Genomic DNA, 115,001 nt, shown 5'->3' with positions numbered 1-115,001 from the left:
CAGGATCATTAGCTGCGGCAACACCACCCATACCATTATAGATAGAGATATCTCCCATGCTATAGTTGTTAGGGTTGTATCCAGGGTATCCTGGGTTTGGAACGGTAATATGTTCCCAGAAATAAATCGCATCGATCATGGCATTTTGAGCGATAAAGGCATCTGCATCTATAGCAGACGCATAAGGATTACCTAGCATATTGGGGCTTGCGTTCTGGCTTCCGTTATATACAATTGGGAAGCTAACATCTCCATTGTTCAGTGTTCCTTCAGTGTAATTTAGTGTAAACGACCCGCTACTGGTTGGTGTATCCTGTGGGCGTACCAAATAGCCTTCCCCAACATTTATGACGCCGGAATAGTTCACCCAATTATCGCCATTATCGTCAGCAAAATTCTCCGCGAATGGGAATGCTGCTGCAACCGCAGGGTTCGGAACAAAGTTTCCCGTAATATGGTTTCGTACCATTACAGAATTTCCATACACATCGGTGCGGGTTTCGGCATCCATAGGGCTACTTAAAATCATAAAGTCGCGCTCTGCCAAGGTAGGCGTAACTTTCTCAACAGTAATAGAACCACCTGAGGTCTTTGTAACTGTAGCGTTTGGATCGATTTGAACCACACTTCCTTCGTGTGCCACAAACAATGAACCGTCAACGGTAATGTCCTTTTCGATCGCTATATGGTCTCCCGCTGCGATAGTTAAAGTTCTTGCAGCATCGACTTCACAAGTACAAGCGCTAAAGCTTCCCTCGAAGTCGGTGTTGTAATTCTGTGAAATTTTTGCGTTGCTACCAGGGCCTGGTGTGCCATTATCCCATGTGCCAGAGATAAAGGCGGTAGTTTCTGGAACAACTGTAACGGTAGCGGTGCAGCTACTTTTGTTTCCATAGTCGTCTTCAACGGTTAGAGTAACGGGATGTGTTCCAATATCATCACAGGTAAAAGTTGTAATATCGATACTCTTTTTTGTAATTCCGAAGTTATCTGATGAGCCATTATCGATGTCGTCTGCTGTAAGGGTAGCTTCACCCGTAAGCCGATCTAAGGTAATGGTAATATCTTGGCAATTGGCTACGGGATCTACATTGTCATATAATGGGTCCTTAACAATAAAGAAGCCTTCGTCATAGTTGCTAATAATAATATTTCCGCTTTCAAAATATGGGTATACATTCCAAGCACCATGAAAGGTAGCCGAGTTACTAGGAGTGTACGTGTCGAAATAATTAATTTCGGTCATATTTTGATTGGCGATATCGTCAACTTTAACAATTCGCAATCCAGCTCCGTAATTAGCAATATAAAAACGATTTCCCCGAACATATCCATTATGGTCAATGGCGTTTGTAGGTCCGTAATAATCGAAGTGATGGACTGGATTGTCTAAGTCGTTAAAATCGAAGATTACTGTTTTTGTTGGAAATCCGTTGTCTTGTTCATCTAGTTCATCACCAAGTATAAAATAGCGCTGGTCTTCGGTGAACCAGCCTTGATGGGTATATGATTTGTTTGTGTAATCAATTGTAGCAATACTTTGGATATTGAGTTTATCGGTCACATCTAAAATAACCACTTCATCTTCATTACTTCCTATAAAAATCTCTTTTCCAGTGTAGTCTGAATCTGGCCCATTATAGGTTACTACTTGTGCATCGTGGGTATAACCCAATCCGCTGTAACGGGATATTTCAAACGGACTTGTTGGATTGGAAATATCTACAAAGATAGGTCCTCCGTTAAATCCACTTCCATTAGCTCCAACAATATATGCAATTCCTTCACTTTCATTAATGACAATATTATGCGCCGCTCCAAAAGTTCCAAGATGAGCATCTTCACTGAATGTTCGATTCGCATTGGTCGAAAGTCCTCTTAAACGTGTCAGGTCGAATACTTGCATTCCATGCCCATTCGCTTCACTAACGATAAATGCGTGATTGTTGTATACTTTCACATCTCTCCAAGCGCTATTGCCAGTATGGGTCATAAGGCGTCCTAAACGACGTGGATTTACAGGATCAGTAATGTCTATAAAAAAGGTACTATTATTTAATCCAACCAATGCATATTCTTTTCCGTCCGATGGGTCCGTCCATCCCCAAGAATCGTTTCCTGAAGAGGCTCCTAATTGGCCTAAGGATATACGTGATTGTAGGGTGAGTCCGTCGCACGGATAACCGCCAGCATTTCCTCCACTACAAGGGGATTGTGAGAAGGTGAGAGTGCTGCTAAGCAGTAGGAGGAGATAGGCTAGTTTTTTCATGAAATGGGGTGTTTAATTAGTATTATAATTGTAGTAGTGTTTATTATTCTATAAATGAAAATTCTAGAGTGCAAGGAATACCAACGCCGACATGGCCTCTTCCTGTTCCAGAATTTCCATTGTCCACATAGCCGTCGCCGACAAAGATGTCGATTTCAACCATAAAGTTATAAGTCTGTCCAGCAGTTAACGTAACATACTTTACAATACTTGTTTCGTGGCGGTATTCTTCGGTATAAGTTCCACCCCCTAAAGCATCGTTGTACATGCCATAGGAGTGAGTATAGATAACATCATTGCTGCCATCGAACGTTAGTCGAAAAAGACCCTCCATTGTCGACATACTGATGTTTCCTGAGGAAGGTGTTTTTACTTCACCCGAACCAAAATTGAAATTCGCTTCAATGCGATAGGTTCCTGTATATTTTGGCGTGAAAGTAGATCCACTTCCCAAGCCAGGTACTTCTACCCAGTCTGAAGAACCATTATTATAGCTAGTACTGCCTGTAGTGGTCCTAAAATCCAATGGTGACTGTTCAAACTTAACAGTGTCCTCTCGTAAAAACTGAGGGTTCCACCGGCTGCCTTCCCATACATATATGCCTGGGGTAACATCATTTGCTCCTGTCGCGGTACTGTTAGTGTTGAATACTACCGTTCCTTCCACTAACGAGCCGCCATTTGGGTTTGTAACTGGGGCTTCAACGAGCGTGGATGTAAGAGCGACTCGAGGAAATACAAAACCTGCCGATCCGCTATTCTGTAAGTCCAAAATACCTTCTGGCTGATTGGTTGCAACTCCTACTTGGGCTACTATATTGGAGCATACCAATACACTAACCACTAAACTCAATATAAAATTAGAATTTTTCATGTTTTTTTAATTTTCATCGATAAAAGAGATTTCTATCGAACACGGAATATCAGCACCTACGTATCCTCTGCCATCATTTCCTCCAGATAAGTTTCCATTCGCTTCAAAGCCGGTACTTGAAGTTTGATCGAACTCAAAATTGAAATTATAGGTCTGTCCTGCAATCAGGTTCACATATATGATACGGGTGGTTTCAATCCACTTATTGCTCATCACGATTCCGCCTCCAACATTGTTATTGTATGCAGAATATGACTTCACGTTGAAGGTATGGGGGGTTCCATCCCAATTCAAGCGGAAAGTACCTGTTGCGGCTACAGCTTCGATATCACTATTTTGAATTACATTTCCACCCCCGTAATAGGCTTTGATATAAATTCGGTACAATCCTGAATAAGTAGCGGTAAAGGAGTCGGCATCTAAACCCGGAACAAGTTGGTATCCTGAAGAAGATGAACTTCTTAAAGTACTCGTCTGCTGGTAAAATTCGTGTTGTTTTACATAGAAGTGTGGAATCCATTTCGTTCCACTCCATGAATAGATACCTGGCTCAACATCGTTGGTGCCCGTATTCGTTGTATTGGTATTGTAAATGGTAGTTCCCACCGCTAGGCCTCCACCTTGCGGGTTTATTACAGGGGCCTCGACGTTGGTAGCCGTTAAGGCAATGGTTGGGTATACCACACCCTGTTGGCTGCTTTCAATATCCAAAACTCCCTTTGGAGCGGTCGTGCCAATTCCTACTTGAGCGGAAAGGGTACAGACGGAAAGTAAAAGTATAAGTAGGGTAATATTTTTCATAAATAATAAAATTATTCTCCTATATAGGTGAATTCAACTGAACATGGGGCGTGGTCGGGGATGCCGATATAGCCTCTTCCGTTTCCACTATTTCCACTGTTATCGAAATAGGGAGCGGCTAGTGCATCGAATTGAAGTCTGAAGTTATATGATTGTCCAGCTACAAGATCGACGTATATTACTTTTGTGAATTGTTCCCAAATAGCGTAGTATCTTGTTCCTAGTATTGTACAATAGGTTTTCGCAGGGGTGATATAGTTTGTGCCATCAAAGGTGAAGCGAAAATTACCCTCATGTGTAAGTATGTCAATTGTAGGACCGTTATTTGTTACATACCCGCCACCAAAATTCATACTTACTTCAATTCTATAGGTACCGGTATACTTTGCTGTAAAATTTTGGGAAGCTAATCCTGGCACATTTACATAGCCATCACTAGATTTTGGACGCATCATACTGGTTTGGGTAACCATATAGACTTGTTTCTTAGTGAATTTGTTATACCATTCAGAACCATTCCAGACATAAATTCCCTTGTAAACATCATTAGAGCCCGTAGAAGTTTCGTTAGTGTTGTAAATAACTGTGCCAATAGCAAGAGATCCTCCCTGTGGATTCACTACGGGTGCAGAGATATTTGTTGCGCTAAGTGCTACCCGTGGTAATACAATACCATGAGTATTGCTAGAGACATCCAGAATACCTTCTGGAGTGGTCGTGTTGATACCCACCTGTCCAAAAGAGCACAGGGTAGCTAGAAGAAAACAAGCAGGGGTAAAAACTCTATTTAAAAGTTTTGTTTTCATTGCATAAGCAGGTTAGTAAGTTATGGGGACTTCAAACATACGAAGCTTTCACGATGAAAATCAAATAAAATCGATGAAATACTTAATAATTTAACATAAGTAGGAAATTTCTTATTTATTGACTTTCATGTAGATAGTCTATTATTTTAAGGATTTGTTAGCATTTATCTTGGTTTGCGTGGTTATGAAAAATTTCGTGGGTTCATTTTAAAGATTCCGTAATATGAAAGAGAGCGGTCTCGTAAACCGCTCTCTTATGGCAAAACAAACCAATCTTGTACAAAGACGGGTGTGCAGTTAATGAAATATTATTCTCCTATATATGTAAACTCAGCATAGCAAGGTAAATGAACACTCACCCCAATATGGCCGCGGCCATCACCACTATCACCATTATCAATGAAGCCTTCAGCTTCATATTGTTCAAAGAAGAGATTCATTGTATAGGGAGTTCCAGCGACCAAATTTACATAAACCTTCATGGTCCATTGATCCCAAATAGCATAGTAGGTTGTTCCAGAGCCACCGATGTTCATGTTTTTGGAACCGTAGGAATTCACATAAATAGGATAATCGGTACCGTTAAATTGAAAGGTAAACTGTCCTTCTTGAGATGCAATATTTACATCGCCCGATGTTGGGTCGTCCATTTGTCCACTTCCATAATTAACGCTCAGCTCAATTTTGTATACGCCTGTATATTTTGGGGTGAAGGTTTCGCCATCAATACCAGGAATATCCATTGCCGTATCGTTGGTAGGCCGTAAGCCATAGAACCCTGATGGGTCCTGTGTGAATATTGCCGCATCTTCTTTCGTGTACTGAGGAACCCATTGCGAGCCACTCCAAACATAAAGTCCCGGATACACATCGTTTGTTCCATTGGACGTGGAGCTGGTGTTATAAACAAACGTTCCTGGAACGGGTGCGCCACCCGTACGTGGATTAGTAACTGGGGTGTGAACATTGCTGGCGGTTAAGGCGACGTTTGGAAAAACGATACCAGAATTGGTTGAACTTACATCCAAAGCACCTTGAGGTGTGTCGGTACCCAATCCTACATTGTCGTATGTGCCATCAACAAAGAGGGTATTTTCATCGTTATCGGTTTCTACGCGAAGATTCATATCATCACCCACCGGGTTGAAGGTCCATTCCAAATCCGATCCTCCGCCAATATTAGCATTAGCGTTAAAGAAGTCGTAACCTTGGATAGACAAATTCATCTGACTGGTACCTGGTCTCCAAAACCCCATAGAGGTTTCAGCATTCCAAGAATAGAATGGGTTGATTCTAGACCCGTTTGCCATTGCCAGTACCTGATTGCCGTTTGCAATCCTAAAACGCTGCACATTGTTGGTTCTGAAGGTAAGGGCTTCGCCATCGGTAGTTCCAACAAAATTTACATCTCGGTCGGTACCAGTATTTCCTAGCAGGTCCCATTTTTCGGTTTCTTCGAGATTCACCCAACGGGTGCCGTCCCAATAATAAAATCCTTTCCCGGTTGTAGTGTTGGTGTTGTACACCAATAAACTCTCGGTGCTTCCTCCCGTGATTGGGGCGATAGTATTTAGGTCTGCAATATCTACTCGAGGAACCAGCATTCCTTTATCGGTGCTTTGAATATCTAGCATACTGCCAGGAGCTGGAGTGGTTGTGTTAATACCAACCTGGGAAAAGCCGGTGGTAGTAAACATAAAAAATGCTAGTAATAAACTGATTGCGAATTTGATAGTAGTTTTCATACATAAGCGAGTTTTCTTGTTTGGGACTAACAAGTATAGAGCAATATTTCGATAAAAGTCAAAAAAATTCGATGAAAAGATTAAAATTTTAACATAAGTAGGAAATTTCTTAAAAATTGATACTTAAATAGATAGCTGTTTTGCTCAAATTCTTTTTTAACATTTTATGATATCAAGAAGATAGATATCTTAAATTATGGATTCATTCCGATTTAAATAATCGGAATAAAAAAAGCAGCCATTTGGCTGCTTTTTCGGTTTAGTAGAACGCTATTTCTTATTCACCTACATAAGTGAATTCAGCGTAACAAGGAAGGTGTACGCTCACTCCAATATGGCCACGTCCATCCCCACTGTCACCGTTGTTCAAAAACGCTGTGTTTTCATATTGTTCAAAAAACAGATTCATGGTGTAAGTGGTTCCAGCTACCAAATCGACATAAACTTTCATGGACCATTGATCCCAAATTGCGTAATAAGTGGTGCCTCCGGAGCTACCAATCGAAAGGTTCTTGGCTCCATAGGAGTTTACATAAATAGGATAATCGGTACCGTTAAATTGGAATGTAAACTGTCCTTCCTGCGAGGCTATATTGATATCGCCGCTGCTCGGATCCTTCATCTGGCCACTGCCATAATTTACGCTCAACTCAATTTTATATACGCCTGAATATTTAGGAGTGAAGGTTTCTCCATCGATGCCAGGAATGTCCAAAGCAGTGTCGTTGGTAGGGCGAAGACCATCTGCACCTGATGCTGATTGGGTGAAAAGGGCCGAATCCTCTTTTGTAAACTGTGGAACCCACTCAGAACCATTCCAGACATACAATCCAGGATATACGTCATTGGTTCCATTAGAGGTTGTTGTTGTATTATAGACGAATGTTCCTGGTACTGGATCGCCACCGGTACGCGGATTCGATACGGGTGCTCCCACGTTACTAGCGGTTAACGCCACATTTGGAAATACTATTCCAGCCGTACTGGATTTCACATCCAAGGCGCCTTGCGGTGTATCGGTCCCTAAACCAACATTGTCATAGGTTCCGTCTACAAAAAGGGTATTTTCATTATTATCTGTTTCGATGCGAAGATTCATATCATCACCCACTGGGTTGAACGTCCATTCCAAATCAGAACCACCTCCGATGTTGGCATTGGCATTAAAAAAATCATATCCCTGTATGGATAGGTTCATCTGGCTCGTTCCGGGTCGCCAAAACCCAAGTGATGTTTCAGCGTTCCAGGAATAAAAGGGCCGGATCCGGGTGCCATTTGCCATAGCCAGCACCTGATTTCCATTGGCAACTCGAAAGCGTTGCACATCGTTGGTTCTAAATGTTAGAGCCTCACCATCGGTGGTTCCAACAAAATTTAAATCTTGATCGGTTCCGATATTTCCGAGGAGATCCCATTTCTCGGTTTCCTCAAGATTCACCCAACGGGTACCATCCCAGTAATAAAAGCCCTTTCCGGTAGTGGTATTGGTATTATACACTAAAAGGCTTTCCGTACTGCCGCCCGTAACGGGAGCAATTGTGTTTAGGTCAGCGATGTCGACTCTGGGTACCAACATTCCTTTATCGTTGCTTTCAACATCTAAAATGCTACCAGGAGCAGGAGAGGTGGTGTTAATCCCGACTTGGGAAAAGCTGAGAACAGGTAGCAATAGGAGAAAAAATAGAATAAAAGGGGAAAGTAAAGTATTAGTTTTCATAGGGTTTTAGTTTGGGGTTTGTTACGAACAATGATAATCAATTTTATGGATGAAATGCAAAAAAATAGGATGAAATGCTAAAAAATTTAACATTCAAATAATGGTTTAAGCGTTTGAGCATCATCCAAATGAACCCATCTTCGCTATTTTTGCAGTATGGATAATCTATTTCAAGAGCAATTCCGCGCTACTCATGCTGAAATTAATCTTGCGCTATGGGACATTTCATCGGAATGTACGCTGACAATGGCTAGGGAAGATTTGATAATTCCTGAAATATCTGGAAACAAGTTTCGGAAGTTGAAGTATAACCTCTTGGAAGCTCGTAAACTAAATAAGGATTTGCTCCTAACCTTTGGCGGTGCCTATTCCAACCATTTGGCTGCGACCGCCGCCTGTGGCGAACGGTTTGGTTTCTCAACGGTTGGAATAGTTAGAGGTGAAGAGAATAGCGAGCATGTCATTTCCAACCCAACACTTGCTTTCTGTAAGCGAAAGGGAATGGAACTCAAATTTATTTCTCGATCTACATATCGGCAGAAAGAAGATCCCTCATTTTTAGGGGAGCTAAAAAAACAATATCCTACTGCGTATATTCTTCCAGAGGGCGGTACCAATGCGCTAGCGGTACGAGGATGTAGGGAGATATTACATGCTGAAACATCGAAGTTTGACAATATTTGCGTATCTGTTGGAACTGGTGGAACCATGGCAGGAATTATTCAAGCGGCGAAGTCGCACCAACATACAATCGGTTTTTCAGCATTAAAGGGTACGTTTCAAAAATCCGTAATAGCAACTTTTATTGGGAAGAAGAAGTATGAAATTGTAGATGCCTATAGTTTTGGAGGCTATGCTAAAATAGATGCCGAATTAATTCGTTTTATTAATGATTTTAAGCAAAAGACTGGAATTCCACTAGACCCAATTTATACAGGAAAAATGATGTATGGTATTTTCGATATGTTGAAAAATGGGGAATTCCCTAAAAATACCCGTATTTTTGCCATTCATACTGGAGGGCTTCAAGGCATTGAAGGTATGAATCAACGATTGCGAAAAAAACAGTTGCCCGAAATACAGTAATATGCTTCGAAAAATTCTCCTCATAACATTGCTATTCTCGATAGCACTTCTAGGATGTAAAACGAAAAAAAGAGTTACTTCTAAGCCAAAAAAACCTAGGGTGGTTCATGTAGATACTTCGAAACCATCACCAACGCCTTCCAAATCCGAACCGGAACCAGTAACAGAACTTCCTGCCAATACACCCTATAACGAAGTGGTTTCACATTATATCAATGCGTATTCCGATATCGCAAAAGAAGAAATGCTTCAATACGGAATCCCGGCTAGCATTACGCTTGCACAAGGTATTTTGGAAAGTGGCGCAGGCCGGGGCGATTTAACACGTAGAGCCAATAACCACTTTGGCATTAAATGTCATCGGGGTTGGACAGGAGAGCGCGTTTATCATGATGATGATGAGCTTCAGGAGTGTTTTCGAAAATATAAACACGCTAAGTATTCTTTCCGCGATCACTCACTTTTTCTTACGCAGCGTAGTCGCTATCAGGACCTTTTCAAATTGAGAAAAGATGACTATAAAGGATGGGCCAAAGGTTTACGAAAGGCTGGCTATGCAACCGATCCTAGATATCCCGATAAACTGATCTCCATTATAGAACGGTATCAGCTACAGCGATACGATAATGAAGTGCTCGGAGGCGAGGCAAACCCTGCTGAAACAGATAATATGGCTATTCGCACTCATACTGTGAGCCGAGGAGATACGCTATATAATATTGCAAGACGGTATAATCTTACCGTTGAAACTCTAAAGGAATACAATGGACTCACCGATACTACGATCAAAATTGGTCAGGTGCTCTATCTGCATTCCGTGAAAAACCGATAAACTTTATGATTTATAAAAGAAGTAGCGCACTATTCGCAGCGGCTCAAAAGGTCTTGCCGGGTGGGGTGAATTCACCTGTACGTGCTTTTAATGCTGTTGGAGGCAATCCTATATTTGTTGAAAGGGCCGAAGGGCCGTATTTATATGATGAAGATGGAAATCGATTCATCGATTATATAAACTCTTGGGGGCCTATGATTTTAGGCCATGCCCATGCACCAGTCGTGAATGCGGTGAAGGAAAGAGCCGAGAAGGGAACCTCATTTGGAACGCCGACAGCACTCGAAACGGAAATCGCAACGCTCGCAGTTTCCATGGTACCGAATATCGATAAAATCCGATTCGTGAATAGTGGGACCGAGGCATGTATGAGTGCTGTTAGATTGGCGAGAGGTTATACCCAGAAGGATAAGATCATCAAATTCGCAGGTTGCTATCACGGACATAGCGACTCATTCTTAATTCAAGCGGGAAGCGGGGCTGTTACCTTTGGTACGCCGAATAGTCCAGGAGTTACAAAAGGGACAGCAAAAGACACGCTGCTGGCTACCTATAACGATATCGATAGTGTACAGAAACTATTTGATGAAAATGACGATGAAATTGCCTGTATTATCCTTGAACCCGTAGCTGGAAATATGGGGTGTATTCCCCCATCAGCAGGATTTTTAGAGCAACTTCGGGAACTCTGCGACAACCATAAGGCCTTATTGGTTTTCGATGAAGTAATGACGGGGTTTCGATTGGCAAAAGGCGGTGCTCAAGAACTATATGGTGTGAATGCCGATATCGTAACTTTTGGAAAAGTAATAGGAGGAGGGTTACCTGTAGGTGCCTTCGCGGCTCGGAATGAAATTATGGATCATTTAGCTCCTGAAGGACCCGTCTATCAAGCGGGAACCTTGAGTGGAAATCCTTTGGCAATGGCTGCTGGTTTGGCTATGCTGAAAGAATTGGAAAATGACGAGGTGTACGCCTCATTAAAGAAAAAGACAGCATATCTACATGAAGGAATAGAAGAGAAGTTAAAAGCAGCGAAGGTAACGCATACCATTAATAGGGTAGAGTCTATGATATCGGTTCATTTTTCGGAAACTCCCGTTACCGATTTCGAATCGGCCGCTTCAGGGAATAACGAAACCTTTAAAAAGTTCTTTCATGGGATGTTGAACGAAGGTATTTATTTGGCGCCAAGTGCTTTTGAAACATGGTTTTTAACCGATGCCTTATCGTATGAAGATTTAGACGAAACCATTGCCGCCTGTGAGCGCGTAGCGAAAACCTTATAATAAAAAAGCCCTTTCGTTCGAAAGGGCTTTTTCTTTTATTTGAGATTGTTCTCTAGTTGAAATCCTGCATTTCTAACCATTTTTTGTACTGATTTCCATCAAGCACTTTTTGAACATATTTTTTCAATTCGTTCTGAAGTTTTTCCTTATCGGCTATAGTAGCATCACTGTTCTGGTTCTTAGGCTCGATATACTTCTTCATATTAGAAATGTAAGAAGTATGGTAACGGAACAAATAACGTTGCTGTTCACCTGTTAAGTTAAGGGTTTCCGACATTTCAGCAACCTGATTCTTTGCAATTACCTCAGGACGATCCTGATCTTGCGATAGGCTCTGAGCAGTGGTAGTTTGTACACCCGTCACCGTGATAAGGGCTACAACGAGTATTTTCAATAGATTTTTCATGTGTTTCAGTTTATTTGCGGTTACTAAAGTAACTAATTTACGTACAATAATCCAAAAATTACGCCAAAAACGATTATAGCCTAATCTTCTATAGCTTGAAGGTACTCTAATAACATCGTCACAGCCTCCTCGTGAACGACCGTACGGCCTAATTGAGGCATCATATAGGTAGGAACAGTACTTTGAATCCGGGCTTCAATTTCACCCCTATTAGCATAAATGGCCGTATCTTCAAACGGTGTCTCAAACCTAAAGTCTAAATTAAAATTGTTGACGGCCCCACCAGGTTGGTGACAATGTGCACAGTTAATATCGATGTACGCTCTTCCGCGAGCGAAGATATCGTTATTGGTATCGGTCCAATCGGGTAACGTAGAGACCTCGCTACTCGTAACACCTTCCAAAAATCCATTGCCAAGGAGAAAATCTATCTGGTTCTGGTTTGTATAAGAAGGTACAAAGTTCATACTGCGAAGTTTCATTCCGATGGGTCTTGTTGTGCCGTTATTATTATGGCAGGTAAAACAATCCTGTTGCGAAGGAACTTCATACGATATGTTTTGGGTATCCCCATCGCCATCGATGTATGAAATTGGAACATTGCTACCATTTTCAGTATACGTTGCCTCTGTCATGCCTTCATTCCAGAGATAATTTCCAGCTTGCCAAGTACCGTTTACCTTAAGAAAGATGCGCGTTTCAATAATTCGTTTTCCTGAATTTGGATCGGTTTCATCATTCAAATAGTAAAAAGTTTTTGAAACCAAGGTGTTATCTGGGAAAATAGGTTGGAGATCATTACCGTTGTAACGCATTTTCTGACCTTCAGGTAAGCGAACCAATCGTTGCTTTTTCGCATAATCTGTAAATAGTGTGCTGTTCAGTTCGTATAACTGTACATCATCCGCAGGAGTTAAATCGACCAAACTTCCACTGAATACTCCCATCTGCGATAAATGTGTCTTAAATACTAATGGGGTTACTACCGATACGGTATTGCTAGCGTTTGAAACGTTTCCACTCTCATCTTTGGCCGTAACATAAAACTCATAGCTATTCGCCTCGGTTAAGCCCGTAACTTGAAAGGTTGTTTCGCTTACATTATCGGCAAGAACCGTTTCGTCTTGGTATAAGGTATATACTATATCAGAAGAATTATCGCTAGAAGCATTCCAGGATAAATCTGCAGAGGTCTCCGTTACATTGCTGGCCGTAAGATTAGCAGGTGCCGATGGGCTTTCTGTATCGGCAGCGGGGCTATCATCACTACTACAACCCATACATACAATCAGGCATAAGGGTATTATTATGGCAAAAATCTTCTTCATAGCTATCTAGAAATTTCGCTAAAAATACAAATTCCATAGAAACCAAGCTGTTAAAAATGAAAGCGGTTGCGCACAGTTCTCTCATCGAAACGGTGCCTTCACTCATTATATGTTTCAGGTTTACCTACTGCTAACTAGTTTCGGTCTAAGAATTTTAAAATCAGTAACGTATGAAAACGAAAACAATTTTTTTGCTATTTCCAGTCCTGTTTGCAGGAATGGTAATCTTTTCAATGATTCAGGATGAAGAGTATCCTGAAACAGCTAGAACCCTTACTACCACCGATGGGTGTGTTTTTATGACCGCTATGGGAGAACAATCTTCTGAAGACTTCTATGTCTATAAAACGGACGAGAACATCGAATTAGCTGTTCGCGATGGTCTGTCTTGGTTGGAGGAAGCACAGTTGCCAAATGGTGGTTACGGTGCCGGATCCCACTCCCGACAGGATATTCGCGACCCGCATGCCGTGAAAGCAGATCCCGCCACTACTGCTATGGTAGCGATGGCATATTTAAGGAGTGGTGCCACTATTTCTTCTGGAACCCATTCCAATCAGTTGAAAAAAGCTACGGAATACTTATTGCGAACCGTAGAAAATGTGAATCCCAATGATCAATACATTACCGATGTCCGGGGTACTCAGATTCAAACAAAGTTAGGTCAGAATATAGATGCAGTATTGACGGCTCAATATCTTTCAAGCCTATTAGATCGAAAGATGAAAGGGATTGATAAAAAGCGTGTACAAAAATGTTTGGATATCTGTGTCAAGAAAATCGAACAAGGTACCGATGCCAGCGGAAAACAACGCGGTGCAGGTTGGGCTGGCGTGCTGCAAAGCGGGCTTGCCAACAGTGCTTTGGAAAGCGCTCAGTCTGTAGGTGCGGAAGTAGACGAAGAAGTTTTGGAACGCGCAAAGGAGTATCAGCGAAGCAATTATAATGCGGATACCAACAATGTAAAGACGGAGGATGGTGCTGGTGTAATGTTGTATAGTGTAAGCGGAAGTGTTCGTGGTACCGCAAAAGATGCTCGAAAGGCGAAGGAAGCGATAGAAAAAGCAAAGAAGGAAGGTGCTCTTACCGATGGAGAAGTAACTGCGAAAAACCTTCAAAAGGCTGGCTACTCGGAAAGTGAGGCCATTCAATATGCTACTTCTTACAACGTATACAACGCCGCAAAGGAAACCGCACAACAGGATGAGGTATTGAACGGTTTTGGGAATAATGGGGGTGAAGAATTCCTTAGTTTCCTTCAAACGGGTGAGTCCATGGTGGTGAATCAAGATAATGATTGGCGGAAGTGGTACGATAATATGAGCGGACGTATCCTAAAAATTCAAAATGAAGACGGAAGCTGGAATGGTCATCACTGTATTACTAGCCCAGTGTTCTGTACCGCTTCAAGTTTGCTGCTTTTAACTGTGGAAAACGATATTTCTTTTCTACAAAAGGTAGGTGAAGAATAAAGTTAAATTTAGTTACAGAGCCATTGTTCATGGTCGTTATCGGGAAACCGATAACCCCCTAATGCCAAAACGGAGGAGTACTATTGGGCAATGGTTTTATTTTCAACTAAGGCAAGTGTTGCTTCATATATAGTGCAATCCAGCATTTTTGATTTCAACCAAGCATAAAAACTCATTACAAAAATGTCTTCTTCCTCATGAGAAAGCCATTGAAAAGTATGCTCTAGCTTCTCCTTGAATGCAAGTGTTTTGATTTGTTTAGGAGTTTCGTAATAGGTAAAGGCCAATTCTAGAAAATGAAGAACGCGTTCTTCCTGCATCGATTGCAACGTTTCCCTATGTTTTCTTCGAAAAGCTTGCAGCCTCGATACTACCAAGTCATATAAATTTAGTTCTATCAACAATAGGATTTCCATTATGGCTTTTTTAAGTGTCCATAGCAATCCTTTTCTCTTTTCATAAAATGAATCCGTATGCGAGAAGGTTTTAAGAATACTATATGCTTCGGAAAATTTGTGCTGTTGGAAAAGGCACATACACCCCGCTAACTGGAGGTCCCAGTCATCGCTGTTGCTTCTTTCAAATAACGAGAGCGCTTTTAGGGGTGCTCCGGTATAATTATGGTTCATGATTTTCATGAGTAGCAAACCGTTTTGAAATTGATTGGTGAAACCCTCATTTGCTTGGAGTTTGTCCTCCATTTTTTTAATAAAAACCTTAGACATTGAAAAGTCCTTATTTCTAAAATGGAAAATAGCCATTTCATATAAAATTTTTAAGTGAAAATAGGTATGCTTTTCTGCTTGCGACTCTTTTCGCACCGCTATTTCGTAGATGTCTTGTATTAAAGGTGAAATAGAATAATAGTCGCTTTTTGCTTGTGCAACCATGGTTGAAATATTCAAAATTTGATAAAGCGATTTGTATGTTAGGCTCGCGTCCAGTGTAATTCCGAGTTTGTCAAACTCTTTTGAAACAATAGATATTGCAGAGATATTTGAAGGTTTTCTTATCGATTCCTTCAATAATGCGTGAGCGTTATTTATTTTTAATTGCTGCCGGAAGCGCCGCATGTTTTCGTTAGATAACTGAATGAATTCTGATACTGGGTAATCCGATTGAAGATGCGAGAATTGAATGAACGTTTCATAGATTTCGTTCAATATTGAATAGAGTTCAAAATTCAGTGCTCGTTTTTCCGATTGTTTTAATAGTTTGAAGGCTACTGCCGCTTTTTTGTGTTCTAATAAAACGCGGCTAGCCAAAAGGACTTTAAGCAATTCCTGCTCTTCTGAAGCTTCGGTCTCAAAACTTTTATTTGCAAGATATTCAATCATGTTTTTTTCGAGACGACTACAAAGACCATAGAACGTATTTCGATTTGACGCGCCATAGATTTGCTCTGCCGCTTTGTTATGCTTTCCTTTTTCTATTAATGTGAAAAGCTGAATGTTTTTGGTGTCCCCACGCTGGTTCCGATTCCTAAGATACCTAACAAAAGCTTTGCTGTCTGTTTCTGAAAAAGTCTCGTAAATAGCCAATATATTCTTCATTGAATCGTAAGATATTAGAATATAAATATACTATGAATACTGTCATAACTACATAAAATCTTTAAAATGAATCATAAGATATGGTGTGATTCTGACTTTGAAATATTCCTTCGTCGCTTCATCTTTGTTTCATATTCACTTAAAAAGCGAGAATTATGGAAAATCAAAAAATAAGCGGCGATCGTAAAGATAATACGTTCGACAAATCGCTTAAAAAGAAGGAAAAGGAACTAGCCTGTAAACCAACCCCAGCGTTTATTTCGGCTTCATGGACAGCGCTATTTATCGGTATGGTAGGATATTGTGTTGGACTATGGAATGCCGATTTGTGGCTTAATGAAAAAGGCTATTATTTTACGATCTTATTGTTCGGCCTGTTCTCGGTCGTTTCGGTCCAGAAAAGTGTGCGTGATAAAAGAGAAGGGATTCCTGTTACAGAAGTTTATTACGGTATCAGTTGGTTTACTACTATTGCATCAATTCTATTATTAGTAATAGGGCTTTGGAATGCCGATATGGAACTGAGTGAAAAAGGTTTTTATGGGATGTCCTTTACACTTGCCCTCTTCTCTGCAGTTGCCGTACAGAAAAATACACGTGATTTGAAATTTTTAGAACAGCAAGACTTTTGATAGTGAAGGGCGGTGTTTTGCACCGCCCTTTTCTATTACTGTACCATCTGTACAAACAAGCCCTCATCGGTTTTTTCAACCTTCGCAAGTTTGTGTTTTGTCAACGCCTTGATACTTTTGTCCCATTTCTTATTGCTGAGGCCCGATTGGTCCTTCAGCTCGTTAAGGTCGATGCGATCCGCTTTTTTCAACAGTTCAAAAACGTGCTTTTCCTCATCCTTTAATTCAACCGTGATCTTTTTCTCCGGTTTCATCTGCGGGAAGAACAATACTTCCTGAATCGACTGATTATTCGTTAAGAACATGACCAGACGATCCATTCCGATGCCCATTCCGGCGGTCGGTGGCATTCCATATTCCAACGCTCGCAAAAAGTCGAAATCGATAAATTGAGTTGCCTCATCATCACCGCGATCAGCCAACTTCAACTGCGCTTCAAATCGCTCGCGTTGGTCGATCGGATCGTTCAGTTCGCTATAAGCATTGGCAATTTCCTTTCCGCAGACCATCAATTCAAAACGCTCGGTGAGTTCCGGGTTTTCCCGATGCGACTTGCACAATGGGCTCATTTCTTTTGGATAGTCGGTAATAAAAGTGGGTTGTATATAATGGGGTTCGCATTTTTCACCGAAAATTTCGTCGATCAATTTTCCCTTCCCCATGGTATCGTCTACTTCAATGCCTAAGTCTTCAGCAGCTTTGCGAAGTTCGTCCTCAGATTTGCCGGTAATATCGAATCCTGTATGGTCCTTTATAGCATCGGCCATCGTTACCCTCGGGTACGGTGCCTTAAAGTCCACCTCATGCTTGCCGAAGGTCGCCTTAGTAGTTCCGTTGACCTGTATGGCACAGTACTCCAACAATTGTTCACAGAAATCCATCATCCAATTATAATCCTTATAGGCCACGTAAATTTCCATAGCCGTAAACTCTGGATTATGGGTACGGTCCATCCCTTCGTTTCGGAAATTTTTGGAGAATTCATATACACCTTCAAACCCACCAACGATCAAACGCTTTAAATACAATTCGTTTGCAATTCGCATATACAAGGGAATGTCTAAGGAATTATGGTGCGTAACAAAAGGGCGTGCAGCAGCACCACCAGGAATGGGCTGCAAAACCGGCGTTTCTACTTCAAAATAACCCTTTTCGTTAAAGAAGGTTCGCATCGCGTTGAAAAGCTTCGTACGCTTCATGAAAATTTCCTTCACCTTCGGATTCACGGCTAAGTCGGCGTACCGCTGACGGTACCGCAGTTCTGGATCGTTGAATTCATCATAAGTGTTACCTTCACTATCGGTCTTAGGGAGCGGTAACGGACGCAAGGTCTTCGATAGCACCGTAAAGTCTTTGACCATAACGGTCTTTTCCCCAACATTAGTAGTGAACAATTCACCCTCAATTCCAATGAAATCACCTATATCGAGCAATTTCTTATATACATCGTTGTATTTTGTCTTATCGTCGCCTGGGCAAATCTCATCGCGATTAAAATATACCTGAATACGACCGGTACTATCCTGAAGTTCAGCAAAAGAAGCCTTTCCCTGGATACGTCGCGACATTAAACGACCGGCGATGGTAACCTTTTTGCCCTCCTCAAAATCCTGTTTCAGGGTTTTGGCATGATGGGTTACTTCGAATAAATCGGCAGGATACGGATTGATGCCTGCTTTCATAAGTTGTTCGCGCTTTTGACGTCGTACCTGTTCTTGTTCAGATAATTGCATAAAATTATGTTTTGCCCAGTTATTGGAAACCGCAAAGATACCAACAAACAAGTTCCAAACCAATACCAACAACCCTTGGAAATTAGGTGAAGGTTGCCATCTATTTAATTCGTAATTTTGCTTGCTATGAGCATTTGGAGAGTTTTATTGTCTATACTATTTCCGCCCTTGGCAGTCATCGATAAAGGATGTGGTTCCATTCTTATTGTGTTAATTTTGACTATCTTAGGATGGATCCCAGGCGTTATTGCCGCATTAATAATTTTGAATAATCCCAAAAACTAAATCGATGGTACGAAAGTTATTGTTACTCGGGTTTTTAGCCATGCTATTTGTAGGATGCCAGTTCACCGAAAAAATGGTCTTACAGGAAGATGGATCGGGAAGTATGCAACTAACCATGGATATGAGGGAAATGATGGCGTTTACATCTGAAATGGATACCACAACTACAAAAATGGATACCCTCATTGTTATGAAGGATATGCTTGAAGAGAAAAAGGACAGTATCTCAAAGCTATCAAAGGAAGAACAGGCACGCTTGAAAAAGTTGGAGCCGTATAAAATGCGGATGAAGATGAATTCTGAAGAGGAGGAAATGTTTATCACGATAATGCGTGATTTTAACGATGTTTCCGAAGCCAATAATATCATGGACGGACTCGGTAAGGGAACCAACTTTATGCCGAAATCGCCAAACACAAATGCCGAAGTCGAAGCCGATCCTGAAAGCGATGTGCTTGGGGTGCGATTCAGTTTTAAAAAGGGTATTTTCAAAAGAGATGGTTATGTGAAAAATGAGGAAGCCTATCAGAAGCAGTTGGATAGTCTAGACGGTGCCGAAGCATTTATGGGCGGTATGCGATACCGATTGGAATACACTTTTCCCCGGAAAATTAAATCGGTTAATATGGACGATGCCAGTTTTTCGCTTGATGGAAAAACCTTAAAAGTAGATAGAGGATTCTTGGAATATTTTAAAAATCCGGATGTATTAGACCTTGAAGTGGTGTTGGAGAATAAATGATGAATAAACGAATTCAACTAGAAGATTTAGGACGAAAGGATTACAAGGAAACTTGGGACTATCAAGAAGAGTTGTTTCAGAAGATCTTGAGTGTGAAGGTTTCAAACAGGAGGGAGAATACCGATCTTCCAACCCCCAACCATTTTCTTTTTGTAGAACATCCCCATGTGTATACCCTAGGAAAGAGCGGCGATAAATCGAATTTGTTAATTTCCGAAGAGAAACTAGCGGCTATTCAAGCCGACTTCTACAACATTAATCGTGGCGGCGATATTACCTATCACGGGCCGGGTCAGATTGTTGGCTATCCCATTCTTGATTTGGAAAATTTCTTTACCGATATCCATAAATATCTTCGATTATTAGAGGAAACCATTATTCGGACCTTAGCGGAATATGGTATTAAAGGCGAGCGTTCAGACGGTGAAACCGGTGTATGGTTGGATGTGGGTACTCCTTTTGCGAGAAAAATTTGTGCCATGGGAGTCCGTGCCAGTCGGTGGGTAACCATGCATGGGTTTGCCTTGAATGTGAATTCCGATTTGGGCTATTTCGACCATATGATTCCCTGTGGCATTAAAGGGAAATCGGTTACTTCCCTGAATGTTGAGGCAGGAAAGCCAGAAATTTCAATGGAGGTAGTTAAAGAAAAGTTGTTGAAGCATTTCAGCGAACTTTTCGAAGCTGAGTTGGTTGAAACCGTTGCTAGATAGTTTTCAGCTATACCCCAAACTGCCGAAGATGGTGGTCTAAATGCTTAAACTGCATTTGTCCCCATTGTTGCGCGGTAAAGGAGCCAAAAACAGGATGATTGGGCCAATCGTAATCCTTACCCTTTTCGTGAAACTCATCGAGCAAAGAAATCAACTGTTTCTTTTCTGTTTCAAAATCGCGTTCATCTTCTACCTTAAAACCGGGTGCGGTAGGTAAATTTTGCTTCCAAGGTTTATCATTGTACATTGAATTCTTGAAACTTCGGAAGATTATTCGCATAAACATATTGGGTCGTTTTAGGTCGCTTTTTCCCAACGGTGTTTCCAGTGCTTTTTGACAGTGGTGCATCATCTGACCTGCCGTCATACGGCCCCATTCGGGATTTTGACTTGGATCAACTTGGTCGATCCGTTGCTTTGTCTCAGTATATGCTTCAGGGTCAAATAAAGACTTCATGGCAAGTGTTTTAGCTCGGTTGGTTGTTTCACCATTAAAGATACATTATTATCTTTAAAGTGATAATATTTCAGTTTGAAAGAAACCGCTACATCCTTTTCCATAAAATGTTGGAACGAAGACGACCGGCCGCGTGAAAAAATGCAGGCAAAAGGTAAGGCTGCCCTCAGCGATGCCGAACTAATCGCCATATTGATCGGATCGGGGAATCGGGAGGAAAGTGCCGTCTCTCTAAGTCAACAGATTTTGGCCAGTGCCGAAAACAATTTATTGGAACTGGGCCGAAGAAGTATTGCGGAGCTCATGAAATTTAAGGGAATCGGCGAGGCAAAGGCTATTTCAATCGTCGCCGCCCTCGAATTAGGGCGCCGTCACCGTATGGGAGAAGCGCTAGAACGCAAGAAAATCAATTCCAGTCAATCGGTTTATGAAATCTTGCAACCTGTTTTAGGTGCCTTGCCACATGAAGAGTTTTGGATTCTGTACCTAAATAATTCAAATAAAATCCTTCAAATGGAGCAATTGAGTAAGGGTGGTATTACCGGTACTATGGTCGATGTTCGACTTGCGTTCAAAAAAGCGTTGGAATTGGGCGCAGTAAGTATTATTTTGGCACATAATCATCCAAGCGGTACCTTAAAACCGAGTCAGGCCGATATTCAGCTAACCAAAAAGCTAAAAACAGCAGGGGAAAGTCTGGATATCAAAGTGCTAGATCACGTCATTGTTACGGAAGCCGGGTATTTCAGTTTTGCCGACGATGCGATATTGTAATTTATGCTACTAGTTTACTGCCAAAAAGCCACTCCGAGAATCACTTATGTGTTCAAGCATGTAGTGACACGTATTTTAGGAGTTGAAGTCGGGTTCACTTCTGTTATCGAGGAATTGATTGCGCACAACGGACCAAAAATGTCCTATGGGAAACAGCCGATGGGAAACGAGATGTTTGTACAGAGCGCTGGGCTTTTGGAACAAAGTGGCGTTGAAAGTATCGAAATCGTTGTTTCACCTTGGGAAAATACTATTGGCTTTTTTAAGGTAGGAGAGAAGAGCGTCCTTCCTTACGATATCTTTTCAGCAGCTTTCTATTTGCTTAGTCGGTATGAAGAATATTTACCTCATGTAAAGGATGAAAAGGGAAGGTATCCCGCTACCGAGAGCTTGGGATACAAGGAAAAATTCTTGGAAACACCTGTTATCGATATCTGGGCTCAGAAATTTAAGGAGGTGCTGCATGGTCAGTTTCCATCCTTATCCATAAAAGCACGCGATACGCGAACCCATCATGTAATAAAGGCCGATAAGCCCTTCGCCTATGGGCAGAAGGGAATCTTTCGGTCGATGATTGGATACTTAAGCGATTTGGTTCGCTTCCGGTTTTCGAACCTGTACTTAAGAACACAAGTGTTGCTTCGACTTCGTAAAGATCCGTACGATACGTTTACTTGGTTGGTAAACATCGGAAAACAACATCGAAAATCTGTTACCGTATTCTTTTTATTAGGCGATGCGCTGCAGTTTGAGGATAGTTTGAACACTAAGCGAAGACAGTTTCAAATGAAGTTGAAATTCGTGGGTGATTACTATCAGGTCGGCACCTTATTTTCGTTTGCGGCCTTGCAGCAGTATTCAAAATTGAAGAGTGAGAAAAAATTTATGGAAGCTATCACCAATAGACCGTTACAAGCGTCGATGAATGCCGAATACGTGGTCGATTTACCTGATATTTATCGCGAATTGATAGAATTGGAAATCACGCGCGATTTCACCATGGTCTATAACACACATCCGGGATTTCGTGCCGGAACCTGTACACCATTCCTTTTTTATGATCTGGATTATGAAATAAAGACACCGCTTGAAATTCAGCCTTTGGCGATGACCACTCAGAGTATGGCAGGTAAGACACCCGCTCAAGTGCGTCAGAAGGTCGAGAATATGTACCGAGAGGTGTTCAAGGTGGGTGGCTTGTTTTCGATGGTGTATAGCAACACCGATTTTGCCGCTTCGGAACCTTCGCAATGGAAAAAGATTTTTACGGAAACCCTTCAACATTTATGAAAAGTATACAACATGTCTTTTTCGACCTAGATCATACGCTATGGGACTTCGACCGAAATTCGGCCTTGGCATTTCACAGGGTGTTTCGGAAATATGAGGTTAACATACCGTTGGAGCGCTTTCTAGAAGTATACGAACCCATCAATTTCGAATATTGGAAGCGCTTTCGTGAGGAGAGAGTGACCAAGCAAGAATTACGGCGCGGTCGGTTAATCGATGCGTTTGCGGAGTTGAAGGAGCGATTTCCGCTTAAAACTATCGATGCGATGGCAGTGGCCTATATCGATGAATTGCCTGGCGATAATCACCTTTTCGACCATGCCGAAACTATTTTAGCGTATTTGGCCCCAAAGTATCAGCTTCATATCATTACTAATGGGTTTCATGGGGTGCAACACAAAAAATTGGAAAACAGTGGTATCAAGAAGTATTTTTCAACAGTGACTACTTCTGAGGAAGCAGGTGTAAAGAAACCCAATCCTATTATCTTCAACACGGCCTTAGAAAAGGCAAAAGCAGCTCCTGATGAAAGTATTATGATAGGCGATACCTTTGAAGCCGATATTTTGGGAGCCCATGAAATTGGGATGAAAACGCTTTTTTATAATTACCGAAAGGAACCACCTTATGATGGGTTTTTAACGGTTTCGGAACTCCTTCACATAAAAAATCATCTATAATGAAATAACTGCTGTATACCTGCGTTATTTTTGTAAATCCCCAGCCCCATGAAGTTTATAACCATTCCGCACATTGCTGCCGTTGCAGTTTTACTGATGTGTATATCCTGTGTGAAAGACACTGATTTCGATCAGGCAGAGGATATCACGCTAACTCCTGTGGTAGAATTGGATCTGATCTATTTCGATCTTATAGCTGAAGATTTCATCGATCCCGAAACCGAACTGCCAACACTTACACTGCGCGATACTACTGAATTACGTTTTTTGGATGACAGTTTCAGTAGAGAAAGTATTCGGAGAGCAGATTTCTACTTTGAATTTACGAATTCCATACCGCGTGAGTTCGAGGTCGATTTCACCTTTCTTCGGGGAAGTAATAACGAATCGACCTATCAGACCGCTACTACCGTTATAGCCGGAACACCCCAAAATCCGCAGCAAACCATTTTCGAAGAAACGGTAGAAGGGGAAACAATTGATGACCTTACGCGCGCTTCTAAAGTTGTGGTGTCGGTGACCATTCCCTCGGCCGATGCTTCTCTTGAGGGATCCCTAAATCTTCAGTCGAAAACAACCTACTATTTGGAACTGTAACTACTTATGCGAACATTACTGATTTGTCTTTTTGCCTTTTGGGGTGGAACTTCTATTGCCCAGAACAAACAACTGCTCTATGGAATGGATGAGGTGCCACAGCACTTATTGCTGAATCCTGGGGGCAAGGTTTCGCAGAAGGTCCATATCGGTATTCCATTATTATCGCAACTTCATGTCAATGCAGGTGCTTCGGGGATCGCGGCCTATGATATTTTTCAAGAGAATGCAGGCGATATTAATGATCGAATTCGTACTGCAATTTTCGATATGGAAGCGGAGGACTTTTTTACCGCCACGGAACAACTACACTTACTAGACTTTGGCTGGCGTGCGCGGAATGAAATCTATTTTTCAGGAGGTGTGTATCAAGAGTTGGATATTATAAGTTACTTTCCGAGAGACCTTGCCATATTAGCTTGGGAAGGAAATCGAGACTATATCGGATATCCTTTCGATTTGGGTGAATTGAATGTTTCAGGTGAAATGATGACCGTATACCATTTCGGTGCGAATAAGGCGTTGACCGATGCGCTTACCGTTGGTGTCCGGGCGAAATTATATTCTAGTATGATTCAATTTTCAAGCACTGATAATCAAGGGACGTTTGTTACGGAGGTATCTGAAGATGGCGACAATATCTATAGGCACCGTTTAATTGATGCCGATGTGTCCTTACAGACAGCTGGTTTTGCTTCGCTACAAGAATTGGATGGTGCTAATGCCGTAACGAGTGAGCTATTAGGACGTAGCTTATTCGGCGGAAATATTGGGGTTGGGTTCGATATAGGTGCTACATACGATATTGGCCGTAATTGGACGGTTAGCGGAAGCATTTTAGACGCTGGTGTGACGTTTTATGGAAAGGATGTAGAGACGTATCAAGTAAATGGCTCTTATGACCTAAGCGGAATTGAGCTAATTTTTCCTCCGTTGGGCGAAGGAGAGGAAACCATTCCCTATTATTCAAATCTTGAAGATGATATTGAAGAAAGAGTAGGTTTAGATACAATTACTAATGGATATACCCGTTTACGACCGTTGAAGGTCAATGCTGCGGTTGAATATAGGTTTGGCCTACCGGTGGGAAGTGGCGCAGCCTGCGATTGCAAAAATCTGAACGGAGCCATTGATACCAATCAGGCAATAGGTGGTCAGCTGTACACCATATTTCGTCCGAAAGGACCACAATTGGCTGCCACCGCATTTTATTACCGAAAACTGTGGCAGTTTTTGTCGGCTAAAGCTACCTATACGATAGATCCCTATTCATTTTCAAATATTGGCCTTGGTGTCGTGGCCGATATAGGCAGCTTCAATATGTATCTTGCTGCCGACAACCTATTATGGTATAACAATTTGGCGAAAGCAAAAAGTGTATCTTTACAACTCGGATTAAACATTAAAATTGGTGAGGATGATTAAATACTATTTTGCGGTCTTAGTAATGTCGTTTAGCACGATGGTTTTCGGACAGGATGTATTAAATAATTACAGCTATGTGGTGGTTCCAGAGCAGTACGATTTCTTGGAAGGAAAAGACCGCTATCAGCTAAATAGCATGACTCGGTTTTATTTAGAGAAGCATGGTTTTAATGCTTATATGGCTGGCAAAGTACCAAATTTTAAGCGGTGTGATGGATTATATGCCGATGTGGTGAAGAATAGGGCATTCCTACGTACCGATCTACAAATTATCTTCAAAGATTGTAATGGCAGTATTGTTTTTGAAGGTCCAGAGGGAAGAAGTAAGTTCAAGGAGTTTCGAAAAGCATATCAAGTAGCGCTCCGAGAAGCCCTATCGGCAATGGAAACCATGGGGGTTCGACAACCGAAAGTGCTTCCAGATGCTGAAACGAATGAAATTGCTGCTGTCGAAAAGGAGTCGACAACGCCAGTAGTAACTACTAATACCGATAGTGAAACTAATACTGAGGAGGCTGATCAGCAAAATATGAGTCCAATGCCTTCGTCAAAATTTTCAGAATATTCCCGAAACGACACCTCCTATCTTTTACGTCAAAAAGGTGAAATTTTCATACTATATAAAAAATCTGATATGGATAGTTCAGGTTTTATAGAGGTCGGAACCTTGCTCAAAACAGAAAATGGGCTTCAATTGAAAGATATGAAAGGGGCTAGTTATGATGTTTATTTTGATGAAAACGATAACATGACCATTTTTAGGGATCAGGGTCCCGAGACCTATACCATTACAAAGAACTAGTAGTTATATTTATCCTTCCAAAGCACTTTTAAATAATCACGTAGCTTAGATTCTCTTGCATTCCTTCCAGGCTCGTAAAAAGTAGTACCACTTATTTCATCTGGTAAGAACTCATGGGCTACAAAATTGCCCTCATAGTTATGGGCATATTGATATTCCTTTCCGTACCCAAGTTCTTTCATCAATTTGGTAGGGGCATTTCGAATGGATAAGGGCACCGATAAATCGCCTTGTTGCCGTACGGCCTGTTGCGCTTTGTTTATCGCCTCGTAACTGGCGTTACTTTTTGCAGAAGTTGCTAAATAAATAGTGCACTGACTTAAAATAATACGAGCCTCGGGATACCCAATAGTGGTTACCGCCTGAAAGGTATTGTTTGCCATGACTAAGGCTGTGGGATTCGCATTCCCTATATCTTCCGACGCTAAAATAACCAAGCGTCTGGCGATGAATTTCACATCCTCTCCGCCTTCAATCATTCGCGCTAGCCAATAGACCGCTGCATTAGGGTCGCTGCCCCGAATCGATTTAATAAAGGCAGAAATAATATCATAGTGCTGATCGCCCGTTTTATCGTACAAGACCGTATTTCGCTGTACTTTCTGTTGCACCATGTCGTTCGTGATATTCACTTCATCTTTCTCCTCCGAAGTCACCAACAATTCGAGTGTATTTAAAAGTTTGCGTGCATCACCTCCTGAAATGCGTAATAAGGCTTCCGTTTCTGAAAGTGATATGTCTTTTTTTGAAAGCGACGTATCTTTTTCAATCGCACGGTGTAGAAGGGCTTCTAGGTCTTCTTTTGTAAAAGGCTTTAAGGTGTATACCTGACAACGAGATAAAAGTGCGGGAATAACCTCAAAGCTTGGGTTTTCGGTAGTAGCACCTATAAGGGTCACCCATCCTTTTTCGACCGCGCCGAGCAATGAATCTTGTTGCGATTTGCTGAAGCGGTGGATTTCATCTATAAATAGAATAGGGTTCTTTGTAGAGAATAGGGAATCGCTCTGCTTCGCTTTATTGATAACTTCCCGAACCGCTGCAACACCGCTATCAACGGCACTGAGCTGATAGAATGGACGGTCTGATTGGTTAGCAATGATATTTGCTAAAGTCGTTTTGCCGGTACCTGGTGGCCCCCATAGAATTAGCGAGGGCAGGTTTCCCGATTGTAACTGCTTGGTAAGAGATCCTTGGGGTCCTACTAAATGCTGCTGACTGATATAATCCTCCAACGTTTTAGGTCGGATGCGCTCTGCCAATGGTGTGTTCATACTGCAAAAGTACGATTTTAGATATAGCGCAACTGACAAAGTAACATATTGGTTATCTTGGGAGCATTATTTGTTATTTGGAATACTAATGGAAAAAACGACGCCCTTACGCTTCTATCCCGGTATTTTCTTATTTCCACTGTTATGGGTGGGGATGCTGTGGGTTATTTATTGGGCGGAGATTCGCTTCGGTTTTAATTTAAGGGAATTCGGTATTTATCCGATGCGCACCAAAGGGGTGATGGGAATTTTTACAGGTCCTTTCGTTCATGGTAGCTTAGAGCATTTATTTAATAATTCTATTCCGCTTTTAGTACTTACAGCCTCTCTGTTTTACTTCTATAGAAGAACCAAATGGATGGTTTTAATTTTAGGTTATCTGCTAACCGGAATTATTACATGGCTGATAGGCCGTCCAGCATGGCATATAGGGGTAAGCGGTGTTATTTATATGTTAGTAGCATTTTTGTTCTTTAGTGGAATTAGATCCAAGCAATACAGGCTTACCGCACTGTCATTTGTAGTTGTCTTTTTATATGGAAGCTTGCTGTGGTATGTTTTTCCCATAGATGATAAGATTTCGTGGGAAGGTCACTTAAGTGGTTTTATAGTTGGGACGGTGTTCGCCTATGTATTTAAAGGACCAAAAATTCCTGAAAAAAAATATGATTGGCAGCGAGACGACTACAATCCCGAGGAAGATCCTTTTCTTCAGCAATTTGATGAACATGGTAACTTTATAGAAAACCCAAAGCAGGAAGAAGTATCGGTGTCTCCTAGAATTAAAATTACCTATCGTTTCATTCCTAAGAAAGAAAGTGAAGAAGAATAGCCGTTACGCACGTTGCCGTACCACTTCATATAAAAAGGCGCCACAGGCTACCGACACATTCAATGAGTTTATTTCACCTAAGAGTGGGAGAGAAGCTTGATGATCTACCAATGACAGTACCGATTTGGAGATTCCCTTGCCTTCACTTCCCATCAAAATTGCGATGGGAGCATCTAATTTTTGCTCATAAATAGAAGTAGCTGTTTTTTCTGTAGCGGCTATAGTAGAAATACCGGAACCCTGTAAATAGAATATGGCATCCTTTATATGATCTACTTTACAGATAGGCACGTTGAAAATGGCACCAGCTGAAGCTTTTACCGTATCGCCGGTAACAGGAGCTCCACCTTTTTTCTGAATGATAATGGCATCCACGCCTGTACATTCTGCTGTTCGGATAATAGCTCCGAAATTACGGACGTCACTTATTTGATCAAGGAGTAAAAACAAGGGTGTTTTTGTGCTTGACAAGCTTTTCTCTACTACTTCTTCAATGGTAGAAAATGTGATAGGGGAGATAATGGCAGCAACGCCTTGGTGATTTCCTTTGGTGAGCCGATCTAATTTTTCGACGGGTACTTCATTAACGGAAGTGGTATCGAAATCGATTGCCGAACGTATCTCATCCAATTTGCTGCTTCTCAATCCTTTTTGAATATATACTTTGCCAATAGTAGTATCGGACTTTAGGGCTTCTAATACTGGATAGATTCCAAATACGATGCTTTCTTTTTTCATAATACAAAAATAAAAAACCGCTGCTTCATAATACGCGAAGCAGCGGTTTAGTTTCTAATCAAAAATAATTTTATTGATTAAGAGGCCATTCATAAAAATAAGCATGTCTTTCAGCAATCAAAAAAGTTTCTAGTACAGATGGATCCGAGATTACATGATCATCTGCATCGATACTAAAACCTCCGAAATAAACGCTCCCTGTATCAAGGTCAGACTCTGAAACGTTTAAGGCAGCTGCTATGTCAGCTTTTGTGAAAACTAATTCCGTGGGGAACTCGGTTATCGTAGCAATTACAACTCCATCTTCCGGGGGGCTTGTATTTCCATCGAAGCCTACAATTACATCATGAGAAACAATGTTTTCATCCTGTGAATTATAGTCGATCCTCACTTGATTTCCATTGTTCTCTGCCGTTAATCTAAAATCCCAGAAATTATTTCCCACGATGTCCTCTAAATCCTCATTTCTATCTTGGATACCGACATATGGGTATTGAGCATCGTCACTAAAAATTTCATCGCCGAAAAATGGCTCATCATCATTACAGCTACTAAGCGTAACGAGAAGTACCATCGCTGTTACAATATGTTTGAAATATTTTTTCATAATTTATTTTTTTAGTAGTCAAGGTTAAATGAAGTACTTTGCGCCCACCATGCTTTTTCAGCAATGCTTTTCTGTTGTGCATCTGGGTTGCTATTGTTATTTACGTAAATAGCAGGATAGTACATAGTATAGGTGAAAGTACCCGGATCGGATACGATGGATGGTGCCAAATCATCTGGATAACTCGTTCTTCTTAGGTTATTGTAAACTTCAAACCCATTACCCCAGGCAGCTTTATAAAACTCGGTGATAATTTCATTAAGCTTGGCATCAGTGCCTGCAGCATCGTCATAACGCTGCAATGCTTCCGCTATATAGTCATTAATTTCTGTAGATGTTGCACCTTCTCCGGAAGGTACTGCAGATGGTCTAAAGTTTGTGACCTTGTCCATTGACGCTTGAATTCCTGCTTCATAAGCATTTCTTGCTGCTACAGGATCATTATTCATCATAAGTTCTGCTTCGGCAATATAAAACCAAGAGAATGCTTGAGTCATTATAATGGATGCTCCGGCACCTGCAGCGCCCATAGAAGCATTCGTTGGTCCAGTTGTTCCATCATTATATTTTCCTCCTACAGGATATAGGCCATGTACGGTAATGTTCGGAAATTCAAACGCTACGTTTGGACCAGCATCACCGTGTTCTCTTCCAAATATCTCCCCATTTTGTAAATAGAAATAATAATTGAATCGAGGATCATCCTCCATTCTTCGGATCCAAGGTTCAGACATATATAATGAAGCACCTGCTATATATTGAGCTGTAAATAATGGATGTCGACTTTCTGGTTCAGCTTCAACTGACCAATCGAACTGAAAGTCACCATTATTATTAGAAATAAAACCTCCGTTATCAATAATGGAATTAATGATAGCATTGGCATCTATATTGTCATAACTCTCCAATCGTGATTGTACAATAGCTTTTAGCAATAGTGAGTTGGCTAAAGCTCTCCATTTTTCTTCATCTCCGTCATAATACAAGTCAGAAGGAATATTAACACTTCCACCCGCATCAATTAAATTAATTGAATTTTGAAGGAGTGCAATAGCGTCAACATAGATTTCTTTTCCAGAATCTCTACCTGGAGCTAAATTTTCACCCCCCTGTAAAGCCTCAGTATAAGGAACATCTCCGAAGGTATCTACTAGCGAAATAATTACATAGGCTTCCATAATTTGAGCCATTGCAATAATATTATTTGCATTTACCTCTTCATCTTCAATACCACTAGCGATTTCCTTTAATTGTTGGATTTCAACAAGGCAATCTGCATAAGCGTTGATCCAGCTTTCGTCAAAGGTGTCTGTCGTGAATTGATTTGTATAGAAGGGTGAATTTCTCATCAATTCCATACGAGATACTTGCGCGTTGAAGAATTGTAAGTCTTCAAAATAATCTACCAATCCAATTTGGCTTGCGTTAATAAGGAACTCGAGAGTTGCCTCATCGGCACCCTGATTGGAAGGGTCTTCCGTTAAGTTTGTGTCAATTGTCTCACAAGAAAATGTTGTAAGTACAATTGCCAACAAAATTGATTTTATATATATACTTTTCATGTCTGCTATTTTTATTTTTTAAAATGCTGCTTTTACACTAACACCAATTCTTCTAGAAGAAGGGCTAACGCCACCTTCAATACCAGCTCCATTACTATTTACGCCAGTACCGATAGAGTTAGTGTCTAAATTTAGTCCATCAGGAATATTTAAGGCTTTATAGTAGAGGTTCTCACCTACTACTGAGATTGAAAATCTTCCAAATGGTGTCTTATCTAATTGTTTAGAAGTAAAGGCGTATGTAAGCGCCACCTCTTGTAAACGTATTGTGGTACCATCGAAAATTCCGAATTGGTCCGGTCCGTTATTATATTCGTTAAAAAAGGCATCACCTGCACTAATAACAACGTCGTTAGGTTCCCCTGTAGCTGTATTTATTCCTGGCAGTACAAAACCAGCATTTTGCAAGCCATCTGTATCTGTTGTTAAACCACGACCTAGCAAAGAACGGGCGGTTGAAGAATAAATGTCTCCACCTTGTCTGTATTGAAGATTAGCGGTTAAGGAAAGATTCTTATAATTTATAGCAGTAAACATAGAGGCAACCCAATCTGGGTTAGGATTACCGATAATTTCGATATCTTCTGCAATTTCATATTGGCGACCATTAGTTAAAAGGTTGCCATCTTCGTCAGTTGCAATAACCTCACCTAATATAATATTGACCGGCTCTCCTTCAATTAGGTAGTTCCCTACTGTTCCGAGGGTTGTTACAGCAAATCTATCTTCTTCTAATTCTGTTACCTCAGAGTCATTCTTGGTGAAGTTTCCACCTAGGCTAAACGAGAAGTCTTCAGATTGAAGAAGGGTTGCATTCAGTTGAATCTCGATACCATCAATCTCGAACTCATTAACGTTCTGGGGATAGGTAGTATATCCTGTTGAAGGATCTAGCTGTCGGGAGAAAATCAAATCACTAGTAACTCGTTTAAAGTAACTCGCATCTAATGAAATTCTGCTATTCCAGAAGCGTGCTTCCAATCCTGTTTCATATTCTTCAACCAATGCAGGGCCAAGGTCGCTGTTAGCTAATGAGTTTGAGACAAAATCTGTACTGATAGGTGTTCCATTTAATGTGATCAAATTGGAATTCTGACTCAACAATTGTTGAATCGGATAAGGAGTAAAATTTCCAAATGCAGAACCGCCTGGAACGTTGAAGTTTGCAGAAGAACCGTAGTTTCCGCGTAATTTCAAGTAACCTAACACGTCTCCTTTCAAAAAGTCGAAAGCTTCGGTGGGAATTACCGATAGGCCTACTCCAGGATAAAACTGTGAATTGTTTACGAAGTTGGAGGTCCAGTCGTTTCGAGCACTTCCGGTTAGGAAAACGATATTTTTATAATCGAATGTAGCTTGCGCCAAGATACCAGGTCGATTAAGTTCATACTCTTGAGAATTACCAGACGTCTCTTCAAAAAACTGATGTCCAAATTGATCAAAAACTGTCTGAATAGAACTGCTTGTTAATTCAATTTTTTCTGTTCTTCTAGAAATATCCACACCAACATTCGCAGAAATCCCGAAATTATCGTCGAAGAAACGTTTATCGAAATTTAATAGGAATGTGTGCGTGAATAGACTTGTCTTTAGTGTGCTTGTATCATAACTACCATCGACAAATGTTGCATTGGTGCTACCACGGTTAACTTGAGATTCTCGACGTTCGATAGCGATGTCCGTACCGAAAGTATAGGTTGCATTCAAGTAATCGGTGAATGGGTAGCTAACAGAAATCTGTCCATAGGTTCTATCAACTTCCTCACCTACCTTGGAATTGTCTAAGTACCAATAAGGGTTAGATGCTCCCGAATCGTTTTGAAAGTTGATTTCACGACCGTCTAAGGGATGCTCATATGGAAAACCTTCCAAGTCTATACTTCTAGGGGTGTTCAATAATCCTGTGAAAATAGGACCAACAAATGGTGCTCTGAAATTAACACGAGAATAATTTAAAGTAGAAGAAACATCAAATTTGTTTGCAAGCTTGGCATTACCTCCGATAGAAATACTATTACGTTCCAGGTTGTTGCCAGGCATGAATCCTTCGTCATCTAGATGACTAATACCCATGCTATATCCAAAATTCTCTGTTCCTCCATTTACATTTGCATTGATATTCTTTACAATACCAGTTCTAAAAAAGTTTTCTTGCGATTTGTAATTCTTGTAGTCAACTCTCGAGTCTGCTAGATCTGGAAACCCATCATTAAAGACAGGGCTACCAAGGCCATATGGATGGGCCACCTGACCTTCGCTATCAATATTTCCATAATCCGTTCTGCCAAAAGTAGCTCCCCAGTTTCCAAAGAAATTATAGTATGCATCATAATACCCTTGTCCTCTTTCATCAGTAAAGTCTGGGAGAGAAGCAATATCGTTGAAGAAAGTGGATACCGTTAATGTGACTTCAGTTTTCTTATTAATATTGGCGCCAGCATTACCTGCTTTTGTAGTAATTACAACAACACCATTACGGCCATCAGCCCCATAAAGGGTGGTGGCACTTAGACCTTTAAGGACGTTTACACTAGCGATATTATTAGGATCAATATCTAAAGAGCGACTTGTGCCCGCTATTCCAGTACCGTTGGTCGCAGTATTGAACCGTACTCCATCTACTACATATAGTGGCTGGTTATCGCCAAAAGAGGTAAGGCCACGAATTACAACACTAGATCCTGCCCCGGAAAGACCACTAGCATTAATAATATTTACACCAGCAGCTTTACCGCGAAGAATCTTCGTGATATCCCCTGTAGCACGTTGTTCGATATCTTCAGAGTTAAGTGTTGTAACAGCATATCCCAACGCTTTCTTCTCTTTCTTAATGCCAAGTGCTGTAACCACAACTTCATCTAATTGTGCAGCATCTTCGGACATCGTAACATTAACAGTATTTGATGCCGCTGTTACTGGAACTTCTTGTGTTGAGAAGCCTACATAACTAAACACTAGTGTTTGTCCAGTACTTGCTTGAATAGTGTAGTTTCCATCGAAATCGGACTGCGTTCCGATCGTTGAATTTTTTACCAGAATATTCACTCCTGGTAGCGGCAATCCGTTATTATCAGTAACGGAACCAGAAATGGTCTTCTGTTGCGCCAATAAAAACGTGCTGGTCAACAAGAAAAAACCGCTTAGGATCAATCGTAATTTTGTTCTCATTAGTTAGAATACTTTAAAATGTTTATTACAAAAATGCTAATTATCTGTTAAACAACCACAGAATTTCTTAATATTTCACTTCTTGGGAATTTAATTTGTTACAACTAATTAGTAATTACAATTGATTTTCTAAAATACTGAAATTAAAAAAGCAGCCTTTTAAGAGGCTGCTTTTTTTACCGATAAATTAATTTTCCTATTGATTGATAGGAGTTGGAGTAAATAAACTTGGTACCGGTTGTGGCGCATTCGGGTTCGCATCGAGTTCTGCTTGTGGATACAAAAATCGCTGCGGTAACTGACTGCCTTGTTTAAGTGGTACTCCCAACAAGTTATCGGTTCTGGCTAAATCATGTGCTGTCTGTGCTGATGGAAAAAGTGTAATGTATTTCTCTTCTAAAATATGACGTAATAGAGTGTTCCCGGAAGCCGTAGAATTTGGAAAAGAGGCACCATATTGGTCCGCTAATTCTGCACGAACTCCGTTTAATGTATTACGAGCTAATGTTTCGTTGTTCGTTCTATAAGCTGCTTCGGCTAGAATCAACTGATTTTCGTACCATGAAACAATTGGCGCATTCGCATCCGGTCCAAAGATGCCAACACCTTCTTCCAAGTTGTAATCACCGTTTTCATCATAGTAGAAGTTATATCTTGCTGATTCGCCGGGAGTGTCCAATAATCTATTAACATCATTTGTAGTATCGACCAGTTCTTCTAAATATGAATTTTCGGTGGTGGTGTCGCCCGCTCTCTGAAGAAAGGCAAATTGCCAATACAGGTTTTGAGCACCTCCAGAATTAGTATGAACGGCATATAAGCCATCACCATTGTTAGAAATCCCATTTTGAGCAGCAGACAATGCGTCTCCGTAATTTCGTACCAACAAGTAATATCTGGCTTTCAGCGTATAGGCTAATTCCTGTAGAGTTGTCCCAGAGGATGTCCCCCCAGAACTATCTGAGAAATAAAAGGTAGCGCCTCCTCCAACGGCAATTGCCTCATCAAGCAAAGACTGAACGTTTTGAAGAACCTGTGCTTGCGGGTCGTAAACAGGAGAATCAGTTGAGCCTCCTGCTTCAGAATCTGGAACATCACCGAAGGATGCTGCCAACTCACCTAAAAACATTGCTTCAAAAAATAGTGCCGTCGCATATGCGTCATCGTCAGCCTCAGATTGTGCGCTAGCTTTACCCAAACGAGCTTGTGTAATGCCTTCCACATATAGGTTACTCCAAAGAGCATCAAAATCGGTAGGGGTAAATGAATAGTTTTCATAACCTGCCCATTGGTTGTTTAATCCAACGATATAGTTTGAAAAGATTCCGCCATATCTAACAGCGTCACTCTCGGCCAAATATACAGCCACAAGCTCTGCTTGGCTAATTAGGTTGACTGTGGGAACTTCTCCTACAGTATTTGGATCATCTTCTAAATTAGAACCCTTCAATAAATCCTCGCAAGAAATCATTGTTAGGGATAGGAGACATAAAATGCTAATTCTATAAAATAGTTTCATATTGCTTTATTTTTTTAGAGTCCTAGTCGAATTGTAAAAATATACGAACTGGTGGATGGGTTTGTGAAATATTCCAATCCACGGCCTTTAGAGGCACCTGTAAGGTTATTATCGGGATCGAATCCTTCTATATCGCTCCAGGTAATAAGGTTTCTTCCTGACACGCTCACATCTAGGGAACTAACCCCCATGGTATCGGTAAAGCGTTTTGGGAATGAATACCCCACCGTTAATTCACGTAGCTTAATGTAGGAAGCGTCTTCTACATATAATTCAGGGGATCCCGCGAAACCACTTGCGGTACCTTCATTATACCAAATCTGGTCAAGCAATACAGTTCCACTGCCAAAATCGTATAGATTTCCTCTTACCGAATAAGAGCCATCGCCATTTTGCCATGCGTACGGTATTTCTGCGATAGGCGTCCCATCATAGTTTACGATACTTTGCGCTTCGGCTTCGGAAACGGTTACTATATTTGCGGTGTCCTCGTGCACCCCAAAATGATACAATACTCCTTTAGTTCCATTCCACACATCCATTCCTTGCATAGCATCGAATTGAGCTGAAAGTCGTAATCCATCAAATTCGAGAAGGGTTCCTAAACCTCCACGCCAATCTGGGTTTGGATCTCCTAAAACAACCTCACCGGCTTCGTTATCTAGTAGAGGAAACCCGAATTCACTGAGTAGTATGTCGCCATTTTCATCGCGTTGTAGAGGGTTTCCTGCAAATACAGCAAATGGTTCGCCATCGTACACTGCAGAAACTGAGCCGGTAAATCCGTTAAGCGCTACGATTTGTTCGCCATTACCGTCAGGACTGGTGACAAGGTTATCATTAAAGCTATAGTTAGCATTTACTGACCATCTAAATCTGTCGGTTTGTATGATCGTTCCCCCAAGGTCTATTTCCAATCCTTCGTTGCTAATATTGGCTGCATTTGAAACAAGGGTTGTATAACCCGAAGACGGGGCAACATTTCTTTGAAGTAGGGCGTCTTCAGTTTCTCTATTATAGTATGTAGCGGACAAGTTAATACGGTTATTAATAAACTTGAAGTCGGCCCCAACTTCAAATTCCTTCACACGTTCTACTTGTAGATTGGGGTTTCCTTGTGAATTTTCTCTTGATGAGAGCGTTCCAAATTGACTTCCGTTTAAAGCGTCCCCCCAGGAGGAGGCTACACCACCACCAACAAAGCCTTGAGAAAGAGAATAGGGAATGGGAGCTACCGCAACTTCACCGTACGTGGCGCGTAGTTTTCCAAAGCTAAAGAAATCGCTTGTTCCTGTAAGTTCGGAAAACTTCCAACCTAAAGCAATACCTGGGTAGAAGAAATTTTGATTGTTTAAGGTGGACGATCGGTCTAGTCTTCCACTAAAATTAAAAAGTAGTTGATTAAAAGCTTCCCCTTCAACGACGGCATACACGCCCACTTGTTTTCGATAGGTATAGAAATCGAATGCATCATTATTTTCGGAGGTTCCATTTTCAATATCTATCAAATCGCTTAAAGTGATATTGGGAACCGCGAATTCCAACAGTGTGCCGCCAATATTCTCTAAGCTACTCTCTTCATACGTTAATCCTAGCAGTGTATTAAAGTTGAAATTGTCTGAAATCAGAAAATTAGAGTTTAAAAATGCTGTGAAATACTGTGTATTTACAAAACGCTCATCGATCTGCAAATATCCATTTCCGTTCCCAACATTTGTAGCGGAATTGATAGGGAAGAATGTTCTTCTTAGATCACGATACGTATCTATGTTATATCGCGCCGTAAGGGAAACATTCTCGGAAAACTTATACGTTAACTCAGGGGTTATGATGATTCTATCTACCTCCTGTGTATTGGATTGCTCATTAGCTGTCCAAAGTGGGTTATTATAAGCTGAAGTCGGCCCCAAGGGATTTCGATACGCTCTTTGAGCATTAATCGTTGCATTGCCGTTAGCGTCGTATGCAGTCCCCTTATAGTCTCTTATATCGAAATCTGGTGAAGTTCTAAGGTATCCAAGATATAGACCATTTAGGTTGGATCCGGTTTGGACAAGATCTCCACTAGTTTTTGTATAGCTTGCGGATACCCGTGCCGAAATCTTATCTGAAAAATCTGTCGTGTTGTTAAATCTAAATGCTCTTCTGTAGTAACTTGAATTACCTTGAATAACACCATTTTGTTTCCAGGTGTTGGCGCTGATATAGGTGCTACCATTTTCAGATGCTCTCTGAAGGCTAAGACTGTTTTCAAAGGTATATCCATTTCCTAGGATAGCATCCCGATTTGATTCCAAGAATACTTCTCGTGAGTTTTTGGCGAGCGTACCGTCATCTCTAGTTGCTAGAGGGTAATATATTGTCCCATCTTCAGCTTCAAAGCGTAATAACCCCTCGATAACTCCGTCTGGACCGCCGGGTCGCGCAGAAATTAAATCTCCCCACGTGTTACGTTCGCCTCCCATATTACGATAATTTCCATCAATTCCTTGTCCCCATTGATCCTGGAGATCCCATTCTTCATTTACTGTATCTACATAAAGCGCTGTTTTGTAATTCAGCTGCCAATTTTTCCCGGCACCTGTTTTCCCAGTTTTAGTAGTGATTAGGATAACGCCATTTGCTGCTCCTGTTCCATAAACCGCTACCGCTTGTGCCCCTTTAATAATTTGTATGTTCTCTATATCCTCTGCAGGTATGTCATTTAACCGTGATTGTTCCGTGACGCCATCTACTCCCGATTCGAAATTCCTATTGTCGATAAGAACACCATCTATAACAACTAATGGTTCATCGTTACCCAAAATGGTATTGGCACCTCGGATTTGAATAAAGGCACCAGCTCCAGGATCGCCGGAGCTTCGAATAATATTTACGCCCGATGTTTTACCGGCCATACCCTGCAATAGACCAGCTTCACCTGAGCGGGTAACCGCTTCAACAGGAACGAGGGTAGAAGAGCTTAGGTCGTCTTCTTTTTTTCTTTTGAGTCCTATGGCGTTTAATACCACTTCACCCAATTGTTCTGAATCTTCTTCCATTTGAACATTTATGTTCGATGAAGTGTTAGAAACCGCACGCTCTACTTTTTTATATCCTATATAACTATAAACAAGTATTTGCCCTGAACTTGCCGAAATGCTATAGTTTCCGTCAAAATCAGTTTGCGTTCCAGTAGAAGTTCCTTTTACTAAAATGTTAACTCCGGGTAATGGTAATCCATCTTGATCCGAAACGTTTCCAGTAATAGAAGTTTGCTGTGCCAATAAGTGGGCGAAAGACCCCAACAAAAATAGACACAACATGTAGAGTAGTTTTGTCTTCATATGAATGGTTAAATTGTTAATAATATCACAAAAATGAGACAAATAAGTTAAAAGAACAAAGAAAAATTATAAAAAATTAAAATTCATGTTAATACATAATTAAAAATTACTCACTTTATGTTAAGTAATTAATGATTTGATAATCTTTTTGAGGCTTAGCTATTTACTTTAGTAACGACATAAAAAAAGCCGCTTTAAAAAGCGGCTTTCTTATAGTTAAAAGAATTATTGCTAATTACTCTCCGTAACCAAAATTTTGTACAGCTAATGGATTATTGTCCACCTCTTGGCGAGGAATTGGGAATGCATAATTATAGCTTCCCCAGTCTGGACCACCGTGCGATTGGTTAACGTTGTCGATAACAGGAATATCACGCCCCGTTCTGGCTAAATCATCAAATCTGTATCCTTCAAACGCCAATTCTTTACGACGCTCTTTAAGAATATTGGTCATGTTTGCTGTAGAGTAGGTTGTACCATCTCTATTTTCAGGAATACTATTAAGAAATTCCAAGGCCAAGCTAGGATTCGTTTCTAAAAGTGCTTCGGCGTAGTTCAATACGACTTCAGCATAGCGAATCACTTTGATGTTATCGTCAAAAAGACCACCAGTAGGATATTTTCCTAAATTACGAAGTCTTCCTTGCGAATCTTCTCCAATCATTTCTGGAGAGTTACGGACATCATTTGGACCAAATTCAGCATCGGTTGGGAAGTCATCTAGAACTTCAATATCACCGTAGGAGTTTCCTCTATAGATATTTGCCAAACCGTTGATGGATGGACTAGTTGTAGCATTGATTAACAATTCGAAAACAGAAGCAGAAGTTGGATTGTCAGCTGCCCAGTAATCTACATATTGATCAGCTGGTGTCAAGGAGAAATTGCCGATTACCTGAGACAAAGCATCGCGTGCGATTGCATAGTCTTGGAAATAAGTAGCGACTCGTCCTTTAATTGCCAATGCGGCATATGTGGTAATAGAGTATTTCGTAGGGTCATTCTGAGATTCAGAAAGGAATGAAAGAGCAGTGTCTAAGTCATTGTATATCTGATCCCGGTTTTCCGCTACGGTACTTCTAGCTACATATAAGTTTTCACCTTTAAATGAGGTTACATATGATACACCTAAAGCGTTCAGACCGCCTTGGCCCTCAACAAAATGTTGACCGTATAAACGTAAAAGGTCGAAGTGAATTAACGCGCGAATAGCATATGCTTCACCGCGAGCTTGACTTACTAATGATGGATCGCCTTCGATTTCAGCAGCATCCAAAAGGATGTTTACATTGGCGAGTGCTCCATAAGCATAGCGCATGATATCTGTAGGCGTTCCTGATTGTGGTAAAAGGTTCATCTGTGCAGTTTGAATAAAACGACCAGAGTTACCATTCGCATAAACATTATCTGCACGAACTTCGCCAGCTATAATGATATTTCGACCCCAATATCTGTAGTCGGCCATTAACGCGTACGTACCGTTAAGATACTGACGTGCATCGTCAATGGTTTGAACCGCTACCGGGATATCATCGGCAATGATTGGTTCTAAGTTATCCTCTGAACAAGAGCTGATCATCAATGACGCAATGGCCACGAAAATCGTTTTTATTATATAAATTCTCTTTTTCATCTTTTAAAATTTTAAATTAAGGTTAAGCGTGATTGTTTTGGTCGGAGGAGTTGATAAGTCGGTAAATCCATCCGCCTCTACTTCAGGATCCCACTTTAAATCATCTTCCTTCACCCAAGTGAACAAATTCGTACCTCTAACAGCGATAGTCAATCCATCTATTCCCATAGATTTAGTTTGATCACCATCAAAAGTATATCCAAGAGCAAGTCCACGCAAACGAACATAATCTCCGTCATATAGCCATCTTGTAGATGCTAATGCTGCATTGGCAACAATAGGGTCGTTAAAATCTAATCTTGGATGTGTAGCAATGTCGCCAGGTTGACGCCATGCTCCGTTTAATACTTCAGTAGTAGCGTTAAAGGATAATATACGACTACCTAAAGAACTTTGGGTATATCCTGCCCAATCTTCGAAAATTTTATTTCCGCCAGCAAAATAAACGTTTGCTTCAGCAAAGAAATTGAATAAATCAACTCTTGTGTTAATACCTCCACTGTAAGTAGGAAGGGCATTATATCCTTGATATACACGTTCTGCTTCTGCGTACACATTAGTTGTTTCTGTAAGAGTTTCGTCAGTATAGAAAAGTGGATCTCCGTTTGCAGGATCTACTCCAGCCCATACAGGCAAGTACCATTCATAAACTTTCTTTCCAGCTTCCACAACACGTGTACCGGTAATAATTTCAGAATCTTCAGGAATACTAGTTACTTCGTTTTCTAAAGTAGTAAAGTTACCACCTAGACTCCATCCGAAGTTATCAGTTCTGATGATATCGGCGTTGATTTCAATTTCAAGACCTTTGTTTTCCATTTCTCCAAGGTTCTGAAGTGCTCTACCCGTTCCTCCGTCACCAATGAATTGGGCGCTAAGACCAAGTGGTGCATCTAAAAGCATGTCGGTTGTTGTGTTAGAATACACTCCAACTGTACCATTAATGCGGCCATTGAAAAGCCCGAAATCCATAGCAAGGTCACGTTTTGTACCTTTCTCCCATTCTGCATTCGTACCGAATCCAGCAATGAATGCTCCTGGAGAGTCTCCGTACTGTGCGTTAAAGTTTGCTAATGCTTGGAATTGGTTACGTCCGATACCAGCGTTACCAGTAATACCGTATCCACCTTTCAATCGTAATGTAGATATTACATTAGAGTCTGCCAAGAATGCCTCACGGTGAATATTCCAGGCAAGACCTGCTGAGTAGAAGCTGTCAAATCGAGTTTCCGGACTAAATCTAGAGTCACCCTGATAAGAGTAAGAAGCGTTGAATACATATCGTTGGTCGAAATCATAATTAAATAAACCTACCAAACGTGTAGATGTTCTATCAGAAAAAGAAGATGATGCTTGGAAGTTGGCCGAAGCAGCACTCAAGTTCGTTAGAAAATCATTAGGAAAGTTCTCTCCGCTGCCTGATAGTGAATATGTTTTATACTTTGCATATTCAGTTAAAGCTGTAAGACGGAAATTATGTTTTGTTCCTAAGGTAAAGCTGTAATCCAATTGATTTTGAGATGTATAGTTAAAGAGTCTTAAAGAAGATTCAAATACCGTACCATTCTCATCAATACCATCACCGTGTAGTGGGCTGTTGTATCCTTTATAATAAGTTAAGGAGTAGTCAATACCAAAAATTGTCTTCAAGATAAGGTTTTCAGCAAGCTCGTAGCTCAAATCAGTGTTTACTAAAGCTCTAGTAACATCATTTCTACGAATGTTTTTTCTTGCAGTAAACAATGTGTTGTGAAGACTAGTATACGCGTTAAAAGTATCATCACCAATGTTTGGAGTGCCATCTGCGTTATATGGATTAATCCATGGTGAAAGGAAATACTTAGATAAGTTAGGGTTCGAGAAGAATGCCGCTTGTTCTAGTGAGGCATTTTGCTTAGCATTCGAAGCATTTACCGATACATTGAAGTTCCATTTGTCTCCAAAATCAGTACCGTACTTTAATGCTCCACTTACACGTTCGAAGTCAGATCCAATAACGGTTGCTTCCGTATAGTTATAGCCTAAAGATGCATAAAACGTTGAATTTTCAGAACCTTTGGAAACTGAGAAGTTAACATTTTGAAGAGCTGCGTTGTCGTTTGCAACTTCATCCTCCCAATTGATATTTGGTCGACCATTATCAATCCAATTAAGCAATGAAGCATATTGGGTAGGTTGTCCAGCAATAAAACCGTCAATATCATCTCTAGTGGCAAGGGTGCCGTCACCATTTACACCAGATCCGAAAGTCTGCCAAATAGATTCTCTGATAAGTTCTTCTTTTTGAGAACCAGATAATGCTATGAGTCCTTCTCTCGCGTCATTTACAAAACCTGTCGTAGCTGTTAAGTTGAATTGAGTTCGTCCTTGCTTACCAGATTTTGTGGTAATCAAGATAACACCATTCGATCCAGAAGCTCCGTAAGGTGCTGTAGACACAGCATCCTTAAGCACCGTAATGTTCTCGATGTTGCTAGGCGCTACCAAAGAGAAAATGCTTACAGAACTAACGTTGGCACTACCAGAAAGGTTTCCATTTGTTACAGGGACACCATCGATAACGTAAAGAGGTTCGTTACTTGCAGTTACAGACTGAATACCTCTAATTCTAATTTGTTGGGTAGAACCCGGGGTACCAGAGGTGGTGTTGATTTGTAGACCAGAAACCTGACCTTGTAATGCTTGCTCCGCACTAACAAAAGGTACTTTTTCAATTGTTTCGGAGTCTACTGTTACTACGTTACCGGTTATTTCGTTTCGACTTCTACGAATACCAAATGCTGTTACAACAACCTCTTCAAGAGCTGAGCCTGGTTGAAGTGAAACATTAATGGTATTATCGGCGCCTACAGCAAATTCTTGGCTTGTAAAGCCAATGTAGCTATAAACTAACGTTTGTCCCGTGTTAGCCGTAATTGAGTAATTCCCGTCAAAATCCGATTGCGTACCAGTCGATGTTCCCTTGACAATAATATTTGCGCCAGGAAGAGGTAAGCCAGAATCATCAGTTACGGTACCCGTAATTGTTTTTTGTTGTGCAAATGAAAGTTGCACCGCTAACGCCAATAATAGCGTTAGGATTCCACTAAACTTTGTTTTCATTTTTTAATATTTATTTGAATTAGCCAACGCCAAAAATCACAATAAAAAGTTAATTACACAACTTTTTGAACATTAATTTTAGTGGAGTTTAAGCGTTGTGGCGTTCTCCGTTAATTGAAAGTTAAAAGTTTGATTGGAGGCTAATATGAACTTTTGTGCCCGAAATATCAAAATCTTGTTGATTCGAAATTCCATTTGCGACATTCAGCCTGAAGAGTCCAGTTTTTGTCATAAACCCAATTCCGAATCCAAACCCAAATAGATTTTCCGAAATGGATAGGATGCTATTTTCAAAATATCCAGCATCGATAATACTGTGCACGAAGAACTGATCGCTTACCGTGAATCGATACTCTGTCATTAAAGTTGAATAGGCGGAAGCGTCGATACTGTTTTCATCAAACCCCCTTAGCGATTGTATGCCCCCAAACCTAAAAAGTTCGTTGGTAATGTAGCTATCGCTGAATAATATCCCAGTTTCGTTTTTGAGATAAATTGAATTGGTTTTATTAAGCGAGAAGATATAGCCGCCATTAAAGTGTAGTCGCGTTTGTGGTTCCGTAATGCCGCGTAATTCCCTTTCTCCGATTTCAGAAGTTACTCCAATAGTGGCTTTTACTGGAAACAGTCGGCTTCGCTGTAATACTTCATAGTTTCCCCCTACAGTAAAAAATTTCGACGTAAAATCGATTACGGTGTTGCCTACTATAACTCCCTCCTGAAGATTGTTCGATTCGTATCCCTTATAACCCGTGAAAAATGACAATGTCGGGGACGCCCTAATATCCATTCGGGCTAATTGTTCGGTGGTGACAAATGAGGTATCTCTTTTAAAGATTTTGAGCTCACCTGTAACTCCGAAAGGCGACTTGAATAAATAGGGAAGTGAAATCCGCGCCCTAAAGTTTTGCTGCTCACCACCATCAGCCTTATAATTGATCAGTAAGGATTCCCCATAATTCAAGTTGTTGTTCAAGGCGAGATTCAGATAGCCATTTAGCTGAAACTCTTGAGTATCAGCATCGGTGGCAAACCCCAATATGCCATCGAAGGTGTTGTTGTTTTCCTTCTCTAAGTAGAGGTATGCGATGGTGCTATCTTTTCGGAATAATACTTCGGGAGGCTTGGTAGTAGCGACGAAAGGTAGGTTGTCTAAGAGTTCATTCTGCCGAATTAGTCGTCTTCTGCTAAAAGGCCTGCCTTTTCTAATACCCGCTTGATATCGCAAAAAAGATCTTGGGAATTTCTCATACCCCTTTATAGCTATTGAGTCTAATGTGCGTGAGGGGCCTTCGGAAAGTTCGAGGTTGGCGGTTACATTCCCCGTGTTATCTATTCTTAAATTTGTAAGTCGGAGCCTAGCAAATGGAGTCCCTGTTGCGCTAACCGCCTTATTTAATACGGTAAGTTTTGATTCGACTTGTGAAACGGGAACGATAAACGAAGAGTCGGTTACATTTTTGAAGTAGGTCGCAATTTCTTTCTTTTGAAGATTTGTTGATGAGTAATCAATCACGATGCTTTTAGTGCGATTGCCTAGGAAGTACGTTGCGACAGTAATAGAGTCGTTTTTTCGGTTAAGACTGTCCAGGTTCGATGATAGGTATCCAAGTTGCTGAAACGATTGAAGAATACGAACCGACTCTTCCTGTAGGGAATTGTAGTCTTCAAAATTGGTAGTCGGATTAATGGTATCCAATAATGTTTCCGGTATAGGCTTTTCAGCCTGAAGCTTCAGTTCTAAATCCTGACACAAAAGTGTAGAGGAAAACAGTCCATATATAATAAGGTATAGAAAGTTTCGTGTATGCCCGTTCAAGCTATTAGGTGTTTGGTGTAAAAATAACAGTTCAACAACGGTTTTAAGAAGGCAAAAATTGTTTTCTGAAAAGTATCTGAAAATAAATTAGGTAACGTTTGATTAATTGAGAATATTTCCTACCTTTGCACGCCCTTTTAGTGGGGAACTGAAATTTAAAATTAGATTTAACGAGGATTTTATATGCCAACTATTTCACAATTAGTACGAAAAGGAAGAGCCAAGATTACCAAGAAGAGTAAATCGGCTGCTTTGGATTCGTGCCCGCAACGTCGCGGTGTGTGTACGCGTGTATATACCACTACTCCTAAGAAGCCTAACTCTGCGATGCGTAAAGTTGCAAGGGTTCGGTTAACCAATGGAAAAGAGGTGAACGCATACATCCCCGGTGAAGGACACAACCTCCAAGAGCACTCGATAGTATTGGTAAGAGGTGGAAGGGTTAAGGATTTGCCTGGTGTGCGATACCATATCGTGCGTGGTGCATTAGATACCGCTGGTGTCGAAGGCCGTACGCAACGTAGGTCTAAGTACGGTGCAAAGAAACCCAAAAAGTAAGAACAAAACTTTTAAAGAGAAGACATGAGAAAAAGACAGGCCAAGAAAAGACCGCTTTTACCAGATCCGCGTTTCAACGACCAGTTGGTAACGCGTTTTGTCAATAACATGATGTGGGACGGTAAAAAGTCGGTGGCTTTTAAAGTATTCTACGATGCGATCGATATCGTGGAAGAGAAAAAAACAGACGAAGAGAAAACAGGTCTCGAACTTTGGAAAGACGCATTGTCTAATGTAATGCCTCACGTAGAAGTTCGTAGCCGTCGCGTTGGAGGGGCCACGTTCCAGATTCCAATGCAAATTCGTCCGGACAGAAAGATTTCAACTGCTATGAAGTGGTTGATCCAGTTTGCGCGCAAACGAAATGAGAAGTCAATGGCGCAAAAATTGGCTGCTGAAATTTTGGCGGCTGCCAAAGAAGAAGGCGCTGCGGTTAAGAAACGTACCGATACACATCGTATGGCCGAAGCAAACAAAGCATTCTCACATTTCAGATTCTAAAAAAAATGGCACAAAGAGATTTAAAATTTACACGAAATATAGGAATTGCCGCGCATATCGATGCCGGTAAAACCACAACTACAGAACGTATCCTGTACTACACAGGTGTAAGTCACAAAATTGGTGAAGTACATGATGGTGCAGCGACTATGGACTGGATGGAGCAAGAGCAGGAGCGTGGTATTACTATTACCTCTGCTGCTACTACTTGTACTTGGAAATTCCCGATGGAAAACGCTAAGGAGCTTCCTGAAACAAAAGATTACCACTTTAATATTATCGATACTCCCGGTCACGTTGACTTTACAGTAGAGGTGAACCGTTCGCTTCGTGTGTTGGACGGATTGGTATTTTTGTTCAGTGCAGTAGACGGTGTTGAGCCACAGTCCGAAACAAACTGGCGTTTGGCAGATAACTACAAAGTACCGCGTATGGGCTTTGTAAACAAGATGGACCGTCAAGGGTCTAACTTCATGAATGTTTGCCAGCAGGTAAAAGATATGTTGAAGTCGAATGCCGTGCCAATCGTATTGCCGATTGGTGACGAGGCCGACTTTAGAGGAATTATTGACCTAGTGAAGAACCGTGCCGTTATTTGGCATGATGAAACAATGGGGTCTACGTTTGATGTAGTGGATATTCCTGAAGATATGAAAGAAGAGGCTCGTAAGTATCGTGCACTTCTTATTGAAGAAGTAGCGAGTTACGATGAGAACCTTTTAGAGAAATTCATGGAAGATGAAGACTCTATTACTGAAGATGAAGTGCATGCTGCGCTTCGTGCTGCCGTAATGGACATGAGTATCATCCCTATGATCTGTGGTTCTGCCTTCAAAAATAAAGGGGTACAGTTCCTATTGGACGCTGTATGTCGTTACCTTCCTTCACCTGTTGATAAGGATGCGATTGAGGGTACAAACCCAGAAACAGGTGAAACAGAAGTTCGTAAGCCTGATGTAACTGCTCCTTTCTCGGCCTTGGCCTTTAAGATTGCTACCGATCCTTTCGTAGGTCGTTTGGCATTCTTCCGTGCCTATTCTGGTCGCTTGGATGCAGGTTCATATGTGTTGAACAATCGTTCAGCGAAGAAAGAGCGTATTTCTCGTATCTACCAAATGCACTCCAACAAACAAAATGCTATCGATTATATCGAAGCAGGAGATATTGGAGCGGCTGTTGGATTTAAGGATATCAAAACAGGAGATACCCTTTCTGATGAAAAAGCACCTATCGTTCTTGAGTCTATGGAATTCCCGGATCCCGTAATTGGTATCGCGGTAGAGCCTAAGACGAAAGCGGATGTTGATAAATTAGGTATGGCACTTGCAAAGTTGGCTGAAGAAGATCCAACATTCCAGGTTCGTACCGATGAAGCTTCAGGGCAAACCGTTATTTCTGGTATGGGTGAGCTTCACTTGGATATTATCGTGGATCGTTTGAGACGTGAATTCAAGGTTGAAGTAAACCAAGGAAAGCCTCAGGTTGAGTATAAGGAAGCTGTAACCAAGTCAGCAGATCACCGTGAAGTATACAAGAAGCAGACGGGTGGTCGTGGTAAATTCGCCGATATCGTATTTACCCTTGGCCCATGTGAAGATGAGAAAGCTGACGGACTTGAATTCGTAAATGAGATTAAAGGTGGTAATGTTCCTAAGGAATTTATTCCATCTGTTGAAAAAGGATTTAAGGAAGCGATGAAAAATGGTCCATTGGCCGGATTCGAAGTAGATAGCATGAAGGTAACCCTAAAGGATGGTTCGTTCCACCCTGTGGATTCCGATCAGTTATCATTCGAATTGGCTGCTAAACTTGGATTTAAATCGGTTGCGAAAGCTGCTGGTGCCGTAATTATGGAGCCTATTATGAAGTTGGAGGTATTAACTCCAGAGGAAAACATGGGTGATATTGTAGGTGACTTGAACCGTCGTCGCGGTCAGGTGAACAGCATGGGCGATCGTTCAGGATCTAAAGTAATCAAGGCAGAAGTGCCGCTTGCTGAAATGTTCGGATATGTAACCACATTGAGAACCTTGTCTTCAGGTCGTGCAACTTCTACAATGGAATTTTCACACTATGCCGAAACACCTTCTAATATTTCAGAAGAAGTGATTGCAGAGGCAAGAGGAACCGCTAACGTTTAATTATTCAGCAATGAGTCAAAAAATTAGAATCAAATTAAAATCTTACGATCATAATTTAGTGGACAAATCTGCTGAAAAAATCGTAAAGACTGTAAAGAGCACTGGAGCTGCCGTAACCGGTCCAATTCCATTGCCAACACATAAAAAGATTTTTACCGTGTTGCGTTCGCCGCACGTGAACAAGAAGAGTCGTGAGCAATTCCAGCTTAGCAGCTATAAACGTCTGTTGGATATCTATAGCTCTTCTTCCAAGACCATCGATGCTCTTATGAAATTAGAGCTTCCAAGTGGTGTGGAGGTAGAAATTAAAGTGTAAGTACACTTTAATTTCTATTCCCGCGAAGGCGAGAATCGTATCCTAACGATTAGGTAAAGATCAAACTAAAATGTCCTCAGCGACGGTTGGGGAAAAACGGAGAACAAAGTAACATTCGGGGTCGGATTTATTTTGACCCCGTTTGCATTGAAATAAAAATTTTAACGAAGGATGAATGTCGAAACCGATTTCTTCATTCTGAATTCAAATAGTAGTAATAATTGACAAGGGATCCTGAGGTAAGCCTCAAATCTCAAGTCTTAAATCTAAAACTAATATGTCTGGGTTAATTGGAAAAAAGATAGGGATGACCAGCCTATTCGACGAGAACGGAAAGAACATTCCGTGTACCGTTATCGAAGCTGGCCCCTGTGTTGTTACCCAAGTCAGAACCGATGAGGTTGACGGGTATGAAGCTCTTCAGCTTGGTTTCGATGACAAAAAGACTGCAAGTAAAGCTGCCGAAGGCCACGCCAAGAAAGCAGGTACCGTTGCAAAGCGTAAAGTTGTCGAATTCAAGAAGAACTTCTCAAATGAGTATAAACTTGGTGATACGATCACTGTGGAACACTTTAAAGAAGGTGAGTTCGTGGATGTTTCCGGAACAAGCAAGGGTAAAGGTTTCCAAGGGGTTGTAAAACGACACGGCTTTGGTGGTGTGGGACAAGCTACCCACGGTCAACATAACCGTTTACGTGCGCCAGGTTCTATTGGTGCTGCATCGTACCCTGCGAGAGTATTCAAGGGAATGCGTATGGGCGGCCAAATGGGAAATGAAAAAGTGAAAGTACAAAACCTACGAGTGTTGAAAGTAGTGCCTGAGAAGAACCTACTTGTTGTGAAAGGCTGTGTGCCGGGTCACAAAAACGCTTATGTAACAATTCAGAAATAATGAAGGTAGCAGTAGTAGATATTAAAGGAAAAGACACCGGTCGGAAAGTAGAGCTTTCCAAGGATGTTTTCGGTATCGAACCAAACGATCACGCTATGTACCTTGATGTGAAGCAACACATGGCGAATAAGCGCCAGGGAACGCACAAGGCGAAAGAGCGTGGAGAAATCGTAGGTTCTACCCGTAAGATAAAGAAACAGAAAGGTACTGGTACAGCCCGTGCGGGAAGTATCAAGTCGCCAATCTTTAAAGGTGGAGGTCGTGTATTCGGTCCTCGTCCGAAAGACTATTCTTTCAAATTGAATAAAAACTTGAAGCGTTTGGCCCGTCGTTCTGCCTTAAGTATGAAGGCAAATGAAAAGGCGATTACCATAATCGAAGACTTTTCATTCGACGCTCCAAAAACGAAAGAATTTATATCCGTTTTGAAAGGCCTTGAGCTTGAGAATAAAAAAACCTTGTTTGTATTGGGAGAGTCGAATAATAATGTATATTTGTCCTCGCGTAATTTGAAGGGTGCTGAAGTTATAACTAACTCAGAACTAAACACTTACCGAATTATGAATGCAAACAATGTTGTATTGTTTGAAGGTTCTTTGGAAGCAATTGAAGAAAACTTGAGTAAATAGAAGCAAGATGAATATCTTAATAAAACCTGTTATTACAGAAAAAGCCACTGCAGATGCAGAGTTGAATAACCGCTACACATTTGTGGTTAATCCTAAGGCGAACAAGATAGAGATCAAGAAAGCAGTTGAAAATGCTTACGGTGTTTCTGTTGAAAAAGTTCGCACAATGAATGTCCGTCCAAACCGCCGAGTTCGATATACGAAATCTGGGGTTCAAACTGGTAAAACAAATGCTTATAAAAAAGCAATTGTACAGGTGACGGAAGGTGATACAATAGATTTTTACAGTAATATTTAAGCAGCGCTTAAATTAAATTAGACGAAAGATGTCAGTAAGAAAACTAAAACCTATCACTCCTGGACAGCGATTTAGAGTCGTGAATGGGTTTGACGCCATAACGACTGATAAGCCGGAGAAGAGCTTGCTCGCTCCGTTAAAAAAGTCAGGAGGTAGAAACAGTCAAGGAAAGATGACCATGCGCTACAAAGGTGGTGGTCACAAAAGACGTTATCGAATTATCGATTTTAAACGTGACAAGCATGGTATTCCTGCTACTGTCGCGACTATAGAATACGATCCTAACCGTACCGCGTTTATCGCACTTGTTAATTATCAAGATGGCGAAAAGCGGTATGTGATTGCACAAAATGGTCTACAAGTAGGTCAAAATATCGTTTCCGACGAGCAAACCGCTCCTGAGATTGGAAATGCTATGACCCTTGCCAACATTCCTTTAGGGACCATTATTTCATGTATAGAACTTCGTCCTGGCCAAGGTGCCGTACTAGCAAGAAGTGCTGGTGCGTTCGCACAACTTATGGCTCGTGAAGGGAAGTATGCTACCGTGAAGCTTCCTTCCGGTGAAACCCGTATGATCTTAACTACTTGTATGGCTACCATCGGTGCCGTATCCAACAGCGACCACCAATTGATGGTTTCTGGTAAGGCAGGTAGATCACGCTGGTTGGGAAGAAGACCACGTACCCGTGCGGTTGTTATGAACCCAGTAGATCACCCAATGGGTGGTGGGGAAGGCCGCGCTTCTGGAGGACATCCACGCTCACGCAAAGGATTGCCTGCAAAGGGGTATAAAACTCGTAAGCGTACGAAGGCTAGCAACAAGTATATCATTGAACGAAGAAAGACTAGAAAGAAATAAGTTATGGCTAGATCATTAAAAAAAGGACCATACGTTCACTATAAGCTGGATCAAAAAGTTCAACAGAACGTGGAATCGAACAAGAAGACAGTCATTAAGACTTGGTCTCGTGCTTCGATGATCACTCCAGACTTCGTAGGGCAAACAATTGCCGTACACAACGGAAAGCAATTTGTTCCTGTATATGTGACCGAGAATATGGTGGGACATAAGTTAGGAGAATTTTCACCAACAAGATCATTCCGTGGTCACGGTGGAAATAAAAATAAAGGAAAAAAATAATAAGCCATGGGAGTTCGTAAAAGAGAAAGAGCAGAGCGTATCAAGGAAGCGAAGAAAACACAGTACTTCGCCAAATTGAACAATTGCCCAACATCACCAAGAAAAATGCGTTTGGTCGCAGACTTGGTACGTGGCGAAAAAGTAGATAAAGCGCTTAACATTTTAAAGTTCAGCAAAAAAGAAGCGGCTGGTCGATTGGAAAAGCTTTTGCTTTCCGCTATCGCAAACTGGCAAGCTAAGAATGAAGATGCAACGCTAGAGGACGCTGATTTATTTGTTAAGGAAATCCGAGTGGACGGAGGGAAGATGTTGAAGCGTCTTCGCCCAGCACCACAAGGACGTGCGCACAGAATTAGAAAACGTTCCAATCACGTAACACTCGTATTGGGCGCTAACGAAAACACACAAAGCTAGAATATAAATGGGACAGAAAACAAATCCAATCGGTAACCGCCTAGGTATCATTAGAGGATGGGAATCCAACTGGTACGGTGGCAACGACTACGGCGATAAATTGGCCGAAGACGACAAGATTAGAAAGTATCTTCACGCTCGTTTAAGTAAAGCTAGTGTGTCTAGGGTCATCATTGAGCGTACCCTAAAGCTTGTAACCGTTACTATTACCACCGCTCGCCCCGGTATCATTATCGGAAAAGGCGGACAGGAAGTAGACAAGTTGAAAGAAGAGCTCAAAAAAATTACCGGAAAAGAGGTACAGATCAACATTCACGAGATCAAGCGACCTGAATTAGATGCTAACTTAGTGGCTTCTAGTATTGCCCGACAAATTGAAAACAGAATCTCATACCGTCGTGCAATCAAAATGGCTATTGCGGCTGCTATGCGTATGAACGCAGAAGGTATCAAAATTCAGATTTCTGGTCGTCTTAACGGCGCTGAAATGGCACGTACAGAGGCGTACAAGGAAGGTCGTATCCCACTTTCAACATTCCGTGCCGATATCGATTATGCATTGATCGAAGCACATACTACCTATGGTAGATTAGGAGTGAAAGTATGGATTATGAAAGGTGAAGTGTACGGTAAGCGAGATCTTTCTCCTTTGGTAGGATTATCCAAAAAAGGAGGTAACAAAGGATCCGGGCGAGGTGGAAACAAATCGCGTCGCAGAAAGTAATTTTTTAAAAGCAGAATCATGTTACAACCTAAAAGAACAAAATACCGGAAACAGCAAAAAGGCCGTATGAAGGGAAATGCAAATCGAGGACATCGATTGGCAAATGGAACCTTCGGAATCAAGTCTATGGATGCCGAGTTTATCACAGCGCGTCAAATTGAAGCTGCCCGTATTGCTGCAACCCGTTATATGAAAAGGGAGGGTTCTATCTGGATTATGATATTCCCAGATAAGCCGATTACTAAAAAGCCTTTGGAAGTACGTATGGGTAAAGGTAAGGGGGCTGTCGAATATTACGCAGCTGTTGTAAAACCGGGTCGAATTATGTTTGAGGTTTCAGGTGTGCCTATGGCAACCGCCAAGGAAGCCTTGAGACTTGCGGCTCAGAAATTGCCTGTACGAACAAAGTTTGTAGTGTCCCGGGACTATCAAGAATAATTTTTGAAATTTTCGAATCATGAAACAGTCAGAAATAAAAGAAGCATCCACAGCGGAACTACAGGAGCAACTTGCCGAATCGAAGAAGGCATATTCAGACCTGAAAATGGCACACACCATTTCACCGTTGGAAAATCCAATTCAACTACGGACGCAGCGCCGATCAATCGCGCGTATTGCAACCGAATTAACTAAAAGAGAGAATCAATAACGGTACGAAGCTGAAAGATGGAAAACAGAAATTTAAGAAAAGAGCGTATAGGGGTTGTTACCAGTAACAAAATGGAGAAATCTATTGTTGTTTCTGAAACCAAAAAGGTAAAACACCCAATGTACGGTAAGTTCGTACTTAAGACAAAGAAGTACGTAGCGCACGACGAGAAAAACGACTGCAACGAAGGTGATACTGTAAAGATCATGGAAACACGGCCTTTAAGTAAAACCAAGTGTTGGAGACTAGTAGAAATATTAGAAAGAGCTAAATAATCATGGTACAACAAGAATCAAAACTTAAAGTAGCAGATAACACCGGTGCCAAGGAAGTATTGTGTATCCGAGTGTTGGGAGGTACTAAAAAACGGTACGCTTCTATAGGCGACAAGATTGTAGTGACCGTAAAGGAGGCAACTCCAAACGGAAGCATCAAAAAAGGAGCTGTGTCTACGGCAGTAGTCGTTCGTACCGTGAAAGAGGTTCGAAGACCCGACGGATCATATATTCGTTTCGACGATAACGCCTGTGTATTGCTAAACCCCCAAGGGGAAATGCGCGGTACTCGTGTGTTCGGTCCTGTAGCACGTGAGCTTCGTGATAAACAATTCATGAAAATAGTATCATTGGCACCTGAAGTGCTATAATACGAGATATAATGGGAAAGCTTAAAATAAAATCAGGAGACAACGTAGTGGTATTGGCCGGAGAACACAAAGGGTTCGAAGGGAAAGTACTCCGTGTGCTTACTGACAAGAACAAAGCGATTGTAGAAGGTGTGAATACAGTGAAGAAGCATGAGAAGCCAAGTGCTGCAAATCCTCAAGGCGGAATTACTGAAAAAGAAGCACCAATCCATATTTCCAACCTTGCGTTGATCGACCCAAAAAGCGGCGAGCCAACACGTGTTGGATACAGAATGGAAGACGGAAAAAAAGTACGATTTGCTAAAAAATCGAATCAAGTAATATAGTTATGGGATACACACCAAGACTTAAGGAAGAATATAAGGAAAGGGTGATGAAAGCCCTAACCGAAGAGTTTGGTTACCAAAATGTAATGCAGGTGCCTAAGTTGGAACGTATCGTCGTTTCACGTGGCGTCGGAGCAGCGGTAGCCGATAAGAAACTAATTGAATACTCTGTCGACGAGTTGACCCGAATCACTGGGCAAAGAGCAGTAGCTACGATTTCTAAGAAGGACGTTGCTAGCTTTAAGTTGCGTAAGGGAATGCCTATTGGGGCAAAAGTAACCCTTCGTGGCGAGCGCATGTATGAATTCTTGGATCGGTTGATAACTTCAGCCCTGCCAAACGTACGTGACTTCCAGGGAATTAAGGCAACTGGTTTCGACGGACGAGGAAACTACTCTCTAGGAATTACTGAGCAAATCATCTTTCCAGAGGTAGATATCGATAAGGTGAAGAAAATCGAAGGGATGAACATCACTTTCGTAACTTCAGCTGAAACCGATAAAGAAGCAAAATCATTGCTTACAGAACTAGGATTACCATTTAAAAAGAATTAAGAGATGGCTAAAGAATCAATGAAAGCCCGCGAGGTGAAAAGACAGGAAATGGTGAAGAAGTATGCCGAAAAGCGTAAAGCCCTTAAAGAGGCTGGCGACTGGGAAGGTCTACAGAAATTGCCAAAAAACTCGTCTCCAGTTCGTTTGCACAACCGTTGCAAGCTTACAGGTCGCCCAAAGGGATATATGAGACAATTTGGAATTTCTCGTGTAATGTTCCGTGAAATGGCCAATAACGGTCTTATTCCTGGAGTGCGAAAAGCCAGCTGGTAAAACGAAGAGTATAACAGGATGAAGGTTTCAACAAACCGTTGGAAAACCACATTCGTAATCATAAATAAATGACAACAGATCCAATTGCAGATTATCTAACCCGTGTTAGAAATTCAGTGTTAGCCGGACACCGAGTAGTAGAGGTGCCAGCTTCAAACCTGAAAAAGGAAATTACAAAGATTTTGTTTGATCAAGGATTTATCTTGAGTTACAAATTCGAGGATGATAATGGTCCACAAGGAACCATTAAAATTGCCTTGAAGTACGACAAGGTTACAAAAGATCCAGTGATCAAGAAAATTCAACGAATCAGTAAACCAGGTTTACGTAAATACGCAAGTTCATCAGACATCCCAAGAATCCTTAACGGACTTGGAATTGCCATTGTTTCTACTTCAGCAGGAGTAATGACAGGCAAGCAGGCGCAAGCCCAGAATGTTGGTGGAGAAGTATTGTGTTACGTTTACTAAAAATAAGACAAGGAAATGTCAAGAATAGGTAAAAGCCCAGTAACAATTCCCGACGGTGTAACGGTTGACGTAAAAGACAACACTGTTACCGTAAAAGGGAAATTAGGCGAGTTGAGTCAGGAAATAAATGACATCAGCGTAAAAGTGGAAGACAACCAAGTTGTATTGGAGCGTCCTTCCGAAGCAAAAGATCACAAATCGAAGCATGGTCTTTATCGTGCCCTTATCGCCAACATGATCGAAGGTGTTTCTAATGGATACACCAAGCAATTAGAATTGGTAGGAGTAGGGTACCGTGCCAGCAACCAAGGACAAAAACTTGACTTGGCGATTGGTTTCTCTCACAATATCGTGATAGACTTAGCGCCAGAAGTGAAGGTTGAGACCGTGAGCGAAAAAGGAAAAAATCCTATTGTAAAACTAACCTCACATGACAAACAATTGGTCGGACAAGTAGCGGCAAAAATCCGTAGCTTCCGTAAGCCTGAGCCCTACAAAGGAAAAGGTATCAAGTTTGTTGGTGAACAAATTAGAAGAAAAGCAGGTAAATCTGCATAAGATATAACGTTATGGCATTATCAAAACAAGATAGAAGGACCCGAATTAAATACAGGATCCGAAAGACAGTTTCAGGAACTTCCGATCGTCCACGTTTGGCGGTTTTCCGAAGCAACAAAGAGATCTATGCACAACTTATTGACGATGTAAATGGAAAAACCATTACTGCTGCATCTTCAAGAGATAAAGGAATCGAAGGAGCCAACAAATCTGAAATAGCGAAAGCTGTTGGAAAAGCGATTGCCGAAAAAGCACAAAAAGAAGGCGTAGAAGCTGTATCGTTTGATCGCGGTGGATACCTTTACCACGGAAGAGTTAAATCATTGGCTGAAGGAGCACGCGAAGGCGGACTAAAATTCTAAAGAAATATGTATCAAGATTATAAAAACGTAGAAACAGTAAAACCCGGAGGTCTTGACCTAAAAGACCGTTTGGTAGGGGTTCAACGTGTAACGAAAGTAACTAAAGGTGGTCGCGCATTCGGATTTTCTGCTATTGTAGTAGTTGGAGACGAAAATGGCGTGGTTGGACAAGGTCTTGGGAAATCCAAAGACGTTGCCAGCGCTATCGCAAAGGCTATCGAAGATGCTAAGAAAAATTTGGTGCGTATTCCTTTGAATAAGGCTACCTTGCCACACGAACAAAAAGGAAAGTATGGTGGTGCCCGTGTGAACTTGATTCCAGCAGCACCGGGTACAGGACTTATCGCCGGTGGTGCGGTACGTGCAGTATTGGAAGCAGTAGGCGTACACGACGTATTGTCGAAGTCGCAAGGATCTTCCAACCCACACAACGTTGTGAAAGCTACTTTTGATGCATTATTGCAATTGCGTAGTGCTGAAACCGTAGCGAAACAACGCGGTATTACACTTGAAAAATTGTACAAAGGATAAATACTGAAGAAAATGGCAAAGATTAGAGTAACAAAGGTACGTAGTGCAATCAAACGCACGCAAAACCAAAAGAGAACACTCGAAGCGCTAGGACTACGCAAAATTGGTCAGAGCGTCGAGCACGAAGACACGCCAAATATTCTTGGTATGGTGAAAAATGTAAAACATTTGGTTTCTGTAGAAACCCTATAAGATATAAACAATGGATTTAAGTAATCTTAAACCTGCAGAAGGTTCAACACATAAAGATGGAAAGCGCGTAGGGCGAGGTCAGGGATCCGGTAGAGCCGGTACCGCTGGTCGTGGTCACAAAGGGGCGAAGTCACGTTCGGGCTATTCTAAAAAGATCGGTTTTGAAGGTGGACAAATGCCACTTCAACGCCGCGTACCTAAATTCGGTTTCAACAATCGTAACCGCAAGGAATACCAAGGGGTGAATATCGATACCCTTCAGAAACTTGTGGACGATAAGAAAATCAAAGATTCAATCGATCTTGAGAAACTTATCGAATTGCGTCTGGCTGGAAAGAATGATTTGGTAAAGATTTTAGGAAGGGGCGAATTGAAAGCGAAACTGAAAGTGTCCGCACACAAATTTACGGCCTCAGCGAAAGAAGCTATCGAAGCAGCTGGAGGTGAAGCAGTAACCGTGTAATAGCCCATATCCATGAAATTTATTGATACCTTAAAAAATGTTTGGAGAATAGAAGAGCTACGGAACCGAATCATGGTTACCCTAGGTCTTCTACTTGTATATCGCTTTGGAGCACAAGTTGTGCTACCGGGTATTGACGCATCCAAGCTGGCAGAATTTGCCGGTAAATTCGATACCGGTGGTATCGGAGGCTTGCTAAATGCCTTTACAGGTGGTGCCTTTGCAAATGCTTCTGTGTTTGCCCTAGGTATCATGCCGTATATCTCGGCTTCCATTGTGGTACAATTGATGCAGATCGCGGTTCCTTACCTGCAAAAATTGCAGAAAGAAGGGGAAAGCGGTCGTAAGAAGATCACGCAAATTACACGATGGTTAACCATCGGTATCTGTTTGGTGCAAGCACCTAGTTATTTGGCAGGTTTGCCAGCACTTGGTGTACCGACAGAAGCCTTTATTCTAGGGCAAACGCCGATGTTCTACGTATCTTCTGTCATCATTTTGGTGACTGGAACGATATTTGCTATGTGGTTGGGTGAAAAAATTACTGACAAAGGTGTTGGTAACGGTATCTCCATACTTATTATGGTGGGTATCATTGCAACACTCCCACAGTCTTTCGCACAGGAATTTGCTTCCCGTGTATTGGAAAGTAATGGTGGATTGATCATGATCCTGATTGAATTGGTTATCTGGTTCGTCATTATTCTGGCTTCCGTTATGTTGGTAATGGCCGTTCGAAAGATACCCGTGCAGTATGCGCGACGTACCGCGAGCGGAAATTATGAAAAGAATATTTTTGGGGCTAGACAATTTATTCCCCTTAAATTGAACGCGTCTGGTGTAATGCCAATTATCTTTGCACAGGCGATTATGTTTGTACCAGCTGCAGTGGCAGGATTGTCAGATAGCAATTTTGCGCAGACGTTGCAAGCGACGTTCAGTGATATATTTGGCCTTTGGTATAACTTGGTATTTGCTGCGTTGATTATCATATTTACGTATTTCTACACAGCGATTACTGTTCCTACCAACAAAATGGCCGATGACCTAAAACGAAGCGGAGGATTTATCCCGGGTATCAAGCCTGGATCTGAAACCGCAGAGTTTTTAGATAGAGTAATGTCTCAAATTACATTGCCAGGATCTATCTTCCTAGCCTTGATTGCAGTTTTCCCTGCATTCGTGGTTAAGTTGATGGGTATTCAGCAAGGATGGGCATTGTTCTATGGTGGTACATCCCTACTCATTATGGTTGGGGTAGCCATCGATACCATGCAACAAATTAATTCGTATTTATTGAATCGTCATTATGATGGTTTGATGAAAACAGGAAAAAACAGAAAAGCAGTAGCATAAATAGCATTGTAGTAATTAATGAGGTAGATGATTGAATGATTTTGTAAGTATAACGTACAAGACCGACTACCGAACCAAAGACTATAAACTAAAAAACAAAATATGGCAAAACAACCCCCTATTGAACAAGATGGAACAATTGTAGAAGCATTGTCTAATGCGATGTTTCGTGTTGAATTGGAAAACGGTCATATTGTAACTGCGCATATCTCGGGCAAAATGCGTATGCACTACATCAAATTGTTGCCCGGAGATAAAGTGAAACTGGAAATGAGCCCATACGATTTAACAAAGGCTCGTATAACCTACAGATACTAAAAGGTATCTGATAAAATTTAATTGAGATGAAAGTAAGAGCATCCGTTAAGAAAAGAAGCGCCGACTGCAAGATTGTACGCAGAAAAGGTAGGCTTTATGTTATTAATAAAAAGAACCCAAGGTTTAAACAAAGACAAGGATAATTATGGCAAGAATCGCAGGTGTCGATATCCCGAAACAGAAAAGGGGTGTAATCGCGTTAACATATATCTTTGGTATCGGACAAAGCCGAGCGAAGGATATTTTAGAACAAGCCGGAGTAGATGCCGACAAAAAAGTGCATGAATGGAATGATGATGAAATCAGCGCCATTCGTGAAGCTGTCGGAAACTACAAGATCGAAGGTGAACTACGTAGCGAGGTGCAACTAAGCATCAAGCGCTTGATGGACATCGGTTGTTACCGAGGTATTCGCCACAGAGCAGGATTACCGCTTCGTGGACAACGTACCAAGAACAACTCCCGAACACGAAAAGGAAAACGTAAAACAGTTGCTAACAAGAAGAAAGCAACTAAATAATACCTAACGATATGGCAAAGTCTAACGCTAAAAGTTCAAAAAAAGCAGTTAAGAAACGCAAAGTTAATGTCGAGTCTGTAGGCGAGGCACACGTAACTGCTTCTTTCAACAATATTATCATTTCGTTGACGAATAAAAACGGAGACGTAATCTCTTGGTCTTCTGCTGGTAAAATGGGCTTCCGAGGTTCTAAAAAGAACACTCCTTATGCTGCCCAATTGGCCGCTGAAGATGCTTCAGCCGTAGCGCACGAAGCTGGATTGCGAAAGGTAAAGGTATATGTGAAAGGTCCTGGTAACGGTCGTGAATCTGCTATCCGTAGCATTCACAACGCAGGAATCGAGGTTACAGAGATCATCGACGTAACACCACTTCCACATAACGGTTGCCGTCCTCCAAAAAGACGTCGCGTTTAAGCATACTAATTTTTTCAATCGAAGGAATAACGAAGTCCAAAGGATACGAATCAACGACCTTAATTTGGATTTCCCTTCAAAATCAAATTCAAAATGGCAAGATATACTGGTCCAAAAACTAAAATAGCCCGAAAATTTGGTGAGGCTATCTTCGGAGACGATAAGTCTTTCGAAAAACGTAATTACCCACCGGGACAGCACGGTAACAACCGTCGTCGTGGTAAGAAATCGGAATATGCTATTCAGCTAGCTGAAAAGCAAAAAGCAAAGTATACCTATGGTATTCTTGAGCGTCAGTTCCGTAATATGTTTAAAAAAGCAACTGCTGCTCCTGGTATTACAGGTGAAGTGTTGTTGCAACTATGTGAATCGCGTTTAGATAACGTGGTTTTCAGAATGGGAATCGCTCCAAGCCGACGTGCAGCACGCCAATTGGTATCGCACCGTCATATCACTGTTAACGGTGAAAAGGTAAATATTCCATCGTATCAGGTGAAGCCTAACGATGTAATCGGAGTTCGCGAAAAGTCAAAATCACTTACCGTAATTGAGGAGTCTTTGGCTAACAGCAACGACGTTTACGAATGGGTCACTTGGAACAACGAAAAGAAGGAAGGAACCTTCGTATCCGTTCCACAACGTATGCAGATTCCAGAAAACATCAACGAACAATTCATCGTTGAACTTTATTCTAAATAATAAAAACACAGCAGTCACACTATGGCAGTATTTAGTTTTCAAAAGCCTGATAAAGTTATCATGATCAACTCGACCGACTTCGAGGGGAAATTCGAATTTCGTCCCTTGGAGCCTGGTTATGGTTTGACCATCGGTAACGCGCTAAGACGTGTACTACTTTCTTCTTTGGAAGGATTCGCAATCACTTCGGTACGTATCGAAGGTGTCGATCACGAGTTCTCTACCATCGCTGGAGTAGTAGAAGACGTTACCGAAATAATCCTGAACCTGAAACAAGTACGGTTCAAAAGGCAGATTGATGAAATAGATAACGAAACGGTGACTATTTCTATCAACGAGTCTGACCAACTGACCGCCGGTGATTTCCAAAAATTCATCAGTGGCTTCCAAGTATTGAACCCAGACTTGGTTATCTGTAACATGGAGAAGAAAGTGAACCTTAACCTCGAAATTACTATCGAAAAAGGTCGCGGATATGTTCCAGCAGAAGAAAACAAGAAGAGCAACGCTCCTTTGGGAACTATTTTTACCGACTCTATCTTCACTCCGATTAAGAATGTGAAGTATAGCATCGAGAACTATCGTGTAGAGCAGAAAACCGACTACGAAAAGCTGGTATTCGAAATTATCTCAGACGGTTCTATTCACCCCAAAGATGCCTTGACGGAAGCCGCCAAGACCTTGATTCACCACTTTATGTTGTTTAGCGACGAACGCATCACGCTTGAAGCTGATGAAATCGCACAAACCGAAACATACGATGAGGAATCATTGCACATGCGTCAGTTGTTGAAGACAAAATTGGTCGATATGGATCTTTCCGTACGTGCCCTAAACTGTCTGAAAGCAGCCGAAGTAGATACCTTGGGCGACTTGGTTTCTTACAACAAAAATGATTTGATGAAATTCCGAAACTTCGGAAAGAAATCATTGACTGAATTAGAAGAATTGGTAAGTGGCAAAGGATTAAACTTTGGTATGGACCTTTCTAAATACAAATTGGATAAAGATTAATAATGCATCATAGTTTGCTCCTCAAAGAGGGTCGAGCAAGATGATGGTTAAACAACAATGTCATGAGACACAGAAAAAAATTCAACCACTTAGGGCGAAAAAAAGGGCACAGAAAAGCAATGCTTGCCAATATGGCGTGCTCCCTTATTGAACACAAGCGAATCAACACTACCGTTGCAAAGGCAAAAGCCCTGAAGCAGTTTGTAGAGCCGATGATTACGAAGTCAAAGGAAGATACCACGCACAACCGTCGTATCGTATTTAGCAAATTGCGTCAGAAAGATGCCGTTACGGAATTGTTCCGCGATGTGGCCGCTAAGGTTGGAGATCGACCAGGAGGCTATACGCGTATCATTAAGTTGGGTCACCGACTTGGAGATGCCGCTGATATGGCGATGATCGAATTGGTCGATTATAACGAACTATACAACGCTGATAAAGCTACCAAAAAGAAAACCCGTCGTAGCCGACGCGGTGGTGGTGGCGGAAGCAGTAAAGCAGCCGCTCCAGCAGCGAAAGCAAACGCCAAAAAAGAGGAAGAATAAGATGAGATTCCTCAAGAATCATATAAAAGGGATAAGCCATTCAGGTTTATCCCTTTTTTTATGACTTATAAGGAACGCTATCGTGAATCAAATGTTTAAAAGTTCTAGAAACGAAAACCATAAACCTTACGCAATTCTATTATTTTTGCAAAACACGCACACGCTATGAAATACCAAAAAAGAAAACCAGCCCTTATTTTGTTAGCCGACGGAACCATTTTCCATGGAAAAGCCGTCGCCGGGAAAGAAGGGTCTGCCTTCGGAGAGGTCTGCTTTAATACGGGTATGACCGGTTATCAAGAAATTTTTACCGATCCTTCCTACTATGGTCAGTTGATGGTTACCACCAATGCCCATATCGGAAACTACGGTGCAAATAACGAAGATGTGGAAAGCGATTCGGTTAAAATTTCGGGTCTTATCTGCCGCAACTTTAGCTACCACCATTCACGGCCCGCAGCCGATGAATCGTTGGAGAGCTTCCTCAATAAAAACAATCTGTTGGCCATCAGCGATGTCGATACACGAGCTTTGGTGAGCTATATTCGCGATAATGGTGCCATGAATGCAGTAATTACTACGGAAATCGACAAGCTGGACGACCTGAAAAAGCAACTGGCCGATGTCCCCGATATGAAAGGTCTGGAGTTGGCCTCAAAGGTTTCGGTGAAAGAACCGTATTTCTACGGAGATGAAAACGCGACCTATAAAATTTCAGCACTTGATATCGGAATTAAAACAAATATTCTGAAGAATCTTGCAAAACGCGACTGTTACGTCAAGGTTTTCCCATACAATGCTACCTATGAAGAACTGGCAGCCTTCAATCCAGATGGATACTTCATTTCAAACGGACCTGGCGATCCAGAGCCATTGGAAGGAGCCATTGCACTGACCAAAAAAGTGATGGAAAAAGGCGATCCACTCTTCGGAATCTGTCTCGGACATCAAGTGTTGGCTTTGGCGAATGGTATTTCAACCTATAAAATGCATCACGGACATAGAGGGATCAACCATCCTATTCTAAATCTGATGACAGGAAAAGGAGAAATCACGTCACAAAACCACGGATTTGCCATCAATCGCGAAGAAGCAGAGGCGAATCCCAATATCGAGATTACACATCTTCACCTAAACGATAAAACAGCCGCTGGAATCAAGGTGAAAGATAAGCCGGTCTTCTCTGTACAATATCACCCAGAAGCAAGTCCAGGGCCACACGACGCATGGTACTTGTTCGACGAATTCATTTCACATATAAAAAACCACAAATTACAAACAGCATGAGTATAATCATTGATATCCACGCCCGTCAAATTTTCGATTCCCGAGGAAACCCGACGGTTGAAGTTGATGTGATCACCGAAAATGGTTTTATAGGTCGCGCAGCCGTTCCCTCAGGAGCGAGTACTGGCGAACATGAAGCCGTGGAATTACGCGATGGTGGCGATGATTATATGGGAAAAGGTGTGCTGAAAGCCGTCGAAAACGTAAATGGAAAGATTGCAGGAACGCTATTGGGCGTTTCCGTATTCGAGCAGGAGCTGATCGACCAAACCATGATTGACCTCGATGGTACGAAGAACAAATCGAAACTTGGAGCTAATGCTATCCTTGGTGTTTCCCTAGCCTGTGCAAAGGCAGCAGCAAACGAATTGGGCCTTCCCTTATATCGCTATGTGGGTGGTGTAAGCGCGAAGACCTTACCTGTTCCTATGATGAACATCATCAACGGTGGTTCGCATAGCGATGCACCGATTGCCTTTCAAGAATTTATGATCATGCCAATAAGTGCCAAGAGTTTTGCACATGCGCTTCAAATGGGCTCTGAGATCTTCCATAACCTTAAAAAGGTTTTACACGACCGTAACCTGAGCACGGCCGTGGGTGATGAAGGTGGTTTTGCTCCGACCTTAGATGGAACCGAAGATGCGTTGGATACTATTGCTGAAGCGACCAAAAAAGCGGGGTATACCTTAGGTGAAGATATTATGATTGCCTTGGATTGTGCTTCGGCAGAATTCTATAAAGACGGAAAATACGATTATACCATTTTTGAAGGCGAGAAAGGGAAGGTTCGTTCTTCTGAAGAACAGGCTTCCTATTTAGCTGAATTATGCGACCAATACCCGATTATTTCAATTGAGGACGGAATGGATGAAAACGATTGGAAGGGCTGGAAAGCCTTAACCGACAAGGTTGGCGATCGTGTTCAGTTGGTAGGCGACGATCTTTTTGTAACGAATGTGGAACGTTTATCGAAAGGTATTTCAGAAAACATAGCGAACTCTATCCTGATAAAGGTGAACCAAATTGGAACCCTTACGGAAACGATAGCGGCAGTAAACATGGCGCATCATGCCGGTTATACATCGGTGATGTCGCATCGTAGCGGTGAAACTGAGGATAATACAATCGCCGATCTGGCGGTAGCCCTTAACTGTGGTCAGATTAAGACCGGTTCAGCGTCACGTAGCGACCGTATGGCAAAGTACAATCAACTACTTCGTATTGAAGAACAATTATGCGATGTAGGGTATTATCCTGGAAGGAACACCTTCAAAATATAAGTTTCAAAAATAATTTTGAGAGCCTCTTTACGAAGAGGCTTTTTTTATGGGGTATGATAAATGTCATTTAAGGATTTTTTAACCCTCTTGAACGCCCGAAAATGTTAAAAAAACGCTCGATATTTTGTATCTTAGCCTTTCGGAATAACAATAAACACTTTTCAACTATATGTCAAAAACAGCTATCCTCGAAATAGATGGTAAAAAATATGAGTTTCCTGTCATAAAGGGAACGGAGAATGAAGAAGCAATAGATATCAAAACCCTTAGAAGCGTTACGGGCGGCGTAACCACCATCGATCCTGGATATAAGAATACAGGATCTTGCGAAAGTGCTATCACATTCCTGAATGGTGAAGAAGGCGTGTTGCGTTATAGAGGGTATGCAATCGAGGATTTGGCAGAGAAAGCCGATTTCCTTGAAGTAGCGTATCTTTTGATTTTTGGCGAACTTCCGTCACAGCAAGAGCTGAATAAATTCCATGAAGACATCAAACAACATTCCCACGTTGATGAGGATGTGAAGAAAATACTGGATGGTTTTCCAAAATCGGCACACCCAATGGGCGTGCTTTCCTCTCTTACCTCGGCTTTGGTTGCCTTCAATCCTTCTTCGGTGAATGTCGATAGCGAAGAAGATATGTACAATGCAATGGTTCGTATTTTAGCGAAATTCCCAGTGCTTACTGCTTGGGCCTATCGCAAACGTACGGGTCAGCCATTAGATTATGGCGATGATAGCTTAGGCTATGTCGATAATTTCTTGAAAATGATGTTCAAGAAACCACATGGCGAGTACAAATCTAATAAGGTAGTGGTTGATGCTCTTGATAAGCTATTGATTTTACATGCCGACCACGAACAAAACTGCTCTACTTCTACGGTACGAATGGTAGGTTCGTCGCATGCTGGTTTGTTCGCTTCCCTTTCAGCCGGTATCAACGCCCTTTGGGGTCCGCTACATGGTGGTGCGAACCAAGCTGTAATTGAAATGCTGGAAAATATTAAGGAAGATGGTGGCGATACGCATAAGTTTATGCAAAAAGCGAAAGATAAGAACGATCCGTTCCGTTTGATGGGCTTTGGTCACCGTGTGTATAAGAATTTTGATCCACGAGCGCGCATCATCAAAAAATCAGCAGACGATGTGCTATCGGCACTTGGGGTTGAAGATCCAGTGCTGAATATCGCCAAAGGCTTAGAGAAAGAAGCGTTAGAGGATTCATACTTCGTAGATCGTAAACTGTATCCGAATGTGGACTTCTATTCTGGAATTATCTATCGTGCGATGGGTATTCCGGTGGAAATGTTTACGGCTATGTTCGCCTTGGGCCGTTTGCCAGGTTGGATTGCGCAATGGCGTGAAATGCGTCTTCGCAAGGAACCTATCGGACGCCCGCGTCAGGTATACATTGGTGAAACACATCGCGAGTTCAAGCCAATCGAGAAACGATAACGATTTTATATAAGTTCATAAAAGCATCCTCCTAATGTGGGGATGCTTTTTTATATTTGCGCCATGATTAAGTTGAATATTCAAGATGAAATCGCTCCCTTAAGGGAAGTGGTGTTGGGAACTGCCAAAAGTAACGGTGGGATTCCTTCATTGGAAGATGCCTACGATCCAAAAAGCAAGGAACACATAAAAGCCGGAACCTATCCTACCGAAGAAGATATGGTGGCCGAAATTGAAGCTGTTGCTGCCGTTTTCGAAAAATATAAGGTGAAGGTATATCGTCCTGATATTATAGAAGATTACAACCAAATCTTTACGCGAGATATCGCTTTCGTAATCGATGACGTATTTATCAAAGCGAATATCTTGGAAGACCGTTCACGCGAGATCGATGCCTTGCATGATGTAATCGATCAAATAGATCCTTCAAAAATCGTGGAATTTCCAGAGGATGCCCATATCGAGGGTGGCGATGTGATGCCTTGGGGCGATTACATTTTTGTTGGGACGTATTATGGTGAAGACTACAAAAGCTTTATCACGGCGCGAACCAATCAAAAAGCAGTAAAACACCTTCAGGAATTGTTTACACATAAAAAAGTGAAGTCGTTTAGCCTACGCAAATCGAATACAAATGCGAAGGAGAATGCGCTTCATTTAGATTGCTGCTTTCAACCTATAGGAAAAGGAAAGTGTATTATTCACAAAGAAGGGTTTTTGGTGGAAGAAGAATATGAATGGCTGGTCGATTTCTTCGGAAAAGAGAACTGCTTTCATATAACACCTGAAGAAATGTACCATATGTTTAGCAATGTGGTATCTATTTCACCGGAAGTAATCATCACCGAACGCAACTTCACCCGACTGAACAATTGGCTTAGGGAACAAGGTTTCACGGTTGAAGAAGTACCCTATGCCGAAATAGCCAAGCAAGAAGGCTTACTTCGCTGTAGTACCATGCCGTTGGTTCGAGACTATTCCTAATCCATTACAAATTTGAAACCTCCTGCTATCAAGAAGTAGGAGAGGCCCGAATCGCGCTTGTATTGGTTGAACTTAAGGTCAATTGATTTTAATCCAAAATTCCACACATGAAAATTGGTGAAGATATCGGTATACGTTATTCCGAAGCCGAACTGATTTGCTGAGAATTCCGATAGGTCATAATCTGAAGTATAGAATTCTTCCGTAGAAAGATGTTCTTCATAGGGAGCAAAATAATCGGCGGCTGTTTGGTTATAGAAGCGATAGGAAGGATATATCGTAAACTTGGTGCCCAACTTGATGGGTACTTCAATACTCGCTGTATGTGACGTAATACCCCAGTCGTCAAAATAATAACGATAATAGGTCCGTACGACAAACATTTCATTGATATAATAATTTAATCGACCACCGATAGCCGTCTTGAAACGGCTGTCTGGTAAACGCTCGATATCGTCTGCTAGCTGAAAGTTTTCAATAAAACTATCGGCCACATCAGCAAAGTACACCCGTTGGAAGGGCGTCGATAGTTGGCCGTTTTGTTGAACCACATCAACTGAAAGGGAGCCCTGCATATTCTTTGAGAGAATCTGCGAAAATCCTACTCCAACCGAATAGGAATTCCGGCCTTTTCCATCTAATTTCGTGAAATTCGGATTGTAGTTTGCATTTCCGGTAATTGTATTTTGGGTGAAAAGGCTATTGTTTAATCCATCGCCCGTTTCAACAAAAGGTCGTAATTCGTAGGGATAAATCAAACTCCATGAATCGATATACACATTGGCCGACAGGCTTACTTCGGTGTTCTTTTCATTAAAAAGCTTTGTATAGCTTCCGCCTACTCCCAGCGAAAAATAATCGTATTCACTGGAAACGGAAATCTTACCGCTCCAAATATCATTTCGGTCGTCAGAATTATGGGTGTAGCTAACTACTCCGTTCGCCCAAAGATCTGATGAAGAAGCGCCCGAGGAAGCCACAAAAGGATCGGCCGGACCTGCGCCATCAAACGGATTGATATTGCTGGAAGAGGCCGATGTATACGCGGAAACCCCAGCGTCTATTTTAAGAATGTCGTCGGCATTTAGCGGAATGGATACCACAATGGTAGGCGTGAAGTCGGTTAATTCCTCATTTCCAATCCCACCACTTACGGCAGCATTATCGCCTTCCTGGGAATAATAACTCGTAAGTATATCCACTTCGGTGGTTTCCAGTACTCTTTTCTTGTAGGTCGTTTTAGTAGAATCTTGACTGAGCGCTCTAGCACCTATAAAAAATACGGCAAGGACTAACCCTTGTTTTAGCTTAGTTACAACCACAACCACCTCCTGTTTTACCACCGTTAGCACCTGCAGCTGCCTCGCGATAGGATTGTGCATTCGTTTCAAAACGCTTAATCTGCTTGTCGCTCAGTGCCATATCAGGGTCGTTAAGGTTTACTTTTTCGTATTCCTTTACCACCGTACAGGAGGTAAAAAACATACACATCATAAAAATGCCAAAAGCTATTTTCATCTTAGTTGGTGTTTAAGGTTATATTCCGTGAGGTATGGATGGCACCCGTATCATCGATAAGGATGCATTCTATGTCGGGGAGTTGGTTAATTCGGTCGATACCGGCCTCAATTCCCATTACAAAGGTTGCTGTTGCCAAGGCATCGGCCAACTCTGCTTTCGGTGCAAAAATGGTGGCACTTACAATTCCCTTTGCTGGGTATCCAGTTCTTGGGTCGATAATATGTGAATAACGCTCTCCATCAATCATCACATATTTTTCATAATTCCCAGAGGTAACAACAGCACTGTCATAAATCGGTAACAGGGCAAAAGCTTTGTTTTTGTCCATCGGATTGGTAATAGCAACTTTCCAATCGTCACCCGATGGCTGTTTTCCCCAAGTATTCATATCGCCAGAGGCGTTAATTATGCCTGCTTTTACACCTCGTTCTTGAAGCAGGGCCTTCGCCTTATCGGCGGCATAGCCTTTTCCAATGGCACCGAAGCCAATTTTCATTCCCGTTTCAGGAAGATAAACGGAAGTTTCCGCTTCATTCAGAACGATTTTTTCAAAGCCAATCCGTTGAACGGAGTTCGTAATCTCTTCTTCACTTGGCATGACAGTCATACTGCCGTCGAATTTCCAAATCTTGTCTACTGAGGCAAAGGTTATGTCGAACGCGCCATCGGTTAGTTTTGAAAGCCCCTGACAGCGGTTGATAAGCGCAAACAATTCTTCCGAAACCATTATAGGTTTCACACCTGCATTTCTGTTTATTTCGGAGGTTTGTGAGTTTGGGTCCCAGGACGAAATCAATTTTTCAATTCTTGAGATTTCAGCCACGGCCATACCGATATAAGCGTTGGCTTGGGTTTCATCTTCCGCGACTACGGTAATCTCGAAACGGCTCCCCATTAACTTCAGGGTGCGTTTATGAATTTCCTGAGCATTCAGGAAAAGGGTAGAAAGGAATACGATGCCGGTGACAAAAAACTGTTTCAAAAGATTCAGTTAATAAAAGACTCTAAGTGTTTGATGTATTCTTCGGGAGTTGACTTTTTATAGCCCGTTTCACCCAAAACTTTTCCATCACTATTCAAAACTACAACAAAGGGGAAAATACCTTGTCGGTTATATTTTTCAGCCAAAGCTTTGTTTTGTGCCTCTTGCGCTGCTGGAAGTGCGTTTTTCTTCCGGCGTGGAAAATCGGCCTGTAGCATCACAAAATGACCTTCAGCATATTGCTTAAAGGTATCGGTGCTCCAAACTTCCCGGTCCAATTTTATGCAAGGAGCACACCAATCGGAACCTTGAAAAACAAGGATTATCGGTTCGTGAAGTTTTGTTGCTTTTTGAAGGGCGGTATCGTAATCGGTTTCCCACACTTGGGCGGTCATGGCAAAACTGCTTATGACCAGCCATACGAATAAAAAATGTTTCAAAATGAAGATTTTAACTATTCTACTAACGATTCTACTATAGCCTTTAGTATAGTAGGGTAAGGTATAAAGAAAATATCCTGCCAAAAAATGACATTTGTCATGTTTCTTAAAAATCTTAATTCGTTGGTAAGCATAGGAAAGAACATTATTTTTGCACTTTAAAATTATAGGCTTTTATGCAACAGATTACAAACACTATTTTGATGGTTCGTCCAGTGGCATTCCGAATGAACGAACAAACCGCTGTCAATAACTATTTTCAAGAGGATTTGGCGTTGGTTAACGAAGAGGTGAATACAAAGGCGCAAGAAGAATTTGATGCGTTTGTAGCGAAACTTCGTAAGGTAGGGGTGAATGTAATCGTTGTAGATGATAAAAAGGAATTGGACACGCCCGATTCCATCTTTCCAAATAACTGGCTAACCACTCACGAGAACGGCGATATTGCGCTTTACCCTTTATTCGCCAAAAATCGCCGAAAGGAACGTCGACCCGACATTTTGGATCGTTTTGAAGAAGAAGGTTTCAAGATCAATAATATCGTTGATTATACCGCTGCAGAGGACGATGGACTCTTTCTGGAAAGTACCGGAAGCCTTATTTTGGACCGTCCAAACGAAAAAGCCTATTGCGCGCTTTCCCCTCGTGCCGACGAGTCGATTTTAATCGAATTCTGTGAGGATTTTGAATTTATGCCCGTCATTTTTACGGCCAATCAAACCGTTGATGGCAAACGCCTTCCCATTTACCATACCAACGTTATGATGTGTATGGCAGAGGAATTCTGCGTGATCTGTCTCGATTCTATCGATGATAAAAAGGAAAAGAAAAACGTCATACACCACCTTCGGGAAGACAATAAGGAAATCATTGCGATTACCGAAGCCCAAATGCATCAGTTTGCAGGTAATATGCTTCAGGTGCGCGGTGCCGACAATAAGAAGTATTTGGTGATGAGTGAAGCGGCGCGTCAGAGTTTGACAGAGGAACAGGTAACCGCTATCGAAAAGCACTGTGAGATCTTGAGCAGCGATTTGGAAACTATCGAAACCTGTGGCGGAGGAAGTGCCCGTTGTATGTTGGCTGAAATATTCCTTCCGAAGAAATAATTCACGTTATCGTTTCGCAATATTGTTGATCATTCCTTCAAAGATGAAGTAGTGAAACGGGAGCATGGCATACCAATACAAACGTCCCCATAAGCCTTTCGGACGAAAGGTAGCAGTTTGGTGAAGCACGTTTTCTTCATCGATACAGAACTCTAACCATGCTTCGCCAGGAAGTTTCATTTCAGCAAAAAGCAACAAGCGTCTTTCTTCACGGTCGGCATAAATAACGCGCCAAAAATCAAGGGCATCGCCTGCATTGATTTTATTAGCGTGTGTACGTCCGCGTCGCAAACCGACGCCGCCCACCATTTGGTCTAAAAACCCACGGATTTTCCACAGCCAGTTTCCGTAGTACCAACCGCGGGAACCCCCAATAGCCCAGACATTATTCAGCACACGATCGGTTTCTTCAATTTTCTTTTTCTTTTTATCCTTTAAACATCCGTATTTCGGCACTTGGATATAGCCTTTTAGATTCGAAAACCGTCCTGCCACCAACGAATCCTTCCAACTGGAAATCACTAAATTCTGTTCAATTTTGATGAATGCCTTTTCGATGGCTTCCATATAGGTAATGGGTTGAATGTCGAGTATTTCCTGAAGCCGATTGTCGCTAGCAACCACCTCATGACGCATGCTATCCACTAAGTTAACAGCCAATTTGTAGGTGGTGGAGGTAACGAAGTAGAGCCAGTATGAAGACAGTCGTGGCGACATGACCGGAACGGAGATAATCCAAAGGCGTAGTTTCCGAACCTTTGCATATTGCTGCAACATCTGTTTGTAGGTCAGTATATCCGGTCCGCCGATATCGAAGGAATCGTTGTAGCACTCTTTCTTCAACAGAACGCCCGAAAGAAAGGAAATGACATCTCGAATAGCGATGGGTTGTATGCGTGTTTTCAACCATTTTGGAGCTATCATTAACGGGAGCTTTTCACATAAATCACGGATAATTTCAAAAGAAGAACTTCCGCTCCCTACCACAATTCCTGCGCGAAGAACCGTCAGTTTAAAGTCACCTTCATATAAAATCTCTTCTACCTTTTTTCTAGAAGCCAAGTGTTTCGAGAGGCTTTCTTCATTTACGATACCGCTGAGGTACACCACCTGTTGCACCGAGGTATTCGACATATAGGTGTTGAAGTTCTCTGCCGATTTCGCCTCCAATTCATCAAAATCCTTGGTAGAAACGCTCATGGAATGAATCAGGTAATACGCCACATCGATATCCGTGGGAAAACCTTCCATGTCGACATCGTTCAGGAAATCGACTTCCACCACCTTTACCCGCTTAGAGGTTTCGGGGTCTAACGGTAATCGATTCTTATCGCGAACACAGCAGTATAGTTCATGTCCTTCTTCCAGCAAGGCGGGGAGCAACCGCATGCCGATATAACCATTCGCGCCTGTAAGGAGTATCTTCACTTTTTTGTTTAAAGATATAGATTAAATAGTAAACAACTTGTTAGGGGCATGTTAACTAGGCAAACGAATGTGTATCTTTACGGATATGAAAATTCTAAAACTATTATTTATCCTGGGCGGCATCGGACTGCTAGGATATGGTGTTTACCAATTTTTCTCGCCTTCGGAAATCGATGCATATGTAACGACGTCGGAAGGGCAGGATGTTGTGGTTCAAAATATTGCTATGATTGTTCTCGGGTTATTAGCAATTGTGGCCGGACTTACGATCCGGTCCCGAAAAAAACGCTAACGGTTTTCGGGTCGGGTAGGAGCGTTTTCAGCCTTTTCCGATACTACCTTCGCCATAAATTTATGAATGGATGTATCTTTATCCTTCGCCTGTACCTTCACAAAATAGTTGTCTCGATAAATCGAATATTGATCCTTCTTTCCTTTATACAGCACCAATTTATAATACGGAATGACTAACGCATAACTTTCCAATAAAGAGCGAAACCCTACAATAATGCCATTTGGTCGCATCTCAATATTGCAGACGTTCCGATTGTTGTCTAATACCATCAAGTTATGAAGTTGAAGGCTCATTTCGGTAATGACCAATCGTGGAGAACCAATGCCACCGAGTTTAATACGTTCTAGCATGGTGAAAGGCTTGCCCACCTCGGCATCGATGCGTTGGGTAATTTTTTTATTGTTGTAGGATACGTTTAGAAGCATATTAAAGGTCTTGACCGAACTTCAGCATATTGCCATCGTCATCTAATACGGCAAATTCCCGGGTGCCCCAGGGTTTGTCTTCTAGCAGACCATTTGGGTGAATAACATCGTTCTCTTTCAATTCTTCATAAAGCGAATCAATATTGTCGACATAAATATAGCAACTGGTATTTTCTGGGTGAATACGGTAGTCGCACTTCCAAAAATGGAGCTCAACGTTATCACGTGCAATTACGGCATAATTGTCATCGACAAAGCCCTGTTTGTTGAAGCCTAATTTTTCTTTGTAGAAAGCAACGGTCTTAAAAATATCTAAGGATGCTAAAACGGGAACACCGCGCTGTAAGTTCATTTTTCTTTTAAAGATAGCGAAAATGAAGGGTTTTCACCTTTAAAAATAGCTGTATCTTTGCGGAAACTCCTAGCCTTGCCAAGGAGTTCTTTTGTATTTATATCGCTGAAACTTTACTAGAAATGTCACAAAACCCATTGGAAAATCAACTCTCGAAAGCCGTTATCGAAGCGGTGGAAAAGGAATATGGCGCAACGCTGGAAACGGTCGAATTTCAAGCCACTCGCAAGGATTTTGAGGGTGACATAACAGTAGTGGTTTTTCCAATGTTACGTACGATAAAAGGAAATCCGGTACAAATCGGGGAAACGATTGGTTCCTATCTGCAACAGCAGGTCGAAATGGTTTCCAAATACAACGTGGTGAAAGGATTTTTAAACCTTGTATTAAGCGATACTTATTATTTGGATTTCTTCGGAAGTGTAAGCGATTTTTCAACCTATGGAGCCGATACTGAAAAGGACGGAGCAGTGATGGTGGAATATTCATCTCCTAACACGAACAAACCGCTTCACTTAGGTCATATCCGAAATATTTTGTTGGGCGATTCGGTCGCTAATATTGTTGAAGCTGCTGGCCAAAAGGTGTATAGAACCCAAATCATCAACGATCGTGGCATCCATATCTGTAAAAGCATGGTGGCCTGGAAGAAGTTTGGTCATGGTGAAACGCCTATCGAAACCGGAAAGAAGGGCGATAAGTTGGTAGGCGATTACTATGTGAAATTCGATAAAGTTTACAAAGAACAGATAGCCGAATTGAAAGCCGAGGGCAAATCGGAAGAAGAAGCAAAAGCGGAAGCACCGATTCTTCAGGAAGCGCAAGAAACCCTACGAAAGTGGGAAGCCGGCGATGCCGATACGGTTGCGCTTTGGGAACAGATGAATGGATGGGTATATGAAGGATTCGATGTCACCTATAAAAATCTGGGCGTCAGTTTCGATAAGCTGTACTACGAAAGTGATACGTATTTGCTCGGTAAAAATATCATCGAGGAAGGACTGAAGAAAGGCGTGTTCTTTAAAAAAGAGGACGGCAGTGTTTGGTGCGACCTTACCGACGAAGGTTTGGATGAAAAGTTGGTGCTGCGAAGTGATGGAACGGCTGTGTATATGACACAGGATCTTGGAACGGCCGTGCAACGAGTGGAAGACCATCCGGATGTTACGGGAATGATCTATACCGTTGGAAACGAACAGGACTATCACTTTAAGGTGTTGTTTTTAATTTTGAAGAAATTGGGCTATTCCTGGGCCGATAACCTGTTTCATCTAAGTTATGGAATGGTCGATTTACCTTCCGGAAAGATGAAGAGTAGGGAAGGGACCGTTGTGGATGCCGACGATTTGGTGGAAGAAATGGAAAAAACCGCGGGATCGATTGCTGAAGAACTCGGAAAAATTGATGACCTGTCGGAAGATGAAAAATCTAGACTCTACCATATGATCGGATTGGGTGCCCTGAAATATTATATTTTGAAAGTCGATCCAAAAAAGCGAATTCTCTTCAACCCTGAAGAGAGTGTCGATTTCCAAGGAAATACCGGTCCGTTTATCCAATACACCTACGCTCGAATTCAATCAATCTTACGCAAAGCGGAAGAAGAGAAAGGAAGCGAAAACGTAGCGGAGAATAGCTCACTCCACGAAAAGGAAAAAGAACTTTTAAAACAATTGCAGCTATTCCCTGAAACGATACAGCAAGCTGCCGAAAACTATAGTCCGGCCTTACTCGCAAACTATACCTACGATTTGGTGAAGGAGTTCAATTCGTTCTACCAAAATGTTTCTATCCTTGGTGCCGATACCGACGCGGAGCGAGAGTTTCGGGTGAAACTCGCAGATGCCGTGGCGAAGGTGATCAAGACCGCTTTCAATTTGCTTGGTATTCAGGTGCCAGACAGAATGTAATCTTAAAAAAGAATCTGTAGCGAAGCGTTGGGCGTCAGTCCGAGCGAGCGTTCCCGAATTTGTGATACCGAAAGCGTACCATCCGTATTCTCAAGGATAGCGTACCGTGTATTTAAAACATTTGTAGTGTTGAAGACATTAAGCACTGCAACATTTGCCTTTCCCTGAATAGTTTCTGAAAAACGCCAGCTGTATTCCGCAGACAGGTCGGCGCGAAAATAAGGATCGAGTCGCTCCGCATTAGGCTCTTGATATTGTATGGAAGGAATGCCGTTTTGCACTACGATACTGTTTTCTTCAAGGGGAATGGTAAAGGGCTTTCCGGTTCGATAACTGATCCCTGCAGAGAAATTCCAGCCTTCATTCGGTTGAAAACTACCGGCTACCGTGGCAGTGTGGCGAACGTCGCGATTGCTGGGAAACTCGGAAGGCGTCAGCGAGGGGAAAGTATAATCGTTGTTCATAAAAAGATAGGTTCCCCAAATACTGTAGTTACGTCCCTTTTTATTTAAGGTGAATTCAGCGCCGCTGGCGGTATAGCTTCCAATGGCTCTGCTAAATTGAAATTGGTTTTGGAATCCTTGATTCGAAGCCGTAATATCTTCCACTTCCTTAAAAAATCCTTCTACGTTCACAAGCCAATTATGTTGCTTGTATTGAAACCCGACCGAGGCTTGCTTGCTTTTTACAATGGGTCGATTGTCCGGATTGGCAAGTGTCCACCGCCTTTTTTCAATCCCTAAAAAGTCACTTTGGAAATCGATACGTTGGGTGGTGGTCTGACTTTTAAACTCTCCCAACGCCAAAATCGAAAATGATTTTGATAGTTTTTGATATAGTTGAAGACGCGGTTCTACCACAACCTCAGAGAATTTTGAAAAATGGTTGGCACGAACGCCAGCCGTAATTTCGGTGTTTCCATTTTCTGAAAAGTAGGTGAGTGCGGTATGACCGACGTGGGTTCGCATCACTTCTTTGGTACGGTTTCGAAAACGGGGAAGGTTCACATCCTGAATGTTCGTGATACCGGTTTCGTAAAAATGGTAGCCCGTTTCGAGTTTGAAAAGCTCGTTTAATTGCCAATAGGTATCCGCTTTTATCCCAGTTTCCAAGACTTCATTATCCTGAATTTGTTCTTGTGTGGTGAAAATGTCGCGGTTTAAGGCATCCAATAGGTAGTAGGTTCCGTAGGCTTGTGCTTTGGTTGAAAAGGTTTCAGACCAATCGCGTTGCCAAGATAGTCCGCCCACCAAGCTACGTTGTTCCAAGCGACTGTTTTCCGAGGTGTTCGAATTATCGATGGTTTCAGTGATATCCAAACGGTTATTGGCCGTCCAGAAGTTTAGTCGGATGTTATCCTTATCCGAAGGGTCGTACAGCCACTTCGCACTTACATCGTAGAACGAAAAATCTTCATCGGTAGAGAGGGAAGTGTTCGTTTCGGTTTCATCCAACCCCGTAATTTCAGTATCCTGAAAAATACGTTGGGTATAGCTGGAATAGACAGGCGTTTCAAATAAAGGATTTACCGCATGACGAACGGAAAATTGAAAGCTGTTGTTATCGGAAATAGGGACGTCTACATACCCATTTGCAGCGATGAGGTTAAGTCCGAATCCGCCTGAAAACTTTTTTGAAACCGTATTTTTCGATCGCATATCGATCACCGAGGACACCCCTTCGCCATAATGCGCCGGACTTCCATTTTTATAGAGCACGACCTGTTTGGTAAGAGCTGGATTGAAGGCAGAAATAAGCCCAAAAAAATGACCGCTTTGGTACATTTTGATACCATCCCAAAGCAAAAGGTTTTCATCGTTGGAACCGCCGCGAATATTGATGTTCGAAATGGTTTCATCGATACTTTCAACGCCTGGAAGCGCTTGCGCAATCTGGAGCACATCATTCTCGACCTGGCCGGGAAGCAAGCCAAAATGTTCGGTATTAATGATAATGCCTCCATTGCTACTTATATTTAGGCCATTTACAAAAACCGGCGACAAAACCACGGCATCTAATGGTTCTAGTGAAGGCGATAAATATAAGTTTGGACAGGAAGTGTTCAGTTTGGCTGTGGAAATGGCGAGCGGCTGGTATCCTAAAAATTGAATGGTGAGTTCCGTTTCATCACCTACTGCTAGGGTGAAAACACCATTTTTATCAGAAACGGCATACGAATCCTTGGCCTGTATGGTGGCTCCAGTTAAGGGTTGTCCCGTCGATGCGTCCAACAAGGTGCCGCAGAAGGAAGCGTCGGTTACCGTAATTGAGATGTATCGTTCGCTAACTTCCGTAAACTGCAATCCAGTTTTTTCAGCTAAATAATGTAGGGTTTCCTCAAGTGAAAGCGATTTGCTCGGCGGTTCGATAGTGTAATCCTTTGCGATTTCATAAGAATACGAAAAGCGAACTTCAAAACGCGTCTCTAAGGTTGATAGGAGCGATGCAAGGGGGACCTCCTTGGTATTCTGACCGTAAGCTGAAGTGCCAAATAAAGTCAACAATCCCAACCAAAAAAGTAAGCACTTTCGGAGGCTATTCTGCATAAATATGTACTTCCTTATCGTTTAGGTCATAGGTTAATTGAAGCGGAGTAACAATAGTTAATAATGCTAATTCCAGGTTGTCGTGTGGAAAACTAACATTGAGCTTTTTGGTTAATAAAGCCTTGTCTGCAGACACTGAAATGTCGTATTGGCGTTGTAATTCCGCTAGAACGATACCAAGGGTAGCATTTTTAAAGGTACTCTCTAAAATCATCCAACTTGGCACCTCGCCGGCAACACTGTTTTCAGAAAGCAGGGCGTCTTTCACAAAACGTATTTCTTGGTTTGGTGAAAGCGTGGTTTTATAAGAACCGACCGTTACGGCTACAGAACCTTCGTAACACTGTACCGTAAACAAACTGTCGCGGCTAAACACATTGAACTCCGTTCCCAAAACTTCAACGGTACCACGAGGGGTATCAACGGTGAACGTACTTCCTTTTTCAACATCAAAGAAAGCTTCCCCATTCAATTGAAGCGTCCGGTTTTCCGACCAGGATTTCGTATTATATCGAAGTTCGGAAGCAGCATTCAATACTACTTCAGAACCGTCTGGTAATGCAATTGTCTCCCGTTGGGCAATATCGGTGGAAAAGGTTTCACCTTGATTCGAAATATAAAAGTAACCCGCTACCAAGGCAACGAATGCCGCCGCAATTGCTATCCATATCGTTCTATTGGAAGTCTTTTCTTTTGAATTTGGCAACTGTTTGACCGATTGTGCTTCTCGGGCCGCTGTAATTTTTTCATACACCGCTTCTCGATGAAAGTCGGGTGTTTCAAAACCAGCGGAAACCTCAGCAATCCTAACGTATTCGCTATACTCAGGGTCTGCTTTCAGTTGGGCCACCTCCTCGGCGGAAGCTTCTCCATTCAGATATTTATGTAATAATGTCTCGTTGTCCATGAATCTGGTATTTCAATAGTGAAACAAGTTTTTCAGAAAAAACCCTACCGTTACTTTCAAAATTTAAATATCGCCGATTTCCTTTCGGATAACGGCCAATGCCTGGCTCATTCGTTTTTCGACTGCTTTTACTGATATATCAAGCATTTCTGCTATTTCCGCATATTTTTTCCCTTCAATACGATTCAACAAAAAAGCAGTGCGTTGCGCTTCGGTTAGGCTTTCAATTACTTGCTGTACCTTTTTGTGGTACTGTTTTTCTTCCAATAGAAATTCAGGCGATTGGTTTTCCACTTTGGTAGGTTGGAGCTTGGCATGCTTCAACACAACTTTTTGATGGGCCACTTCATTGTAAAAAGCATTTCGCGTTACCGTATATAAAAACGATTTCGCTTTGGAAGGCATAACTTTTTTGCAATTCTGCCATAACTTTATAAAAGCATCCTGTACCAAATCGGATGCTTGGGCTTCATCGCCACATTTAAAATAAATAAATCGATAGACCGATTCGCTATGTTCGTTATATATTTGGGAAAACATTCCCTCGTTACAAACGTTTTCGTGCTCTTGCATAAGAAAATGATTGAGGTCAAATATATTTAAAAAAAAGTTTGAAAAAAGGGTAGGGTATTTTGAAGTCTTACTGTTTTACCAATAAACATCCCCATTTAGCGTATGAAAAAAATCTACAACATTTCATTTCTTTGGACCATGGTATTGTTGGTCTTTCTAGCGCTTTTTAGTTGCCAGCGCGAGGAACAAGAAATCATCGATGAAACCGATGAAGAGGATACTATTACAGCAAATTCGGTACTCACAAATTTGTTAGTACAAAATGCGGCTGCAGAAAATGGTCAAGACAATAGTATAGATGGCAATAGCTGTACCTCTATTGTATACCCTATTACAGTTATAGTAAATGGAACAGAGGTAACGCTTACTTCCGAAAACGATTTCCCTATCGTTGGCAATATCCTCAACCAGTCTAGCACGAATACCGATACGGTTGAGATTATCTTTCCTATTACCCTACAATTTTCCGATTATAGTACCATTACGGTTTCAAATCAATCGGAACTGTTGAATATAATTGACGATTGTGCCGATTTCCCACAGGATTTACTGTGTCTGGATTTTGTCTATCCCATCACCTTCTTTGTGTATGACGCGAACCTAGAAGAAACCACCGATGTTAGTATTACCTCCGATATCGAACTGTATCAGTTTCTTTCCAATCTGGATGAGGATTTGGTACTGAGTATCTCCTTTCCCTTAGAAATTGTATTACAAGATGGGGGTGCCCAAACCGTGAATTCCAATACAGAACTTACCTCCCTGCTTCAAAGTTGTGTTGATAATTTACCTGTACCTTCAGAAATTGTTCAGACTATTTCAACTGGAGTTTGGTATGTAAACTATTATTTCGATGATTTTGAAGATACAGAGACCTATCAGGAATATCAATTTTCTTTCGCTACAGATAGTACAGCACATGCCTATATCGGAAACAGCTTTATTATAGGTAGTTGGGAATATAGTATTAGTCCAACTCCGGAGTGCGAATTGAATTTTGGTAGCGATGATCCGTTGAATGAGTTCAATGAAGATTGGAACGTACTTCAGGTGAATGATCAAGTGATTTCACTACAGGATGAGAGTAGCGATGATAGCATCGATAGTCTTGTTTTTGGTCGTGAACCTTCGGAAGGAAACAATGCAACCCTGAATGAGTTTATACAAAACCTAACGACCGATATTTGGTTTGTAACCTTATTTGAAGAGGACGGCGACGATGAGACGTCTAACTACAATGGCTATGAATTTACATTTGAGACCGACAATTCTGCCCTAGCCGATAATGGCGTAAATCAAATTCAAGGTAGCTGGACAGTGGTGCCTCAAGGTGACGATTTTATCGTAGAATTCGATTTTGATAGCTCTGGAAGCGGAAATCCGTTGGGCGATCTCGACGATTATTGGTTAGTATTGAACAGTTCTATGGAGATTATCGAATTTGCTGAAGCTGGTTCCGGTAGTCCAGACACCTTCCTGACCTTGGAACGTGAGCCTAACAACTCAACTCCAGATCCTCAGGAACTCAGGAATATTCTTGAAACTGGAACTTGGTATGTCGACACGTTTTTGGATGCGGGTGAAAATGAGACAGCCGTTTTCTATGGATTTAATTTTACTTTCAATAGCAATGGAACGGTAACTGCAATCGGTACTTCGGAAACCGTAAATGGAATTTGGTCTGTATCTGTTTTAGGCGATATTCTTGTCTTTGAACTTGATATGGACAGTCCGATAAACGATGCTGACGACGACGATTATGAGACGTTAAGCTTTTCAGCGACAGAAGTTACATTTGTTATTCGCGATAGCAGCAACAATATTGAAGACACCCTAATTTTTAAACAAAACTAAACACGAATTATTTATGAAAAAGATGAAAAAATTATTGCTACAACCCTTAGTTGCTATTTTAATTAGCGCACCATTTGTCATTGGCTGTTCAAGCGACGATGATTCGACTAACGATGACAACAATCCGAGCGCTAGTCAAACCACTGCTATTGTTCAAGACGGAACTTGGCGTATTAGCAGCTTTGTAGATTCGGGTCAAGATGAAACGTCTGATTTTAATGGCTACGTATTCACTTTTGAGAGTGATGGAACCCTGCGAGCTGAAAATGGAAGCAATGATAAAGTTGGTACTTGGGCTATCGATTCTAGTAGTTCTTCCGATGATGACAGCTCTTCTGACGATGACGACTTCATTATCTTCTTTAATGTCTCCGACAGTGATGACTTTGAAGATTTGAACGATGATTGGGATATCCTTTCCGCCAGCGATACCAAAATTGAATTGCGCGACATTAGTGGCGGAAACGGGGGTACCGATACCCTAACCTTCGAGAAGAATTAGCACCCCCAACTAGTTCAATTCTCCTCAACCACCCAATTTTGGGTGGTTTTTTTATGCTTTTAAATTAAAAGGGTAGGGTTTTTTGAAGTAAAACTGTCTCTTTAATACAAACCCCTAAAAAAATAACTATGAACCGACTAAAGAAAAGTATCCTGATTCTGATGACAGGATTGTTTGTAATGGCTAGTTCCTGTACAAGGGATGAAGAACCAATGCCAGAAGATGTCAATGCGATATCGGCACAACTCACCACCTTAATGGAACGCGCCTCCTCAGGCCCGAACGATTCGAACGCAATCGATTGTATCGATTTCTTATATCCGATAACCTTATTTGTGTATGATAGTAACCAAGAACAGACCGATACGGTAACAATCAATAACGATGGTGAATTGTTTACTTTCTTAACACAATTAGACCCTGACTTTTCCGTAAGTATTAGCTATCCTATTCAAGTAGTACTTAATGATGGGACTGTGGTTGAAGTAACCGATAATGAACAATTAGGAACGCTTATATCCGATTGTGAAAGTAACGGGCAGAATGAAGTTCCAGCCGATTTTGTACAATATCTTACCGATGGTGTTTGGTATGTAACCTATTATTTTGATGATACGGATGAAACGAGCGATTTTGCGGGATATGCCTTCGAATTTGCTAGCGATAGCACTGCAACAGCTACTAAAAATGGCGTGGTTACCAATGGAACGTGGGGACTTACGGGAAGCAGTTTCCCTGACCTCGAACTTTTCTTTGGAAATGAAGATCCTTTAGATGAGTTGGATGAAGATTGGGATATCATCAATGCAACAAACGAAATTATTGAACTGAAGGACATCAGTGGCGATAGCACCATCGATTATGTCACCTTTGAACGGAACCCAAATGGTGGTGGAACCGGAAATAGCGATTTTGTGGCTGCTTTAACCGATGGTTCTTGGTATGTGAACCTTTTGGAAGATGATGGAAACGATGAAACATGCGACTATGCCGAATACGAGTTTGTGTTTGCCTCTAATGAAACAGTCACCGCCAGCAGTGCGAACAATACTGTAAATGGTACGTGGTCGACGACCGGAAGTGGATCGACATTGGATTTAGTCCTAAACTTTGATACGACTGGCGAGAACGATCCGTTCGATGATCTGAACGACGATTGGGATGTAACTAATTTCACTACCGAACTTATCGAATTGTTGGATATCAGCGGTGGAAACGGAGGTACCGATTACCTGAACTTCGGAAGAAATCCTGCTAATTGTGGTGGAACGGGTAATGGCGATTTTGTAAATACACTTACTGATGGAAGTTGGTACGTTAATCTACTGGAAGATGATGGTGATGATGAAACCTGCGACTATGTAGCGTATGAGTTTGTGTTCGCAAGCAATCAAACGGTAACCGCAACTAGCGATAATAATACAGTAAATGGTACCTGGTCTGCTACGGGTAGCGGAGCGTCGCTCGACTTAAATTTGAATTTCGATACTACAGGTGAAGATGACCCTTTCGACGACCTAAATGACGATTGGGATGTAAGCAATTTCACTACCGAGCTAATAGAACTGATCGATATTAGTGGTGGAAATGGTGGAACCGATTATCTTAATTTTGGAAGAAATCCTGCCGACTGTGGTGGTACCGGCACAGGCGATGCCCAAGAGCTGATGGATATTTTAGTTGATGGCATGTGGTATGTGGAAACATATCTGGACGATGGGAATAATGAAACGAACGATTATACAAATTATACCTTCGACTTCAATACCGATGGTACCGTTGCCATCGATGCTAATGGTACTTCGGAAAGCGGAACTTGGAGCGTTGGGTTTGACGATAATGTTTTAAAGGTTACCTTAAACTTGGGTCCAACCTCACCACTTGAAGAACTAAACGACGATTGGGATGTTGACAACTATATTACAACCCGAGTAGAATTGTTTGATGTTAGTGGAGGTAACGGTGGCACCGATACCTTAGTGTTCGAGAAGCTATAAGTGTTGCTCCTCAATTTTTGCCCCAATTGGAAAAGCCACTCCCTTGATGGAGTGGCTTTTTATGTTACATGCCGTAAAGCTCTTTTCCACTTTCTTCATATTTATCGCCTTTCACCCAGAAAGGTTTTTTAGACATATTACCAATAGCGCGTCCAGACATTACATACGATTGGAAAAACTTCAACAAATAGTCGTAATCCAACGAATCTGCTTCATCGCCAGCTTGGTGATAGTATTTCATGATTTCAGCATCGAATGCGGTGAACCCCAGTGAAAATGTAGGGGCCGGGATACCTTTTCTTGCAAAATGAACATTATCGCTTCTGTCGAACAACCCTTGTTCTGGGGCAGGGTCTTCGATGGCGGTCAGCCCGAAGGAAGAAACAGCATCCTTCAACTCTTTTTCAGCAGTAGTTCGCGTTAGCCCAACTATTGTTGCCTTCGTGGTGTCGTTGTATCCACCATTGTCGCTGTTAAAACAATATACCATTTGCTCCAAGGGTACGATGGGGTTTTCAACATAGTATTTACTTCCGAGTAGCCCTTTTTCTTCCGCAGTAAATAGAATGAATAAAGCCGAACGTTTCGTAGGATATTTAGACAGGTTTTCAGCCATGCTAAGCACCGTAGTAACTCCTACGGCATTATCGCGTGCGCCATTATAAATCGTATCGCCTGTTGTGTCGGCTTCACCAATACCTACATGGTCGTAATGACCCGAATAGATGACATACTCGTTTTTTAGGGTAGCATCACTTCCTTCCACGATACCTACTACGTTTTGTGACAGTATGGTTTCTGAAGTAGCTCCCGAAACGGTACATTTTACTGTAATTGCTTTTTTGCTGCTTAAATCGTTCGCATACGTTCCGAATTCATCACGAATCCACAGGTATGGTAATTTTTTCGCTCCTTCTTCTGTGTTGGCTAATTGAATTTGGGTGGCGCCAAATCGATTTGAGAGATACCCCCATGTGCGGTCGCCAGCTTTTACAAGCTCAATGACTCCCGCAGCGCCAGCCTTCATGGCGAGTTCCATTTTTTTATCGCGAAGTCCGAAGGCTTCTTGAATATTGTCCGACTTGGGGCTGCCAGCTTTTATAAAAACTAATTTTTCGTTTACGTCGGCATTTTTATAGTCGTCTTCCAGACCATAGCCCAAGTAGACGCCATTTCCCCCGTAGCTAAAGTTTTGTGGCATAACAGCAACTTTCTCCTTATACTCCGAACCGTTTACTACTAAGGTCATACGATTTGGGGGTGTGCTTTTCTCTAAAGGAACCTCTTGATAATAGTTCCCTGTTTTCGGATTTGGCTGAACTCCATAGCTTTTTAACATGCTTGCGATATAGGCAGCAGCTATCTTATTGCCTTCGGTACCGGTTTCCCTTCCTTTTAATAAATCATCAGAAAGGAAACCTATATGGGCGCGTATATCATGCTGATCTACCGTAGCAGCCGTTTTTTCCCTATCGGTTTGCGCGAGGCCCGTAATTGAAATAAAAAGAAATAGAAATGAATAAATTGATTTCATACAAAAGATTTTGTTGCTAAAGATATATAAGTTTTTTTCGGCTCGAAAGGATTACCTACCCGTCACTAAAAATAAGTGTTTAATAATTTTTAAAATATATTAAACAAAAGTTAATCATTCTATTTATTTAATGGGTCTCCAGTATTTTAGCTAAAAACTAATACTATGAAAAACCTTTTAAAACTAACAAGCATTTTGCTATTCGGTATTTTTATGGTTGCTTGCAGCAACGATGATGATGCCGGAGATGTAGATGACAATCAGACCATTGCCGAATTTGTGGCAGACAATCCGAACTATTCTTCCTTGGCAGCAGCTTTGGAACGAGCTGGTCTTACGGCCACCCTAAATGGGAGCGCTTCTTATACCGTCTTTGCTCCTAACAACGCAGCTTTTGATGCCTTTTTGCAGGCTAATAATTTCGCAAGTCTAGAGGATGTTCCAGAAGAAGCCTTACGACAAACACTCCTAAATCATGTATTAAATGGCGAACTTGCTTCGGGCGATTTATCTACAGGCTACAACACTACATTGGCAACGTATTCGAATACCGACAACAATCTTAGTATTTATATTAATACGAGCAACGGAGTAGAACTCAATGGGGTTTCAACCGTAACGAATGCCGATATCTCAGCTGAAAACGGGATTATTCATGCTGTAGATGCTGTAATTACACTGCCTACGGTAGTAACCTTTGCTACAGCCGATCCTACTTTTGAAACGTTGGTTCAGGCGTTAACGCGTGATGATCAGCCTGATTTTGTTGGAGTTCTATCGACACCAATCCCAGCTGATTTACCCCCATTTACAGTATTTGGACCTACTAATGATGCCTTTGGCGCATTATTGACTGAATTGAGCATCAATTCTCTTGCCGATATAGATGGCGGTACGTTAACGGCAACTTTGAACACACATGTTATTCAAGGAGCTAATGTGCGAGCGGAAGACCTTACAACGGGAACTGTACTTACTTTAGGGGCAAACATTGAAGTTGATGCAGATGCTGCAACGATTACAGACCCTAATGGAAGAACAAGTAATATTATTGTTACAAACGTACAAGCGGCGAACGGTGTAGTTCACGCCATCGATCAAGTACTGTTACCCTCCCTATAAATTGAGTTTTATAAAAACGAAAAATCCACTCCATTTCAGAGTGGATTTTTTTATATCATCAATTATTATTACTTCTTGAAGACAGCACCTTCTTTCATTACGAATGATATATTTGTAAGCGCTGAAATATTCTGAAGTGGATTTTCTTTTACGGCAACAATATCAGCCCACTTCCCACTTGAAATAGTGCCTAGACTATCCTCCATTCCCAACAATTCTGCTGCAACGATAGTTGCCGATCTGATGGCTTCATTTTCATCCATACCATACTCGACCATTATTTCAAACTCCCGAGCGTTCGTACCATGCTTGCTAACGCCGCTATCCGTACCAAACGCAATTTTCACACCACCTTTTAAAGCCCTTTTGAAGGATTCCTCTACTACGGGTGCCACCTGTCGGATTTTTTCTGCGATAGCAGGCGGAATCTGATTGTTAACCTCCAGTTCTTCAGAAACCGAAACCCCTGCCAACAGGGTTGGGACTAAATAGGCATCATTTTCATTGAAGAGGCGAACCGATTCGTCATCCAAGTATGAACCATGTTCAATGGAATTCACGCCAGCACGGAGCGCCGCATTTATACCGTCAGCTTCATGGGCATGAGCCGCTACCTTCCTTCCAAGGGAGTGTGCTGTTTCGACAATCGACTCCAATTCCTCGTCGGTTAATTGCTGGGCGACTCCTGCCGCAGTATTACTAAGAACACCACCCGTTGCTGTTATTTTAATAACATCCGCACCTTGTTTGATACGTGCCCGGACTGCTCGGCGACAATCATCAGTACCGTCGCAAATGCCAACATTCTGTTCAAAAGCATTCATGATTTCTGGTCGATAGCCATGCCAATCGCCATGACCACCCGTCGCTGAAATAGCGCCTAAAGAAGCTATAATTCTAGGGCCTTTCACATTACCTTCGGCGATGGCCCGTTTTAAGGCTGTAACTAATTTATGGTCGCCACCTAGATTACGAACTGTTGTAAAACCCGCATCCAGAGTAGCTTCTGCGAAGGGGATGGCGCGATATGCTGCATCTTCGTCGTATAAGGTGGTCCATTCATGCGGATTTGCAGCGGGATCACGTTCTCCGGTAATATGAGTATGCATATCGATAAAGCCTGGCATTACAAAGGAATCCTTTAAGTCTATAATCGTTGCATTGCTGTTCGAACCTGTGGCAGCAATATACCCTGAGCGTACCTCAACGATTTTACCGTTACGGATCACAATACTTTGTTCTTTTGAAGGTTCCGTGCCAGGTACCGCTAATAATGTTCCCGCATGTAGAATGGTTGTTTGCTGTGCGTAGGATGGTAGTGTAAACACACATATAAATAGCAGAAGGATTAATTTCTTCATAATGGAATAATTTATTCTTATTGGCCACCATATTTTACGATGGCTTCTTCAATTTTTTCGATTCGATTATCAGGGTCGGGATGCGTGCTTTTAAATTCGGGTACGCGATTGGGTCCAGCTGCAGCCTTCAGTATTTCCATTACGTCAATCATTTCCCTAGGTTCGTAGCCAGCATTGATCATAAACCGAACACCGAGATCGTCGCTTTCCAATTCATCGTCGCGACCGTTGCCCAACAGTACATTCTGACCGATTCCGGCAACCAATCCCCCAGCGTCTGCACCAACCGAAGCACCTTGTGAAATGGTCTGCCAAAACTCTGTTTCCGCGATTCGCTCTGCGGAATGCCTCCCTAGCACATGTCCGATTTCATGTCCTAACACTCCTGCCAATTGGTCTTCATTTTCCAATTTGGAATAGAGTGCATAGGTGATAAAAATTTGTCCGCCCGGAAGGGCAAAAGCATTTACAGTTTCACTGTCGCTTAACAAGTGAAAATCGAATTGATAGGGTGTATTGCTCGCCATAGTGTTGGTTACCAATTTTTCACCTACCAAATCAACATATTCCTGCAACTGTCGGTCTGGATGCATACCACCATATTGTTCGGCCATCTGCGGTGCACTTTGTAATCCGATAGCAATTTCTTCTTCGGTGGTCAAGGCAATCGCCTGTTCTTTTCCGGTATAAGGGTTCTCTTCAGTGCTAGCGCATTTTTTGAAGAAAGCAAAGGCCACAATGGCCAATCCGATAAGGATACGGATTTTCCAGCTGCTTCGTCTCATGGGTTCAGGTATTTAAGCCTGTTAAAGTTACGAAAGTAATTCGGGATTTATATCGAGAATATTCTCGTTGCGGTATTTTTCAATAAAGGTATCGGTGAAATGTTCAGCGCCTAAAACCGATTCTTCCATAAGAATTTCCTTTACATTCAATTTCTTATACTCCTTTAGCATCGGTATGGAAACGGGCGCAAAACTAAAATGCCAAGGTTCGTAGGCAAAACCTTTTCGATTTCCGTTATCGGTATAGACTTCATAGAAACCAAATTCGTTTGCATGTTCGTCCATCCAAGCTTTCATCTTACAAAAGGGACCATTTCCGTGAAAATGCTCCGCCTGTAATACATTTTCAGACCGTGGTGCATTGCCATCGATGAGGTCGAGGTCGGTACCCCAATGGTGACGAGATGTTCCGGGAATGGTGGAATATTCTACAATTTTATCAATAGCCTCCATAGGGGAGAGGCCTTGGTTGGTAAAGCGCTTATACTTTCCTTCAAAAATCTGTTTTTGTCGGTCGAAACTTCGGTAAGCAGAAACCACTTCCAATTCAATATTTTCAGTTGCGGCTGCCGATCTCATTTTCTGAAAGGCTTCTTTTGTCTGTCGATGCATGGTCGATCGATAGCTATCACCAATTAAATCTGGATTTCCCCTTCCGGTAAGCTGTTCCTTTGTAAATGATTGTAGGGTAGTAAAACTCAATGATGGTAACATACTTACACCGACGGCGCCCAAGGCGGTGATTTTAAAAAATTGATTTCGATTCATAGCAAATATGTTTTTAGTCGAAGTGAATTTCAGAACCCGAGGTTTTTTCTACTGCTTCTTTGTCCTTTTCAAAAATTCGAACGGAAAGTTCGCCGCCAAGCGTTATAGTATCGCCTTGCACTCGCAACCAACTTCCTTCACGAATTCCGACCACGGGTAAGGTATTGTACGCATGAAATTCGCCAATTCTTGTTTCGCGAGTTTCCCCCATATGCTTGCTATCGGGATCTGGGTCTAAATAGTGTGGGTTAATATTGAATGGAATGGCGCCCAAGGTTTTAAATGAAGGCGGGTACATAATCGGCATATCGTTGGTCGTTTGCATAGTAACACCGGCAATATTACTTCCGGCACTGGTGCCAAGGTAGGGGAGGCCGTCAAAAATTGCTTCCCGTAAAGCAGGCATTATGTTGAAGTTGTACAACTGACTAACCAAGACGAAGGTGTTTCCACCTCCCGTAAAAACACCTTTGCTATTTTTGATGGCTGCTGCTGGATCTTCAAATGTATGTATGCCACGGATAGATTTTCCAATTTTCTGAAAGGCATCATGAGCCTTTTCAGTATATTGATTATGCGAAATGCCACCAGGTCTTGCATAGGGAATAAAGATGATGTCATCGGTTTCAAAAAAAAGTGCTTCCAATTCTGATAAAAGGTAGTCAAGATAAGCACCTCCGTGCACGGTAGAAGTACTTGCTAACAATAGGTTTTTCATAAAAATCGCTTCAAACCATAAAAATAAGAAACGCTTCCGCCAAACGCTCGTCTTTCAAATGTAAATTCTATCAATGGGAAAATTTTACCCCTTACTCCTTGCCTTATTCTGTATCGCTACTTTTCATGCGCAAACTTCTGAAAGAACTATTGTTCCTGGGGTTGTTACCGCCCCAGTGGGTGATGATGTAGAAGGGGTTCATATCTTTAATAAATCCATCAATAAAGGAACGGTGACCGACGCTTCTGGAGCTTTCGAATTACTGATGGGGCGTAACGACCATATTGTGGTTACGGCATTGCAATACCAGACCTTCACTGTAATAGTTGACGAAGAAACGATATTGAAAAACAATTTGAAGATTTACCTGAATCCCGCCATAAATGAATTGGAGGAGGTGGTTATTCGGCCGCATTCCCTTACCGGAAACTTAAAAATTGACGCTGAAAATATCGACACTTATGTCTTTGTGCCCAATTGGGATTTATCGTATGAAACAATAATGAACGATTACGAATTTGCGCCAGATCGCCTATCGAAAATTCAGGGAAATGCCGCAGAGGATGCCCTTGGATTGAATAAAATGCCCGTCGCTTCGCTGGATTTTGTGAAGGTGGCCGAATTAATTTTTCCAAAGCGGAAAAAAAGCAAGGGGAAAGCTGAAAAGTTGAAAAGCAGAAGCGATCTTTTCGAAGCCTTACAGAATCATTATTCAGATTCGTTTTTGTGGACTACCTTTGGAATACCGAAGGAGAAAGCAAAGCATTTCCTCTATTACACTATCGATAATGGACTTAAAAGTGAATGGCTTACCGATGAAAATGCATTGTTGTTGTTCGAATTCATGTTGGAGCAGAGCGAAGCGTATGCAGCGGTGTATCTCAAAACCGACTAAGCTACTCTTTTTGCTGATCGCTTTGTTCAGTATATCCTCCCACGGGCAACAGCGACAAGAATTAAGGGGTGAAGTACGGGATGTAAGCGACGTGGAAAGTATTCATGTTATGAACCTCAATTCCCGTTACAATACCATTACCAATCAAAACGGTGCGTTTGTAATAGCTGCGAAGGCAAATGATACCCTCATGCTTTCATCCGTTCAATATGAAGTGAAAAAAGTTGTCATTACACAAAAAGTATTGGATGAACAGCCTTTGATCGTCTATTTGAAAGAGGCTATAAACGAATTGGATGAGGTATACCTAGGCCCGAATTTAACGGGAAACCTGTCGTCGGACCTGAAAAATATCAAAACAGAGAAGCAGTTAAATTTTGATGATGTTGGTATTCCAGGGTTCAAGGGTGAACACGAAGAAAAAATTCCAAATCTTGTTGGTCAGGTGATTACGCCTGTATCGGTAGACGTTGAAGGATTGTACAAATATATCAGTGGCTATTATAAAAAGTTGAAAAAACGACGCGAGTGGCAACAACAGAACGAAAATGTAGCAGCGTTGCTAGTCTTGTATTCCTCCGATTTTTTTAGTGAAGCCTTTCAGATACCGGAACACCGTACCTACGACTTCTTATTGTTTTGTCTAGAAACGAGCGATATGAAGAATGCTTTTATTAAAGAGGATTTCGCCAATGTAATCGCTATTTTTGAAGCCAAGGCACCTGTTTATAGAGAGCGGTTTTCTTCCGAAGAATGAGAAAAAAGGAATGAATCTTGTAACATTTAGGTTGCCTCAACATCTAATGAACAGGTAATGGCTATGAAGTTTTTAAAAATCTTAGTACTCGTATGTTGTATTCCGCTGTTTTCGGGAGCCGGAATTGCGCATAAATTTTATGTAAGTACTACTATTGTAGAGTATGCGAAGAAGAAGGAGTCACTTCAGATTATCACTAAAATATTTATCGACGATTTGGAAAATGTATTGCGAAAGCGATATCAAAACCCGGATATTTCGTTGGCAACGACCAAGGAAACTGAAGCCTATGCCGATTTGGCAAGATCCTACATCCTAAAAAAGCTTCATTTTAAGGTGAATGGAAAAGAAATCGAACCCGAGTATTTAGGTCGAGAATATGATATTGACATTATGAGTGCCTATCTTGAAATTAAGGATGTTTCAACATTGAAATCGTTGGAAATTGAAAATGAAGTACTCTTCGATATGTTCGATGATCAGCAAAATATCATTCACCTAAAAACACCACAAACCAACCGAAGTTTTATTCTCGAAAAATCAAAACCTAAAGAAATGTTAAACTTCAAGTAATTCACATTTCAAACCGTATCATAAAACCTATTTTTAACCGCCTAAAAATTATCGCAGATATTATGAAAATACTTAAGTATCTTTTTGTCGCTAGCCTGTTTCTTTCAACAGGAATAATGCAAGCGCAGGATCAAGAGGAAAATTCCGAAGCAACGGAAGAAGTTCGAAAACAAGGACATTATAATAATAACCGTTTTAAGCAACTGTATGAGGAGTTTTCTACTCCTAACCAATACAGAAGTGCGAGCGGTGCGCCGGGACCAAATTATTATCAGCAGCAGGCGGATTATGAAATGGATATCGAATTGAACGATGAGGAAAAGCGCTTGTATGGTACCGAAACCATTACGTACTATAATAATTCACCAGATGTATTGGAATACCTTTGGGTACAATTAGACCAAAACGTTCGTGCCCGCGACTCCAAATCGCCTCTAATTGAACCCGACGGAGCAGTTCCAGCTGAATTGGCTGCAAGCTTCGTTTCCAATAGAATGACCGAAGGTTTTGATGGTGGTTTTAAGATTGATTATGTTCGAGATGAGGACGGAAAACCACTCCCGCATACTATTAACCGTACGATGATGCGTGTCGAGTTACCAGAGGATATGGAGCCTGGCGACGATTTCACTTTTTCTATCAAATGGTGGTACAATATTCCCGACCATACCGTAAATCGTGCTCGTAGTGGATATGAAGAATTTGCAGACGGAAACCGATCGTATGTTATCGCACAGTTCTACCCGCGTATGGCTGTGTATAATGATGTTGAGGGATGGCAGAACAGTCAGTTCTGGGGTCGCGATGAGTTCGCACTTCCTTTTGGCGATTTTGAAGTGAACATTACGGTTCCATCCGATCACGTATTGGATGCTACTGGAAGCCTTCAGAATAGAAAAGAGGTATTCTCAAAAGAAATGATGCGCCGTTACGATATGGCGAAGAAAAACTACGATAAGCCTGTAATTATCGTTTCCCAAGAAGAAGCAGAAGCGGCTTCTAAAGGATTTGCTACTAGCAAGAAAACATGGAAATTCAAGGCAGAAAATGTACGTGACTATGCGTTTGCAACCTCGCGTAAGTTTATCTGGGATATGATGGCCGTGAGGCAGAATAACGGTTCTACTGTGATGGCGGTTTCACTTTATCCACCAGAAGGGAATCCATTGTGGGAGGAATATTCTACAAGAGCGGTTGCCAGTACCTTGGAGTCGTATTCTCGTATGACTTTCGATTATCCTTATCCTAAAGCTATTTCAGTGCATGCGAAGAATCAAGGAATGGAATATCCGATGATCTGCTGGAACTATGGTCGTCCCGACGAAGATGGAAACTATAGCGAGCGTACGAAATACGGAATGATTTCCGTAATTATTCACGAAGTGGGACATAACTATTTCCCGATGATCGTGAATAGCGATGAGCGTCAGTGGACGTGGATGGACGAAGGATTGAATACCTTCGTACAGTATGTAGCCGAGCAAGATTTTGGTGAAAAATATCCAGATGCTATTGCACCAAACCAGAAATATCCTTCCCGTCGCGGACCGGCGAAGAATATCGTAAATTATATGTCGGCCGATCAAGATCAGATGGCACCGATTATGACAAAAGGATTAAATACCTATAATTTTGGAGCAAATGCCTATGGAAAGCCAGCGACTGGATTAAACATACTTCGTGAAACCATTATGGGGCGCGACCTATTCGATTATGCATTTAAGGTATACTCGAATCGTTGGATGTTCAAACACCCAACGCCAGAGGATTTCTTCCGTTCAATGGAAGATGCATCAGCAGTCGATTTAGATTGGTTCTGGAGAGCATGGTTCTACACTACCGAATTTACCGATATCGGTGTGAAGGATGTGAAAAAATTCTTTGTCACTTCAAAGATGAACGCCCAAGTACGTCAAATGATGGAATCTCGCGGCATGAGTGAAAGCGATCTTCCTCCTTTGGTATATTTAGTTGAAGAAGATAGTGAAGACTTCGATGAAAGTATGCGAAATGCTTCTTTGAAGGATGTTAGTACCCTTCAGGAATTTATTATGGATAATTATTCAGCTGAAGAGCGTGCGCGATTGAAGAAGCCTAAATACTTCTACGAAATCACCTTCGAAAAGCCGGGTGGAATTCCAATGCCGATTATTGCTGAATATCACTATGCAGATGGAAGCACCGAAACCATCACGTACCCTGCACAGATCTGGAGAAAAAATGATGCTGAGGTAAGCAAGTTGATGGCTACTGAAAAGGAAATCACAAAAATCGTTGTCGATCCAGAGGAAGAAACAGCCGATATCGATACCGAAAATAATACTTGGCCACAGCGTAAGAAGTTAAGCGAGTTCGAATCGTTTAAGCAACGAAACGACCAAGACTAATTGCGTTACTGAAACGGAACGAAATCCCTGCCAATTCGATTGGTGGGGATTTTTTGTTATAAATCGTCTATATGACGCTATCGCGAACCGTATTCAATTGCGTATATTTGCAGCATGATTTCGCAAGTTATTTTTCTATTTATTAGCGGGGCCGAAATTGTTTTTATTCTCTTCATTGTCCTGCTAGTCTTTGGTGCCGATAAGGTGCCGGAAATCGCACGTGGTTTGGGAAAGGGAATGCGACAGATCAAGGATGCTACAAACGATATCAAATCGGAGATAACTAAAAGTGCCGAGAAGCAAGGAATTGATGTAGATATAACCAAGGATGTGCGTAAGGAAATCGATCAGGTAAAAGATGACGTAGAAGAAATTACAGGTCCCATTAAGCGTAAGTTCTAATGCTTGAGCTCCTGAAACATTGGGATCAAGAGCTTTTTATTTTCTTGAATAACTTAGGGATCGAACGGTATGATGCGTTTTGGATAACCATAACCCAAGAGGAAACTTGGACTCCCTTATTTATAATATTCATCGGTTTGATATTCTTTTATTATCGAGCAAAAAAAGGGGGAATAGTATTATTGATGCTGCTAGTAACTGTTGGGCTGACGATGCTTCTTACCAACACGGTGAAGGAGAGTATCGAACGTCTACGCCCTAATAATGTTGAAGCATTGTCGGAACTTATCCGAATTTTACAGCGACCTTCGAATTTCAGTTTTTTCTCAGGCCATGCGAGCTCCAGTTTTTCAGTAACGACGTTTATGGTATTGGTCATACGCCACTATACCAAATGGATTTACCTTGCATATCTGTGGCCGTTATTATTTGTAGCCAGTCGTATTTTTGTAGGGGTCCATTATCCTAGTGATATTGTGGTAGGAGCTATGGTTGGCGTAGTAATGGCCTACGGCGGGTATGTGGCTACAAAACGCATATTAGTAGCTATTCGTTGAAAGTGAATTTCTTAGGTGAAGATTAAGAGTGTTTTTTTCGTATCTTGGAACGAAATCAACAAAACCAACCTAATATGAAAAGAATTCACTATTTCATTGTAGCAGGATTCTTGGCGCTTGCCGCGTGTACCCAAGATCCTATTTCAGAAGAAGTTCAAGAAACAGATCTTACTTCCACTTCACAACAAGAATTGTTAACCATCCCACAAATCAATGCCATCATCGATGCTGAACTGCGAGCTAATGGCGACTTCAGTTGGAGTACTGTAAGCGATCAAGTACTTTGGAGTGCAACGGTACATGGTAGCAATATCCTAACGATTGGTTATGGAGAAGAAGGTGAAAGTTTTCGAACTTCCGAAAACAGACGCCTTACCGCTTCAAAAAACCAGATCATCGCAACGGTGGCAGCGTCAGAAAACAGTCGTCGCGCTGATATGCTAATGGACGATGATGCTATTCTGAATGTAATTGATGTCGAGGTGAAAAACCTTGCTACCATAACAGAACTTCGAAAGCGCACCGACATTCGCTATCTGGAACCGAATGGTTATTCACATTTCACCAGTGAAACCTATCCCCAACAACGTTCTTCCAGTGGCTGCGATAAAGACGGTCAGACCCTGAATACAAACGACTACCGTACCGTAGCGCCAGGTGCTCTAGTAAGCTGGACGTACGACGAACACAATATTGAACAAGCTTGGGCCCACAGCACAGGCGCTGGAATTACCGTTGGACTTATCGATACGGGTGTTTCCCAAAGTCAACCATTTTTGGGGAATAAATTCAATGATGGCTGGAGCAGTGGTAGAAGTATCCAAAAATATGGAACTTTTATCGATTCGGCATGGTGGTGGAGTAGCAACTATGACGGTCCGCACGACAAATGTGGCCATGGAACCAGTATGGGAAGTACTATTGCATCGCCTCGAAACAATGAAAACATGCCAGTAGGAGTGGCTTATAACTGTAATCTGGTGTCGTATCGCGCTACAGAAGATGTAGTACTAAACGATTACCATGAGCGAAAAGGTGTTTCCGACGCTTTGAAGCAACTTGGAAATAGAAGTGATGTAAAGATCATCTCGATGTCAGTTGGATATCCATGGGGCATAGGAAATGTTCGCGATGCTGTGAAGTATGCGTACAATCGAGGTAAATTGATTTTCGCCGCTGGTGGAACATCCTTAAACTTCACCAATTGGTATCCTGTTATTTTTCCCGCAAGCATGAATGAAACAGTGGCCGTAACGGGTATTACCGACGATGGTACCTATCAACAGTGTGATACCTGCCATGACGGAAGCGAGATTGAGTTCACTATTGTCATGGAGCGCGATAATAACAACGGACGTACTGGAACGGTATTAGGATTCTATAATGGCGATCGCGATTATGTGGGTGGCTCATCTGTAGCTACTGCGACGACAGCGGGTATCGCGGCCTTGGTATGGTCGAAATATCCAGGATGGTCGCGTAGCCAAGTATTGAACAGAATGCGACAAAGCTCCGAGTTTTATCCGTATAAGGATAGCACGAAAGGGTATGGAAATATAGATGCATTGGAAGCTGTTCAGTAAATAGGAGCTATTATATCAGATAAAGACAAATCCGGCCTTGTGCCGGATTCGTTTTAAGGGGGCGCCGAGACTGTATCGAACGCTTTATACAACTGGTTTGATCTTTTGAATAAAAGTGAGCATTTTAGGAATCTTACATACCCTTTACACGAAGGAGACATGACCCAAACACGACTGAAACATGACATAGCCACGATATAGTAAGTTCTTATCGTACCCTCGAAACCGTCAATCCATCGCGAATGGGTAGTAATACGGTTTCCAGTTTTGGATGCTCGTTAAGCAGTTTGTTGTATTGTATTAATGCTTTAGTATCTTCATCATCGTCCTTTACCGGTTGTACCACCTTTCCACTCCATAATACATTGTCGCTTAAAATAACGGAGCCAGAGGTCATCTTTGGAAGTATCAATTCCAAATAATTCGGATAGTTATGCTTATCGGCATCGATAAAGACAATGTCGAATGTTTCATCGATAGTGGGAATTATTTCCAATGCGTTTCCAGTATGCTGAATAATCTGATCGCCATACTTCGATCTATCGAAATACTTCCGTTGGAAGTCATGCAATTCTTCATTATAGTCGATGGTGTGAAGCTTGCCGTCTTCCGTTAATCCTTCTGCTAGGCACAAGGCCGAATAGCCCGTATAGGTCCCTATTTCCAAAATACGCTTCGGACGAATTAATTTTGAAAGCATGCTCAGTACTCTTCCTTGCAAATGACCGCTTAGCATTCGCGGGGCCAATACCTTCTGCCAGGTTTCCCGGTTTAGTTGCTGTAGCAATTCCGGTTCTGGTTGTGAATGTTTCTCTACGTAATCGTTTATGTCGTCTGGTAAAAAATCCATGTCTTAAGTCTGTAGTCTGTAGTTGTTAGTCGATGGTCTTAAGTCTCTAGTCTCTAGAGGTTAGTTAATAGTGTTAAGTAATTATAGTACGGTGATTGAGCCTGCCTGATGGCAATCAGGGCTCTCGAAATCATCGCACATAATTCATAATTCTAAATTCTGAATTCTACATTAGTTTCCTTCAATCCGTGCTACTAACTTTTTCTTCGCTTCTTCATCGTCGCCACAAAGCCACTGTATTACATTGTCGTGCCACATGCTATCGGCCTGATCGGATGTAATGATGTCGCGCTTCATCGCTAAATCCAAAATCTTTCCTGGGTAGGAAGATTGTGGGGCGCTTTCCATTTCACCCAACGGATAGGGGTCGTCCAATCCAACCAAGACCTGCTTCGCCCCTTGGTTCTCTACCAATAGTTTTAAGGAACCGGTATCATGCACTAAGGTATCGAAGAAGATATTTTTATGGCCTACTGCTTTTCTTGGGTGCACCTTGCCTTCAAACAAATCGGGTCGACCGTCAAATCCTTGGATTCTGCGTCCCAAATTGATCTGTGCCAACTGCCCACCATGTGCAAAACAGGTCCGCATGTTCGGATATTTGTCGGCATAGCCATTAAGCGTCAGGAAATGATAGGCATCGGCACATTGTGCCAGCATCCAGATAAGGTGAAAGCGCCACGCGGTATTTTCCAATTTGATAAATTTTTCACCATCATACGGATGGATCTCCACCGCTAGGTTATACTTACTTGCCAGCTCAAAGATCGGCTCGTTCTCTTCATCAAAAATACAGCGCCAGGTCCCGATGGTGTCCATATAATGCGTTGGCAAACACAGTAACTGTAATCCAAGCTCTTCCACACAGCGCTCGATTTCCCATAAGGCACCGCGTACAAATCCTGGGTGTACCACAAAGCCACAGGTAAATTTTGAGGGATTTTCATGCTGTACCTTTGCATTGAAATCATTCTGAAACCGTAAGGCTTGCTTCATTTCTTCCACACGAAGTCCATTTCCATACAATTGGGAAAGGTTCAGCACCACGGCATGGTCGATTTTATATCGTTCCATCCATTCCAACTTTTCCTTCAGAAAGAAACTTGAATCGGTAACGGGGCGGCTCCAATCTTTTTGAAGCATAAACTTTCGGTCCTTATCGACCCAAAAGATGCCCTTGTCCTTCATAAATTGTGGGATCTCCTCAGGATAGGGAAGTAAGTGGGAGTGACCGTTAATTCGCAATTTTCGTTTCATGTGGGTCTTTTTTTGTTGGTTGTTTTTTGGGCGTGTCCTACGGCCGCGCTATCCGCTATATCAATTTTGGTGATCCAGAATTTTCCTAAACTTATCACAGGAACTGTCACTCTGATTTGTCACCCTGAGCCTGTCGAAGGGCTGTCAAACTCAGCGAAACCACCAAAATTGGATGCCGCTGCTATCGCTCACGCAATGGGTGCTCCTATAAACTCTTCGTGCGTCCGCCGTCAACCGGTAAATTGATCCCGTTGATGTAGCTCGCGGCTTCACTTGATAAAAAAGCAACGGCATTCGCAATTTCGCCCGGTTGTGCAAATCGCCTTGCCGGAACAATGCTCTGCATAAAGTTACGCGCTTTTGATGTATCGCCATCAAATCGCTGTGCTGCTTTGTCAATTATATTTTCCAAACGGTCTGTCGCCGTAAAGCCAGGCAATACATTGTTTACGGTAATACCGTATTGGCCCAGTTCGTTCGCCAAGGTCTTGCTCCAATTGGCCACGGCACCACGGATGGTATTGCTAACACCAAGTCCGTCGATTGGCTGTTTCACCGAGGTTGATATGATATTGATAATGCGTCCGTAATCGGCTTCCTTCATTCCTGGAACCAAGGCCTGCACCAAAATCTGGTTACAAACCAAATGCTGCGAAAAGGCGTTTGTAAACTCATCCGTTTCCGCATCGAAAATAGGTCCGCCTTTTGGTCCGCCCGTGTTATTGATCAATATATGAAAGGTCTTGTTTTCCGCTGCTTTCTGTGCTACCGCTTTTACTTGCTCTGGATTCGAGAAATCGGCCACATAATAATTATGTTTTTGCCCTTCCTTATGATCGAGCTCGATAAGCGTTTCCTTCAGTTTTTCTTCATTTCGGGCAACAAGGGTTACCGTTGCCCCCAGTTCTGCCAATTGCTTGGCAGTCGCTTTGCCAATTCCTGCGGTACTACCGCAAACCATGGCATTTTTATCGGTTAGGTCTAGATTCATGCGTTGTTTTTCCGTAAAGATACTAAGATTTTCTGCGGAATTCAGATTCCGTAAACGGCGTTTTGCTGAAGATGGTAGCTTCGGCTATAAATCCGTATTTTTATGGAAAATTGTGAAGAAGAAAACAGACTATGGTATTTATTGAAAACGAAGGCATAAACGATCCACACCTTAATTTGGCATTGGAGGAATATATCGTTCGAAATTTCAACGGTGGGCAGGATTACCTCTTATTTTATATCAATGAACCGTCCATCATTATCGGTCGAAACCAAAACACCTTAGAGGAAATCAATCATGAGTATGTAGAGGAAAAAGGGATTCATGTGGTGCGACGTGTTTCCGGTGGGGGTGCCGTCTATCATGACTTTGGAAATTTGAACTTCTCTTTTATCACCGACCATGATATCAAAAGCCTAAACAACTTTAAAAAAGTGACGGCACCTGTCGTAAAGGTATTGCATGATATGGGGGTTCAGGCCGAGATGAAAGGTCGGAACGATGTGGTGGTCGACGGACGAAAAATATCGGGTAACGCCCAATTTTCAACAGGAAAAAGAATGCTGAGTCACGGAACTTTATTGCTGGATAGCGAATTAGGTGAAGTAGCCAACGCACTGAATGTAAAAATGAGCAAGATTCAGAGTAAAGGTCATAAGTCGGTGCGCAGTCGGGTGGCCAATATTTCGGAATTTTTGGATGAGAAAATGGATATTCTCTCTTTTCGGTCGAAGATATTAAAAGGGTTATACGACGATCGTGACGATTTTGAAACCTATCACTTAACCGATACAGAGTGGAAAAAAGTTCATGCGCTGAAGGAGGAGAAGTACGATACTTGGGATTGGAACTTCGGACGTTCGCCGAAATTCAACATTCAACGTGAAAAACGCTTTGATGCGGGTACGGTCGATTTACGGATTTTTGTTGAAAAGGGAGTGATAGAGGAACTGACGATTTATGGTGATTTCTTCGGAAACCAGCCCATTTCCGATTTGGAAGACCGCTTAGTAGGGTTGCGATACGATAAAGGTGAAATTGAAAAATCGCTTCGAAATGTCAAATTACAAAATTATGTTGGCGCTATCGACAAGCACGATTTTATCGAATTGTTGTATGGGGCTGATGAGGGGGAATAAGTGACTGTTCTCGATACACTTCGCTTGAATTGAGTATTGAGTATTGAGTATTGAGTATTGAGAATGGAGAATGGAGAATGGAGCCTGCCTGTCGCCTGCCTGTCGGCAGACAGGGCAGACAGGTATGGAGTATGGTATAGCCTATAGCTTACTACCTACAGCCTATCGCCAAACTGAATACACACATTCTTCGGTTCGGTGAAGAAGCGTAAGGCTTCAAACCCGCCTTCACGGCCGACGCCGCTTTGCTTCATTCCCCCAAATGGCGTGCGTAGATCGCGATTCAACCAGGTATTCACCCAAACGATACCAGCCTCCAACTGTTTTGATAGTCTCATGGTCCTGTCCAAGTTTTGGGTCCAAAGGGTGGCGGAAAGTCCGTATTTCACACCATTCGCTAATGCCAATGCTTCTTCTTCCGAAGAAAACTTCATCAATGTTACCAGGGGTCCGAACACCTCTTCCTGTTGAATGCGACAGGTATTGTCGTCGACTTCCAAAATGGTAGGTTGTAGGTAATAGCCATTTTCATATCCTTCTATGGTAACCGCTTCACCACCATACAGCAGCGTAGCGCCTTCTTTTTTTGCTAACTTGATATATGATTGGACTTTTTCCATATGCGGTTTTGAAACCACTGCCCCGATATTGGTGTCGGCTTCGGAAGGGTGGCCAACCTGTAAGGCTTTGACTTTTTCAACAAAATCATTTTTAAACTGATCGTAGATGGACGCCTCGATATACATACGGCTACCGCACAAACAAATCTGTCCTTGGTTGGCAAAACTTGAGCGTACCGAAACATTCAGCGCTTTTTCATAGTCACAATCGCCAAAGATGAGGTTTGGATTCTTTCCGCCGAGCTCCAACGATAATTTTTTAAACATCGGGGCAGCCGTTCTTGCAATGTGTTCACCGGTTTTGGTACCCCCCGTAAAAGAAATCGCCTTGATGTCAGCATGCTCCACAATGGCCTGGCCCGCCGATGGGCCGGTACCATGCACAATATTTAAAACACCTTTGGGCAGTCCCGCTTCCGTAAGGATTTCACCCAACAAAAATGCCGTAAGAGGCGTGACTTCACTTGGTTTGGCGACCACACAATTTCCGGCGGCAATGGCAGGTGCTACTTTCCAAGTGAATAAATAGAGCGGTAAATTCCATGGCGAAATACAGCCTACTACGCCCAGCGGCTGACGCAAGGTGAAATTCATGGTCTGTAATCCGACACTTTCATGGGCTTCACTCGAGAACTGGGTGATGGCGTTGGCAAAGAAGCGAAAATTGGCAGAAGCTCTTGGAATATCGATGGTTGTGGCTAAGGATAAGGGTTTACCGTTGTCCTTGCTTTCAGCTTCCGCTAAGCGATAAAGGTTTTCTTCAATCAGATCGGCAATCTTCATCAAGATGCGGCTGCGTTTTTCGATAGGGGTATTGCTCCATTCCGGGAAGGCATTTTTGGCAGCCTCATAAGCAGCGGCAACATCACTCGCATCGCTATCCGCAATTTTGGAATATACCTCCCCAGAAGCTGGTTCGTAATTATCCAACCACTTTCCACTTTGTGGTTCGCGGTATTCGCCATCGATATAGTTCAGAATCTTTTCCATGTTATTTCTTTTTTGCGAAGAGCGTTTCAAAAGCATGATACACCGCTAGATGCAAGGCATCGCCATGATCCTGCTCAGGTAAGAATTTAAAGCCAAGGGTTGTTTTCTTTCCCTTTTCTTTCTGGAGCTTTTCATATAATTCATTTGCCACGCGCTCCATAACTTCACCTTCCTTTCCTACGGCGATAAAGATTTTCTTTTCGCCCTTGTAGGAGACTGGCTTCATTTTCAGTAGGGATTCATAATCGTACCATAAACTGGGACTTACAATAATATAATTGGTGAAGAGATCAGGTTTTTTAAATAGTATTTCCGTCGCTACCAAACCCCCTAGGGATTGTCCAATTAAGGTTTTTTCGTCGGTGACCCGGAAGGTATTTTCCACCAATGGCTGTACTTCTTCTTCAACAAATTGAATAAAAGCTTCAGAATGTCCCGTTTCGGGATATTTGTTGACGTATTCTTTATCGGTGGAAGGGTAGGTATAATCGCGATTTCGATTTACGTTCGCAATGCCGACGACGATTGATTCTGGCACCATTTCAATCCAAGAAAAAGAGCCAAACTGCACCAAGCCGGCAATATGGATAAAATCTTCATCCATGGATCCATCCAACAGATAGATGACCGGATATTCTTTGTCCTTATTTTCAGCGTAGCCATTCGGCAAATAGACATTTAATTGTCGTTCTTCCCCTAACACCGAAGAGGTAAACGTTAGGGTTTCACCAATAGACAACGGTTCCTTTATAACATTAGGTACCTCCTGCGCCTTACTTCCGCAGAACATGAGTGTAAAGAGAAAACTAAATAGTAGCTGATTCTTCATAATTAAGATAGTGCTTTGCTTACAGCCTACCCGCCCGAACTTACCGTTCGGTACGGGCGGGCAGCGTACGGCTTATTGCCTTGGCTTATATGCCATCGCCTTAATCTCCACCACCAAATGCGGGTGTGGTAATTGGTGTACGGCCACTGTTGTTCGTGTCGGGCCGTTTTCCTTGCTAAAATACTCGCCATAGGCTTTGTTATAGCCCGCGAAGTCGTTCATGTTCACCAAAAAAGTAGTGATATCGACCACATCCTCCAATGTAGCCCCTTCGGTAGCGAGATAGTCACGAATGTTTTCAATCACCGCACGGGTCTGTTCCTCGATATCCAATCGCATACTGCCCATTTCATCCACTTGGTGTACGCCGGCGAACGAATTATCTGAATTTCGGGAGCTCGTGCCACTGATAAAAATAAAATCGCCTACACGTTTTACGTGTGGATAGGCGCCTCGAGGGGTTGCTTTTCCTTCTACTAGTCTGTTTTTGTTGCTCATGGTTGTTTTCTTTTAGACCCACCGGGTGTTTTCTTTTAGACCCACCGGGTTTGGTAAACCCAGCGGGTCGGTCAGTTTTTTAGACCCACCGGGTTTTTTGAAACGCAGCGGGTTGGTTGGTGTTTTAGACCCACCGGGTGTTTTAAACCCAGCGGGTCATCACCGGGTTTTTTGAAACCCAGCAGGTGTTTTTTTCTTTTAGACCTCACAGGTTTCAAAAACCTGTGAGGTCAAGGTCTTGAAATTATTTTAAGTTTCGGACTACTGCATCGTCGTGTAAAATTTCTTCGGTCTCTTTCTTTACGGCTTCCAACTTTTCACGGAGTGAAAGCGATTCGGGTAATTTGCCATCATCGATTAAATTTAGCATTGCCTTGTCTTGGGCGCGGCCTCTTTTCATGGCTTCGGAATAGGGAATATCCTCATGGAAGGTGACCAGCGAATATTTGCTGAAATATTCCTGCGGAAATTCCTTTTCGAAGGCGGTTTCCAGTTTTCGCTTTTGTTGAAATAGCGGACTGGCCGTATGCTCCTTCATTTCATGGAAATTATCGACCGCCAAATCGGCAATCGCATCCGTATCTTTTTTTCGCTTCGCTTCGTAGGCCTGAAATAAGGATTCCCAGTTGTCATGTTCGTCCATCATCTGATCAAATACATACACATCTTCAAACGAAGCGTTCATGCCTTGCCCGTAAAAGGGAACAATCGCATGGGCGGCATCGCCCATCAGCAGGTTTTTGCCATAGCAGCTCCACGGACTGCATTTTATGGTACCCAAGGGACCGGTAGGATTGTTAAAAAACTCCTCTGCCAAGTGTGGCATCAACTCTAGCGCGTCGGGAAATTCCTTTTCAAAATATTCGGTGACCATTTTAGGAGTGGTCAGCGTATCGAAACAATAATCGCTGTTGGAATAGGGCAAGAAAAGGGTTACGGTGAAACTGCCATCCAAATTTGGAAGGGCGATTAACATATCTTCACCCCGTGGCCAAATATGAAGGGCGTTTGTAAAGGTTCTATACCCGCCATCTTCTGCCGGTGGAATTTCCAATTCCTTATAACCGTGCGTCAACCATTGTTGCGAAAAGCTAAACAGGAATTTTTTATGGTTGAACATACTTTTTCGTACGGCCGAACCGGCACCATCGGTTCCGAAGAGCACATCGCCACTAAACGTTACCTTCTCATCGTTTTCGTAATTTTTGAAGGTAGCGGTAGCCGACGGTAAATCGACCGACGTACAGCCTAGGTTAAAGTGAAGCGTAACATTTGGTAAGGCTTCCGCAGCATCGAGCAGTAATTTGTTTAGGCCTGGCCGCGAGATGGAATTGATAAATTCGTCTTCACGTCCGCTATACCTGCTCAAAAACGTATTGCCTTCCGTATCGTGAATCATTCGTCCGTTCATCGGGATGCACAGTTCCTTTACCTGCTCTTCAACACCCGCCAAGCGCAAGGCTTTCAACCCACGATCGCTTAAGGCCAGGTTGATGGACCGACCGGCATCCTGATCTACCTTCCTAAGGTCGGGCCGCTTTTCAACCAAGGTCACTTTATGGCCACGCTGCCCCATTCGTAAGGCGAGCAGACTGCCGCAAAGCCCTGCTCCGATAATCAAAATATGTTGGGATTCTTTCATATAAAATTTTTTGTCAGTCAAATATTTGTCAGGTTGGGAGTAGTTGAAAACTATTTAATTGTACATAAATAAAACCCCTCGACTGCCAGCCTTGCCTGCAGGCGGGCGCTCGGGGGGACAAGCTACCATAAAATTTTCTTCAACCGTTCTACAAACTCGAATACATCTTCATAACTATTGTACAACGGCACTGGGGCTACCCGAACCACATCCGGTTCGCGCCAATCGCTAATCACCCCCGCTTTGGTTAGCTTATCGTGTAAGCTTTTATCGGCATTCTTCACCTGAATCGATAGCTGACAGCCACGGTCATCAGGATTGGAAGGGGTAATGATTTCAATACTATCGGTTTCAACCTCCTTCAACAAAAATTCCAAAAAGCCTGTGAGTTGTACCGACTTCTTCCGAAGGGCATCGAAGCCTGCTTCCGCATATACATCAAGCGAAGCACGTATGGCTGCCATCGATAGGATAGGAGGGTTGCTAAGCTGCCATCCCTCTGCGCCGGGGAGGGCTTCAAATTCTTTTCGCATGTTGAAACGCGTTTCCTTATTATGGCCCCACCAGCCGGTAAAGCGTTTTAGTTGCTCATTTTCGGCATGGCGTTCATGTACAAAACAGCCCCCCAGACTTCCAGGGCCGCTGTTGAGGTATTTATAGCTACACCACACGGCAAAATCAGCACCCGATTCGTGTAGGTTCGGTTGAATATTTCCAGCGCCATGCGCCAAATCGAATCCAACCTTTGCACCATGTTTATGACCCAGTTCTGTAATCTTTTTTAGGGGAAACGCTTGTCCGCTATAGTAATTCGGACTTCCAATCATTAGCAGCGCAACTTCATCGCCTTGTTCTTCCATGATGGCTTCAAGGTCTTCAAAACGGCACAGTTCTTCGCCTTCACGCGGCTTCCAGAGGATCAAGCCTTCCTCGGCATCGAAACCATGAAACTTCAACTGACTTTTCACGGCATACTTATCGCTTGGAAAGGCATCGCTTTCCACCACTATTTTGTAGCGGGTGGAAGTAGGCTGATAAAAGGAAACCATCATTAGATGAAGGTTGGTCGTTAGCGTATTCATCATGACCACTTCACTCGGTTTCGCGCCGACGATTTCCGCCATTGTTTTGGTGAGAAATTCATGATACGGCAACCACGGATGGTTTGCTTCCGTATGGCCTTCCACTCCCAAAGCAGCCCAATCGCCCAGCACTTCTTCGATATACGCCGTCGTTTTTTTAGGTTGAAGGCCAAGGCTGTTTCCGCAGAGATAGATCAGCGGATTGCCATCAGTAGCGGTAGGAAGGTGAAATTGATTTCGAAAATGACGCAAGGGATCCTTCGCATCGCATTGTTGGGCAAATTCCAACGAGTTTTCGTACTTCATGTAAGGTTGGTTTTCGGCGGTACACAAAAATAGGAATTTTAAGCTGTTCTTCCCCTTCCTATGAAAACAAGAATAATATTGACTTAACATTTCATTAAGATTTGTATTTTTGAAATTGATATGAAGCGACTTATACTCCCAATTCTATTTTTCTTGTTTACGCTGCCTTTTGTAGCACAAGAACACTCCATCGCGCGACAGTGGAATGAAGAAGTGTTGAACGGTATCCGGAACGACTTTGCACGTCCGACCGTCCACGCCCGTAACCTATTTCATACTTCTGTTGCCATGTACGATATTTGGTCGGTTTTCGATCGGAAGGCAAGCCCCTTTTTTCTTGGCAATACGGTAGGCGATTTCTTTTGTCCGTTTGAAGGCTTTTCGACGGAGGAACCTATTGAAGAAGCACGAAAGAAAGCGATTAGTTACGCGGTATATCGTATTATGAAGCATCGTTTTGTGAATTCGCCTGGCGTGGAGGATATTTTTACTTCCATTGAAGCCTTGATGGCCTCTATGAATTACGATCCTAGCTTTACCGATACGAATTATAAAAATGGGAATCCTGCAGCGTTGGGAAATTACGTGGCGGCAAAGATAATTGAGTTTGGGATGCAGGACGGTGCGAATGAGGCGGGTGGTTATGAAAATCAATTTTATGAGCCTTTAAATGATCCCTTAAACTTAGATACCTCTGGAAATATTTCAATGGAATTCCCTAACCATTGGCAGCCATTAAAGGTTGAAAACTGGGTCGACCAGAGTGGCAATACCATTCCCGGTGGTCAACCCCCATTTCTAAGTCCGGAATGGGGGCAGGTCGTGCCTTTTTGCCTTACGGATGAAGACTTAGAGATTTTTGAAACCGCAAACTTCGATTACTATGTTTATCATAATCCGGGTAACCCTTGGTATATACAGGAAGGTCTCGGTTTGGACGATCCCTATAAATGGGGCTTTACGTTGGTAGGAATCTGGGGCTCGCATTTAGATCCGAATATTGAAACCCGAATTGATATTTCACCTGCCTCCTTAGGGAACCTTCCCTTTGAGAGTTTTCCAGAGACGTTTGAAGAATTCGGCGAATTTTACGACTTAACCGGTGGTGGCGATCCGAGTACGGGTCGCGATGTGAACCCTGTTACCGGTGACCCCTATGAACCCCAAATGGTAAAGCTAGGTGATTATGGTCGGGTGTTGGCGGAGTTTTGGGCCGATGGTCCGGATAGTGAAACCCCGCCCGGACACTGGTTTACGATCTTGAATACGGTAAGCGACCATCCACAATTGGAAAAGCGCTTTAAAGGTCAAGGGGAAGTGTTGAACGATCTGGAATGGGACGTAAAATCCTATTTTACCTTAGGCGGCACCATGCATGATGTGGCGGTGACTTCTTGGGGAATTAAAGGGTATTACGATTATGTACGTCCGGTGAGTGCTATTCGCTATATGGCAACTAAGGGACAAAGTAGCGATCCCAATTTGCCGAGCTATCATCCGCATGGAATCCCATTACTTCCCGGCTATATTGAAATTGTAGATGAGGACGATCCGCTATCGGGTGCCTTTGACGAAAATGTAGGCCGCATTAAAATTTATACCTGGAAGGGGCCTGAGGAAATTATCGATCCGAGTGAAGACATTGCTGGCGTGGGCTGGATGTTTGCAGAGGAATGGTTTCCGTATCAGCGTCCGTCATTTGTTACCCCACCGTTTGCCGGCTATGTTTCTGGTCACTCCACCTTTTCCCGCGCCGCAGCGGAAATCATGACGCAATTGACTGGGAGTGAATATTTCCCTGGTGGCATGGGCGTTTTTGAAATTCCAGAAGGGGCGTTTTTAAAGTTTGAAAAAGGCCCCTCCGAAAGTTTTGAATTGCAATGGGCCACCTACTTTGATGCGAGTGACCAAACCAGCTTATCGCGCATTTGGGGCGGTATCCATCCGCCGGTAGATGATATCCCGGGGAGAAGAATTGGCGATGCCATTGGAAAGGAAGCCTTTGCCTTTGCCGAGAAATATTTTACGGGTCAGTTAGCCCAAGAAGGTATTGCTTATCCGAATCCGGCCCGCGACAACATTACCTTGTTTTACGATACCGATAAGAACTTACAATTGGATGTGTTTGATATGCAAGGTCGGTTGGTATTACAAACCCCAGCGATTTTTGACGATTCTCAACGTTTTACCGTTTCGGTAGCTGCTATGCAGCAGGGCATTTATATTCTTCGCCTTTCGGAAAACGATACTGAGGTTTGGTCGAGCCGGATTATTAAACGGTGAACGGTGAGTGGTGAGTGGTGAGCCTGCCTAGCCGGCAGGCAGGCGGTGAGCAAAGTCGAGGAGTCTATGAGTTGAGGAGTGGAGAAGATGGCAGGATTTGAAGATTTGATGATTTGAAAATTGATGGTATATCTTTAGTTGCAAAGGAGTGAGGAATTGAGAAGTGAGAGTTCAGAGTTAAGAGTTCAGAGTTCGGAGTTCAGAATTGAGAATTGAGAAGTGAGAAGTGATCGGTAAACAAAGTTAAAGAGTCCATGAGTAGAGGAGTGGAGAAGATAGCACGATTTGAAAATTTGATGATTTGAAAATTAGTCAATTAGACTCTATATTCAGTTCACGGTTCACAGTTCACGGTTTATCCACGGAAAAAATTTAAAGAAATTGTTTACGCTACTTCTACGTACGAAACGTAAAACCTAATTTTTGACCTTCTCCAAAAACTCATCCATGCGCGATAATAAGCGCCACCACTCACTACCATCTTCGCGATAGGTTCGGATAGCGCCGGCACGGACCAATATTTTTCGAAGTTCGTCATCTTCAAAGCCACCGAGATGTTTTTGAAGGGTTTCAAATGAACGGTCGGTGTAGCCTTGGTGATTAAGAAAATGCTTGGCAGTGGTTTCCGCCATAAAATCGGTTTTGTATTGCTCCTGAAGGATTTTTAGCTCCTGACTGAAGCGTTGTTTCTGAAGCAACCAACTGATGAGGCCGCCTACCAAGGTTCCGAGTAAGGTAAAGATTGCCGTTTCCATACGCGTTTATTTTTGAATGGAGATGTCGCTAAAATAGAGATGGAAACTTCCATCGGGATTCTTATGGGAAGTAGACAAAATTAATCCTTTCATGGTTTTATACCCTTCCCAAGTAGTCATCATGGAGGGTTCATCGGCATTATCCTTTCGGTACACCCATTCGCGGATGCGGTAGTCATCGTCATAGAAGAAATCGTAGGCATCGCCCGGGGTATACCCACCTTCATCGCCATAGGTAGCCGTGATCTTCCACAGTTGGTCTTTAGAGATGGGCGCCTCCGTCTTTTTGGGTTCTGAGAATTGTACGCCTTCGTCCCACTTCAACTTGTAGGGTGCCAACAGCCAATAGCTATCATTGATAAAGGCCGCATCTGTTTCCGTTAGGCTGCTATCGATCTCGTTTCGATTGTAGCGAATATCGTTTTCGTCACCTTCCGCTTTTTTGACCACTTCATTTTGTTTGGGATACCAGATCCATGACCGTTGGTAATGATTTTCACCCCGATCCACATTAAAGGTGAAGCGTAGGCTTGTGACATCGTTCCATGCGGGTTCGCCATTTGCAATCGCTATTTTTTCAGCGGGTGTACGGGCATCGGCGACGGTTTCGGATACTTCCTCAACTGCGTTCTGGACCACGTCGGTGTCTTTGTTTTCCTTGCAGCTTGCGAGTGTAAACAGAACGAATAAGAATAATAGGTGGGTTGGTTTCATATGTAAAAATACATAAACCCCATCGAACGACATAATTTCGTATCTTTAGAATATGGCGACAACAAAAGAATATAGCAATGGCGAAGTAACCGTACTCTGGAAGCCTGATTTGTGCATCCATTCGGGAAAATGCACCAAGGGATTGCCGGAGGTGTTTAAGCCGAAGGTGCGGCCCTGGATTCAATTGGATAATAGTAAGACGTCCGATATTGTGGATACCGTAAAGGCTTGTCCGAGTGGGGCGCTTTCCTATTATATGAATGCTATGGGAAAAGCGGAAGTGGATTCCGAAAGTAAAAAAGAGAATATGAAAGTAGAAGTGATGAAAGACGGACCGTTGATGGTCTTTGGTAGTATTACCGTTCAGCATGACGATGGCCGGGAAGAACAAAAAACGAAGGCAACGGCATTTTGTCGCTGCGGCAATACCGGAAACGCACCGTTTTGCGACGGCACCCATAGCAAGCAATAATCTATGAATCTAAACGTAACCGAAAACAAGGAACGTCACCGCTTTGAAGCAACAGTAGGATCGGGACTGGCACTAATAGAATACATCCGCGCCAAGAATGGCGTATACCTTACCCATACGGAAGTCCCTGAAAAGGAAGAAGGCGAGGGCGTTGGTACCGAGCTGGTGAAACAAACCTTAGAAATGCTACAAGAGGAAGGGGTTAAGATCGTACCGCAATGTCCGTTTGTAGCGCATTACATCCGTGAGAACCCGGAATGGAAGTCGATGATCGCCGACGGCTATCATGTTTAGTCATCTGCCGCCTCCACCACCCAAGAGATAATCACTTTTTGCTTGCCCCATTCGCGGGCCGCTTTTTTATCGTGGCCCATATAGATATCGATCTTGTCGGTCCATCGGCTATGCATTTTATCCATTACCAGAAACGTCCCTTCCAATCCTTCAATAGCCACTTCATCGCCATAGGTCAGTCCTTTTTGGAGCAGATCGCGTGAAACCGCAATAGCATTCACGCCCGGTTTTAGCGTATCGCCCCAGGCCCCAAGATAGGTTTTGTTTGTATTGGAAGGCGTTACATAAGCTGTGGCGGTCACCGGTAGCGTTTGCGTTTCGACGGGGGTGTCGCAGTGGGTAAAGAGACATATAGCTAAGATCATTGCTATCATTCTAAGTTGTCTATATGTTTTGGTGATGGGCATGGTAGAGAAGATACGAAAAATATTGAAGTGAGTAGTGAGCCTGCCTGTCGGCAGACAGGTAGTGAGTAGTGAGTAGTGAGATGTGAGAATTGAGAATTCAGAGTTCAGAGTTCAGAATTGAGAATTGAGAATTGAGAAGTGAGAATTCAGAATTGAGAATTGAGAATTGAGAAGTGAGAGTTCAGAGTTAAGAATTCAGAATTCAGAATTCAGAATTTAGAATTGAAGTGAGATGTGAGGGGTGAAAAAAGTGGAGGAGTCTATGAGTTGAGGAGTGGAGAAGATGGTATGATTTGAAAATTTGATGATTTGAAAATGGATGGTATTTTGTTAGTCGGTAGTCATTAGTCATTAGTCGATAGAAGCTATACGCTTTATACGATAGGCTTTTTTTGGCTTTTGGCCGTTAGCTGTTAGGAGTTAAAAGTTAATAGTTAAAGGTAGTAGGTAGTAGGGAGTATTGAGATGTGAGAAGTGAGAAGTGAGAGTTCAGAGTTAAGAGTTCAGAGTTCGGAGTTCGGAGTTCAGAGTTCGGAGTTCAGAGTTCAGAGTTCAGAGTTCAGAGTTCAGAGTTAAGAATTCAGAATTCAGAATTCAGAATTTAGAATTTAGAATTTAGAATTTAGAATTGAAGTGAGATGTGAGGGGTGAAAAAAGTGGAGGAGTCTATGAGTCGAGGAGTGGAGAAGATGGCAGGATTTGAAAATTTGATGATTTGAAAATGGATGGTATTTTGTTGGTCGGTAGTCATTAGTCGATAGTCGCTTGAAGCTATACGCTATACGCTGTAAGCTATACGCTGTAAACTATACGCTGCCCGCCCGTACCGAACGGTACCTGCCCGAAAGTTGTCAGGCGGGCGTTCGGGCGGGTATGCTATAAGCTTTATGCGATAGGCTTTTTTTGACTTTTGGCCGTTAGCTGTTAGGAGTTAAAAGTTAATAGTTAATAGTTAAAGGTAGTAGGTAGTAGGGAGAATTGAGGGTTCAGAGTTCAGAGTTCAGAGTTCAGAATTTAGGATTGAGAAGTGAGAGTTCAGAGTTAAGAATTCAGAATTCAGAATTCAGAATTTAGAATTGAAGTGAGATGTGAGGGGTGAAAAAAGTGGAGGAGTCTATGAGTTGAGGAGTGGAGAAGATGGTATGATTTGAAAATTTGATGATTTGAAAATGGATGGTATTT

General features: G+C 42.2%; 116 protein-coding genes (1 of these 116 only partly in view). 69 read left to right on the top strand and 47 right to left on the bottom strand.

All coding sequences use genetic code 11. The features are described from left to right. The 6 genes from I4Q58_RS15715 to I4Q58_RS03680 all read right to left on the bottom strand — a co-directional run. Positions 1-2,269, bottom strand: partial view of a choice-of-anchor B family protein gene (locus I4Q58_RS15715; RefSeq protein WP_203293822.1) — the 5' portion only. The gene continues 818 nt to the left of window position 1, outside the view; only the first 2,269 of its 3,087 coding nucleotides appear in the window; the start codon lies at positions 2,267-2,269; the stop codon falls past the left edge of the window. A gap of 43 nt (positions 2,270-2,312) precedes the next feature. Next, positions 2,313-3,143 carry a hypothetical protein gene (locus tag I4Q58_RS03700; protein WP_203293820.1) on the bottom strand — a complete coding sequence of 277 codons (831 nt, stop codon included), beginning with the start codon at positions 3,141-3,143 and terminating at the stop codon, positions 2,313-2,315. Positions 3,144-3,149: 6 nt separating this feature from the next. Further along, on the bottom strand, positions 3,150-3,944 hold the full coding sequence (locus I4Q58_RS03695; RefSeq protein WP_203293818.1) for a hypothetical protein: 795 nt from the start codon (positions 3,942-3,944) through the stop codon (positions 3,150-3,152). Positions 3,945-3,955: 11 nt separating this feature from the next. Then, positions 3,956-4,750 carry a hypothetical protein gene (locus I4Q58_RS03690; RefSeq protein ID WP_203293816.1) on the bottom strand — a complete coding sequence of 265 codons (795 nt, stop codon included), beginning with the start codon at positions 4,748-4,750 and terminating at the stop codon, positions 3,956-3,958. Positions 4,751-5,058: 308 nt separating this feature from the next. After that, positions 5,059-6,495 carry a hypothetical protein gene (locus I4Q58_RS03685; RefSeq protein WP_203293814.1) on the bottom strand — a complete coding sequence of 479 codons (1,437 nt, stop codon included), beginning with the start codon at positions 6,493-6,495 and terminating at the stop codon, positions 5,059-5,061. Between the two features lie 277 nt (positions 6,496-6,772). After that, complete coding sequence (locus tag I4Q58_RS03680; RefSeq protein WP_203293812.1) at positions 6,773-8,212, bottom strand: hypothetical protein; 1,440 nt, start codon at positions 8,210-8,212, stop codon at positions 6,773-6,775. A gap of 156 nt (positions 8,213-8,368) precedes the next feature. Here I4Q58_RS03680 and I4Q58_RS03675 point away from each other — a divergent pair, with 156 nt between their 5' ends. From I4Q58_RS03675 to hemL, 3 genes are read left to right on the top strand one after another with little or no spacing between them, the layout of a single operon-like run. Beyond that, positions 8,369-9,298 carry a 1-aminocyclopropane-1-carboxylate deaminase/D-cysteine desulfhydrase gene (locus I4Q58_RS03675; protein WP_203293810.1) on the top strand — a complete coding sequence of 310 codons (930 nt, stop codon included), beginning with the start codon at positions 8,369-8,371 and terminating at the stop codon, positions 9,296-9,298. A gap of 1 nt (position 9,299) precedes the next feature. Beyond that, positions 9,300-10,130 (top strand): glucosaminidase domain-containing protein, encoded by an 831-nt coding sequence (locus tag I4Q58_RS03670; RefSeq protein ID WP_203293808.1) that lies wholly within the window; start codon positions 9,300-9,302, stop codon positions 10,128-10,130. A 5-nt stretch (positions 10,131-10,135) separates the two neighbouring features. Further along, on the top strand, positions 10,136-11,419 hold the full coding sequence (gene hemL / locus I4Q58_RS03665) for a glutamate-1-semialdehyde 2,1-aminomutase (protein ID WP_203293806.1): 1,284 nt from the start codon (positions 10,136-10,138) through the stop codon (positions 11,417-11,419). Between the two features lie 52 nt (positions 11,420-11,471). Here the strand turns inward: hemL and I4Q58_RS03660 are convergent, their stop codons facing one another. Both I4Q58_RS03660 and I4Q58_RS03655 read right to left on the bottom strand, forming a co-directional pair. Further along, positions 11,472-11,825, bottom strand: a complete 354-nt coding sequence (locus I4Q58_RS03660; RefSeq protein WP_203293804.1) for a hypothetical protein — start codon at positions 11,823-11,825, stop codon at positions 11,472-11,474. Between the two features lie 80 nt (positions 11,826-11,905). Beyond that, on the bottom strand, positions 11,906-13,153 hold the full coding sequence (locus tag I4Q58_RS03655) for a fibronectin type III domain-containing protein (protein ID WP_203293802.1): 1,248 nt from the start codon (positions 13,151-13,153) through the stop codon (positions 11,906-11,908). Positions 13,154-13,323: 170 nt separating this feature from the next. Between I4Q58_RS03655 and I4Q58_RS03650 the strand changes: the two genes are divergently transcribed. Further along, entirely contained in the window at positions 13,324-14,625 is a 1,302-nt protein-coding gene (locus I4Q58_RS03650; RefSeq protein ID WP_203293800.1) for a prenyltransferase/squalene oxidase repeat-containing protein, read from the top strand. Between the two features lie 80 nt (positions 14,626-14,705). Here the strand turns inward: I4Q58_RS03650 and I4Q58_RS03645 are convergent, their stop codons facing one another. After that, positions 14,706-16,178, bottom strand: a complete 1,473-nt coding sequence (locus I4Q58_RS03645; RefSeq protein ID WP_203293798.1) for a hypothetical protein — start codon at positions 16,176-16,178, stop codon at positions 14,706-14,708. A 155-nt stretch (positions 16,179-16,333) separates the two neighbouring features. On the opposite strand from I4Q58_RS03645, the gene yiaA reads away from it, so the two are divergent. Next, on the top strand, positions 16,334-16,810 hold the full coding sequence (gene yiaA / locus I4Q58_RS03640; RefSeq protein ID WP_203293796.1) for an inner membrane protein YiaA: 477 nt from the start codon (positions 16,334-16,336) through the stop codon (positions 16,808-16,810). 35 nt (positions 16,811-16,845) lie between these two features. Here the strand turns inward: yiaA and lysS are convergent, their stop codons facing one another. Beyond that, complete coding sequence (gene lysS, locus I4Q58_RS03635) at positions 16,846-18,543, bottom strand: lysine--tRNA ligase (RefSeq protein WP_203293794.1); 1,698 nt, start codon at positions 18,541-18,543, stop codon at positions 16,846-16,848. A 126-nt stretch (positions 18,544-18,669) separates the two neighbouring features. On the opposite strand from lysS, the gene I4Q58_RS03630 reads away from it, so the two are divergent. The 3 genes from I4Q58_RS03630 to lipB are packed head-to-tail and all read left to right on the top strand — an operon-like array spanning position 18,670 to position 20,283. Next, the gene (locus I4Q58_RS03630; protein ID WP_203293792.1) at positions 18,670-18,828 is read left to right on the top strand and encodes a YqaE/Pmp3 family membrane protein; all 159 of its coding nucleotides are present in this window, start codon (positions 18,670-18,672) and stop codon (positions 18,826-18,828) included. Between the two features lie 4 nt (positions 18,829-18,832). Further along, complete coding sequence (locus I4Q58_RS03625) at positions 18,833-19,570, top strand: hypothetical protein (protein ID WP_203293790.1); 738 nt, start codon at positions 18,833-18,835, stop codon at positions 19,568-19,570. After that, positions 19,570-20,283 carry a lipoyl(octanoyl) transferase LipB gene (gene lipB / locus I4Q58_RS03620; RefSeq protein ID WP_203294366.1) on the top strand — a complete coding sequence of 238 codons (714 nt, stop codon included), beginning with the start codon at positions 19,570-19,572 and terminating at the stop codon, positions 20,281-20,283. Before I4Q58_RS03625 ends, lipB begins: the two co-directional genes overlap by 1 nt. 7 nt (positions 20,284-20,290) lie before the next feature. Here the strand turns inward: lipB and I4Q58_RS03615 are convergent, their stop codons facing one another. Next, complete coding sequence (locus tag I4Q58_RS03615; RefSeq protein ID WP_203293788.1) at positions 20,291-20,740, bottom strand: DUF1569 domain-containing protein; 450 nt, start codon at positions 20,738-20,740, stop codon at positions 20,291-20,293. A 75-nt stretch (positions 20,741-20,815) separates the two neighbouring features. On the opposite strand from I4Q58_RS03615, the gene radC reads away from it, so the two are divergent. From radC to I4Q58_RS03585, 6 genes are read left to right on the top strand one after another with little or no spacing between them, the layout of a single operon-like run. Further along, complete coding sequence (radC, locus tag I4Q58_RS03610) at positions 20,816-21,514, top strand: RadC family protein (protein ID WP_203293786.1); 699 nt, start codon at positions 20,816-20,818, stop codon at positions 21,512-21,514. A 3-nt stretch (positions 21,515-21,517) separates the two neighbouring features. After that, positions 21,518-22,804 carry a DUF7033 domain-containing protein gene (locus tag I4Q58_RS03605; protein ID WP_203293784.1) on the top strand — a complete coding sequence of 429 codons (1,287 nt, stop codon included), beginning with the start codon at positions 21,518-21,520 and terminating at the stop codon, positions 22,802-22,804. Beyond that, positions 22,801-23,484, top strand: a complete 684-nt coding sequence (locus tag I4Q58_RS03600) for a YjjG family noncanonical pyrimidine nucleotidase (RefSeq protein ID WP_203293782.1) — start codon at positions 22,801-22,803, stop codon at positions 23,482-23,484. Before I4Q58_RS03605 ends, I4Q58_RS03600 begins: the two co-directional genes overlap by 4 nt. A gap of 48 nt (positions 23,485-23,532) precedes the next feature. Next, positions 23,533-24,081 carry a hypothetical protein gene (locus I4Q58_RS03595; protein ID WP_203293780.1) on the top strand — a complete coding sequence of 183 codons (549 nt, stop codon included), beginning with the start codon at positions 23,533-23,535 and terminating at the stop codon, positions 24,079-24,081. 6 nt (positions 24,082-24,087) lie between these two features. Further along, positions 24,088-25,506: a DUF5723 family protein gene (locus tag I4Q58_RS03590; RefSeq protein WP_203293778.1), complete on the top strand. Its 1,419-nt coding sequence runs from the start codon at positions 24,088-24,090 to the stop codon at positions 25,504-25,506. Continuing rightward, a complete protein-coding gene (locus tag I4Q58_RS03585) occupies positions 25,499-26,308 on the top strand; it encodes a hypothetical protein (protein ID WP_203293776.1) in 810 nt (269 codons plus the stop codon). The genes I4Q58_RS03590 and I4Q58_RS03585 overlap by 8 nt, the downstream gene beginning before the upstream one ends. Here the strand turns inward: I4Q58_RS03585 and I4Q58_RS03580 are convergent. Next, on the bottom strand, positions 26,305-27,582 hold the full coding sequence (locus I4Q58_RS03580; protein ID WP_203293774.1) for a replication-associated recombination protein A: 1,278 nt from the start codon (positions 27,580-27,582) through the stop codon (positions 26,305-26,307). The genes I4Q58_RS03585 and I4Q58_RS03580 overlap by 4 nt on opposite strands. 88 nt (positions 27,583-27,670) lie before the next feature. On the opposite strand from I4Q58_RS03580, the gene I4Q58_RS03575 reads away from it, so the two are divergent. Next, positions 27,671-28,414, top strand: a complete 744-nt coding sequence (locus I4Q58_RS03575) for a rhomboid family intramembrane serine protease (protein ID WP_203293772.1) — start codon at positions 27,671-27,673, stop codon at positions 28,412-28,414. A 3-nt stretch (positions 28,415-28,417) separates the two neighbouring features. On the opposite strand, the gene rlmB is transcribed toward I4Q58_RS03575, so the two are convergent. The 9 genes from rlmB to I4Q58_RS03530 form a co-directional block, all read right to left on the bottom strand. Next, a complete protein-coding gene (gene rlmB, locus I4Q58_RS03570; RefSeq protein WP_203293770.1) occupies positions 28,418-29,152 on the bottom strand; it encodes a 23S rRNA (guanosine(2251)-2'-O)-methyltransferase RlmB in 735 nt (244 codons plus the stop codon). Positions 29,153-29,222: 70 nt separating this feature from the next. Beyond that, the gene (locus I4Q58_RS03565) at positions 29,223-29,759 is read right to left on the bottom strand and encodes a hypothetical protein (protein ID WP_203293768.1); all 537 of its coding nucleotides are present in this window, start codon (positions 29,757-29,759) and stop codon (positions 29,223-29,225) included. An 11-nt stretch (positions 29,760-29,770) separates the two neighbouring features. Further along, a complete protein-coding gene (locus I4Q58_RS03560) occupies positions 29,771-31,321 on the bottom strand; it encodes a SusD/RagB family nutrient-binding outer membrane lipoprotein (protein ID WP_203293766.1) in 1,551 nt (516 codons plus the stop codon). A gap of 18 nt (positions 31,322-31,339) precedes the next feature. Next, a complete protein-coding gene (locus tag I4Q58_RS03555; RefSeq protein WP_203293764.1) occupies positions 31,340-34,489 on the bottom strand; it encodes a SusC/RagA family TonB-linked outer membrane protein in 3,150 nt (1,049 codons plus the stop codon). Between the two features lie 196 nt (positions 34,490-34,685). Continuing rightward, positions 34,686-36,008, bottom strand: a complete 1,323-nt coding sequence (locus I4Q58_RS03550; protein ID WP_203293762.1) for a SusD/RagB family nutrient-binding outer membrane lipoprotein — start codon at positions 36,006-36,008, stop codon at positions 34,686-34,688. A 14-nt stretch (positions 36,009-36,022) separates the two neighbouring features. After that, positions 36,023-39,334: a SusC/RagA family TonB-linked outer membrane protein gene (locus tag I4Q58_RS03545; RefSeq protein ID WP_203293760.1), complete on the bottom strand. Its 3,312-nt coding sequence runs from the start codon at positions 39,332-39,334 to the stop codon at positions 36,023-36,025. Positions 39,335-39,569: 235 nt separating this feature from the next. Beyond that, positions 39,570-40,967 carry a RagB/SusD family nutrient uptake outer membrane protein gene (locus I4Q58_RS03540; protein WP_203293757.1) on the bottom strand — a complete coding sequence of 466 codons (1,398 nt, stop codon included), beginning with the start codon at positions 40,965-40,967 and terminating at the stop codon, positions 39,570-39,572. Positions 40,968-40,970: 3 nt separating this feature from the next. Further along, positions 40,971-44,069 carry a SusC/RagA family TonB-linked outer membrane protein gene (locus tag I4Q58_RS03535; protein ID WP_203293755.1) on the bottom strand — a complete coding sequence of 1,033 codons (3,099 nt, stop codon included), beginning with the start codon at positions 44,067-44,069 and terminating at the stop codon, positions 40,971-40,973. A gap of 121 nt (positions 44,070-44,190) precedes the next feature. Then, positions 44,191-45,888 carry a BamA/TamA family outer membrane protein gene (locus I4Q58_RS03530; protein WP_203293753.1) on the bottom strand — a complete coding sequence of 566 codons (1,698 nt, stop codon included), beginning with the start codon at positions 45,886-45,888 and terminating at the stop codon, positions 44,191-44,193. Between the two features lie 183 nt (positions 45,889-46,071). Here I4Q58_RS03530 and rpsL point away from each other — a divergent pair, with 183 nt between their 5' ends. From rpsL to I4Q58_RS03350, 36 genes are all read left to right on the top strand, one after another. Further along, positions 46,072-46,446 (top strand): 30S ribosomal protein S12, encoded by a 375-nt coding sequence (rpsL, locus tag I4Q58_RS03525; protein ID WP_203293751.1) that lies wholly within the window; start codon positions 46,072-46,074, stop codon positions 46,444-46,446. Between the two features lie 24 nt (positions 46,447-46,470). Further along, positions 46,471-46,947 carry a 30S ribosomal protein S7 gene (gene rpsG, locus I4Q58_RS03520; protein WP_203293749.1) on the top strand — a complete coding sequence of 159 codons (477 nt, stop codon included), beginning with the start codon at positions 46,471-46,473 and terminating at the stop codon, positions 46,945-46,947. Positions 46,948-46,952: 5 nt separating this feature from the next. Continuing rightward, positions 46,953-49,088 carry an elongation factor G gene (fusA, locus tag I4Q58_RS03515; protein ID WP_203293747.1) on the top strand — a complete coding sequence of 712 codons (2,136 nt, stop codon included), beginning with the start codon at positions 46,953-46,955 and terminating at the stop codon, positions 49,086-49,088. Between the two features lie 10 nt (positions 49,089-49,098). Then, complete coding sequence (rpsJ, locus tag I4Q58_RS03510; RefSeq protein ID WP_115122895.1) at positions 49,099-49,404, top strand: 30S ribosomal protein S10; 306 nt, start codon at positions 49,099-49,101, stop codon at positions 49,402-49,404. 277 nt (positions 49,405-49,681) lie between these two features. Continuing rightward, a complete protein-coding gene (gene rplC, locus I4Q58_RS03505) occupies positions 49,682-50,296 on the top strand; it encodes a 50S ribosomal protein L3 (RefSeq protein ID WP_203293745.1) in 615 nt (204 codons plus the stop codon). Continuing rightward, positions 50,296-50,925 (top strand): 50S ribosomal protein L4, encoded by a 630-nt coding sequence (gene rplD / locus I4Q58_RS03500; protein WP_203293743.1) that lies wholly within the window; start codon positions 50,296-50,298, stop codon positions 50,923-50,925. The genes rplC and rplD overlap by 1 nt, the downstream gene beginning before the upstream one ends. 7 nt (positions 50,926-50,932) lie before the next feature. Continuing rightward, complete coding sequence (gene rplW, locus I4Q58_RS03495) at positions 50,933-51,223, top strand: 50S ribosomal protein L23 (protein ID WP_203293741.1); 291 nt, start codon at positions 50,933-50,935, stop codon at positions 51,221-51,223. A gap of 28 nt (positions 51,224-51,251) precedes the next feature. Further along, complete coding sequence (gene rplB / locus I4Q58_RS03490; RefSeq protein ID WP_203293739.1) at positions 51,252-52,085, top strand: 50S ribosomal protein L2; 834 nt, start codon at positions 51,252-51,254, stop codon at positions 52,083-52,085. A gap of 3 nt (positions 52,086-52,088) precedes the next feature. Further along, the gene (rpsS, locus tag I4Q58_RS03485; RefSeq protein WP_203293737.1) at positions 52,089-52,367 is read left to right on the top strand and encodes a 30S ribosomal protein S19; all 279 of its coding nucleotides are present in this window, start codon (positions 52,089-52,091) and stop codon (positions 52,365-52,367) included. A gap of 6 nt (positions 52,368-52,373) precedes the next feature. Next, entirely contained in the window at positions 52,374-52,781 is a 408-nt protein-coding gene (gene rplV / locus I4Q58_RS03480; protein ID WP_203293735.1) for a 50S ribosomal protein L22, read from the top strand. Between the two features lie 7 nt (positions 52,782-52,788). Next, entirely contained in the window at positions 52,789-53,505 is a 717-nt protein-coding gene (gene rpsC, locus I4Q58_RS03475; RefSeq protein ID WP_203293733.1) for a 30S ribosomal protein S3, read from the top strand. Between the two features lie 18 nt (positions 53,506-53,523). After that, positions 53,524-53,943, top strand: coding sequence for a 50S ribosomal protein L16 (gene rplP, locus I4Q58_RS03470; protein WP_203293731.1), 420 nt, complete (start codon positions 53,524-53,526; stop codon positions 53,941-53,943). Between the two features lie 19 nt (positions 53,944-53,962). Further along, complete coding sequence (rpmC, locus tag I4Q58_RS03465) at positions 53,963-54,154, top strand: 50S ribosomal protein L29 (protein WP_203293729.1); 192 nt, start codon at positions 53,963-53,965, stop codon at positions 54,152-54,154. A 17-nt stretch (positions 54,155-54,171) separates the two neighbouring features. Further along, complete coding sequence (gene rpsQ, locus I4Q58_RS03460) at positions 54,172-54,429, top strand: 30S ribosomal protein S17 (protein WP_203293727.1); 258 nt, start codon at positions 54,172-54,174, stop codon at positions 54,427-54,429. 2 nt (positions 54,430-54,431) lie between these two features. Further along, positions 54,432-54,800 (top strand): 50S ribosomal protein L14, encoded by a 369-nt coding sequence (gene rplN, locus I4Q58_RS03455; RefSeq protein WP_203293725.1) that lies wholly within the window; start codon positions 54,432-54,434, stop codon positions 54,798-54,800. Positions 54,801-54,811: 11 nt separating this feature from the next. Then, on the top strand, positions 54,812-55,126 hold the full coding sequence (rplX, locus tag I4Q58_RS03450) for a 50S ribosomal protein L24 (RefSeq protein ID WP_203293723.1): 315 nt from the start codon (positions 54,812-54,814) through the stop codon (positions 55,124-55,126). A 2-nt stretch (positions 55,127-55,128) separates the two neighbouring features. Further along, positions 55,129-55,680, top strand: a complete 552-nt coding sequence (rplE, locus tag I4Q58_RS03445; protein WP_203293721.1) for a 50S ribosomal protein L5 — start codon at positions 55,129-55,131, stop codon at positions 55,678-55,680. 3 nt (positions 55,681-55,683) lie between these two features. After that, entirely contained in the window at positions 55,684-55,953 is a 270-nt protein-coding gene (gene rpsN / locus I4Q58_RS03440) for a 30S ribosomal protein S14 (RefSeq protein WP_203293719.1), read from the top strand. Between the two features lie 68 nt (positions 55,954-56,021). Continuing rightward, a complete protein-coding gene (rpsH, locus tag I4Q58_RS03435; protein ID WP_203293717.1) occupies positions 56,022-56,423 on the top strand; it encodes a 30S ribosomal protein S8 in 402 nt (133 codons plus the stop codon). A 15-nt stretch (positions 56,424-56,438) separates the two neighbouring features. Continuing rightward, positions 56,439-56,981: a 50S ribosomal protein L6 gene (rplF, locus tag I4Q58_RS03430; protein WP_203293715.1), complete on the top strand. Its 543-nt coding sequence runs from the start codon at positions 56,439-56,441 to the stop codon at positions 56,979-56,981. An 11-nt stretch (positions 56,982-56,992) separates the two neighbouring features. Then, complete coding sequence (rplR, locus tag I4Q58_RS03425) at positions 56,993-57,343, top strand: 50S ribosomal protein L18 (RefSeq protein ID WP_203293713.1); 351 nt, start codon at positions 56,993-56,995, stop codon at positions 57,341-57,343. A gap of 6 nt (positions 57,344-57,349) precedes the next feature. Next, entirely contained in the window at positions 57,350-57,874 is a 525-nt protein-coding gene (rpsE, locus tag I4Q58_RS03420; protein WP_203293711.1) for a 30S ribosomal protein S5, read from the top strand. A 12-nt stretch (positions 57,875-57,886) separates the two neighbouring features. Continuing rightward, positions 57,887-58,066 (top strand): 50S ribosomal protein L30, encoded by a 180-nt coding sequence (rpmD, locus tag I4Q58_RS03415; protein ID WP_203293709.1) that lies wholly within the window; start codon positions 57,887-57,889, stop codon positions 58,064-58,066. A gap of 10 nt (positions 58,067-58,076) precedes the next feature. Beyond that, entirely contained in the window at positions 58,077-58,529 is a 453-nt protein-coding gene (rplO, locus tag I4Q58_RS03410) for a 50S ribosomal protein L15 (RefSeq protein WP_203293707.1), read from the top strand. A 12-nt stretch (positions 58,530-58,541) separates the two neighbouring features. Beyond that, entirely contained in the window at positions 58,542-59,885 is a 1,344-nt protein-coding gene (gene secY / locus I4Q58_RS03405) for a preprotein translocase subunit SecY (protein WP_203293705.1), read from the top strand. Between the two features lie 102 nt (positions 59,886-59,987). Further along, complete coding sequence (infA, locus tag I4Q58_RS03400) at positions 59,988-60,203, top strand: translation initiation factor IF-1 (RefSeq protein ID WP_116695298.1); 216 nt, start codon at positions 59,988-59,990, stop codon at positions 60,201-60,203. A 26-nt stretch (positions 60,204-60,229) separates the two neighbouring features. Further along, a complete protein-coding gene (gene ykgO / locus I4Q58_RS03395) occupies positions 60,230-60,346 on the top strand; it encodes a type B 50S ribosomal protein L36 (RefSeq protein WP_013305171.1) in 117 nt (38 codons plus the stop codon). Between the two features lie 2 nt (positions 60,347-60,348). Continuing rightward, positions 60,349-60,723 carry a 30S ribosomal protein S13 gene (gene rpsM, locus I4Q58_RS03390; protein ID WP_203293704.1) on the top strand — a complete coding sequence of 125 codons (375 nt, stop codon included), beginning with the start codon at positions 60,349-60,351 and terminating at the stop codon, positions 60,721-60,723. 11 nt (positions 60,724-60,734) lie between these two features. Then, complete coding sequence (gene rpsK / locus I4Q58_RS03385) at positions 60,735-61,139, top strand: 30S ribosomal protein S11 (protein ID WP_203293702.1); 405 nt, start codon at positions 60,735-60,737, stop codon at positions 61,137-61,139. Positions 61,140-61,232: 93 nt separating this feature from the next. Continuing rightward, on the top strand, positions 61,233-61,838 hold the full coding sequence (rpsD, locus tag I4Q58_RS03380; protein ID WP_203293700.1) for a 30S ribosomal protein S4: 606 nt from the start codon (positions 61,233-61,235) through the stop codon (positions 61,836-61,838). 21 nt (positions 61,839-61,859) lie between these two features. After that, complete coding sequence (locus I4Q58_RS03375; protein WP_203293698.1) at positions 61,860-62,852, top strand: DNA-directed RNA polymerase subunit alpha; 993 nt, start codon at positions 61,860-61,862, stop codon at positions 62,850-62,852. 62 nt (positions 62,853-62,914) lie between these two features. Then, positions 62,915-63,397 carry a 50S ribosomal protein L17 gene (gene rplQ / locus I4Q58_RS03370; RefSeq protein WP_203293696.1) on the top strand — a complete coding sequence of 161 codons (483 nt, stop codon included), beginning with the start codon at positions 62,915-62,917 and terminating at the stop codon, positions 63,395-63,397. Between the two features lie 165 nt (positions 63,398-63,562). Next, positions 63,563-64,684: a glutamine-hydrolyzing carbamoyl-phosphate synthase small subunit gene (gene carA / locus I4Q58_RS03365; RefSeq protein WP_203293694.1), complete on the top strand. Its 1,122-nt coding sequence runs from the start codon at positions 63,563-63,565 to the stop codon at positions 64,682-64,684. Then, positions 64,681-65,967 carry a phosphopyruvate hydratase gene (gene eno / locus I4Q58_RS03360; protein WP_203293692.1) on the top strand — a complete coding sequence of 429 codons (1,287 nt, stop codon included), beginning with the start codon at positions 64,681-64,683 and terminating at the stop codon, positions 65,965-65,967. Before carA ends, eno begins: the two co-directional genes overlap by 4 nt. A 169-nt stretch (positions 65,968-66,136) precedes the next feature. Then, complete coding sequence (locus I4Q58_RS03355; RefSeq protein ID WP_203293690.1) at positions 66,137-67,423, top strand: citrate synthase; 1,287 nt, start codon at positions 66,137-66,139, stop codon at positions 67,421-67,423. A gap of 63 nt (positions 67,424-67,486) precedes the next feature. Beyond that, the gene (locus tag I4Q58_RS03350) at positions 67,487-68,407 is read left to right on the top strand and encodes a dimethylarginine dimethylaminohydrolase family protein (protein WP_203293688.1); all 921 of its coding nucleotides are present in this window, start codon (positions 67,487-67,489) and stop codon (positions 68,405-68,407) included. On the opposite strand, the gene I4Q58_RS03345 is transcribed toward I4Q58_RS03350, so the two are convergent. From I4Q58_RS03345 to I4Q58_RS03330, 4 genes are read right to left on the bottom strand one after another with little or no spacing between them, the layout of a single operon-like run. Continuing rightward, positions 68,404-69,729: a DUF3570 domain-containing protein gene (locus tag I4Q58_RS03345; RefSeq protein WP_394369319.1), complete on the bottom strand. Its 1,326-nt coding sequence runs from the start codon at positions 69,727-69,729 to the stop codon at positions 68,404-68,406. The two genes, I4Q58_RS03350 and I4Q58_RS03345, sit on opposite strands and share 4 nt — an antisense overlap. Beyond that, a complete protein-coding gene (locus I4Q58_RS03340; protein ID WP_203293684.1) occupies positions 69,716-69,925 on the bottom strand; it encodes a DUF4266 domain-containing protein in 210 nt (69 codons plus the stop codon). The genes I4Q58_RS03345 and I4Q58_RS03340 overlap by 14 nt, the downstream gene beginning before the upstream one ends. A gap of 1 nt (position 69,926) precedes the next feature. After that, the gene (locus tag I4Q58_RS03335; RefSeq protein WP_236002811.1) at positions 69,927-70,910 is read right to left on the bottom strand and encodes an FAD:protein FMN transferase; all 984 of its coding nucleotides are present in this window, start codon (positions 70,908-70,910) and stop codon (positions 69,927-69,929) included. A 5-nt stretch (positions 70,911-70,915) separates the two neighbouring features. After that, the gene (locus tag I4Q58_RS03330; RefSeq protein ID WP_236002810.1) at positions 70,916-71,350 is read right to left on the bottom strand and encodes a thioredoxin family protein; all 435 of its coding nucleotides are present in this window, start codon (positions 71,348-71,350) and stop codon (positions 70,916-70,918) included. Between the two features lie 176 nt (positions 71,351-71,526). On the opposite strand from I4Q58_RS03330, the gene ctlX reads away from it, so the two are divergent. Next, positions 71,527-72,459, top strand: a complete 933-nt coding sequence (ctlX, locus tag I4Q58_RS03325) for a citrulline utilization hydrolase CtlX (protein ID WP_203293682.1) — start codon at positions 71,527-71,529, stop codon at positions 72,457-72,459. A gap of 6 nt (positions 72,460-72,465) precedes the next feature. On the opposite strand, the gene I4Q58_RS03320 is transcribed toward ctlX, so the two are convergent. Continuing rightward, positions 72,466-73,887, bottom strand: coding sequence for an SDR family oxidoreductase (locus I4Q58_RS03320; protein ID WP_203293680.1), 1,422 nt, complete (start codon positions 73,885-73,887; stop codon positions 72,466-72,468). An 85-nt stretch (positions 73,888-73,972) separates the two neighbouring features. Between I4Q58_RS03320 and I4Q58_RS03315 the strand changes: the two genes are divergently transcribed. Beyond that, positions 73,973-74,179, top strand: coding sequence for a hypothetical protein (locus I4Q58_RS03315; protein ID WP_203293678.1), 207 nt, complete (start codon positions 73,973-73,975; stop codon positions 74,177-74,179). Here I4Q58_RS03315 and I4Q58_RS03310 read toward each other — a convergent pair. Both I4Q58_RS03310 and I4Q58_RS03305 read right to left on the bottom strand, forming a co-directional pair. After that, positions 74,176-74,607 (bottom strand): hypothetical protein, encoded by a 432-nt coding sequence (locus I4Q58_RS03310; protein ID WP_203293676.1) that lies wholly within the window; start codon positions 74,605-74,607, stop codon positions 74,176-74,178. The genes I4Q58_RS03315 and I4Q58_RS03310 overlap by 4 nt on opposite strands. Position 74,608: 1 nt before the next feature. Then, positions 74,609-74,959: a bleomycin resistance protein gene (locus tag I4Q58_RS03305; protein ID WP_203293674.1), complete on the bottom strand. Its 351-nt coding sequence runs from the start codon at positions 74,957-74,959 to the stop codon at positions 74,609-74,611. Between the two features lie 122 nt (positions 74,960-75,081). On the opposite strand from I4Q58_RS03305, the gene argS reads away from it, so the two are divergent. Continuing rightward, complete coding sequence (gene argS, locus I4Q58_RS03300) at positions 75,082-76,869, top strand: arginine--tRNA ligase (RefSeq protein ID WP_203293672.1); 1,788 nt, start codon at positions 75,082-75,084, stop codon at positions 76,867-76,869. A gap of 2 nt (positions 76,870-76,871) precedes the next feature. Here argS and I4Q58_RS03295 read toward each other — a convergent pair whose 3' ends face one another. The 3 genes from I4Q58_RS03295 to I4Q58_RS03285 form a co-directional block, all read right to left on the bottom strand. After that, positions 76,872-79,415 (bottom strand): TonB-dependent receptor plug domain-containing protein, encoded by a 2,544-nt coding sequence (locus I4Q58_RS03295; RefSeq protein WP_203293670.1) that lies wholly within the window; start codon positions 79,413-79,415, stop codon positions 76,872-76,874. Further along, the gene (locus I4Q58_RS03290; RefSeq protein WP_203293668.1) at positions 79,405-80,322 is read right to left on the bottom strand and encodes a FecR domain-containing protein; all 918 of its coding nucleotides are present in this window, start codon (positions 80,320-80,322) and stop codon (positions 79,405-79,407) included. The genes I4Q58_RS03295 and I4Q58_RS03290 overlap by 11 nt, the downstream gene beginning before the upstream one ends. 63 nt (positions 80,323-80,385) lie before the next feature. After that, entirely contained in the window at positions 80,386-80,895 is a 510-nt protein-coding gene (locus tag I4Q58_RS03285) for an RNA polymerase sigma factor (protein ID WP_203293666.1), read from the bottom strand. A gap of 102 nt (positions 80,896-80,997) precedes the next feature. On the opposite strand from I4Q58_RS03285, the gene I4Q58_RS03280 reads away from it, so the two are divergent. The 3 genes from I4Q58_RS03280 (at position 80,998) to I4Q58_RS03270 (ending at position 85,248) form a co-directional block, all read left to right on the top strand. Beyond that, on the top strand, positions 80,998-82,749 hold the full coding sequence (locus tag I4Q58_RS03280) for a hypothetical protein (RefSeq protein ID WP_203293664.1): 1,752 nt from the start codon (positions 80,998-81,000) through the stop codon (positions 82,747-82,749). A gap of 13 nt (positions 82,750-82,762) precedes the next feature. Next, a complete protein-coding gene (locus I4Q58_RS03275; protein ID WP_236002809.1) occupies positions 82,763-83,251 on the top strand; it encodes a hypothetical protein in 489 nt (162 codons plus the stop codon). 128 nt (positions 83,252-83,379) lie between these two features. Further along, entirely contained in the window at positions 83,380-85,248 is a 1,869-nt protein-coding gene (locus tag I4Q58_RS03270; RefSeq protein ID WP_203293662.1) for a hypothetical protein, read from the top strand. 64 nt (positions 85,249-85,312) lie between these two features. Here I4Q58_RS03270 and I4Q58_RS03265 read toward each other — a convergent pair whose 3' ends face one another. Further along, positions 85,313-86,782 (bottom strand): M28 family peptidase, encoded by a 1,470-nt coding sequence (locus tag I4Q58_RS03265; protein WP_203293660.1) that lies wholly within the window; start codon positions 86,780-86,782, stop codon positions 85,313-85,315. A 165-nt stretch (positions 86,783-86,947) separates the two neighbouring features. Between I4Q58_RS03265 and I4Q58_RS03260 the strand changes: the two genes are divergently transcribed. Then, complete coding sequence (locus I4Q58_RS03260) at positions 86,948-87,904, top strand: fasciclin domain-containing protein (RefSeq protein WP_203293658.1); 957 nt, start codon at positions 86,948-86,950, stop codon at positions 87,902-87,904. A 68-nt stretch (positions 87,905-87,972) separates the two neighbouring features. Here the strand turns inward: I4Q58_RS03260 and I4Q58_RS03255 are convergent, their stop codons facing one another. Genes I4Q58_RS03255 through pepE form a run of 4 tightly spaced genes read right to left on the bottom strand, consistent with a single transcriptional unit; the run spans position 87,973 to position 91,536 of the window. After that, positions 87,973-89,265, bottom strand: a complete 1,293-nt coding sequence (locus tag I4Q58_RS03255; RefSeq protein ID WP_203293656.1) for a metal-dependent hydrolase family protein — start codon at positions 89,263-89,265, stop codon at positions 87,973-87,975. Positions 89,266-89,282: 17 nt separating this feature from the next. Continuing rightward, complete coding sequence (locus I4Q58_RS03250) at positions 89,283-90,050, bottom strand: M48 family metalloprotease (protein WP_203293654.1); 768 nt, start codon at positions 90,048-90,050, stop codon at positions 89,283-89,285. A 27-nt stretch (positions 90,051-90,077) separates the two neighbouring features. After that, complete coding sequence (locus I4Q58_RS03245) at positions 90,078-90,818, bottom strand: M15 family metallopeptidase (RefSeq protein WP_203293652.1); 741 nt, start codon at positions 90,816-90,818, stop codon at positions 90,078-90,080. 13 nt (positions 90,819-90,831) lie between these two features. After that, entirely contained in the window at positions 90,832-91,536 is a 705-nt protein-coding gene (gene pepE / locus I4Q58_RS03240) for a dipeptidase PepE (RefSeq protein ID WP_203293650.1), read from the bottom strand. Positions 91,537-91,609: 73 nt separating this feature from the next. Here pepE and I4Q58_RS03235 point away from each other — a divergent pair, with 73 nt between their 5' ends. The 7 genes from I4Q58_RS03235 to I4Q58_RS03205 all read left to right on the top strand — a co-directional run bounded on the left by I4Q58_RS03235 (position 91,610) and on the right by I4Q58_RS03205 (position 98,690). Further along, on the top strand, positions 91,610-92,431 hold the full coding sequence (locus I4Q58_RS03235; RefSeq protein ID WP_203293648.1) for a carboxypeptidase-like regulatory domain-containing protein: 822 nt from the start codon (positions 91,610-91,612) through the stop codon (positions 92,429-92,431). Then, complete coding sequence (locus I4Q58_RS03230; RefSeq protein ID WP_203293646.1) at positions 92,403-93,188, top strand: peptidase associated/transthyretin-like domain-containing protein; 786 nt, start codon at positions 92,403-92,405, stop codon at positions 93,186-93,188. The genes I4Q58_RS03235 and I4Q58_RS03230 overlap by 29 nt, the downstream gene beginning before the upstream one ends. Positions 93,189-93,251: 63 nt before the next feature. After that, on the top strand, positions 93,252-93,761 hold the full coding sequence (locus tag I4Q58_RS03225) for a DUF6702 family protein (protein WP_203293644.1): 510 nt from the start codon (positions 93,252-93,254) through the stop codon (positions 93,759-93,761). 62 nt (positions 93,762-93,823) lie between these two features. Then, positions 93,824-96,148: a M1 family metallopeptidase gene (locus tag I4Q58_RS03220; RefSeq protein WP_203293642.1), complete on the top strand. Its 2,325-nt coding sequence runs from the start codon at positions 93,824-93,826 to the stop codon at positions 96,146-96,148. 114 nt (positions 96,149-96,262) lie between these two features. Further along, positions 96,263-96,550: a twin-arginine translocase TatA/TatE family subunit gene (gene tatA / locus I4Q58_RS03215; protein WP_203293640.1), complete on the top strand. Its 288-nt coding sequence runs from the start codon at positions 96,263-96,265 to the stop codon at positions 96,548-96,550. Beyond that, a complete protein-coding gene (locus I4Q58_RS03210; RefSeq protein ID WP_203293638.1) occupies positions 96,550-97,107 on the top strand; it encodes a phosphatase PAP2 family protein in 558 nt (185 codons plus the stop codon). The genes tatA and I4Q58_RS03210 overlap by 1 nt, the downstream gene beginning before the upstream one ends. A 74-nt stretch (positions 97,108-97,181) precedes the next feature. Next, positions 97,182-98,690 (top strand): S8 family peptidase, encoded by a 1,509-nt coding sequence (locus I4Q58_RS03205; protein WP_203293636.1) that lies wholly within the window; start codon positions 97,182-97,184, stop codon positions 98,688-98,690. A gap of 208 nt (positions 98,691-98,898) precedes the next feature. Here I4Q58_RS03205 and I4Q58_RS03200 read toward each other — a convergent pair whose 3' ends face one another. From I4Q58_RS03200 to I4Q58_RS03190, 3 genes are all read right to left on the bottom strand, one after another. Beyond that, positions 98,899-99,540, bottom strand: coding sequence for an O-methyltransferase (locus I4Q58_RS03200; RefSeq protein WP_203293634.1), 642 nt, complete (start codon positions 99,538-99,540; stop codon positions 98,899-98,901). A 171-nt stretch (positions 99,541-99,711) separates the two neighbouring features. Then, the gene (locus tag I4Q58_RS03195; protein ID WP_203293632.1) at positions 99,712-100,797 is read right to left on the bottom strand and encodes an amidohydrolase family protein; all 1,086 of its coding nucleotides are present in this window, start codon (positions 100,795-100,797) and stop codon (positions 99,712-99,714) included. A gap of 205 nt (positions 100,798-101,002) precedes the next feature. Continuing rightward, on the bottom strand, positions 101,003-101,788 hold the full coding sequence (locus I4Q58_RS03190; protein ID WP_203293630.1) for an SDR family oxidoreductase: 786 nt from the start codon (positions 101,786-101,788) through the stop codon (positions 101,003-101,005). A gap of 131 nt (positions 101,789-101,919) precedes the next feature. Between I4Q58_RS03190 and I4Q58_RS03185 the strand changes: the two genes are divergently transcribed. Continuing rightward, a complete protein-coding gene (locus I4Q58_RS03185; RefSeq protein WP_203293628.1) occupies positions 101,920-102,927 on the top strand; it encodes a lipoate--protein ligase in 1,008 nt (335 codons plus the stop codon). A 155-nt stretch (positions 102,928-103,082) separates the two neighbouring features. On the opposite strand, the gene I4Q58_RS03180 is transcribed toward I4Q58_RS03185, so the two are convergent. From I4Q58_RS03180 to kynU, 5 genes are all read right to left on the bottom strand, one after another. Continuing rightward, positions 103,083-104,537: an aldehyde dehydrogenase gene (locus I4Q58_RS03180; RefSeq protein WP_203293626.1), complete on the bottom strand. Its 1,455-nt coding sequence runs from the start codon at positions 104,535-104,537 to the stop codon at positions 103,083-103,085. Position 104,538: 1 nt separating this feature from the next. After that, positions 104,539-105,366: an alpha/beta hydrolase gene (locus tag I4Q58_RS03175; RefSeq protein WP_203293624.1), complete on the bottom strand. Its 828-nt coding sequence runs from the start codon at positions 105,364-105,366 to the stop codon at positions 104,539-104,541. 72 nt (positions 105,367-105,438) lie between these two features. Then, positions 105,439-105,864, bottom strand: coding sequence for a RidA family protein (locus I4Q58_RS03170; protein WP_203293622.1), 426 nt, complete (start codon positions 105,862-105,864; stop codon positions 105,439-105,441). A 244-nt stretch (positions 105,865-106,108) separates the two neighbouring features. Beyond that, complete coding sequence (locus tag I4Q58_RS03165; RefSeq protein WP_203293620.1) at positions 106,109-107,506, bottom strand: FAD-dependent oxidoreductase; 1,398 nt, start codon at positions 107,504-107,506, stop codon at positions 106,109-106,111. A gap of 122 nt (positions 107,507-107,628) precedes the next feature. Next, positions 107,629-108,894 (bottom strand): kynureninase, encoded by a 1,266-nt coding sequence (kynU, locus tag I4Q58_RS03160; RefSeq protein ID WP_203293618.1) that lies wholly within the window; start codon positions 108,892-108,894, stop codon positions 107,629-107,631. Between the two features lie 120 nt (positions 108,895-109,014). Between kynU and I4Q58_RS03155 the strand changes: the two genes are divergently transcribed. Then, entirely contained in the window at positions 109,015-111,177 is a 2,163-nt protein-coding gene (locus I4Q58_RS03155) for a T9SS type A sorting domain-containing protein (protein WP_203293616.1), read from the top strand. A gap of 416 nt (positions 111,178-111,593) precedes the next feature. On the opposite strand, the gene I4Q58_RS03150 is transcribed toward I4Q58_RS03155, so the two are convergent. Next, entirely contained in the window at positions 111,594-111,932 is a 339-nt protein-coding gene (locus tag I4Q58_RS03150; protein ID WP_203293614.1) for a hypothetical protein, read from the bottom strand. A gap of 6 nt (positions 111,933-111,938) precedes the next feature. Beyond that, positions 111,939-112,646 (bottom strand): hypothetical protein, encoded by a 708-nt coding sequence (locus I4Q58_RS03145; protein WP_203293612.1) that lies wholly within the window; start codon positions 112,644-112,646, stop codon positions 111,939-111,941. 52 nt (positions 112,647-112,698) lie between these two features. Between I4Q58_RS03145 and I4Q58_RS03140 the strand changes: the two genes are divergently transcribed. Beyond that, positions 112,699-113,118, top strand: coding sequence for a (4Fe-4S)-binding protein (locus I4Q58_RS03140; protein ID WP_203293610.1), 420 nt, complete (start codon positions 112,699-112,701; stop codon positions 113,116-113,118). Positions 113,119-113,121: 3 nt separating this feature from the next. Next, on the top strand, positions 113,122-113,412 hold the full coding sequence (locus I4Q58_RS03135; RefSeq protein WP_203293608.1) for a GNAT family N-acetyltransferase: 291 nt from the start codon (positions 113,122-113,124) through the stop codon (positions 113,410-113,412). Here the strand turns inward: I4Q58_RS03135 and I4Q58_RS03130 are convergent. After that, the gene (locus tag I4Q58_RS03130) at positions 113,409-113,777 is read right to left on the bottom strand and encodes a 3D domain-containing protein (RefSeq protein WP_236002808.1); all 369 of its coding nucleotides are present in this window, start codon (positions 113,775-113,777) and stop codon (positions 113,409-113,411) included. The genes I4Q58_RS03135 and I4Q58_RS03130 overlap by 4 nt on opposite strands. Positions 113,778-115,001 lie beyond the last annotated feature (1,224 nt).

It is taken from the genome of Luteirhabdus pelagi (assembly GCF_016827595.1).
Classification (GTDB): domain Bacteria; phylum Bacteroidota; class Bacteroidia; order Flavobacteriales; family Flavobacteriaceae; genus Luteirhabdus; species Luteirhabdus pelagi.
This window is presented reverse-complemented; position numbering and strand designations above follow the sequence as displayed.

What these genes read in the sequence shown, in the direction of transcription:
- I4Q58_RS03130 (WP_236002808.1), bottom strand. Translation starts at nt 113,777, where the DNA reads ATGATCTTAGCTATATGTCTCTTTACCCACTGCGACACCCCCGTCGAA.
- yiaA (WP_203293796.1), top strand. Translation starts at nt 16,334, where the DNA reads ATGGAAAATCAAAAAATAAGCGGCGATCGTAAAGATAATACGTTCGAC.
- rpmC (WP_203293729.1), top strand. Translation starts at nt 53,963, where the DNA reads ATGAAACAGTCAGAAATAAAAGAAGCATCCACAGCGGAACTACAGGAG.
- I4Q58_RS03700 (WP_203293820.1), bottom strand. Translation starts at nt 3,143, where the DNA reads ATGAAAAATTCTAATTTTATATTGAGTTTAGTGGTTAGTGTATTGGTA.
- I4Q58_RS03375 (WP_203293698.1), top strand. Translation starts at nt 61,860, where the DNA reads ATGGCAGTATTTAGTTTTCAAAAGCCTGATAAAGTTATCATGATCAAC.
- ykgO (WP_013305171.1), top strand. Translation starts at nt 60,230, where the DNA reads ATGAAAGTAAGAGCATCCGTTAAGAAAAGAAGCGCCGACTGCAAGATT.
- I4Q58_RS03200 (WP_203293634.1), bottom strand. Translation starts at nt 99,540, where the DNA reads ATGGATTTTTTACCAGACGACATAAACGATTACGTAGAGAAACATTCA.
- rpsL (WP_203293751.1), top strand. Translation starts at nt 46,072, where the DNA reads ATGCCAACTATTTCACAATTAGTACGAAAAGGAAGAGCCAAGATTACC.
- I4Q58_RS03595 (WP_203293780.1), top strand. Translation starts at nt 23,533, where the DNA reads ATGAAGTTTATAACCATTCCGCACATTGCTGCCGTTGCAGTTTTACTG.
- rpsN (WP_203293719.1), top strand. Translation starts at nt 55,684, where the DNA reads ATGGCTAAAGAATCAATGAAAGCCCGCGAGGTGAAAAGACAGGAAATG.
- I4Q58_RS03270 (WP_203293662.1), top strand. Translation starts at nt 83,380, where the DNA reads ATGAACCGACTAAAGAAAAGTATCCTGATTCTGATGACAGGATTGTTT.
- lipB (WP_203294366.1), top strand. Translation starts at nt 19,570, where the DNA reads ATGAATAAACGAATTCAACTAGAAGATTTAGGACGAAAGGATTACAAG.
- rplB (WP_203293739.1), top strand. Translation starts at nt 51,252, where the DNA reads ATGTCAGTAAGAAAACTAAAACCTATCACTCCTGGACAGCGATTTAGA.
- secY (WP_203293705.1), top strand. Translation starts at nt 58,542, where the DNA reads ATGAAATTTATTGATACCTTAAAAAATGTTTGGAGAATAGAAGAGCTA.
- I4Q58_RS03600 (WP_203293782.1), top strand. Translation starts at nt 22,801, where the DNA reads ATGAAAAGTATACAACATGTCTTTTTCGACCTAGATCATACGCTATGG.
- I4Q58_RS03210 (WP_203293638.1), top strand. Translation starts at nt 96,550, where the DNA reads ATGCTTGAGCTCCTGAAACATTGGGATCAAGAGCTTTTTATTTTCTTG.
- rpsK (WP_203293702.1), top strand. Translation starts at nt 60,735, where the DNA reads ATGGCAAAGTCTAACGCTAAAAGTTCAAAAAAAGCAGTTAAGAAACGC.
- I4Q58_RS03175 (WP_203293624.1), bottom strand. Translation starts at nt 105,366, where the DNA reads ATGAAGAATCAGCTACTATTTAGTTTTCTCTTTACACTCATGTTCTGC.
- eno (WP_203293692.1), top strand. Translation starts at nt 64,681, where the DNA reads ATGAGTATAATCATTGATATCCACGCCCGTCAAATTTTCGATTCCCGA.
- rplV (WP_203293735.1), top strand. Translation starts at nt 52,374, where the DNA reads ATGGGAGTTCGTAAAAGAGAAAGAGCAGAGCGTATCAAGGAAGCGAAG.
- infA (WP_116695298.1), top strand. Translation starts at nt 59,988, where the DNA reads ATGGCAAAACAACCCCCTATTGAACAAGATGGAACAATTGTAGAAGCA.
- rplX (WP_203293723.1), top strand. Translation starts at nt 54,812, where the DNA reads ATGGGAAAGCTTAAAATAAAATCAGGAGACAACGTAGTGGTATTGGCC.
- rpsG (WP_203293749.1), top strand. Translation starts at nt 46,471, where the DNA reads ATGAGAAAAAGACAGGCCAAGAAAAGACCGCTTTTACCAGATCCGCGT.
- I4Q58_RS03265 (WP_203293660.1), bottom strand. Translation starts at nt 86,782, where the DNA reads ATGAAATCAATTTATTCATTTCTATTTCTTTTTATTTCAATTACGGGC.
- I4Q58_RS03695 (WP_203293818.1), bottom strand. Translation starts at nt 3,944, where the DNA reads ATGAAAAATATTACCCTACTTATACTTTTACTTTCCGTCTGTACCCTT.
- I4Q58_RS03255 (WP_203293656.1), bottom strand. Translation starts at nt 89,265, where the DNA reads ATGAAGAAATTAATCCTTCTGCTATTTATATGTGTGTTTACACTACCA.
- I4Q58_RS03340 (WP_203293684.1), bottom strand. Translation starts at nt 69,925, where the DNA reads ATGAAAATAGCTTTTGGCATTTTTATGATGTGTATGTTTTTTACCTCC.
- I4Q58_RS03235 (WP_203293648.1), top strand. Translation starts at nt 91,610, where the DNA reads ATGGGAAAATTTTACCCCTTACTCCTTGCCTTATTCTGTATCGCTACT.
- I4Q58_RS03675 (WP_203293810.1), top strand. Translation starts at nt 8,369, where the DNA reads ATGGATAATCTATTTCAAGAGCAATTCCGCGCTACTCATGCTGAAATT.
- rplD (WP_203293743.1), top strand. Translation starts at nt 50,296, where the DNA reads ATGAAGGTAGCAGTAGTAGATATTAAAGGAAAAGACACCGGTCGGAAA.
- I4Q58_RS03565 (WP_203293768.1), bottom strand. Translation starts at nt 29,759, where the DNA reads ATGAAAAAATATTTCAAACATATTGTAACAGCGATGGTACTTCTCGTT.
- I4Q58_RS03680 (WP_203293812.1), bottom strand. Translation starts at nt 8,212, where the DNA reads ATGAAAACTAATACTTTACTTTCCCCTTTTATTCTATTTTTTCTCCTA.
- rplF (WP_203293715.1), top strand. Translation starts at nt 56,439, where the DNA reads ATGTCAAGAATAGGTAAAAGCCCAGTAACAATTCCCGACGGTGTAACG.
- I4Q58_RS03190 (WP_203293630.1), bottom strand. Translation starts at nt 101,788, where the DNA reads ATGAATCTAGACCTAACCGATAAAAATGCCATGGTTTGCGGTAGTACC.
- rplP (WP_203293731.1), top strand. Translation starts at nt 53,524, where the DNA reads ATGTTACAACCTAAAAGAACAAAATACCGGAAACAGCAAAAAGGCCGT.
- I4Q58_RS03660 (WP_203293804.1), bottom strand. Translation starts at nt 11,825, where the DNA reads ATGAAAAATCTATTGAAAATACTCGTTGTAGCCCTTATCACGGTGACG.
- rpsC (WP_203293733.1), top strand. Translation starts at nt 52,789, where the DNA reads ATGGGACAGAAAACAAATCCAATCGGTAACCGCCTAGGTATCATTAGA.
- rpsJ (WP_115122895.1), top strand. Translation starts at nt 49,099, where the DNA reads ATGAGTCAAAAAATTAGAATCAAATTAAAATCTTACGATCATAATTTA.
- I4Q58_RS03685 (WP_203293814.1), bottom strand. Translation starts at nt 6,495, where the DNA reads ATGAAAACTACTATCAAATTCGCAATCAGTTTATTACTAGCATTTTTT.
- ctlX (WP_203293682.1), top strand. Translation starts at nt 71,527, where the DNA reads ATGCAACAGATTACAAACACTATTTTGATGGTTCGTCCAGTGGCATTC.
- I4Q58_RS03260 (WP_203293658.1), top strand. Translation starts at nt 86,948, where the DNA reads ATGAAAAACCTTTTAAAACTAACAAGCATTTTGCTATTCGGTATTTTT.
- I4Q58_RS03670 (WP_203293808.1), top strand. Translation starts at nt 9,300, where the DNA reads ATGCTTCGAAAAATTCTCCTCATAACATTGCTATTCTCGATAGCACTT.
- rplQ (WP_203293696.1), top strand. Translation starts at nt 62,915, where the DNA reads ATGAGACACAGAAAAAAATTCAACCACTTAGGGCGAAAAAAAGGGCAC.
- I4Q58_RS03185 (WP_203293628.1), top strand. Translation starts at nt 101,920, where the DNA reads ATGGTATTTATTGAAAACGAAGGCATAAACGATCCACACCTTAATTTG.
- I4Q58_RS03180 (WP_203293626.1), bottom strand. Translation starts at nt 104,537, where the DNA reads ATGGAAAAGATTCTGAACTATATCGATGGCGAATACCGCGAACCACAA.
- I4Q58_RS03625 (WP_203293790.1), top strand. Translation starts at nt 18,833, where the DNA reads ATGGTACGAAAGTTATTGTTACTCGGGTTTTTAGCCATGCTATTTGTA.
- I4Q58_RS03290 (WP_203293668.1), bottom strand. Translation starts at nt 80,322, where the DNA reads ATGGACAACGAGACATTATTACATAAATATCTGAATGGAGAAGCTTCC.
- rplC (WP_203293745.1), top strand. Translation starts at nt 49,682, where the DNA reads ATGTCTGGGTTAATTGGAAAAAAGATAGGGATGACCAGCCTATTCGAC.
- I4Q58_RS03575 (WP_203293772.1), top strand. Translation starts at nt 27,671, where the DNA reads ATGGAAAAAACGACGCCCTTACGCTTCTATCCCGGTATTTTCTTATTT.
- rpmD (WP_203293709.1), top strand. Translation starts at nt 57,887, where the DNA reads ATGGCAAAGATTAGAGTAACAAAGGTACGTAGTGCAATCAAACGCACG.
- I4Q58_RS03135 (WP_203293608.1), top strand. Translation starts at nt 113,122, where the DNA reads ATGAATCTAAACGTAACCGAAAACAAGGAACGTCACCGCTTTGAAGCA.
- I4Q58_RS03650 (WP_203293800.1), top strand. Translation starts at nt 13,324, where the DNA reads ATGAAAACGAAAACAATTTTTTTGCTATTTCCAGTCCTGTTTGCAGGA.
- I4Q58_RS03305 (WP_203293674.1), bottom strand. Translation starts at nt 74,959, where the DNA reads ATGAACTTACAGCGCGGTGTTCCCGTTTTAGCATCCTTAGATATTTTT.
- hemL (WP_203293806.1), top strand. Translation starts at nt 10,136, where the DNA reads ATGATTTATAAAAGAAGTAGCGCACTATTCGCAGCGGCTCAAAAGGTC.
- I4Q58_RS03140 (WP_203293610.1), top strand. Translation starts at nt 112,699, where the DNA reads ATGGCGACAACAAAAGAATATAGCAATGGCGAAGTAACCGTACTCTGG.
- I4Q58_RS03585 (WP_203293776.1), top strand. Translation starts at nt 25,499, where the DNA reads ATGATTAAATACTATTTTGCGGTCTTAGTAATGTCGTTTAGCACGATG.
- pepE (WP_203293650.1), bottom strand. Translation starts at nt 91,536, where the DNA reads ATGAAAAACCTATTGTTAGCAAGTACTTCTACCGTGCACGGAGGTGCT.
- I4Q58_RS03580 (WP_203293774.1), bottom strand. Translation starts at nt 27,582, where the DNA reads ATGAACACACCATTGGCAGAGCGCATCCGACCTAAAACGTTGGAGGAT.
- I4Q58_RS03230 (WP_203293646.1), top strand. Translation starts at nt 92,403, where the DNA reads ATGCAGCGGTGTATCTCAAAACCGACTAAGCTACTCTTTTTGCTGATC.
- I4Q58_RS03550 (WP_203293762.1), bottom strand. Translation starts at nt 36,008, where the DNA reads ATGAAACTATTTTATAGAATTAGCATTTTATGTCTCCTATCCCTAACA.
- rpsM (WP_203293704.1), top strand. Translation starts at nt 60,349, where the DNA reads ATGGCAAGAATCGCAGGTGTCGATATCCCGAAACAGAAAAGGGGTGTA.
- I4Q58_RS03195 (WP_203293632.1), bottom strand. Translation starts at nt 100,797, where the DNA reads ATGAAACGAAAATTGCGAATTAACGGTCACTCCCACTTACTTCCCTAT.
- rplR (WP_203293713.1), top strand. Translation starts at nt 56,993, where the DNA reads ATGGCATTATCAAAACAAGATAGAAGGACCCGAATTAAATACAGGATC.
- I4Q58_RS03250 (WP_203293654.1), bottom strand. Translation starts at nt 90,050, where the DNA reads ATGAGACGAAGCAGCTGGAAAATCCGTATCCTTATCGGATTGGCCATT.
- I4Q58_RS03225 (WP_203293644.1), top strand. Translation starts at nt 93,252, where the DNA reads ATGAAGTTTTTAAAAATCTTAGTACTCGTATGTTGTATTCCGCTGTTT.
- I4Q58_RS03275 (WP_236002809.1), top strand. Translation starts at nt 82,763, where the DNA reads ATGAAAAAGATGAAAAAATTATTGCTACAACCCTTAGTTGCTATTTTA.
- I4Q58_RS03690 (WP_203293816.1), bottom strand. Translation starts at nt 4,750, where the DNA reads ATGAAAACAAAACTTTTAAATAGAGTTTTTACCCCTGCTTGTTTTCTT.
- rpsS (WP_203293737.1), top strand. Translation starts at nt 52,089, where the DNA reads ATGGCTAGATCATTAAAAAAAGGACCATACGTTCACTATAAGCTGGAT.
- I4Q58_RS03310 (WP_203293676.1), bottom strand. Translation starts at nt 74,607, where the DNA reads ATGCTTCTAAACGTATCCTACAACAATAAAAAAATTACCCAACGCATC.
- rplN (WP_203293725.1), top strand. Translation starts at nt 54,432, where the DNA reads ATGGTACAACAAGAATCAAAACTTAAAGTAGCAGATAACACCGGTGCC.
- rpsE (WP_203293711.1), top strand. Translation starts at nt 57,350, where the DNA reads ATGTATCAAGATTATAAAAACGTAGAAACAGTAAAACCCGGAGGTCTT.
- I4Q58_RS03645 (WP_203293798.1), bottom strand. Translation starts at nt 16,178, where the DNA reads ATGAAGAATATATTGGCTATTTACGAGACTTTTTCAGAAACAGACAGC.
- carA (WP_203293694.1), top strand. Translation starts at nt 63,563, where the DNA reads ATGAAATACCAAAAAAGAAAACCAGCCCTTATTTTGTTAGCCGACGGA.
- I4Q58_RS03145 (WP_203293612.1), bottom strand. Translation starts at nt 112,646, where the DNA reads ATGAAACCAACCCACCTATTATTCTTATTCGTTCTGTTTACACTCGCA.
- fusA (WP_203293747.1), top strand. Translation starts at nt 46,953, where the DNA reads ATGGCACAAAGAGATTTAAAATTTACACGAAATATAGGAATTGCCGCG.
- rplO (WP_203293707.1), top strand. Translation starts at nt 58,077, where the DNA reads ATGGATTTAAGTAATCTTAAACCTGCAGAAGGTTCAACACATAAAGAT.
- I4Q58_RS03315 (WP_203293678.1), top strand. Translation starts at nt 73,973, where the DNA reads ATGAAAATTCTAAAACTATTATTTATCCTGGGCGGCATCGGACTGCTA.
- I4Q58_RS03350 (WP_203293688.1), top strand. Translation starts at nt 67,487, where the DNA reads ATGATTAAGTTGAATATTCAAGATGAAATCGCTCCCTTAAGGGAAGTG.
- rpsD (WP_203293700.1), top strand. Translation starts at nt 61,233, where the DNA reads ATGGCAAGATATACTGGTCCAAAAACTAAAATAGCCCGAAAATTTGGT.
- I4Q58_RS03535 (WP_203293755.1), bottom strand. Translation starts at nt 44,069, where the DNA reads ATGAAAACAAAGTTTAGTGGAATCCTAACGCTATTATTGGCGTTAGCG.
- I4Q58_RS03150 (WP_203293614.1), bottom strand. Translation starts at nt 111,932, where the DNA reads ATGGAAACGGCAATCTTTACCTTACTCGGAACCTTGGTAGGCGGCCTC.
- lysS (WP_203293794.1), bottom strand. Translation starts at nt 18,543, where the DNA reads ATGCAATTATCTGAACAAGAACAGGTACGACGTCAAAAGCGCGAACAA.
- I4Q58_RS03590 (WP_203293778.1), top strand. Translation starts at nt 24,088, where the DNA reads ATGCGAACATTACTGATTTGTCTTTTTGCCTTTTGGGGTGGAACTTCT.
- I4Q58_RS03165 (WP_203293620.1), bottom strand. Translation starts at nt 107,506, where the DNA reads ATGAAAGAATCCCAACATATTTTGATTATCGGAGCAGGGCTTTGCGGC.
- I4Q58_RS03170 (WP_203293622.1), bottom strand. Translation starts at nt 105,864, where the DNA reads ATGAGCAACAAAAACAGACTAGTAGAAGGAAAAGCAACCCCTCGAGGC.
- I4Q58_RS03295 (WP_203293670.1), bottom strand. Translation starts at nt 79,415, where the DNA reads ATGCAGAATAGCCTCCGAAAGTGCTTACTTTTTTGGTTGGGATTGTTG.
- kynU (WP_203293618.1), bottom strand. Translation starts at nt 108,894, where the DNA reads ATGAAGTACGAAAACTCGTTGGAATTTGCCCAACAATGCGATGCGAAG.
- I4Q58_RS03245 (WP_203293652.1), bottom strand. Translation starts at nt 90,818, where the DNA reads ATGAATCGAAATCAATTTTTTAAAATCACCGCCTTGGGCGCCGTCGGT.
- I4Q58_RS03220 (WP_203293642.1), top strand. Translation starts at nt 93,824, where the DNA reads ATGAAAATACTTAAGTATCTTTTTGTCGCTAGCCTGTTTCTTTCAACA.
- I4Q58_RS03155 (WP_203293616.1), top strand. Translation starts at nt 109,015, where the DNA reads ATGAAGCGACTTATACTCCCAATTCTATTTTTCTTGTTTACGCTGCCT.
- tatA (WP_203293640.1), top strand. Translation starts at nt 96,263, where the DNA reads ATGATTTCGCAAGTTATTTTTCTATTTATTAGCGGGGCCGAAATTGTT.
- I4Q58_RS03205 (WP_203293636.1), top strand. Translation starts at nt 97,182, where the DNA reads ATGAAAAGAATTCACTATTTCATTGTAGCAGGATTCTTGGCGCTTGCC.
- I4Q58_RS03545 (WP_203293760.1), bottom strand. Translation starts at nt 39,334, where the DNA reads ATGAAGACAAAACTACTCTACATGTTGTGTCTATTTTTGTTGGGGTCT.
- I4Q58_RS03355 (WP_203293690.1), top strand. Translation starts at nt 66,137, where the DNA reads ATGTCAAAAACAGCTATCCTCGAAATAGATGGTAAAAAATATGAGTTT.
- rpsQ (WP_203293727.1), top strand. Translation starts at nt 54,172, where the DNA reads ATGGAAAACAGAAATTTAAGAAAAGAGCGTATAGGGGTTGTTACCAGT.
- I4Q58_RS03615 (WP_203293788.1), bottom strand. Translation starts at nt 20,740, where the DNA reads ATGAAGTCTTTATTTGACCCTGAAGCATATACTGAGACAAAGCAACGG.
- rlmB (WP_203293770.1), bottom strand. Translation starts at nt 29,152, where the DNA reads ATGAAAAAAGAAAGCATCGTATTTGGAATCTATCCAGTATTAGAAGCC.
- I4Q58_RS03285 (WP_203293666.1), bottom strand. Translation starts at nt 80,895, where the DNA reads ATGCAAGAGCACGAAAACGTTTGTAACGAGGGAATGTTTTCCCAAATA.
- I4Q58_RS03605 (WP_203293784.1), top strand. Translation starts at nt 21,518, where the DNA reads ATGCTACTAGTTTACTGCCAAAAAGCCACTCCGAGAATCACTTATGTG.
- argS (WP_203293672.1), top strand. Translation starts at nt 75,082, where the DNA reads ATGTCACAAAACCCATTGGAAAATCAACTCTCGAAAGCCGTTATCGAA.
- I4Q58_RS03555 (WP_203293764.1), bottom strand. Translation starts at nt 34,489, where the DNA reads ATGAGAACAAAATTACGATTGATCCTAAGCGGTTTTTTCTTGTTGACC.
- I4Q58_RS03630 (WP_203293792.1), top strand. Translation starts at nt 18,670, where the DNA reads ATGAGCATTTGGAGAGTTTTATTGTCTATACTATTTCCGCCCTTGGCA.
- I4Q58_RS03655 (WP_203293802.1), bottom strand. Translation starts at nt 13,153, where the DNA reads ATGAAGAAGATTTTTGCCATAATAATACCCTTATGCCTGATTGTATGT.
- I4Q58_RS03280 (WP_203293664.1), top strand. Translation starts at nt 80,998, where the DNA reads ATGAAAAAAATCTACAACATTTCATTTCTTTGGACCATGGTATTGTTG.
- I4Q58_RS03540 (WP_203293757.1), bottom strand. Translation starts at nt 40,967, where the DNA reads ATGAAAAAGAGAATTTATATAATAAAAACGATTTTCGTGGCCATTGCG.
- rpsH (WP_203293717.1), top strand. Translation starts at nt 56,022, where the DNA reads ATGACAACAGATCCAATTGCAGATTATCTAACCCGTGTTAGAAATTCA.
- rplE (WP_203293721.1), top strand. Translation starts at nt 55,129, where the DNA reads ATGGGATACACACCAAGACTTAAGGAAGAATATAAGGAAAGGGTGATG.
- rplW (WP_203293741.1), top strand. Translation starts at nt 50,933, where the DNA reads ATGAATATCTTAATAAAACCTGTTATTACAGAAAAAGCCACTGCAGAT.
- I4Q58_RS03560 (WP_203293766.1), bottom strand. Translation starts at nt 31,321, where the DNA reads ATGAAAAGTATATATATAAAATCAATTTTGTTGGCAATTGTACTTACA.